General features: G+C 44.2%; 106 protein-coding genes, 1 tRNA gene and 1 pseudogene (1 of these 108 running past the window's edge). 58 read left to right on the top strand and 50 right to left on the bottom strand.

What is annotated here, in order from left to right; translation table 11 throughout:
- A protein-coding gene (gene lipA / locus ACYQ4O_RS04145) for a lipoyl synthase (RefSeq protein WP_460174831.1) crosses the window boundary here: on the top strand, positions 1–627 show its 3' portion. The gene continues 336 nt to the left of window position 1, outside the view; only the last 627 of its 963 coding nucleotides appear in the window; its start codon lies beyond the left edge, outside the window; the stop codon is at positions 625–627.
- Here lipA and ACYQ4O_RS04140 read toward each other — a convergent pair.
- From ACYQ4O_RS04140 to dnaA, 11 genes are all read right to left on the bottom strand, one after another.
- Positions 601–1128, bottom strand: coding sequence for a hypothetical protein (locus ACYQ4O_RS04140; protein WP_460174830.1), 528 nt, complete (start codon positions 1126–1128; stop codon positions 601–603). The two genes, lipA and ACYQ4O_RS04140, sit on opposite strands and share 27 nt — an antisense overlap.
- Complete coding sequence (locus tag ACYQ4O_RS04135; protein ID WP_460174829.1) at positions 1125–2066, bottom strand: ABC transporter substrate-binding protein; 942 nt, start codon at positions 2064–2066, stop codon at positions 1125–1127. Before ACYQ4O_RS04135 ends, ACYQ4O_RS04140 begins: the two co-directional genes overlap by 4 nt.
- Positions 2067–2078: 12 nt before the next feature.
- Positions 2079–2831 carry an ABC transporter ATP-binding protein gene (locus ACYQ4O_RS04130; protein ID WP_460174828.1) on the bottom strand — a complete coding sequence of 251 codons (753 nt, stop codon included), beginning with the start codon at positions 2829–2831 and terminating at the stop codon, positions 2079–2081.
- Positions 2816–3565: an ABC transporter permease gene (locus ACYQ4O_RS04125; RefSeq protein ID WP_308513591.1), complete on the bottom strand. Its 750-nt coding sequence runs from the start codon at positions 3563–3565 to the stop codon at positions 2816–2818. The genes ACYQ4O_RS04130 and ACYQ4O_RS04125 overlap by 16 nt, the downstream gene beginning before the upstream one ends.
- A gap of 57 nt (positions 3566–3622) precedes the next feature.
- Positions 3623–4291: a BON domain-containing protein gene (locus tag ACYQ4O_RS04120; protein ID WP_308513590.1), complete on the bottom strand. Its 669-nt coding sequence runs from the start codon at positions 4289–4291 to the stop codon at positions 3623–3625.
- A 1155-nt stretch (positions 4292–5446) separates the two neighbouring features.
- Positions 5447–6295 (bottom strand): NAD(P)H-dependent oxidoreductase, encoded by an 849-nt coding sequence (locus ACYQ4O_RS04115; protein WP_460174827.1) that lies wholly within the window; start codon positions 6293–6295, stop codon positions 5447–5449.
- 575 nt (positions 6296–6870) lie between these two features.
- Positions 6871–7275, bottom strand: coding sequence for a hypothetical protein (locus ACYQ4O_RS04110; protein ID WP_460174826.1), 405 nt, complete (start codon positions 7273–7275; stop codon positions 6871–6873).
- 156 nt (positions 7276–7431) lie between these two features.
- Entirely contained in the window at positions 7432–8373 is a 942-nt protein-coding gene (locus tag ACYQ4O_RS04105; protein WP_460174825.1) for an ABC transporter substrate-binding protein, read from the bottom strand.
- Between the two features lie 486 nt (positions 8374–8859).
- On the bottom strand, positions 8860–11475 hold the full coding sequence (locus tag ACYQ4O_RS04100; RefSeq protein ID WP_460174824.1) for a DNA gyrase subunit B: 2616 nt from the start codon (positions 11473–11475) through the stop codon (positions 8860–8862).
- A 38-nt stretch (positions 11476–11513) separates the two neighbouring features.
- Positions 11514–12632 (bottom strand): DNA polymerase III subunit beta, encoded by a 1119-nt coding sequence (dnaN, locus tag ACYQ4O_RS04095; protein ID WP_308513585.1) that lies wholly within the window; start codon positions 12630–12632, stop codon positions 11514–11516.
- A gap of 25 nt (positions 12633–12657) precedes the next feature.
- Positions 12658–14037 carry a chromosomal replication initiator protein DnaA gene (dnaA, locus tag ACYQ4O_RS04090; RefSeq protein ID WP_460174823.1) on the bottom strand — a complete coding sequence of 460 codons (1380 nt, stop codon included), beginning with the start codon at positions 14035–14037 and terminating at the stop codon, positions 12658–12660.
- A 480-nt stretch (positions 14038–14517) separates the two neighbouring features.
- Here dnaA and rpmH point away from each other — a divergent pair, with 480 nt between their 5' ends.
- From rpmH to ACYQ4O_RS04065, 5 genes are all read left to right on the top strand, one after another.
- Positions 14518–14658 (top strand): 50S ribosomal protein L34, encoded by a 141-nt coding sequence (rpmH, locus tag ACYQ4O_RS04085; protein ID WP_066594663.1) that lies wholly within the window; start codon positions 14518–14520, stop codon positions 14656–14658.
- A gap of 11 nt (positions 14659–14669) precedes the next feature.
- A complete protein-coding gene (locus ACYQ4O_RS04080) occupies positions 14670–15110 on the top strand; it encodes a ribonuclease P protein component (RefSeq protein ID WP_308513583.1) in 441 nt (146 codons plus the stop codon).
- A complete protein-coding gene (gene yidD, locus ACYQ4O_RS04075) occupies positions 15110–15421 on the top strand; it encodes a membrane protein insertion efficiency factor YidD (protein ID WP_066594667.1) in 312 nt (103 codons plus the stop codon). Before ACYQ4O_RS04080 ends, yidD begins: the two co-directional genes overlap by 1 nt.
- Positions 15411–17114 (top strand): membrane protein insertase YidC, encoded by a 1704-nt coding sequence (yidC, locus tag ACYQ4O_RS04070; protein ID WP_066594669.1) that lies wholly within the window; start codon positions 15411–15413, stop codon positions 17112–17114. The genes yidD and yidC overlap by 11 nt, the downstream gene beginning before the upstream one ends.
- Positions 17115–17323: 209 nt before the next feature.
- A complete protein-coding gene (locus ACYQ4O_RS04065) occupies positions 17324–18508 on the top strand; it encodes a multidrug effflux MFS transporter (RefSeq protein ID WP_460174822.1) in 1185 nt (394 codons plus the stop codon).
- Between the two features lie 110 nt (positions 18509–18618).
- Here the strand turns inward: ACYQ4O_RS04065 and ACYQ4O_RS04060 are convergent, their stop codons facing one another.
- The 4 genes from ACYQ4O_RS04060 to ACYQ4O_RS04045 all read right to left on the bottom strand — a co-directional run bounded on the left by ACYQ4O_RS04060 (position 18619) and on the right by ACYQ4O_RS04045 (position 24151).
- On the bottom strand, positions 18619–20298 hold the full coding sequence (locus ACYQ4O_RS04060; RefSeq protein WP_308513580.1) for an aromatic amino acid ammonia-lyase: 1680 nt from the start codon (positions 20296–20298) through the stop codon (positions 18619–18621).
- A 283-nt stretch (positions 20299–20581) separates the two neighbouring features.
- Entirely contained in the window at positions 20582–22234 is a 1653-nt protein-coding gene (locus ACYQ4O_RS04055; protein WP_460174821.1) for an HAL/PAL/TAL family ammonia-lyase, read from the bottom strand.
- Positions 22235–22275: 41 nt separating this feature from the next.
- Positions 22276–22626, bottom strand: coding sequence for a cytochrome c3 family protein (locus ACYQ4O_RS04050; protein ID WP_308513578.1), 351 nt, complete (start codon positions 22624–22626; stop codon positions 22276–22278).
- A 4-nt stretch (positions 22627–22630) separates the two neighbouring features.
- A complete protein-coding gene (locus ACYQ4O_RS04045; protein ID WP_460174820.1) occupies positions 22631–24151 on the bottom strand; it encodes a flavocytochrome c in 1521 nt (506 codons plus the stop codon).
- A 131-nt stretch (positions 24152–24282) separates the two neighbouring features.
- On the opposite strand from ACYQ4O_RS04045, the gene ACYQ4O_RS04040 reads away from it, so the two are divergent.
- The gene (locus ACYQ4O_RS04040) at positions 24283–24858 is read left to right on the top strand and encodes a TetR/AcrR family transcriptional regulator (protein WP_066594680.1); all 576 of its coding nucleotides are present in this window, start codon (positions 24283–24285) and stop codon (positions 24856–24858) included.
- 296 nt (positions 24859–25154) lie between these two features.
- Here ACYQ4O_RS04040 and ACYQ4O_RS04035 read toward each other — a convergent pair whose 3' ends face one another.
- Positions 25155–25454 carry a hypothetical protein gene (locus ACYQ4O_RS04035; protein WP_308513576.1) on the bottom strand — a complete coding sequence of 100 codons (300 nt, stop codon included), beginning with the start codon at positions 25452–25454 and terminating at the stop codon, positions 25155–25157.
- A 17-nt stretch (positions 25455–25471) separates the two neighbouring features.
- Between ACYQ4O_RS04035 and mnmE the strand changes: the two genes are divergently transcribed.
- Genes mnmE through rsmG form a run of 3 tightly spaced genes read left to right on the top strand, consistent with a single transcriptional unit; the run spans position 25472 to position 29455 of the window.
- Positions 25472–26851, top strand: a complete 1380-nt coding sequence (gene mnmE / locus ACYQ4O_RS04030; RefSeq protein WP_308513575.1) for a tRNA uridine-5-carboxymethylaminomethyl(34) synthesis GTPase MnmE — start codon at positions 25472–25474, stop codon at positions 26849–26851.
- A gap of 41 nt (positions 26852–26892) precedes the next feature.
- Positions 26893–28818, top strand: coding sequence for a tRNA uridine-5-carboxymethylaminomethyl(34) synthesis enzyme MnmG (mnmG, locus tag ACYQ4O_RS04025; RefSeq protein ID WP_308513574.1), 1926 nt, complete (start codon positions 26893–26895; stop codon positions 28816–28818).
- The gene (gene rsmG / locus ACYQ4O_RS04020; protein WP_308513573.1) at positions 28802–29455 is read left to right on the top strand and encodes a 16S rRNA (guanine(527)-N(7))-methyltransferase RsmG; all 654 of its coding nucleotides are present in this window, start codon (positions 28802–28804) and stop codon (positions 29453–29455) included. The genes mnmG and rsmG overlap by 17 nt, the downstream gene beginning before the upstream one ends.
- A 213-nt stretch (positions 29456–29668) precedes the next feature.
- On the opposite strand, the gene ACYQ4O_RS04015 is transcribed toward rsmG, so the two are convergent.
- Positions 29669–30862 (bottom strand): MFS transporter, encoded by a 1194-nt coding sequence (locus ACYQ4O_RS04015; RefSeq protein ID WP_308513572.1) that lies wholly within the window; start codon positions 30860–30862, stop codon positions 29669–29671.
- Positions 30863–30875: 13 nt separating this feature from the next.
- On the bottom strand, positions 30876–32381 hold the full coding sequence (locus ACYQ4O_RS04010; RefSeq protein WP_460174819.1) for a sigma 54-interacting transcriptional regulator: 1506 nt from the start codon (positions 32379–32381) through the stop codon (positions 30876–30878).
- A gap of 186 nt (positions 32382–32567) precedes the next feature.
- Between ACYQ4O_RS04010 and ACYQ4O_RS04005 the strand changes: the two genes are divergently transcribed.
- From ACYQ4O_RS04005 to ACYQ4O_RS03995, 3 genes are read left to right on the top strand one after another with little or no spacing between them, the layout of a single operon-like run.
- The gene (locus ACYQ4O_RS04005; protein ID WP_308513570.1) at positions 32568–34094 is read left to right on the top strand and encodes a flavocytochrome c; all 1527 of its coding nucleotides are present in this window, start codon (positions 32568–32570) and stop codon (positions 34092–34094) included.
- A 14-nt stretch (positions 34095–34108) separates the two neighbouring features.
- Positions 34109–34465 carry a cytochrome c3 family protein gene (locus ACYQ4O_RS04000; RefSeq protein WP_308513569.1) on the top strand — a complete coding sequence of 119 codons (357 nt, stop codon included), beginning with the start codon at positions 34109–34111 and terminating at the stop codon, positions 34463–34465.
- Positions 34466–34506: 41 nt separating this feature from the next.
- Positions 34507–36150, top strand: a complete 1644-nt coding sequence (locus ACYQ4O_RS03995) for an HAL/PAL/TAL family ammonia-lyase (protein ID WP_308513568.1) — start codon at positions 34507–34509, stop codon at positions 36148–36150.
- Positions 36151–36417: 267 nt separating this feature from the next.
- Here ACYQ4O_RS03995 and ACYQ4O_RS03990 read toward each other — a convergent pair whose 3' ends face one another.
- On the bottom strand, positions 36418–36783 hold the full coding sequence (locus ACYQ4O_RS03990) for a hypothetical protein (RefSeq protein WP_308513567.1): 366 nt from the start codon (positions 36781–36783) through the stop codon (positions 36418–36420).
- Positions 36784–36984: 201 nt separating this feature from the next.
- Here ACYQ4O_RS03990 and ACYQ4O_RS03985 point away from each other — a divergent pair, with 201 nt between their 5' ends.
- Positions 36985–37959 carry an AEC family transporter gene (locus tag ACYQ4O_RS03985; protein WP_308513566.1) on the top strand — a complete coding sequence of 325 codons (975 nt, stop codon included), beginning with the start codon at positions 36985–36987 and terminating at the stop codon, positions 37957–37959.
- 57 nt (positions 37960–38016) lie between these two features.
- Here the strand turns inward: ACYQ4O_RS03985 and ACYQ4O_RS03980 are convergent, their stop codons facing one another.
- The 8 genes from ACYQ4O_RS03980 to ACYQ4O_RS03945 all read right to left on the bottom strand — a co-directional run bounded on the left by ACYQ4O_RS03980 (position 38017) and on the right by ACYQ4O_RS03945 (position 45970).
- Positions 38017–38385 carry a RidA family protein gene (locus ACYQ4O_RS03980; RefSeq protein ID WP_308513565.1) on the bottom strand — a complete coding sequence of 123 codons (369 nt, stop codon included), beginning with the start codon at positions 38383–38385 and terminating at the stop codon, positions 38017–38019.
- Between the two features lie 5 nt (positions 38386–38390).
- Positions 38391–39479 (bottom strand): ABC transporter ATP-binding protein, encoded by a 1089-nt coding sequence (locus tag ACYQ4O_RS03975; RefSeq protein ID WP_308513564.1) that lies wholly within the window; start codon positions 39477–39479, stop codon positions 38391–38393.
- Positions 39480–41147: an ABC transporter permease gene (locus tag ACYQ4O_RS03970; RefSeq protein ID WP_308513563.1), complete on the bottom strand. Its 1668-nt coding sequence runs from the start codon at positions 41145–41147 to the stop codon at positions 39480–39482.
- A 72-nt stretch (positions 41148–41219) separates the two neighbouring features.
- Positions 41220–42209: an ABC transporter substrate-binding protein gene (locus ACYQ4O_RS03965; protein ID WP_277036267.1), complete on the bottom strand. Its 990-nt coding sequence runs from the start codon at positions 42207–42209 to the stop codon at positions 41220–41222.
- 275 nt (positions 42210–42484) lie between these two features.
- Positions 42485–43090: an ABC-type transport auxiliary lipoprotein family protein gene (locus ACYQ4O_RS03960; protein WP_308513562.1), complete on the bottom strand. Its 606-nt coding sequence runs from the start codon at positions 43088–43090 to the stop codon at positions 42485–42487.
- A gap of 4 nt (positions 43091–43094) precedes the next feature.
- Positions 43095–44096, bottom strand: coding sequence for an MlaD family protein (locus ACYQ4O_RS03955; protein ID WP_308513561.1), 1002 nt, complete (start codon positions 44094–44096; stop codon positions 43095–43097).
- A gap of 3 nt (positions 44097–44099) precedes the next feature.
- Positions 44100–44870, bottom strand: a complete 771-nt coding sequence (locus ACYQ4O_RS03950; protein ID WP_460174818.1) for an ABC transporter ATP-binding protein — start codon at positions 44868–44870, stop codon at positions 44100–44102.
- 2 nt (positions 44871–44872) lie between these two features.
- On the bottom strand, positions 44873–45970 hold the full coding sequence (locus tag ACYQ4O_RS03945; protein ID WP_308513559.1) for an MlaE family ABC transporter permease: 1098 nt from the start codon (positions 45968–45970) through the stop codon (positions 44873–44875).
- Between the two features lie 176 nt (positions 45971–46146).
- Between ACYQ4O_RS03945 and ACYQ4O_RS03940 the strand changes: the two genes are divergently transcribed.
- The 13 genes from ACYQ4O_RS03940 to hemE all read left to right on the top strand — a co-directional run bounded on the left by ACYQ4O_RS03940 (position 46147) and on the right by hemE (position 56803).
- A complete protein-coding gene (locus ACYQ4O_RS03940; RefSeq protein WP_308513558.1) occupies positions 46147–46947 on the top strand; it encodes a ParA family protein in 801 nt (266 codons plus the stop codon).
- Position 46948: 1 nt separating this feature from the next.
- Positions 46949–47836: a ParB/RepB/Spo0J family partition protein gene (locus ACYQ4O_RS03935; RefSeq protein WP_308513557.1), complete on the top strand. Its 888-nt coding sequence runs from the start codon at positions 46949–46951 to the stop codon at positions 47834–47836.
- Positions 47837–48159: 323 nt separating this feature from the next.
- Positions 48160–48504 (top strand): ATP synthase subunit I, encoded by a 345-nt coding sequence (locus ACYQ4O_RS03930; protein WP_308513556.1) that lies wholly within the window; start codon positions 48160–48162, stop codon positions 48502–48504.
- A gap of 17 nt (positions 48505–48521) precedes the next feature.
- Positions 48522–49340, top strand: a complete 819-nt coding sequence (gene atpB, locus ACYQ4O_RS03925) for a F0F1 ATP synthase subunit A (protein ID WP_308513555.1) — start codon at positions 48522–48524, stop codon at positions 49338–49340.
- A gap of 53 nt (positions 49341–49393) precedes the next feature.
- A complete protein-coding gene (gene atpE, locus ACYQ4O_RS03920) occupies positions 49394–49636 on the top strand; it encodes a F0F1 ATP synthase subunit C (RefSeq protein ID WP_008810358.1) in 243 nt (80 codons plus the stop codon).
- A 74-nt stretch (positions 49637–49710) separates the two neighbouring features.
- Positions 49711–50181, top strand: a complete 471-nt coding sequence (locus ACYQ4O_RS03915; protein WP_066594719.1) for a F0F1 ATP synthase subunit B — start codon at positions 49711–49713, stop codon at positions 50179–50181.
- Positions 50182–50183: 2 nt separating this feature from the next.
- Positions 50184–50732 carry a F0F1 ATP synthase subunit delta gene (locus tag ACYQ4O_RS03910; protein WP_066594720.1) on the top strand — a complete coding sequence of 183 codons (549 nt, stop codon included), beginning with the start codon at positions 50184–50186 and terminating at the stop codon, positions 50730–50732.
- Positions 50733–50749: 17 nt separating this feature from the next.
- Positions 50750–52291 (top strand): F0F1 ATP synthase subunit alpha, encoded by a 1542-nt coding sequence (atpA, locus tag ACYQ4O_RS03905; protein WP_066594721.1) that lies wholly within the window; start codon positions 50750–50752, stop codon positions 52289–52291.
- Positions 52292–52317: 26 nt separating this feature from the next.
- Positions 52318–53190 (top strand): F0F1 ATP synthase subunit gamma, encoded by an 873-nt coding sequence (gene atpG, locus ACYQ4O_RS03900; RefSeq protein ID WP_066594723.1) that lies wholly within the window; start codon positions 52318–52320, stop codon positions 53188–53190.
- A gap of 26 nt (positions 53191–53216) precedes the next feature.
- Positions 53217–54620 carry a F0F1 ATP synthase subunit beta gene (atpD, locus tag ACYQ4O_RS03895; protein WP_066594724.1) on the top strand — a complete coding sequence of 468 codons (1404 nt, stop codon included), beginning with the start codon at positions 53217–53219 and terminating at the stop codon, positions 54618–54620.
- A gap of 40 nt (positions 54621–54660) precedes the next feature.
- Complete coding sequence (locus ACYQ4O_RS03890; RefSeq protein WP_066594726.1) at positions 54661–55077, top strand: F0F1 ATP synthase subunit epsilon; 417 nt, start codon at positions 54661–54663, stop codon at positions 55075–55077.
- A gap of 188 nt (positions 55078–55265) precedes the next feature.
- On the top strand, positions 55266–55634 hold the full coding sequence (locus ACYQ4O_RS03885) for a universal stress protein (RefSeq protein WP_066594728.1): 369 nt from the start codon (positions 55266–55268) through the stop codon (positions 55632–55634).
- Positions 55635–55735: 101 nt separating this feature from the next.
- Complete coding sequence (gene hemE, locus ACYQ4O_RS03880) at positions 55736–56803, top strand: uroporphyrinogen decarboxylase (RefSeq protein WP_460174817.1); 1068 nt, start codon at positions 55736–55738, stop codon at positions 56801–56803.
- Positions 56804–56937: 134 nt separating this feature from the next.
- On the opposite strand, the gene ACYQ4O_RS03875 is transcribed toward hemE, so the two are convergent.
- Positions 56938–58242, bottom strand: coding sequence for an anaerobic C4-dicarboxylate transporter (locus tag ACYQ4O_RS03875; protein ID WP_460174816.1), 1305 nt, complete (start codon positions 58240–58242; stop codon positions 56938–56940).
- Positions 58243–58525: 283 nt separating this feature from the next.
- Between ACYQ4O_RS03875 and priA the strand changes: the two genes are divergently transcribed.
- The 6 genes from priA to ACYQ4O_RS03845 all read left to right on the top strand — a co-directional run bounded on the left by priA (position 58526) and on the right by ACYQ4O_RS03845 (position 65270).
- Positions 58526–60535: a replication restart helicase PriA gene (gene priA / locus ACYQ4O_RS03870; RefSeq protein ID WP_460174815.1), complete on the top strand. Its 2010-nt coding sequence runs from the start codon at positions 58526–58528 to the stop codon at positions 60533–60535.
- Positions 60536–60542: 7 nt separating this feature from the next.
- Entirely contained in the window at positions 60543–61802 is a 1260-nt protein-coding gene (locus ACYQ4O_RS03865) for a peptidase U32 family protein (RefSeq protein ID WP_460174814.1), read from the top strand.
- Positions 61803–62055: 253 nt separating this feature from the next.
- Positions 62056–62132 (top strand) — tRNA-Arg (locus tag ACYQ4O_RS03860).
- 378 nt (positions 62133–62510) lie between these two features.
- Complete coding sequence (locus ACYQ4O_RS03855) at positions 62511–63143, top strand: LysE family transporter (protein WP_460174813.1); 633 nt, start codon at positions 62511–62513, stop codon at positions 63141–63143.
- A gap of 629 nt (positions 63144–63772) precedes the next feature.
- On the top strand, positions 63773–64432 hold the full coding sequence (locus ACYQ4O_RS03850) for an FAD-dependent oxidoreductase (protein ID WP_460174812.1): 660 nt from the start codon (positions 63773–63775) through the stop codon (positions 64430–64432).
- Positions 64377–65270 carry an FAD-dependent oxidoreductase gene (locus tag ACYQ4O_RS03845; protein WP_460174851.1) on the top strand — a complete coding sequence of 298 codons (894 nt, stop codon included), beginning with the start codon at positions 64377–64379 and terminating at the stop codon, positions 65268–65270. Before ACYQ4O_RS03850 ends, ACYQ4O_RS03845 begins: the two co-directional genes overlap by 56 nt.
- Before the next feature lie 86 nt (positions 65271–65356).
- Here the strand turns inward: ACYQ4O_RS03845 and ACYQ4O_RS03840 are convergent, their stop codons facing one another.
- Both ACYQ4O_RS03840 and dcuC (ACYQ4O_RS03835) read right to left on the bottom strand, forming a co-directional pair.
- Complete coding sequence (locus ACYQ4O_RS03840) at positions 65357–66628, bottom strand: amidohydrolase (RefSeq protein ID WP_460174811.1); 1272 nt, start codon at positions 66626–66628, stop codon at positions 65357–65359.
- 12 nt (positions 66629–66640) lie between these two features.
- The gene (dcuC, locus tag ACYQ4O_RS03835) at positions 66641–67906 is read right to left on the bottom strand and encodes a C4-dicarboxylate transporter DcuC (protein WP_460174810.1); all 1266 of its coding nucleotides are present in this window, start codon (positions 67904–67906) and stop codon (positions 66641–66643) included.
- A gap of 101 nt (positions 67907–68007) precedes the next feature.
- On the opposite strand from dcuC (ACYQ4O_RS03835), the gene ACYQ4O_RS03830 reads away from it, so the two are divergent.
- From ACYQ4O_RS03830 to ACYQ4O_RS03790, 9 genes are all read left to right on the top strand, one after another.
- Complete coding sequence (locus ACYQ4O_RS03830) at positions 68008–68925, top strand: LysR family transcriptional regulator (RefSeq protein ID WP_308513139.1); 918 nt, start codon at positions 68008–68010, stop codon at positions 68923–68925.
- Positions 68918–69853, top strand: coding sequence for a LysR family transcriptional regulator (locus tag ACYQ4O_RS03825; protein WP_460174809.1), 936 nt, complete (start codon positions 68918–68920; stop codon positions 69851–69853). Before ACYQ4O_RS03830 ends, ACYQ4O_RS03825 begins: the two co-directional genes overlap by 8 nt.
- A 101-nt stretch (positions 69854–69954) precedes the next feature.
- Positions 69955–70362: a gamma-butyrobetaine hydroxylase family protein gene (locus ACYQ4O_RS03820; RefSeq protein WP_308513141.1), complete on the top strand. Its 408-nt coding sequence runs from the start codon at positions 69955–69957 to the stop codon at positions 70360–70362.
- Positions 70363–70365: 3 nt separating this feature from the next.
- A complete protein-coding gene (gene ubiE / locus ACYQ4O_RS03815; RefSeq protein ID WP_308513142.1) occupies positions 70366–71145 on the top strand; it encodes a bifunctional demethylmenaquinone methyltransferase/2-methoxy-6-polyprenyl-1,4-benzoquinol methylase UbiE in 780 nt (259 codons plus the stop codon).
- Positions 71146–71158: 13 nt separating this feature from the next.
- Complete coding sequence (locus tag ACYQ4O_RS03810; protein WP_308513143.1) at positions 71159–72103, top strand: Tim44 domain-containing protein; 945 nt, start codon at positions 71159–71161, stop codon at positions 72101–72103.
- 211 nt (positions 72104–72314) lie between these two features.
- Positions 72315–73781, top strand: a complete 1467-nt coding sequence (locus tag ACYQ4O_RS03805; protein ID WP_308513144.1) for a high affinity choline transporter 1 — start codon at positions 72315–72317, stop codon at positions 73779–73781.
- 12 nt (positions 73782–73793) lie between these two features.
- Complete coding sequence (gene glmU, locus ACYQ4O_RS03800) at positions 73794–75149, top strand: bifunctional UDP-N-acetylglucosamine diphosphorylase/glucosamine-1-phosphate N-acetyltransferase GlmU (protein ID WP_460174808.1); 1356 nt, start codon at positions 73794–73796, stop codon at positions 75147–75149.
- 21 nt (positions 75150–75170) lie between these two features.
- Positions 75171–76997 carry a glutamine--fructose-6-phosphate transaminase (isomerizing) gene (gene glmS / locus ACYQ4O_RS03795; protein WP_460174807.1) on the top strand — a complete coding sequence of 609 codons (1827 nt, stop codon included), beginning with the start codon at positions 75171–75173 and terminating at the stop codon, positions 76995–76997.
- Between the two features lie 123 nt (positions 76998–77120).
- Positions 77121–78707 (top strand): AAA family ATPase, encoded by a 1587-nt coding sequence (locus ACYQ4O_RS03790; protein WP_460174806.1) that lies wholly within the window; start codon positions 77121–77123, stop codon positions 78705–78707.
- 233 nt (positions 78708–78940) lie between these two features.
- On the opposite strand, the gene ACYQ4O_RS03785 is transcribed toward ACYQ4O_RS03790, so the two are convergent.
- Positions 78941–79588 carry a MarC family NAAT transporter gene (locus ACYQ4O_RS03785; RefSeq protein WP_066594764.1) on the bottom strand — a complete coding sequence of 216 codons (648 nt, stop codon included), beginning with the start codon at positions 79586–79588 and terminating at the stop codon, positions 78941–78943.
- Between the two features lie 72 nt (positions 79589–79660).
- Positions 79661–80287: a TetR/AcrR family transcriptional regulator gene (locus tag ACYQ4O_RS03780; protein WP_460174805.1), complete on the bottom strand. Its 627-nt coding sequence runs from the start codon at positions 80285–80287 to the stop codon at positions 79661–79663.
- Between the two features lie 103 nt (positions 80288–80390).
- Here ACYQ4O_RS03780 and ACYQ4O_RS03775 point away from each other — a divergent pair, with 103 nt between their 5' ends.
- The 6 genes from ACYQ4O_RS03775 to ACYQ4O_RS03750 all read left to right on the top strand — a co-directional run bounded on the left by ACYQ4O_RS03775 (position 80391) and on the right by ACYQ4O_RS03750 (position 87189).
- Positions 80391–81365 (top strand): Bug family tripartite tricarboxylate transporter substrate binding protein, encoded by a 975-nt coding sequence (locus ACYQ4O_RS03775; RefSeq protein WP_460174804.1) that lies wholly within the window; start codon positions 80391–80393, stop codon positions 81363–81365.
- Between the two features lie 292 nt (positions 81366–81657).
- Positions 81658–82434 carry a Crp/Fnr family transcriptional regulator gene (locus tag ACYQ4O_RS03770; protein WP_460174803.1) on the top strand — a complete coding sequence of 259 codons (777 nt, stop codon included), beginning with the start codon at positions 81658–81660 and terminating at the stop codon, positions 82432–82434.
- Positions 82435–82558: 124 nt separating this feature from the next.
- Positions 82559–82894, top strand: a complete 336-nt coding sequence (locus ACYQ4O_RS03765; RefSeq protein WP_460174802.1) for a cytochrome c3 family protein — start codon at positions 82559–82561, stop codon at positions 82892–82894.
- Positions 82895–82945: 51 nt separating this feature from the next.
- Positions 82946–84646 carry an FAD-dependent oxidoreductase gene (locus ACYQ4O_RS03760; RefSeq protein ID WP_460174801.1) on the top strand — a complete coding sequence of 567 codons (1701 nt, stop codon included), beginning with the start codon at positions 82946–82948 and terminating at the stop codon, positions 84644–84646.
- A gap of 325 nt (positions 84647–84971) precedes the next feature.
- Positions 84972–85826: a 1,4-dihydroxy-2-naphthoyl-CoA synthase gene (gene menB, locus ACYQ4O_RS03755; protein ID WP_066594776.1), complete on the top strand. Its 855-nt coding sequence runs from the start codon at positions 84972–84974 to the stop codon at positions 85824–85826.
- Positions 85827–85836: 10 nt separating this feature from the next.
- Positions 85837–87189 (top strand): class I adenylate-forming enzyme family protein, encoded by a 1353-nt coding sequence (locus tag ACYQ4O_RS03750; RefSeq protein WP_460174800.1) that lies wholly within the window; start codon positions 85837–85839, stop codon positions 87187–87189.
- Between the two features lie 38 nt (positions 87190–87227).
- On the opposite strand, the gene ACYQ4O_RS03745 is transcribed toward ACYQ4O_RS03750, so the two are convergent.
- Together ACYQ4O_RS03745 and ACYQ4O_RS03740 are read right to left on the bottom strand one after the other, a co-directional pair.
- On the bottom strand, positions 87228–88691 hold the full coding sequence (locus ACYQ4O_RS03745; protein ID WP_308513154.1) for a DegQ family serine endoprotease: 1464 nt from the start codon (positions 88689–88691) through the stop codon (positions 87228–87230).
- 171 nt (positions 88692–88862) lie between these two features.
- Positions 88863–89774 (bottom strand): LysR substrate-binding domain-containing protein, encoded by a 912-nt coding sequence (locus tag ACYQ4O_RS03740; RefSeq protein WP_308513155.1) that lies wholly within the window; start codon positions 89772–89774, stop codon positions 88863–88865.
- Positions 89775–89877: 103 nt separating this feature from the next.
- Between ACYQ4O_RS03740 and ACYQ4O_RS03735 the strand changes: the two genes are divergently transcribed.
- The 4 genes from ACYQ4O_RS03735 (at position 89878) to ACYQ4O_RS03720 (ending at position 93041) form a co-directional block, all read left to right on the top strand.
- Positions 89878–91029: a trans-sulfuration enzyme family protein gene (locus ACYQ4O_RS03735; RefSeq protein WP_277040112.1), complete on the top strand. Its 1152-nt coding sequence runs from the start codon at positions 89878–89880 to the stop codon at positions 91027–91029.
- A 38-nt stretch (positions 91030–91067) separates the two neighbouring features.
- The gene (locus tag ACYQ4O_RS03730; RefSeq protein WP_460174799.1) at positions 91068–92390 is read left to right on the top strand and encodes an anaerobic C4-dicarboxylate transporter family protein; all 1323 of its coding nucleotides are present in this window, start codon (positions 91068–91070) and stop codon (positions 92388–92390) included.
- A gap of 347 nt (positions 92391–92737) precedes the next feature.
- Positions 92738–92851 carry an entericidin A/B family lipoprotein gene (locus ACYQ4O_RS03725; protein WP_201415742.1) on the top strand — a complete coding sequence of 38 codons (114 nt, stop codon included), beginning with the start codon at positions 92738–92740 and terminating at the stop codon, positions 92849–92851.
- 43 nt (positions 92852–92894) lie between these two features.
- The gene (locus ACYQ4O_RS03720) at positions 92895–93041 is read left to right on the top strand and encodes an entericidin A/B family lipoprotein (protein ID WP_308513157.1); all 147 of its coding nucleotides are present in this window, start codon (positions 92895–92897) and stop codon (positions 93039–93041) included.
- Between the two features lie 2 nt (positions 93042–93043).
- On the opposite strand, the gene ACYQ4O_RS03715 is transcribed toward ACYQ4O_RS03720, so the two are convergent.
- Together ACYQ4O_RS03715 and ACYQ4O_RS03710 are read right to left on the bottom strand one after the other, a co-directional pair.
- Positions 93044–94414, bottom strand: a complete 1371-nt coding sequence (locus ACYQ4O_RS03715) for an ATP-binding protein (RefSeq protein WP_308513158.1) — start codon at positions 94412–94414, stop codon at positions 93044–93046.
- On the bottom strand, positions 94415–95071 hold the full coding sequence (locus tag ACYQ4O_RS03710; protein WP_066594786.1) for a response regulator: 657 nt from the start codon (positions 95069–95071) through the stop codon (positions 94415–94417).
- A gap of 347 nt (positions 95072–95418) precedes the next feature.
- Here ACYQ4O_RS03710 and ACYQ4O_RS03705 point away from each other — a divergent pair, with 347 nt between their 5' ends.
- Positions 95419–95877, top strand: a complete 459-nt coding sequence (locus tag ACYQ4O_RS03705) for a DUF4870 family protein (protein ID WP_374041554.1) — start codon at positions 95419–95421, stop codon at positions 95875–95877.
- A gap of 138 nt (positions 95878–96015) precedes the next feature.
- On the opposite strand, the gene ACYQ4O_RS03700 is transcribed toward ACYQ4O_RS03705, so the two are convergent.
- From ACYQ4O_RS03700 to ACYQ4O_RS03670, 7 genes and pseudogenes are all read right to left on the bottom strand, one after another.
- Positions 96016–96282, bottom strand: a complete 267-nt coding sequence (locus tag ACYQ4O_RS03700) for a cyd operon YbgE family protein (RefSeq protein WP_308513159.1) — start codon at positions 96280–96282, stop codon at positions 96016–96018.
- A 178-nt stretch (positions 96283–96460) separates the two neighbouring features.
- Positions 96461–97600 carry a cytochrome d ubiquinol oxidase subunit II gene (cydB, locus tag ACYQ4O_RS03695; protein WP_460174798.1) on the bottom strand — a complete coding sequence of 380 codons (1140 nt, stop codon included), beginning with the start codon at positions 97598–97600 and terminating at the stop codon, positions 96461–96463.
- Between the two features lie 13 nt (positions 97601–97613).
- Positions 97614–99182, bottom strand: a complete 1569-nt coding sequence (locus tag ACYQ4O_RS03690; RefSeq protein WP_308513161.1) for a cytochrome ubiquinol oxidase subunit I — start codon at positions 99180–99182, stop codon at positions 97614–97616.
- On the bottom strand, positions 99164–99385 hold the full coding sequence (gene cydP / locus ACYQ4O_RS03685; protein ID WP_277036321.1) for a cytochrome oxidase putative small subunit CydP: 222 nt from the start codon (positions 99383–99385) through the stop codon (positions 99164–99166). The genes ACYQ4O_RS03690 and cydP overlap by 19 nt, the downstream gene beginning before the upstream one ends.
- A 96-nt stretch (positions 99386–99481) precedes the next feature.
- The gene (locus ACYQ4O_RS03680; protein ID WP_157108112.1) at positions 99482–99628 is read right to left on the bottom strand and encodes a hypothetical protein; all 147 of its coding nucleotides are present in this window, start codon (positions 99626–99628) and stop codon (positions 99482–99484) included.
- 169 nt (positions 99629–99797) lie between these two features.
- A complete protein-coding gene (locus ACYQ4O_RS03675) occupies positions 99798–100523 on the bottom strand; it encodes a DUF1801 domain-containing protein (protein WP_308513162.1) in 726 nt (241 codons plus the stop codon).
- 373 nt (positions 100524–100896) lie between these two features.
- Positions 100897–101349 (bottom strand): annotated as a pseudogene (locus tag ACYQ4O_RS03670) (FAD-binding protein); the annotation flags it as partial.
- A 64-nt stretch (positions 101350–101413) separates the two neighbouring features.
- Between ACYQ4O_RS03670 and ACYQ4O_RS03665 the strand changes: the two are divergent.
- Entirely contained in the window at positions 101414–101746 is a 333-nt protein-coding gene (locus ACYQ4O_RS03665; protein ID WP_460174797.1) for a cytochrome c3 family protein, read from the top strand.
- 135 nt (positions 101747–101881) lie between these two features.
- Here ACYQ4O_RS03665 and ACYQ4O_RS03660 read toward each other — a convergent pair whose 3' ends face one another.
- Positions 101882–102793, bottom strand: coding sequence for a LysR family transcriptional regulator (locus tag ACYQ4O_RS03660; protein ID WP_460174796.1), 912 nt, complete (start codon positions 102791–102793; stop codon positions 101882–101884).
- Between the two features lie 99 nt (positions 102794–102892).
- Here ACYQ4O_RS03660 and ACYQ4O_RS03655 point away from each other — a divergent pair, with 99 nt between their 5' ends.
- A complete protein-coding gene (locus ACYQ4O_RS03655) occupies positions 102893–103936 on the top strand; it encodes an alpha/beta hydrolase (RefSeq protein ID WP_460174795.1) in 1044 nt (347 codons plus the stop codon).
- A 175-nt stretch (positions 103937–104111) separates the two neighbouring features.
- Here the strand turns inward: ACYQ4O_RS03655 and ACYQ4O_RS03650 are convergent, their stop codons facing one another.
- Both ACYQ4O_RS03650 and ACYQ4O_RS03645 read right to left on the bottom strand, forming a co-directional pair.
- Positions 104112–105419 carry a CapA family protein gene (locus tag ACYQ4O_RS03650; protein ID WP_460174794.1) on the bottom strand — a complete coding sequence of 436 codons (1308 nt, stop codon included), beginning with the start codon at positions 105417–105419 and terminating at the stop codon, positions 104112–104114.
- Positions 105420–105538: 119 nt separating this feature from the next.
- Positions 105539–106690, bottom strand: a complete 1152-nt coding sequence (locus ACYQ4O_RS03645) for a porin (protein ID WP_460174793.1) — start codon at positions 106688–106690, stop codon at positions 105539–105541.
- Between the two features lie 558 nt (positions 106691–107248).
- On the opposite strand from ACYQ4O_RS03645, the gene ACYQ4O_RS03640 reads away from it, so the two are divergent.
- Together ACYQ4O_RS03640 and dcuC (ACYQ4O_RS03635) are read left to right on the top strand one after the other, a co-directional pair.
- Positions 107249–108526 carry an amidohydrolase gene (locus ACYQ4O_RS03640; protein WP_308513173.1) on the top strand — a complete coding sequence of 426 codons (1278 nt, stop codon included), beginning with the start codon at positions 107249–107251 and terminating at the stop codon, positions 108524–108526.
- 68 nt (positions 108527–108594) lie between these two features.
- Entirely contained in the window at positions 108595–109878 is a 1284-nt protein-coding gene (gene dcuC / locus ACYQ4O_RS03635) for a C4-dicarboxylate transporter DcuC (RefSeq protein ID WP_460174792.1), read from the top strand.
- A 110-nt stretch (positions 109879–109988) separates the two neighbouring features.
- Here the strand turns inward: dcuC (ACYQ4O_RS03635) and ACYQ4O_RS03630 are convergent, their stop codons facing one another.
- The gene (locus tag ACYQ4O_RS03630; protein ID WP_460174791.1) at positions 109989–110708 is read right to left on the bottom strand and encodes a GntR family transcriptional regulator; all 720 of its coding nucleotides are present in this window, start codon (positions 110706–110708) and stop codon (positions 109989–109991) included.
- Between the two features lie 290 nt (positions 110709–110998).
- Between ACYQ4O_RS03630 and ACYQ4O_RS03625 the strand changes: the two genes are divergently transcribed.
- On the top strand, positions 110999–112252 hold the full coding sequence (locus tag ACYQ4O_RS03625; RefSeq protein ID WP_460174790.1) for an L-lactate MFS transporter: 1254 nt from the start codon (positions 110999–111001) through the stop codon (positions 112250–112252).
- Between the two features lie 238 nt (positions 112253–112490).
- On the opposite strand, the gene ACYQ4O_RS03620 is transcribed toward ACYQ4O_RS03625, so the two are convergent.
- The 3 genes from ACYQ4O_RS03620 to ACYQ4O_RS03610 all read right to left on the bottom strand — a co-directional run.
- Complete coding sequence (locus tag ACYQ4O_RS03620) at positions 112491–113030, bottom strand: DUF3455 domain-containing protein (protein ID WP_460174789.1); 540 nt, start codon at positions 113028–113030, stop codon at positions 112491–112493.
- 41 nt (positions 113031–113071) lie between these two features.
- Positions 113072–113998 (bottom strand): L-lactate dehydrogenase, encoded by a 927-nt coding sequence (locus ACYQ4O_RS03615; RefSeq protein ID WP_460174788.1) that lies wholly within the window; start codon positions 113996–113998, stop codon positions 113072–113074.
- Positions 113999–114186: 188 nt separating this feature from the next.
- A partial coding sequence (locus ACYQ4O_RS03610) for an MFS transporter (RefSeq protein WP_460174787.1) occupies positions 114187–115343 on the bottom strand: 1157 nt, incomplete at its 5' end.

Below are 115343 nucleotides of genomic sequence, written 5' to 3'. Positions count from 1 at the left end.
GTCGAAAGCATCAAACGTTTAGGCATTAAATTCGCCGTTCTTACCAGCGTCGACAGGGATGATCTTAAAGACGGCGGTGCTTCTCACTTTGTGCATTGCGTAAAAAAAATTCAGACTGAAACTGATGCAAAGGTAGAAATCCTGATTCCTGATTTCCGAGGAAGATTAGAGCGGGCTCTTGAAGTATTAAAAGAAATAAAGCCCGATGTGCTCAACCACAATATTGAAACGGTTCCCCGTCTATATCGTGAGGTTAAGCCGGGCGGCAGCTACGAGCATTCTTTAAGTCTATTGAAGAAGTGGTCGGAGATTTATCCGGATTGTCCGACAAAGAGCGGCTTGATGGTGGGTCTCGGAGAAACCGATGAAGAAATCATACAAGTTCTTAAAGACTTAAGAGCCAACAATGTTCAGATGGTCACGATCGGCCAGTACTTAGCACCGAGCAAGTATCACTATCCTGTTCAAAGGTATGTCCATCCGGACACATTTAAAAAATATGCACAGACTGCTAAAGAACTTGGCTTTAGCAGCTGTGCAAGCGGTGTATTAATCAGATCAAGTTACGGAGCTGCCGAGCAGGCTTCCGAATTCAATCAATTACTTAATGACGGTCAGAACATCTGATAAATTCTCAACGGACCAAACTTTTTCCGCAAGATTCTTTTTCAGATCTTCCCAATGCCTGAGTCCCTCCGGCGTCAGATTTTCTTTTTTGAAACTTCTGCCGGTCTGAATAAAGTCGTCATCAATCACTCCCGGTTTGAGTGCGACCTTAACAGTTTTGTCTCTTAAAGAAATTTCGAAGTACATATGGCCGTAAACGCCTTCAGGAGCGCATGAAGGGGCCTCCTTTAGTACTTCATACCTTCCGGCGGTAACGGCCCTAGAAATCATTTCTACGGCGTCTCTGAGCCCCGGACCCGGAAAAGCAGTTTTGAAGCTGATATCTTCTCTTCTCGGAATTTCTCCGTCTTCAGAAAGATAGTTAAGAGCCCAGTACATCAGGCGGTAGCCTAAGGACAAACCGCCGATGCTGTCTTTTCCGTGGTAAAGAACGCAAGCATGGAACGGGATGTCTAATTCAACACCCTTTTCAACAACCTTGACGATTTCTTTATTCATCATTTCTGCATTGCCATTGGTAAGACGAGATCTTTAACGTTGACGGTTTTCTCCATCATGCCGTTTTCCTTAAGGAACTTCTGGTCAGCTTCCAAGCCTTTGATATCTTCGTCAGTCAAAGTATCGTAGTAGTTGCTCCAGTTCTTTAAAGTTTCTGCGTCTTTAAGAGAGATACCGTGTTCTTTAGCACCGATTTCTAAGGCTTCTTTCGGATTGGCCTTAATCCAAGCGAGAGCGTCTCTGTTGACTTTAACAATTCTCTTCAAGATTTCAGGATTTTCATCGGCAAACTTCTTAGAAGCTGTCATGACGAGGTTCGGTTCTGTGTAGCCGTCGGCTGTAGCAATAGTTTTTGCCCCGTTTGCATTTGCCTTGATAACGCCGCCGGCAGCCAAGAGAGCTGCGTCAACTTTACCGGCCATCATGGCTGTCATGCCCTTTGGAATATCCATGGAGATGAAGTTGACATCTTTTGGATCGATGCCGTTCTTTGTCAAAGCGGCAACTAATGTCTGATGAAGAACTGTGCCTTTCGGACCGACAACGGTCTTACCCTTCAAGTCTCTAACCGTCATCTGTGGGCCCGGCTTGCCGACGATAGCAAAAACTTTTGTCGGGTGAGCTACGCCTGTTGCGACGACGACCGGATTACCTGCAGAATTAGCCATTAATAATGAAGCGGTGTTCATTGTGGCGCTGACGTCCAGGGAACCGGCTGCCATGGCTTGTGTCTGTTTAGCGCCGGAAGTGATGTCGTGCCATTTGATTTTGATGCCGTCTTTCTTGAACTCGTTCTCAAGCATATTATTATGCTTCATCACCATGTTCTGCAGATTGAACGGGGCCTTCACATAAGCAATATTGATTTCTGAAGGAGCAGCAAATACGCTGGCAGCAGCCATGGAAAGTACGAGAGCAGAGAGTACTGATTTCAGTTTCATTACTAATAATCCTTATTTAAAAACAGAGTGTAAGAGATAATTTTGATAGTTCAAAAGACGAGAATCTCCAATTTGCCGAGGGGTTTCTACGTCGATTTTTAAATCCTTTTCGGCTTTCCCATGATTCAGATAGATAACTCGATGACTAAGAAAAACAGCCTCATTTATGTCATGAGTAATCATCAGCATCGTCATCGATAGTTCTTTTTGCAGTCTGGAGAAATCAGACTGTAACTTAGTTCTGGTCATAAAATCCAGAGCACTAAAAGGTTCATCTAATAGGAGAATATCCGGTTTAGATATAACCCCACGGGCCAAACCAACACGTTGAGCCATCCCCCCGGAAAGCTCACTTGGATACAAGTCCTGAATATCACCGAGACAAACTAACTCGAGAGCTTCTTTAACAAGTTTTTTTCTAATTGTTTCTTCTTCATGACGAATGGGAAGCTCAAGATTCTGTCCTACCGTTTTCCAAGGAAGAAGCCGAGCTTCTTGAAACACGTATGAAATTCTCGGTTCTTTAATTTCTTGTCCGTCTTTGTCATAAAAAATGACCTTTCCTTCGTCGGCCTTTTCAATTCCGCTGATGAGCTTTAAAAGCGTTGTCTTACCGCAGCCGCTTTTACCGATAACGGTTGTAAGTTCATTGGCAGAGATATCCAAAGAGAAATTATCAATTGGAGTGATAATGCCTTTAGCAGAGTTAAAACTTTTCTTTAAGTTTTCTATTTTGATTCCGGAAGCCATTATTTCTTCATCCAAGGAGAAAATTTATGAGTAATCCACACAAATAACTGATCTCCCAAAATGCCGAGAATGGCAATACTGAAAATGCCCACAAACACTTTATCGGTTTGAGACATTTCGCTCGCGTCTCCAATCAGATATCCGAGTCCTGACGATGCTGCAATCAACTCGGCACCGACCAACGCTCTCCAGGAATAACCGAATCCCAAACGAAGTCCGGTAAGAACGCTGGGAAGGGATCCGGGAAGCTCTACATGGAAAAATTTTTCTTTTTTATTAAGACGTAAAACGGTAGCCAGCTCAGTGAAATTCTTATCTATCTGTCTAAAGCCTGATAAGGCATTGAAGTAGATAGGAAAGAAACTAGCCAAAATTACGATAGCGACTTTTGAAGCCTCTCCGATGCCGAGCCAAAGAATAAGCAAAGGAACCAATGAGAGAGGCGGGATGAATCGCAGGGCTTCCATTACCAACTTCAATCTGCTCTCGGTTTTAGTCGAGTAATAGCAAATATAAGCAGTTGGAAGCGCAATTAAAGCTGCGATGCAGAAACCGCCCAAAGATCTCATGGAACTGGCCAAAATATGGGTTCCTAAGGTCCCATCTTTGATGAGTTGCCCAAAACTTTCTAAGACCTGCTCCGGAGGAGGAAGCAAGAAGGAGTTAAAAATGCCTAAATGTGCAACGAAAGCCCAGACGATCAAAATCACCGCCGGAACAATCAGCAAATTAAAAGCATTTTTACTCACTTGGAATCCTCAAAAATTTTTGTTATTTTAAATGAGAATTATTATCAATTCACTATTTTAATTTATAGGAATTGTTTCTGCTCCGGTCTGGACTTCCGTTTTTTCAGTGACTGCGGAGGGGTTCTCTTTGATTAACTTTCTTCTCTCCAATTCTTCCGGCGTAATGATTTCCATGAGAGTCACCACTTTGACAACTCCGGGGACTTTAGCGGCCACTGCAGTGATGATATCTGCCTCGCGCTGAGTTACCGTTCCCATCAAATAAGCGATTCCTCGGTCGACGGTTACTTTCAGAGAAGTTAACGTAACATCCTTATTATCTAGAAGAGCTGCTCTGACTTTACTTGCTGTTAACGAGTCGTTCATTCTTGTAGTAAAAGGAACGTTATTCATTACTGCCAGTTCGTTATAGACGTTAGTTACACCGTTAATAGACTTAACGATTTCACCGGCCTTTTCTTTGTCATCTTCAGAACCGACTTCGCCGGTCAGCAATACTCTCCCTTCGTAGGCCGTAACCGTAATATGACTGGAGGAGAAATTTGCTTGAGCCAACTGGACGCTAGCCTTTGTTTCAATTACTCCGTCATTAGTTACGTCACCAACGCTGCGTCTATCGACTGCAACGGCTGTTCCACCTACGGCAGCTGAACCGATAAGTACCGGGGCACAGCCGCTAAGGACCAAAGAAGAGGTTAAACATGTCAATACTAAAAGTTTTTTCATCAATAACCTTTTTTACTTTGTGTAGAAAACATTTTATTCACTTAACACTTGGTAACTTTACTCGATTATTTCCTTTTTGGATTGTCTGATTTCAATTATTGGAAGTGGTGAAGAACCGATTTAGGCGAAAAAAACTCTCAACTTATGTCAGTAATTTGTTGACAATATTTGAGTAACTTATAAATTTTGTGGATAAGTGCACTTTTTAAAAGTTATCCACAATTCGTCTACATTGATTTCTTATAAATATCCACAATGCAAATTAATATTAACTTATTGTTATTAAATAATTTTTATAAGTTATCAACGAAAAATTCAAACACTTCTATATCTATTTAATAGATAATATATACATAGGAGATAAAGAAGCTGCCTTCCGAAATGTGTAAAAGAAAAGACAACTATCTTTGAGCAAATCTCGATCAAGACCTAATCAATAATTCTTTTCTTCCTTGCTGCTTCTTGAGAATTAAGCTCACTGAAGATTTTGAGCTAAATTTTTTAACTGTTATTTAGCTCAAAACCCACAAATATTGTTAATTCTTTGATTTAATAAAAGATTTTCTTTATAGAAATCCATCAAAATACAACCTGTCTTCCTGGTTAAGATTTTGTATTGCACCGGTAGCAAAGAGGCGGAAAGAAATAGCTTATAGCCGGCAATAATAACTGGAAGAGAAACTTGCCGAAAATCTGATTCCTATATAGTCTGTTTGAAGCCAGAATAATCCACAAAAATCTGTGGATAACGGTTGGTTTTCTTGTGGATATTAAGATTACAAAACTTTTGCCTGAGTTATTCACACACTCTCTACCAAGTTATTAGTTTGATTTCAACACTCACAACATTTATAACTCTTTGAAAATAATCAAACAAATTAAGTTATCCACAAAAAAGAATATGTCTACTATTACATCTCCATAAAAATTATACAAATGACAAGATATAAGTAGTTCAAGCTAAATAAGTGAATAACAACGGAGTTGCTATTTGGGTAAGAAGATCGCTAGAAGCGGGACCCCGCTCCGGTGAGGACGCAGACATAAGTCTGCGGTAGTTCACAAGCGATCCGTCAAATGAAGCTTGATTCGCAGATTCTCTTGATACTTCATCTTTGTCAGATCGCGTTATCTATCCTTAATTTAGAGAAGAGTTTATTTGTTGTTGAAAAAATCTCTATTGAGGCGAGCCTCTAATACTTTTGCCAAAATCTCTAATTGCTTTTTGTACTCGGGATCGGTGTTCTTCGGACTTTGGTCGTTGACGAAGCGTCCCATATTAGTTGCGCCCCAAAAACCTGCGGTGTCATCATCAACAACTTTATAAGCATTCAAGTACTTATCCCATACTTTATCTAATTTTCCGATACCATCTCCCACTGTACCTTGGCCGCCTCCAAGCCAACCAGCATTCATAATGGTATAGATGCCTTTTCCTTTGAGCATTCCTTCTAAGCCTTTGGGAGTGTCCTTATAAGCGAACTGCTTAGAAAAAACTCTCTCCATATAACCTTTGGTTATTGCGTTTGGGCTATCGTGCCAATTCGGATAACAGAAGATAATGTAGTCAGCTTGAGAAACAAATTTTTGCTCAGGAACAATGTCTTGTGGCGTAGGACCAAAGCCATCTTTGGCGTGGTAAAAGGTTTCCGGAGAGAGAACCGGATTGAATTTAAGCTTGTATAAGTCTCTTACTTCAACCTCATATCCTTTTTGTTTAAAAAAATTGATGGCCGAATTAACCAAAAAACCTTCTAAAGAGCTCTCGAAACGCGGATCTCCAACAACAAATAAAACTTTCTTGGCTTTACTGTCAGTAAAGCCTGTAGAAACAGCTGTAACACGAAGAGATTCGGGAACAATCGTAGCGGATGTTATTGCGTCGATGCTTTTATTTTCTGTTGTCGGCTTCGGAATAGACGCTGAAGAAACGGCATCAGCAGCATGAACTGAAAATGAAATAGCAGAGAGGATGGAAAGAAGAAGAGTCGTTGACTTAACCATAGATAGCTCCATTTAGCATTGCCTCAGGAATCGGATCATTTACGCGACGCCTAGAGGCGAAGATTAAAAGATCACGACGACGGCGAAACGTTAAAGGAGGCACAGAGTGCTACCTAGCCATGACTGTAGCTTTGTAAAAGCGTTTTTCATTTTAGCTCGACAGAGAGAAGGCTTAAAGCCGGGAAATTCCCGGATACTACTTGGTAGTCAACTCACAACTTTGTGGTTGTGAAAAATTTCATCAAAAAAATTGACTGCTAATAATCCACAAAAAGATGTGAATTGTTGTTTGATTCTTTGTGAATATCTTTTGGCTTCAGAGAAAAAGAAAATTATCCACAAAACACATACCAAGTTATCAGGGATTTTTTAACAGAGTAAACAATTCTAATAGTTTGAAAATATTGAATTATTTAGAATTATCCACAGAAAATAGTTTCCCTTCTACTATTACTTTATTGAGATCTTAATTTTTAATAAGATCTAAGTAGTTCAAACATTTTCCGTGGATAAACAAAAAGCTACCTTAGAGAGAATCCTAGCGGATAAATCAACAAAGGCAGCTTAGTCGTTTTTTAAATACTGACGATTTCAGTCTTAACGATTTCTTTCATCTCAGAATTCAATACGGCATCATAAAGTTTGCCTTTAAAGCCAATCCATACCTCAGTTTCTTCTTCATTAGCAGTGCCGGTATAGAACTTTCTACCAGCCTTTAAGAATTCAGGTGTGATTACTCCTTCCTTGGCCGTAATTTTCATTACTTTGGAGCCATATCCAATCTCAAAATACAGTTTTCCAAAGATGCATTCCGGAGCATCAACAAATTCGTCCGGAAGAACCAAGAAACGTTTTCTTGTAACGCACCTTCCGATCATTTCTGCAGAATCAGTAATACCAGGACCGGCAAAAGCAGTTTTGAACGTAATGAGATTTCTCCGAGCTACTTCTCCTTCAGGAACCAATTCATCTAAAGCCATTTTCAGCATACGGAAGCACAATGCTAGACCGCCGCATCTTTTTAGGCCATGGTATTTTTCTCAATCTTCCAACGTAAACGTGGTGATTGTTTTTCCATTTTCGGTAACTTTGATTTCTTCAGTTTGCATTTCAGTTCTCAATAAAAAAGTAAAACGTTATTCAAAGGCAACGGGAAGAATGAGGTTGGCTGTATCGACATCTTTTCTCATCATGTTGTTTTCTTTCAAAAACTTTTTATTGACCTCGAGATCTTTAATATCTTGAGGCGTCATCGCAGAGAAGTAGTGACTTCTAGAGATTAGCGTCTTTGAATTTTCTACAGAAATGCCGTGCTCTTTAGCTCCCATTTCTGCAGTTTTTTCAGGATTCTTATTCATCCAGTCAAGAGCCTGTTTATAGACTTTGTTTACGCGGGCTACGATATCCGGATGTTCTTTCGCAAATTTTTCTGTTGTTGTCATGACTAATGTCGGCTGCACTAAACCTTCAGCAGAGACGATGGTTGGTGCACCCGCTTTGTTGGCTTTAATTAGTGCACTACTTGCGACCAAAGCAGCATCGGCTTGACCTGCCAGAATTGTACTGAGTGCTTTGGGAATGCCCATACTTACGAACTCAACGTCTTTTTCTGTAAGACCTTCTTTTTCTAAAGCAGCGACTAAAAGCTGATGAAGGAATGTTCCTTTAGGGCCAACAACTTTCTTTCCTTTTAAGTCTTTGAGGGAGAGGTTGGTACCAGGCTTAGAGACAAGCGCGAAATTCGAGGTTGGCCTTGCTAAACCTGTCACTACTCGAATCGGCAGTCCTTCCGCATTAATCATCAACAAAGCGGCTGTATTCATGTTTCCGGCAATATCAAGAGCGCCGGCACCCATCGCACGAGCAGCTTCCGGACTAGTTCCCATGTTATGCCAATTGACTTTGATGCCGTCTTTTTCGAATTCTTTCTCTAACAGCTTGTGGTCCTTCAAGACTAAAAGCTGAAGAACAAACGGTGGTTTAACATAACTGATGTTTAGTTCAGAGATAGGTGCCGAGGCAAAAGAAATTGAAGAAAAGAAGAGAGCCGCTGAGGCCGTAAGAACCTTGAACTTCACGAAATTCTCCCTGGAAAATCAACGAGTTTCTGACTCAAAAATGAGAAAAAGAAAAATAAAAGATAATGAGAATTATAATCATTTATTAACACTTTCTTAACATACAAAATAAGAAAATGCTTTTTGAGCCAAAGGTTTTGTTATTTTTTTTATTGTAATTGTTTGATTTATATATTTAATTTGAAATTAAAATTCCAATTTTCTTTCAAGAAAATCACCCTATTTTATGAGTCCTATAATTTTGTTACCGAAGAAAAATTCCTTTGTTGCAGAAGTACTATGAGACACAATAGTCAAAGGATAATGTAACACTATAGTTTTATTGTTTAAGTATCTGGCCAAGAAGCCTTCGGTTTAGTTACTTCCTATTTTTTACTAGTTAGACGGTTTTAGACGGCCATAGTGAAGGAGAGGATTTGTTGGGAGGCAAGTAATCAAAGAAAAAGCCCGACGGCTTGCATCGGGCTTATAAAGGAAATATACAGACTAGGTATCAATATTTCCGGCAAGAAGAGCATTGTCTTCAATAAACTTTCTTCTCGGTTCCACTTCATCGCCCATCAGCTTGGTAAATGTCTGATCGGCAAGAATTGCATCGGAGATTTCTACTTTAAGAAGTTTTCTGTGGCCCGGCATTAAAGTCGTTTCTGCCAGCTCTTCTTTGTTCATTTCACCGAGGCCTTTGAATCGGGACATACCTTTCAAATTAGAACGCCCTTCTTCTAAGACTTTAGTCAAGGCTTGGCTGAAGTTCTGGACTGGTTGAATATTGTCTTTATTGCCTTTTTTGCTGACAACGCAGGCACCTTGCTTCAGCAAAGTGCCGAAGACCTTACCGGCTTCTTCGAGCTTTCTGAAGTCGTCTGTGGAAACAAAGGACGGAAGAATCTTGGTTTCAATTATCTTATTGAAGCTCTTTCTCTGAATAAGAATGTAAGGTGTTCCTTCAGAGTCTTTCTGAACGGAAATCGAGACAGCCGGATCAAAAACTCTCTGTCTTAAAGCTTGCACGGATTCATTGACTTTTTCATCATCGGAAAACTCAACGGAGGCACCGGCAGCGATGGCTTCCAAAGCAGTCGGATCAATAAATCTGGAGAAGTGACTGATGACGGTCTGGGCTTCGCTGTACTCCAAGAAGAGTTTCTTCAGCTCTTCTCCTTCGATAGGCTGATTAGCTGCTCGGGCCTCTTCAGAAACATAGAGAACGGAGTTCTTGATACCAAGATTGACCAAGAATGTATTCAGCTGAACATCGTCTTGCAGATAGATCTTGATATCCCTGCCTTTGTCTTTCTTGGTAACAACGCCGTTATCACCGTCCTCACCGCTCTCATCCTCGTCAGCTCCCTTAGGAATTTCAACGCCGCTGAGTTTGCTTGGAGGCAATGTGACTTTGTAAAGAGGAGGCTGTGCAATGAAAATATGACCCTGCTCAATCAGTTGCGGAACTTGTCTGTAGAACAACGTTAAAAGAAGCGTTCTAATGTGTGCACCGTCAACGTCCGCATCGGTCATGATAATGACGCGGTTGTAGCGAAGATTGTTGATGTTGAAATCTTCACCGATACCGGTTCCTAAAGCAGTAATCAGCGTTGTAATCTGCTCGCTGCTGAGAAGCTTCTCTAAACGGGCTTTCTCAACGTTTAAGACTTTGCCTCGAAGCGGAAGAATCGCTTGGAATCTTCTGTCTCGTCCTTGTTTGGCGGAGCCGCCGGCGGAGTCTCCCTCCACCAGGAACACTTCACAGAGCGCACGATCACGTTCGGAGCAGTCTGCTAACTTGCCCGGAAGACCTGCAGTATTTAGGAGGCCTTTACGGCGTGTGTTTTCTCTGGCTTTTCTTGCAGCATCGCGGGCGCGTCCGGCGTCAATAATCTTCTGACAGATAATCTTGGCGTCTTTCGGATTTTCTTGAAGGAAGCTTTCTAAACCGGCTCTGACAATTTGTTCAACTGCCGGCCTAGCCTCTGAAGAAACAAGCTTGTCTTTTGTCTGAGAGCTGAACTTCGGCTCAGGCATCTTGACGGACAATACACAAGTCAGACCTTCACGAGTGTCTTCACCGGAGAGCTCGATCTTGTCCTTCTCTTTCTTATTCGGATTCATCTCGTTGATGTAGTTCTTCAAAACGCTTGTCATCGCGCTTCTCAAACCATTAACGTGAGTTCCGCCGTCTTTCTGAGGAATGTTGTTGGTGTAAGCCAAGAAATTCTCAGAATAGCTGTCTGTCCACTGCATGGAGACTTCTACATTAATGATCTCGCCGGGATTAATTTCGATGGACTTGTTGATGTAGAAGATGTTGTCATGAATCTTGGTCTTGCCTTGGTTGATAAATTCAACAAAGCCTTGAACACCTCCGGCGTATTGGAAAATTTCATCTTTTCCTGTTCTCATATCAGCAAGATGAATCTTTACGCCGTTATTTAAGAAAGAAAGCTCTCTCAGACGGGTAGAAAGTGTTTCATAAGAGAATTCAACTTTTCCGAATATCTCTGCGTCGGGTAAGAAGCAGACTTCCGTTCCTCTTCTTTCGGTTTCTCCGGAAGTGTGCATCGGAGAAACTTCAACTTCTCCGTTAGCAGTTTGAACTTTTTCAATCAAGCGGTCTTGAAGAACGCCTCTCTTAAAGTCTAAATAACGTTCTTTCCCTTCTCTGCGGACAATTAGGCGAAGCCAGGTGGACAGTGCGTTTACGCAGGAGACGCCGACACCGTGAAGACCGCCGGAGACTTTGTAGCTGTTTTGATTGAACTTACCGCCGGCATGTAGCTCGGTTAAAGCAATTTCCGCAGCACTTCTCTTCGGTTCATGCTTGTCGTCGAGTTTTACATCCGTAGGAATGCCGCGCCCGTTGTCTACGACAGAAATAGAATTGTCAGAATTAATTGTCACGTTGACGGAATCAGCAAAACCTGCCAAGGCCTCGTCAATGGAGTTGTCCACAACCTCGAAGACTAAGTGGTGCAGACCGGTACCATCCGAAGTATCTCCAATGTACATACCCGGTCTTTTTCTGACCGCTTCTAAGCCCTCTAAAACCTGAATGGAATCACTTCCATAGGCCTCAGCTGAGTTTGTTTGTTCTACGTCGCTCATTACTACTTTACCTACTTACTGAATTTATTTTTGCTGCATTAGATCCTGACGGGCATGACGACAAACTTGAAGTTTTCGCTGTCAGGAACGCGAACCAACCCTGAGCTGAGAGGTCCGCTTAAAGAGAATCTGATCTTTTCTGTCTTGACTACTGCCAACATATCAAGGAGATAGGAAATATTGAAGATAATTTCCATTGGCTCGCCTTTGTAGTCGATTTCAATTTCGTCGATGGCTTCTTCCATATCGGCATTAGTGGTAGCAAGGACCAGACGATTTTCGGAGAGAGTCCAGCGGACATTTCTAACCTTGTCCATAGAAAGAATTGCCACTCTCTGCAATGTCTTAATCAACTGTTCTCTGTCAACCATGAATTCTTTATCGTTCTTAGTCGGGATAACACGTTCGTAATCCGGATATTTACCTTCAATTAGTTTGGAAAGAATATCAATATTGGCAAAATGAACTTTAATCTGTTTTTCGGAAATGCTGATTTTGAGCATTTCTTCTGTATCAGGAATCAAACGGAGAAGCTCTCTTGCTGTTTTCTTCGGAAGAATAGCTTCGCATTTTCCAGCAAACGGCTCATCCAATTCGTTTTGGAACAAAGAGAGTCTGTGACCGTCTGTACCAACTGTTCGTACGATATTGTTTTCAGCAGAAACATAGACGCCGTTTAAGAAATAGCGGACATTGTTGACTGCGGCGGCAAACTGAACCATAGCCAGCATGTTTTTAAACTTCATGCATGGCATAGAGAAGGAATACTGGAATTCCATCTGCTCTTTCATAATCGGATACTGATCAGCATCGATAGTCTGCAGATCAAATTTGGTTCTTCCGGATTTGATAATGACGTGATTATCAGAGTAGAAGATGGAGACTTCTGCGTCATCGGCGATAGTAGAGAGAATGCCGCAGAGTTTGGCTGCAGAAACGGTAGTGGCAAAATCCTCGTCGCCCACACCGATGGCTGCATCCGACGTTACTTCAATCTGTTCATCCGAACCGGTGAAGGTGACCTTCTGTCCTGTTTTGCGAATCAAAATATTTGCCAGGATTGGAATGGTATTTTTCTTCTCTACTGCTCCGCTGACTGCCATAATCGGTTTGGCGACTTCAGCTTTAAAACCCTTGATAATCAAATTGTCTGCCATTTCTAATTTCCTTTAATAGTATTTTTTACGCCCAGTTCTTCAAGGACTGCTCAATGAGATGGAGAGTATGGTTCAGCTCCGGATCAGCAGCTCTTTCTTTAGATATTTTCCTCACGGCATTCAATACCGTAGTGTGGTCTCTGCCTCCGAAGGAACTACCGATATCCATAAGAGATTTTTGAGTCAATTCCTTGGCTAAGTACATAGCAATCATTCTGGGTTTGACAATGCTCGCCTTTCTGGAGGATGAATACATATCAGCAATCTTGATGTTGAAATGCTGAGCCGTTTCTTTTTGAATGTTTTCCAGAGAGATCGGACCGGTAGATGTCATACCGCGAAGAGCACGTGTAGCAAGTTCAACAGTGATTGGAGCGTTGTAAACCTTTGCATTCATGATGACGGTATTAAGCGCGCCTTCGAGTTCTCGAATGTTGGTATTCATTCGTCTGGCAATGTAATAAGCTACATCTTCAGGAAGTTCCAGTCCTTGCTGTTTTGCCTTTTCAAACAAGATGGCCGCTCTCAGTTCAAACTCAGCCGGTTCAATACCGACGGATAAGCCTTTTGTCAGTCTTGAAATCAGTCGGTCGTCAAAGTCGGAAAGCTGACGTGCGTAAGTATCGCAAGTCATGATGATCTGCTTATTGTTTGGCAGAAGAGTTTCGAAAATACCGAATAAGTGATTCTGGGTACCGCCTTTCTTGGCCAACAGCTGCACATCGTCCATCAGCAGAACGTCTAAAGTTCTGTAGGTTTCATCGAACTTCTTAATCTTGGCATCGGAAAAAGTGCCTCCGCTGGAGAGATCAACGACCTCTCTAACGAAAACATCAGCAGAAACACAGCGGATCTTTGCCTTAGGATTGTTTTCTAAAATCCTGCGTCCGATTGCATGCATCAGATGGGTTTTGCCTAAGCCGACCCCGCCGTAAATGAAAAATGGATTGAATTGAGTACCCGGCTGGGAGCTCACAATCTCAGCACTGCTTCTGGCAACTTCGTTAGCTTTACCTGTAACGAATGTATCAAAGGTTAGTCCGCGGTGAAGTCCGCACTGTTCTGCCAGCTGGTCGATCGAAATTTCAGGTTTAACTTCCTCACCCGGTGGATCGAACAAAGGAAGTTCGATTTCTGTCGGAATGATCGGATTGACAGTCTGCGCAACCAAAAATTTTATGGTTATAGGTTGTCCCGCAACTTGAGAAGCAAGAGACTGGAGACGGTCTGCCCAGTTTTTTCTCAAATACTGAAGATGAGGCTGAGAGGGTACAGTCAGAGTGAGCTTACCTTCCGCTTCTTCAGGGGACTGGTGATAATCAATCTTCTTAAACCAGGTCGCATAAATGTCAGACGAGACATTTCCCCGAAGCTCTGTTAAAACTTTTTCCCAAATATTCTTCATTTACAAAGGGTTATAAAAGAAAATAAATAATCCGGATCAGAATAAAGACAATCCCGGACAATCCGACATTTTACCTTTATTTGAACGCTTCTTCTTGTACTTAAAGAGGTAGACCTCGCGGATTGTCAGGAAAATTTATTGCTGTAGCGCAACAGGAATCTGCCTTGAGACAAGCCGAGAAAAAATCGTAAGAAATTTTGAGTGCAGAAGACTCGTATTTACAGGCCTACCCATATGTTTTTACCCAGCGCTCTAAGCTCATTTATGAAGCGCAATTGCTAGAGGAGAAATTTAGATATTTTGATTTTAAATTCAATAGTATTTTGTTGTAACAATTTCTTTTAAGGAGAAATTTGACACCGACTACCCAATTGGAGCTTATAATACTGAACTTTTATTTTACGACACCTGTCTCTTATGCACAGGTAATTGATTTTTGAGTTTAACGCAACTAAGCAAACTCATTTAAAGGATTTTGAGATGGCAACAAAACGTACATACCAACCTTCTAAAGTTAAACGTGCTCGTACACACGGCTTCTTGGTTCGCAGCAGAACACGTCACGGCCGCAAGGTTTTAGCTGCACGCCGTCGTAAAGGACGTCACGTTTTAGCTCTCTAATTTTGCTGGAGATGACGAAGCTGAAAGATTCGTCGCTAGGGCCTGAGAAAAGGATAAAAAGTTCCTCAGAATTTTTAAGAATTCTACAGGCTAGATTTCCTGAAGCCACAAAGTGCTACTCTGAGTGGTTTGAGGCGAAAGCCCTATTTAAATCCGAGCATGCTCGGGTTAGGTACGGCTTTACTGTAGGAAAAAAATTTGCTGTTCGCTCAGTAGATAGGAATCTTGTTAAGAGACTGTTGAGAGAGTCGGCCAGAAGTAATTCAGCTGCTTTTGAGGCGTTGGCTGAAGAGAAAAAGGTCGGCTTGGACATCAACTTGAGATTGAAGAAAAAATACGTTTTTCCGGCTCAATCTTTGAAGTCTCTTAAACAAGAAATTCGTGCTGATGCAGATCTTTTAATGAAGAACCTGTACGACAAAGTGACTCAGTGTTGCAAAGGCGGGTCGTAATGCTTAAGACCATCCTTATTGCCGCAGTGAAGTCCTACAGGTTCCTTTTCTCACCCTGGGTTGGGCATAACTGTAAGTTTCTGCCTACCTGTTCTCAATACTCACTGACAGCTCTGGAAAAATATGGAGCAATCAAAGGTACTTATCTGACGGTCTGCCGTTTGCTTCGGTGTAGTCCTTTTACTAAGGGCGGCATTGATGAAGTGCCCGAAAAATTTAAATGGAATTGCTGGTGTAACGATTGCACATCCGGCAAAAATAATCCCTCGTTCTTGCAATCAACTATAGAGCAATCCAATCATGGGAAGTGACATTCAAAGAGCCCTCTTATGGATTTTATTCGGCTTGTCTGCGTTCATGCTTTATGACCGTTGGCAGGTCTATAACGGACATCCATCATTAATTGGAGCGGACACTGAACAGACTGCTCCAGCTAATACTGCCTCTAATGCTTCTGTAACTCCGCCGACTGCAACCGGTTCCGGCGTGGTCCCTCAGGAAGCAGCTCCAGCTGTTAAGAAAGCAGATCTGATTACCGTCGAGACAGATTTAGTGAAGTTGTCTATCGATCCTAACGGGGCCGTTATTGCTGGTTCTCAACTCTTAAAAGAAAAGCAGCAGGTACCTTGGACTGATGTCGGCTTGGTCGGAATGATTCTTGGCAATAAGCCTGAACCGGCCAAAGATGTCGAGCTCTTTACTGATAAGGGCAAAAAGATTTATGTTGCCCAGACAGGGTTGATTGGCGGTGCCTTCCCTACTCACAAGACAGAGTTCAAATTAGTTCCCGGTCCTTTGAAGTTGGAAGATGGTAAGAACACTCTTGAAGTTAAATTCGAAGGTGAAGCAGGCGGAGTAAAAGTTGTTAAGACCTATACTTTCGAGCGCAACCACTATGGCATCAAGGTTTCTCATCAAGTATTCAATAATACCGGTCATGAAATCAAACCTTCCGTTTATTACCAGTTGACTAGAGACGGTGATAAACCTGAAGGTGAAAGCACTATGGTCAATGCTTACACCGGTACAGCTGTTTACACGGAAAAAGAAAAATTCCAGAAAGTTTCCTTTGGTGACATAGCTGACGGCGACAGAGATTACCAAGTTAACGCTGACAACGGTTGGATTGGAATTATTCAGCACTACTTCGTTTCCGCTTGGGTTCCGACTCAAGGTGTAAACAGAGAGAACTACACGCGTAAGTTGGCTGATAACCTCTACTCTATCGGTTCTATTGCTGAAATGAATGCAATTGCTCCGGGAGCAAATGCAACTGCCGAAGCAGTTCTTTATTCCGGTCCGCAGGATCAGGAACGTTTGGAACAAATCGCTCCGGGACTTTCCTTGGTTGTCGACTATGGATGGCTTACATTCCTAGCCAAGCCGATCTACTGGCTCCTTTCCTTCCTCCACTCTATCGTTGGAAACTGGGGCTGGGCTATCGTACTCTTGACATGTATCGTTAAAGCAATTCTTTACCCGCTTTCTTTGGCAGGCTACCGTTCTATGGCCAAGATGAAAGATCTTGCTCCAAGAATGAAAGCTTTGAAAGAAAAATATGGAGACGACAAACAACGCCTTAACATGGCCATGATGGAAATGTATAAGACCGAGAAGATCAATCCGGTCGGCGGATGTCTTCCTATTCTTCTTCAATTGCCGGTTTTCTTGGCCTTGTACTGGGTACTTTTGGCTTCCGTTGAGTTAAGAGACGCTCCTTGGATTCTTTGGGTAACAGACTTAGCTGCTCCGGATCCATGGTTCATTCTTCCTGTTCTGATGATCATTTCTATGGTTATTCAGTTCAAACTTAACCCGACTCCTCCGGATCCAATGCAAGCAAAAATGATGGCCTTCATGCCGTTCATCTTCGGTGCAATGTTCATCTTCTTTGCTTCCGGTTTGGTTCTTTACTGGCTTGTCAACAACATTCTCTCTATTGTTCAGCAATATGCGGTAAACAAGCAGATTGAAAGAGACAGGCTAAAAAGGCAATCAAACTAGCCATTAAATAAAAACCTATTCCCGCTCCAAGAGCGGGAATATTTTGGTTCTGATGATTTACCCCTCTTTTACGAGGGGTTTGCTTTTTTTATTTGCTCACAAAACTCATTGAAAATCAAGTATTTTTTCTTTCGCATATTGAGTTCGCGCACTCGTATCTTTCTTGGTTCAACCTTTAGAATGTCGTCAGTTTAAAAATTAAATTACTGATGAATACCGCCTATCTTGTTTTTGTTTTAGGAATGCTTTCGGCCTTTGGGCCATTTGTCATCGATATGTATTTACCGGCACTGCCGGAGATGACACAAGTATTTGATTGTTCCACAGCTTCTGTTCAGCTTGGCCTTACCTTTTGTATGGTCGGTTTAGCCGTTGGCCAGCTCTTTTTAGGACCTATGAGCGATAAGTACGGCCGCAAGCCTGTGCTCTACCTTTCTCTGTTGCTATACATTGCCGCTACGCTACTTTGCTGTCTTTCTGAAGGTATTGAATTCTTTACTTTTGCTAGATTCCTCCAGGGTCTTGGAGGTTCGGGTGCTATCGTCTACTCCCGCTCGTGTCCGACCGATCTTTACTCCGGTAGACAATTAGCCAAAATGATCGCGATTGTTGGCGCGGTTAACGGTATCGCACCGGTCGCAGCACCTGTCATTGGCGGTTTTTGCGCAAAATTCATAGGATGGAGAGGAATTTTTTATGTCTTGCTCGGAATCTGCATTGTCATTACCGCAATGGTGATCCCTGTTAAAGAAACGCTGCCAAAATCAAAAAGAATTCAAGGTTCACTCCTCACTTCTTTTAAAGGTTTTCTCTCGGTGTATGAGGCCCCCGGCTTCGGGATTTATAGCACCGTATTCGGTCTCTCAATGGCAGCTCTTTTTGCTTATATTTCCTCTACTCCTTTTATCCTTCAGGACTTTTTCGGTGTATCTCAACTGACTTTTTCGCTTATCTTCGCGCTCAACGCCGTAGGAATTGCCATTGGAGCGATGCTTGCACTAAAAGTCTCTACTACACAAAAGGCAAGTTTTATCGGAAGCCTTATCGGTTTTCTTTGTGCTGCCGCCGGCCTCTGTATCTGCTACTTCTACCAAGATATATACATCTATGAGGCTTCTGTCTTTTTAATGCTCTTTTTCTGCGGTTTTATTTTTACGGGAGCGACAGCCACTGCGATGAATGCCGGACGTAAATACGCAGGAGCTGCTTCTGCCGTGATCGGTGCTGTGGGATTTATTTTCGGAGGACTTGTTTCTCCGATTGTGAGCTGGGGAACTATCCTTTTCACGAGCTTCATTATCTGCACTATTGCTTTGGGATTAAGCACATTGCTTCTGCTTGTAGGCGGTGAAAAAAAACACGGTGTGCCTGTTTCAACAGCTAAAACGCAATAAAAGCCGAGTTCATGTGCTTTGTTTGAACACGGCCTTTTGAGCATCTTATAAAAACGAAAGCCGAGATCCTAAGAGGATCTCAGCCTTCGTTTCCCAAGGAGAAAAACTAATTATTCAACCTTAACTGCAACAGTTTCCGGATCAAGATTCTTTAAGAATTCGACAGAGTTATTGACGTCATCTGTAAAGATTCTGTCTTCGCTGACAAAAGGTACAACCTTGCGGTATTGAGTCAAGAGTTTTTGTGTACCTTCACCTAACTTATAACCTTGCTCTTTCTGACGCATTTCAGCACCTTGCAAGTGATGCATCAATTCAAAAGCAAAGATTTCGTAGCCGACGTTTGTCATCTGGCGAAGTCTATCGGCAGTTTGAGCAACGTTATTGAACGTATCGTCGATATAAATGGAAGTCGGAAGTCCGTAGATAGTGACGTTGTTTGTTAAGCCCATGGCTTCGGCATAAAGACCGGAGACAGCCTGAGCAACGTTAGCAAAACAATCTCCGCCTACGTTTTCTTTAGCAACCAAGTACTTCTTCATCTTGGTTCTCTTATCATCAACGATTTGAACCATACGCCATGCGGAGTTATGCAAAACGTGAGCCATGGCTTTGGTCAAAGCTTCAACTTCAAGAGCCATTTGAGTGTAGTCGAAGTTAGCAACGGAGTTGATGTAGCGGCCTTTGTCATCGATGGCAAGAAGTTTTACAGCAGGAAGCTGGCTGTACCAAAGATCGTTTCTGCCGTTAATAGCAATAGCTGGGTTGGTGGAGCTGTGGTTCAAAGATGTGTTGACAATGTCTTTGAGGTTATCCAAGGCGCGTTCGGCAGCAGCTAGTGTCCATTGTGCACTTCTGAAAGAGAGCGGATCCTGAAGCTCGCGCTTGTCGTTTACGTCCCAAAGGTAGGAGCCTTTGAGCTGGGCAAGAATACTTTCCGAGACTTCATGGGCTTTCGGCCAACCTTTGGTTTCAATTGAGTGCCAAAGGAATGGAGAGACGTTTCCGTTCAAAGCATCTAAGCCGGCAGCTACGATTGCTGGGGACATCTTCAAAAGATGTTCTGCTCTCTTTAAAGAGTCAATCACAATGGCTTCGGAGACGTTGCCGTTGGACAAAATGGCAATACCGTCAAGACCGAACGGTTCGTATTTTTTCATGCCGATAATCTTATGAACTTCTTTTGAAGGCATGCGCTGACCATTGTAAATTACGTCCCACTCTTCCTGAAGAGCCAACCCGATGTGTGTAGGCCAGTTCAAGTCATTGACACCTTGAGAGCCGCGGCTGGGAATAAGCGGATAGACATCATTGTTGATGTAATTCATGTATGCATTCGCGGCCTCTTTTGTCATACCGGTGATGCCGGAAGCCATCTGGTTCAAGCGAATGATCATGCTCATTTTTACCAGACGGTTATCAAGCCATGGTTTGAGACCGGCAGCTTGAATTCTCATCTGACGTTCATTGAATTTAATAGAAGCAGAACGGTTCGGTTCTTTTTCTACGTCGCCGGTAACGACTTTCTGGTGTTTTAAGTCCCCGAAGTTAACAGAAACGCCATAAACGGAAATGCCGTTCTTTGTTGCATCCAGAATGGCCTGGTAGGACTTGTTGATGCGATCCCAGCCTTCCGGCGAAATTGTGACTTTCTCTCCGGGTTTTGACATTTCCCATAGAGTGTCAACGGTAAGGTCATTACCGGTTAGGACGTGCGTTGCGGCCCAGGTAGGAAAAGCAACAAGAACGCCTAAAGCTAAAAAGGACATTTTTAAGGTGCGCAGCTTCATTAGTTTCTCCATTGAAGATGAATATTGAGGTGGTTCGTAAAAGTTAGAGCTGATCAGTGAGGCGGAGAGCTCCAGGGAAGGCTCGAACCTTAGCCTTCAAATTTAATAAATATACCGTCCAGACGGTTTAGCAATAAAGTTAAAAAAAACTAAATTCCCACAATTTCAAATTTAGAGCTTAAAAGGCGTTCTGTTGTTTTCTTGATTCGGGAGGAACTGGCCTATCTATTTGATAGGGAGTTTTTTGAACTTGTTCTCTGTCCTCCCGATTCTATTTATTAATCTAGTTGGCGCCGAAGGATTTCAGGAATTGGACGCCGTTGTTTACATCGGGTGTAAAGACTCGGTCTTTATCGACAAAAGGAACGGCTTTACGATAGGACTGAAGGAATGCTCCGGTGCCCTCTCCCATCTTCTTGCCTTCTTCTTTTCTCATGTCCATGGCTTGAGCGTTGTGAAGCATCTCGTAAGAGTAGATATCGTAGCCTACGTCGACGGCTTTGGAGAGACGATCAGCAGTGAGATTGACGTTAGAGAATGTCTCTTCAATTCCGATTGATGTTGGTACACCGTATCCCAGGACACTATTAGTTAAACCCATGGCTTCCGCATAGAGGCCGGACATTGATTGAGCGATATTGGCAAAGCCGTCGCCGCCTTTATTCTGATTAGCAACCAAATAGGTTGGCAGTCCAGTTCTATGGTTGTCGACTAACTGAGTAGTTCTCCAAGCTGAAGTATGCATAACCTGAACCAATGCTTTAGTTAACGATTCAAGCTGGAGAGCAAGCTGAGTGTTGTCAAAATTAGCGCAGGAATTTACAAACACGTTGGGTTTCCCGGCTCTCATTTCATCAAGAACTTCAGCCTTGCTGTACCAAAGATCATTTTTTGCTTCGGTGTTGACGATTGGGTTATCGGTTGTATGATTGATTGCCGAATTCAGAAGATCCTTAGCCTGACGCAGTTCTTCCTGAGCAGCTGCGAGAATGTAGCCGGCGGATCTAAAGCTCAAAGGATCCTGAAGATAACGCTTGCTGTCTTTCTGCCAGAGATAAGATCCTTTAAGGTTAGCTAGAACGGCTTCGGCTGCTTCATGTCCTTGAGGCCAGCCTTTGGTTTCGACGGTATGCCAAAGGTACGGAGAAACGTTGCCGTTTAAAGCTTCCAAGCTTGTAGCAATCATGACCGGGCTAAGTTTGACCAGATAGTGTTCAGCTTTTTTAACGGATGCAACAGATTGGGCTTCTGCCACATTACTGTTGGAGAGAATGGAAATACCGTCCATACCGAAAGGATGGTAATCGGCTAACTTAAGTTCTTTGCGAACCTGTGCAGCCGGAACTCTCTTGCCCTTGTAGTTAACGTCCCATTCGCCCATCAGAGCTAAGCCGATATGGGTTGCCATGCTCAGGTCATTAGCGCCTTCCGATCCTCTTGAAGGAATAAGAGGATTGACGTCATTGTTAATGTATTCCATGTAAGCTTTTGCGGCCGCTTCGCTCATGCCGGTAAAACCTGCTGCCATTTGATTGACACGGATAACCATTGCCATTTTAGAGACGCGGTCATCGAAAAATGGTTCCATTCCAGCAGCCTGGATTCTCATCTGACGTTCATTAAACTTAATAGACGCAGAGCGATTTGGTTCGTCCTCGACAGTGGCTCCGGCTACTTTTTTCTCTTTAAGAGCGCCATAGTTGACTGTTAAACCGTAGATGTCTCTTCCGTCTGTTGCGGCATCAATCGGAGCTTTATAGGAGGCTTTAATACGTTTCCAGCCGTCTTCAGAAACCGATACAGTCTCTCCCGGTTTAGAAATTTCCCAAAGTTCATCGACGGTCAATGTTTTTCCGTCAAGAACATGCATAGCTGCAAATGCAGGAGCTGTAAGCATAAAACCGAATGCTAATGGAAGAATATGCTTGAAATTCATGATGTTCTCCTTGGTTCAATCTAGTTGTGTATTCAAGTTGTTTAGCGGAAATTTTGCCATTCGACCTTGTGACAATTGCTGCAAAGGTCTTTACTCTGTTTATGCTCTGAGTGGCATACAGAGCACTCTACGGTATCCCCATAGTGTGCAGACTGATGAGGCTTTTTACCCTGGGGATTGTCCTTTGTTTGGATGTTTTCCATCGGACCGTGGCACGCAATGCATTGTGTGCTCGCCGGCTTTGTGAACGATTCTTGGCTGCCGTGACATGTAGCGCATTGCATCTGTGCAGCCATTTTGTGCTTCATGGGCATTCCGGCTAAGTTCTCGGCAAATGCAGCGTTCATTCCCATACAAGCGAAAACAGTAAGTGCAAAAAGAATTTTTCTCATTTTTTTACTCCTTTGCTCCGACGAGCGCGGCAGCATTTTTTCCGGCTTCAAGGCCAAAGACTAAACAATCTACTGAAGAGCAGCCTCCGAGGCGATCCATCCCATGAACGCCGCCTGTAACTTCGCCTGCAGCATACAAACCGGGAATCGGTTTTAATGTTTCAACGGAAATGACCTCGGCTTTCGGCGTAATTGCAATACCGCCCATGCAGTAATGAAGTTTCGGTGTGAGTCTCATTGAGTAGAACGGAGCTTCAAGCTTCTGTTTCACATCCAGAGGCTTTTCAAACGGATCTTTTCTCTTGCCGGCAACAATTTCGTTGTACTCTGCAATTTGCTGTTTTAATGCAGCCAGAGGGATTCCGTAGTCTTTTGCCAAGTCTTCAACAGTGGCGTGTCTAAAGACGCAGCCGTCACGGTAAGCAGCCTTAAATCCTTCGGCATGCTCAGTGGTCTTCTCAGAGCAGAATGCGATCGGATAATTGATTTTGTCTTTTTCGCTTTCACCTAAAACCTTGAGTTCGGCTTCAGCTCTGGTTCTGCGGTCGGCAAGCTCGTTCATGTAACGGCGGCCGGTTTTCGGATTAATAGAAATGCCTTCGGCAAATGCATAATCGGCAAAGAAGCTTCCCGGACCGGCACCCTTTTCATCAGGAGAAGCCCATGGGCCGAGCTGATACATGTCAAGCATTGTTGGAAGTGCTCCGGCTTTTAATAAACCTCGCAGCATCTCAGCGGTAGCACCCGGCTGAGAAGTACATTCCAAAAGTGCATAGGCGGGCATTGTTGTCTTAATAAAGTCATTGTCCAGGCCCCATCCCCCTGTACATACGACAACAGCACTGCGTGTGCCGATACGGGCAGTTTTGGCGGACGTTCCGTCGTTCCAGTTGTAGCCGACATTGCACTGTACGCCTTTAACCTTACCATCTGAAAGTACAAGTTCGGTTACCTGAGTTCGATTTTGGAATTTAACGCCGTGTGCTTTGAGCCATTTATGAATTGGAATTACGATGCCGCCGCCGGAAGCAGCTTCCGGGACCAAGGCGCGAGGAGCGCTGTGACCGCCTAAACGAATAACTTTATCTTTAAGCTGAACCCCGCATTCATCGAGCATGGCACAAACACCGGGAGCGTCAGATGCAAACTTACGAGCTAATTCCGGATGGTTAAAGCCTCTTCCTGCTTTATACATATCTGCCATCATCATTTCGACAGAGTCCTTAATTCCTTTTGATTTTTGTTTAGGACTCAACGGCAGAGACATAAGGCCTCCGCAAAGGCAGGAATTACCGCCGAAAGCTTCCATCTTTTCAAGAATTAAGATGTCTTTTAATCCGGCTTTTACTGCTGAGTAAGCGGTGGCCAATCCGGCAAATCCGCTGCCGACAATAACGATGTCATGGATCTCATCAAAACCATTTACTTCAGCTGCGTTAGAGGGACCGGAGAAAGCAGCGGCTAAACCGCCTGCAACGAACCCTTGAAGCAAACTGCGCCTTTTCACTAAATTTGAGTTATTCATGTTTTCTCCTTACTATACCGTCTGGACGGTTAATATATTAGGACGCAAAAAGATTGTTTGAAATTGGTAATTACACTTAGGTTAAAATTCAAATACTTAGTTGAGAAGCATTATTAGAATGGGTTTTAAGAATGAATCAAAAAAATGAGAAAACCGCTAAGAGGAGTGCGGCTGAAACAAAAAAAATAATTCTTGCTGCAGCCAGAAAAATTGCCGTTAAAGACGGCGTAGCACAGCTTACTATTGAGGCCGTAGCCAAACAGGCCGGAGTCAGCAAAGGCGGTGTGCTCTATCACTATCCGAGCAAGAAAAAACTGATTATGGCCTTAATGGATCAATATGTGGCCCACTTAAATCAGGAATTAGAAACGGCTCTTGAGAAAAACCAAGACAAGCCATATGCTCTTGTCCATGCTTTCATAGATTGGTTTAAGAGAAGAGATGGTATTGCGCCTGAAAATCGAGACTGGGGCGCCGCGATTTTTACAGTTCAGTCTTTTGATATGTCTTTGATGGAGCCGCTGCATCAGTGGTATCGAAATCTTTTCCAAAAAATCCGTGAATCTGTGGAAGATAACGCTAAAACCACATTGGGAGTGATCGCTCTAGAGGGCTTTTTTATGCTCTCTCTATACAACTTAGACTATTCCACTCCGGAAGAAAGAGAAAAAGTGCTAGGACTAATTAAAGAATTATTGCGTCAGTAAAGCGCATTTGTTAGATGCCGTTTTTGAAGTCAGTATAGGAGCTGAAAAACCAGACGTTTACTTGAGAAGGACGTTTCAAAAAATACCTTGAAAGAGTGGAACGCTTATTTGAGAAATTTGCGGCACATTAATTTGATAAATGACAGCGTGTGTAGGCTCTTCTTAGTTTCTGCCTGGAAACGTAGAGAGCCTTTAAATAAGGATCATTTCTCAGAAGTCAGGCTCAGAATTGACAAATGTTAATTTCGGAAGCTGAGAATTAAGACAGAGAACTCTACAGAGCATCGAGAAAGGAATTATCTTTGTTTACGTTTAGAGAAATAGACCAATAAAAGAAGAGGCCAAAGCCAAGTACTGATAACCCATAAAAAGAAGAATCTTGACGTGGTCTTTTCGGGTGCCTTTTTGCTGACGTAACCAATCGCAAACGCACCTGCAACCACCCATGCGAGGATTAAAATATAAACTGTTGATCTTGCTTGATAAGTATCACCGAATATAGAACCAAAAAAGGCTGCGACAGGAATGGCCAACAAAACAGCGGTTGCGCCACCTATTAAGTTAGAGCCTATTTGGTTATTTTGTTTTAGAGACATAGCTAGCCCGAAAATTTATGAATGATAATTTTAACGACCCTATCGTAGCTTTGGCTACCGGGACAGGTAATTCAGGAATAGGAATCATCCGCCTTTCCGGTAAAGACGAGATAATCCAAGAAATAGCAAAATTAGTTTTGCCTAAGTTCAAGCCTGAAAATAGAAAGGCTCAGTTGCTCTCTTTTGTTGATCAAAATCAAGAACAAGTCGACAAAGTCATCACTCTCTATTTCAAGGCGCCAAATTCATACACAGGGGAAACAGTCCTTGAAGTCCAGTCTCATGGTGGACAAGTTCTTCTTACGTGGATTCTTGAGATTCTTTTAGAAGTTGGCAAGAAGTATTCGTTGAGATTGGCAGAGCCAGGAGAATTTACTGAGAGAGCGTTTTTGAACGGGAAAATGGATTTAGTCCAAGCCGAAGCTGTTGCTGATTTGATTGATGCCAGCTCGAGAAATGCTGTGCGTGCGGCCTCCCTCTCCTTAAAAGGCGAATTTTCTAAATATGTTCATGAAGTCTCGGAATTGCTTATTCGTCTTCGTATTGAAGTTGAAGCAATTCTCGATTTTCCTGAAGAGGAAATCGATTTTATTACTGAGTACAACTGCAAAGAAAGACTTGAAGAAATTATCCGAGATATCAAACAAACCTTAGAAATTGCACAGCAAGGAGAAACTCTTCGAGATGGTTTTAAAGTTGCTCTAGTTGGTCAGACAAATGCCGGCAAATCCAGTATTTTGAACCGACTGGCCGGAGATGAAATTGCCATTGTGTCCGATGTTGCCGGAACAACTAGAGATAAAATTCAAACTTTGATACATCTGAATGGCATTCCTTTCCATATCACCGACACCGCTGGTATTAGAGAAACCTCCGACAAAGTAGAAAAAATCGGTATAGAAAGAGCTAAAAATGAGATTTCTAAGTCCGACATAGTTGTCAGAGTCCTTGATGGAGGCGATCCGGAAAAATCAAAGAATGATGAAAAGATTCTAAGTTTGGTTAAACAATTAACTCACGAAGACATTCCAATACTCACAGTCTTGAATAAGTCTGACCTTCTTTCTGAGGATAGTGTTTCACGTGAAACAGAAATTAAAACGTCTGCTCTGACAGGAGAAGGAATTAATGATCTAAGAAATGCGTTGTTAAAGGCTGCGGGTTGGAAACCTAAAGAATCTGTCTTTATTGCTCGGAAACGTCACCTAGACAGTTTGAATTCTGCCTTAGCTCATCTTGAACTGGCGCAAGAGCTAATTTCTTATAACGACATGAAATTGGAACTGTTTGCGGAGGAGTTGAGATTAGCGAACGATGATTTGGGAAGTATCGTCGGAAAGACAACAAGTGATGATCTTTTAGGGCTTATCTTTAAAGGTTTTTGTATTGGTAAATAAACTTGTTTCACGTGAAACAACATACTAGGAAAGAATAAAAAATGGAGTTTTATCCGAAAAGCTACGATGTAGTTGTTGTAGGCGGAGGAAATGCAGGTATTGAAGCTGCTGCTGCAAGTGCAAGAATGGGGGCAAAAACTCTTCTTATCACGCATAATTTCGATACTTTAGGTCAACAGTCCTGCAATCCGTCTATCGGTGGAATTGGTAAAAGTCATTTGGTAAGAGAATTGGATGCTTTAGATGGAGTTATGGCTAAAGTCACTGATCTCTCAGGTATTCAGTTCAGGCTGTTGAATGCTTCAAAAGGTGCAGCAGTACGGGCAACTCGTGCCCAGATAGATAGAACGCTATATAAGAATCATATGAGAAAGATTGTGGAAAATATTCCAAATCTTTCACTTATGGAAGCCGCTGTAGACAATGTAATTGTTGAAAATGGAAAAGCTATCGGCGTTATTCTTGATTCACAGATTGCAATCCGCTGCAGAGCCGTCGTTCTGTCAGCCGGAACTTTCTTGAACGGAAAGATATTTGTTGGTTTGTCAGCATATGCTGGCGGCAGAGTCGGGGATCCTTCTGCAATTGCTTTAGGAAATGATTTAATGAGTTTGGGTCTTCCTAAGGGCAGACTTAAAACCGGAACCCCGGCACGTTTGGATGGAAGAACAATCGATTTTTCTAAGTGCACTATTCAATATGGAGATTCTGAACCGACACCGGTATTTTCGTTTTTAGGTTCGGCAGATCAACATCCTGAACAGATTCCCTGTTGGATTACAAATACCAACACAACTACTCATGACATTATTCGAAACGGTTTAGATCGTTCACCGCTCTACACCGGAATCATTGAAGGTATCGGACCCAGATACTGCCCTTCTATTGAAGATAAAATCCATCGTTTTGCCTCCAAAGATTCTCATCATGTATTTTTGGAGCCGGAAGGTTTAAATACTCATGTTTATTATCCGAACGGTATTTCAACCAGTCTTCCTTTTGATGTTCAAATCAAATTTATTCACTCTATTCCGGGACTGGAAAATGTAGAAATTTTGAGACCGGGATACGCTATTGAATATGACTACTATGATCCTCGTTCTCTGAAATCTACTTTAGAAAGTAAAGATATTGAAGGATTATTTATGGCCGGTCAGGTAAACGGCACAACCGGATATGAAGAGGCTGCCGCTCAGGGTATTTTTGCCGGCATCAATGCAGTTCTTTATACACGTGACCAAGAGCCGTTCCATCTAAGACGTGATCAAGCTTATCTAGGAGTGATGGTCGATGATTTGATTACAAAAGGTGTTAATGAGCCTTATAGAATGTTCACTTCTCGAGCTGAATATCGCCTCAGTCTAAGGGAAGATAACGCTGACCAAAGGCTTACGGAAATCGGTTATAAGCTTGGTGTGGTTGGACAAGAAAGATGGGAAGCTTTCTCTAGAAAGATGGATATTCTTCAGAAGGAAGAAGAGAAATTAAAGTCTACTTGGGTCAATCCCGGTGTTATAGAGCCGAATATTGAGAAGGAAATTCTCGGTAAGGAGTTGGTAAAAGAAAGCTTGTTGTATTCCTTATTGAAGCGGCCGGAAATGAATTATTCAAAGCTGACTCAACTTGTCGATAAGGAAGGAAATCCGCTTTTGAAAGATCCGATTCAAGACAAGGAACTTTCTTCTCTTTTGGAAACTCAAGTTAAATATTCCGGATATATTGATCGCCAGCAAGCCGAGGTTCAGAACAATCTGAATAAGATGGAAATCGTTATTCCAAATGATTTCAACTACGACGATGTTAAGGGTTTGTCTTTTGAGATTTGTCAGAAACTTAAAAATGTCAGACCGGAAACTATCGGACAAGCGTTAGCAATTTCCGGGGTGACCCCGGCGGCTATCTCTATTTTGTTGGTCTACTTAAAACGCTACGAGCTGCAGAAAGGTAAAAATGTCAAAGGATCTTAGATCGCTGCTTGAATCAGGATTGTCAGATTTAGGTTTGACGTTTGATGAAGTACAGGTAAAAAAGTTGCTTCAATATTCAGATTTGATTTTGAAGTGGAACAAAACTTATAACTTGACGGCAATCAAGACAAGTGAGGAGGTGATCGTCAAACACCTTCTAGATTCTCTGTCCGTTTGCAAAATTCTTCAAAAATTAGCTGAAAAAGGCAATAAAAAGGTCTTGGATGTCGGATGCGGTGCAGGGCTGCCAAGCCTGCCCTGCTCTATGTTCTCGCCGGATCTGAGCTTTACTTTGGTGGATTCTGTTGGCAAAAAGATTATGTTTGTGACCCAAGTATGCACACTTTTAGGTTTAAAACACGTCTTTCCGAAGCACGAACGTATAGAAGATGAACCCCGGAGTAATAAGTTTTCAGTTATCACATCGCGTGCTTTCACTTCCTTAGAAAATTTTGTTGAGCTCACCAGAGATCTTTTGGAAGAAGATGGAAAATGGTTGGCCTTGAAAGCAAAATTGGAAAAGAGTGAAATTGCTGCAATTCCTGAAGACGTAGAAATTGAAGAAGTCGTAGATTTGAAAGTTCCTTTCCTAAACGAGACACGATGCATTGTAATTCTCAAAAAGAAAAGGCCTTGATTAAATCAGATTTGAGTTAAACAGTATTTATAGAGGAAAGGTTTATGCCGATCCTCTTTCTTTTTGTCCGTCCAGAGAGAGGGTCGTCTCTCTATAGACCAAATCGCGAATCCTTCCTATAGGAGCTGATGGCATTAAAAACAGCCTCCGAGTTCTGACAGCTTATCTTTTTACTGGATTGAAGTATCAAAAATATTCGATGGCTCCTAAAAACTACTTCTGTTTTGAAGAATCATCGGTCGGAGCAAAGAGGTAGGTCGAAATAAATCCTGTCGCGAGGATGAAAACAGCCGAGATAATAATGGACGATATTGAGAAATTAGAAAGAAAATAAGGAAAGAAAAAAGCACTGAGCCCGGAAATAAAACGCGTTACACAAGTAAGAATGCCAATGGCCTGCTCTCTTATTTTTACATCGAATATTTCGTTCGGATACACATAATCTAGAGTTGTCTGGAGCCCGTATGAAGCTGCATAACCAATAAATGCAAAGACGATAATCCATAAAGACACAGAGTCGGCCCAAAGGAGCGGTATAAGACAAAGCGCCATGAGAGCGAAGGTTATTAAGGCTAAAAATTTTCTGGTGAACTTATCGATAATCAAGTAAGAGCAAGAACTTCCGATGAAGAAAAAAATATAAGTAACGCCCAATTGGAAAAAACTTCCGCTTCCTGAAAAACCTAAAGCTTCCATGATAGAAGGACCGAAAAGAAGTATGACGGTCACAGGAATGCATTGACAAGTCCAGAACACACAAAGAAAGCCTAGGTTCAACAAAGATTCTTTAGACCAATGTTCACTTATTGGAGAGGAAAAGTCGTCTCTAGAGCCTTTTTCAGAGGTTTTAGACGTATTGCTGAAATAAGGAAGCCTTGTTAAAAGGACAACCAACGGAATTAAGGCCGGTGCAGCTAAAAGAATTTCCGGCGAAACCGAGAACAAACTAGCAAGCCAGAAAACTAAAATGGCAAAAATTGCGCCCCAATACCAGCTAGACATTAATAGTGTAAGTCCTTTAGCTTTAAAGGTTGTATGGCATTGGCTGGAGAAAAAGACTTGAGAGATTGGGTAGTCGCTGCCGATAAAGAATCCGAACAAGAAGCGAGCAGCCAGCAGATAGAGAAAGCTATCAAAGAAAATTTGAGAAAGAAGCAGAATAAAGACGCCCAAAGGGCTCAAAAAATAAATGTTTTCGGTTTTGAGTTTTTTGCTGCCGGCACTAACCAGAAAAGATCCTGCCATTACTCCGAAAAGGTAACTGGTTCCATAGGCACCTGCGGTCCAAGCGCTTAAATTAAATTGAGGTGCTAAAGAAAGAAGCAGAAATCCGCCGGAAACGGTAAAAAAAGCATCCAAGAAAGGAGTTCCGCTGGCGCCTAAACAAAGAAGATACTGATTCCGCATCGAGACCTCGTCATCAGTAATGGATATTGAGTTTTTTTAGTTTGCTTCTTAATGTATTCGGATGCATTTTTGCAATTTCAGCGGCTCCCCCTGGCCCCGAAATTTTGCCTTTTACGTGATGAAGCAAAGATAAAAAATACTGTCGGACAGTATCTTCATAAGAAGTTGAGGCGCACCCATTATTTCCTTCCTTTGCACGAATTGCAGAAGAATTGAATAAAACTTGCTTAAGTTCAATTTGTGAACTCTGACTGGATAACACTGCTCGTTCTAATGAGTTTTCTAATTCACGGACATTCCCGGGCCAAGCGTAATTGCGAAGGAATTCAATAGAATGCGAAGAAAGTACAGGCTTGATTTTTAATCCGTATTTATCTTTAAGTTTTCCTAAAAACAGCTCTGAAAGAAGCACGGCATCCTCTCCTCTTTCACGAAGCGGTGGTATTGAGATTGGATAAACGTTTAAACGAAACCAAAGATCTTCTCTGAAAGTTCCGTCTTTTACCATCTGCTGAAGATTGCGGTGAGTCGCGGCAACAACACGCACATTAACTTGAATTTCTTTAGTGCCCCCTACTCGGATGATTGTTTTTTGCTGTAAGGTTCTAAGTAAGCGTACTTGCGCACTAGGCGTTAGTTCACCTATTTCATCAAGGAATAAAGTACCGCTATCTGCTTGCTCAAAGAATCCTTTTCTTGTTTGCTTTGCATCAGTGAACGCGCCTTTTTCATAGCCGAATAGTTCTGAGTCAAGAAGATTGTCGGAGATGGCGCCGCAATTAATTTTGACTAGAGGTCCATTGGAGCGGGACGACATAGAGTGAATTAAATCTGCGATTACTTCTTTGCCCGTTCCCGTCTCTCCAAGTACTAAAACGGTGGCCTCTGTGGGTGCAATCTTTTCTATTTGTTCGGCAATGCTCGAAAGTGAAGGAGAATGCTTTAAGAAATTAACGATAGGCTTTCTTTTTTCTATTTCCAGACTCTCTAGCAGCTTGGATTTCTCCTTTCCTAACTGGCTATTTTCTTTAAGAAGAAAGGTGTTCAGCGCATTGCATGTGACTAAAGCCAAAGGATCATGAAGACGTTGGAGAAGTTCGGCTTGTTTTTCGCAGAAGTGATGACCGAATTGGCTGTAGAAGCAAACCACACCTAAATGTTTTTCGTCTTTAAAAAGGTCTAGCATCAAGAAAGACTTAACCTCCGGGATGGCCTGAGATAAGACGTATTGAGTGAAAGGATCATCCGTAATTTCTTGGATACACAGAACTGCGCCTCTTTCTTTTTTTAACTTTTGGAAGAAATAGCTTGGGACTTTGATTGGAGCCGGAAGCGGTTGAATGCCGGCCCTACTAATATGTCCTAGAAAAGAGACGGCTTGCTTGGATCTATCGAAAAAATTAATGAAAACGCCGTCAGCATCAAGTTTCTGATTCAGAACAGTAAAAAGCCGAAAAAGAGATTTTTCCAGACTGAGGCTGGAACAGAGGACTTCAACCAAATGAGATATGTCTTCCATGGTTCTCACTAAATATCGTAATTCACGAAATATCGTAAAAAAATTATACGAAATTTCGTGAATTATTCTGATTAGGATTTCTATCTATCCTGGGAAATATAAATAAAACAATCGGTTAACAGCAATAGATACAATTGGCATAGAGCTTGCAATAAATAATTCAAACCCAATAATCAAGGAGCAAAAATGCAAGCTTTGGAGTCTTCACGAAGAAATTTTATCAAGGCCGGTTTGGCTGCTATCGGTGCTTTAAGTGCCGGAGGAGTCACCGCTCAAGGAAAAGTTAACCATAAATTTGACAAGATTGTTGACGTAATCGTTGTCGGTAGTGGATTTGCAGGATTAGCTGCCGCTCTCGAAGCAGCAGAAAAAGGAGCATCTGTTCTTCTTCTAGAGAAGATGCCGGTTTTTGGGGGTAACTCAGCAATTAACGGCGGTGCTTTCGCCGTGGCCGGTTCTCCTCTTCAAGAGAAAGAAGGCATCAAAGATTCTCCTGAACTAATGCTTCAGGACATGATTAAGTCAGGACGTGGTTTAAGTCATGTGGATTTATTAAAGAACATTGTTTACGGAACACGGCCTGCTTTTGATTTCACGGTTAAATACGGCGTGAAATACAAACCGTTTGTTCAACATTTTGGCGGGCACAGTGTCCCGAGAATTATGCAGACTGTTGAAAGTACAGGCGGCGGTATCACACGTCCGTTAGTCGAAGCAGCCCGTAAACAAGGTGTGGATCTTCACACTAGTGCAGCAATGGAAGACTTTATTCGAGATGAAAACGGTCGGGTAATTGGTTTAGTTGTGAGAGAAAAATTTAATTTTCCGCAAAAAGATTCAGGTCTGGTTCTGAACTATGGTGCAAGAAAAGGGATAGTGATTGCGTCCGGCGGTTTTTCTCAAAATGTTCAGTTTAGAAAGGCTATCGACCCGTCATTAGATGAAAAACTCGAGTCAACTAACCATCCCGGGGCAACCGGAGAATGTCTGATGGCTATGCTTGCATTGGGAGCCATGCCTATCCAGCTAGATCAGATTCAGCTTGGCCCATGGTCTAGTCCCGATGAAAGAGGTTTCGGTCTTGTTTCTCAGTTCAATACTATTGCAGGTTTTCCAAAAGGCATTATGGTTGATCGCCGGACCGGACGTCGGTTTGTTGATGAACTGGCCGATCGCAAGGCTAGATCCGATGCAATCTTGAGTCAAATTGATGAAAACGGAAAGCCTGTGTATCCGATTTGTTTTGTAGATAGTGAAGGCGTCAAATTAGCTCAAACTTTAAAGAACGGATTGAAGTACGGCGTAATTAAGAAATTTGATTCGTTGGAAGAGCTGGCTAAAGCGTATGACATCCCTGCGGATAACTTGATTAAGCAGGTAAATGAATTTAATGAGTATGTTCGAAATGACAAAGATGAGCAGTTCAATCGTCCGTTAGCGCTAGCTGTTGAGATTGCCAAGGCACCTTTCTACGCCGCTCGAGTATGGCCGAAGGTTCATTACTGCATGGGAGGTGTAGCAATCAACAATAAGGCGCAGGTCCTTAGCGTCAGAGATCTTAAACCGATTCCCGGACTTTATGCAGCCGGGGAAGTCACAGGAGGGACACACGGAGCTTCTCGTTTAGGTGGCTGTGCTATTGCTGACGGCCTGGTCACGGGCAGAACCGCAGGTGCACAAGTTGCTGCCGAACCTTCACAGAATCTCAGCTAATCCAAGGAATAGATATGAAAACGATTAAAGCCTTACTCATTGTTTGTTTAACAGTATTAACAGTCTCAGTTTCTGCGCAGCAAATGAAGACGCATCATCAAATAATTAAAGATTGCTCTGTCTGCCATACAAAAGAAAATGCCGTAAAAGGGAACGAATTTGTTAAACCGAACAATGCTTCTTGTCAGTCCTGTCATGGAAGTTATGAGGACCTGGGTAAGTTGGTCCAAAACAAAATTAAGGGAGAACCTAATCCTCATACTAGCGCTCACTATGGTTCTGGAATTGAATGCACGGCTTGCCATAAAGAACATAAGCCCAGCGTTGTTTACTGCAACAACTGTCATGAGTTTAAGTACCAAATGAAATGACCTATAGACAGAAAACCTTGAATAAAATGAAGGACAAGATAATGAAACACTCAATACTTTCAATTATGGTTATGTTGGCGGCAACGGCACAAGCAGGCGTAGTTACTTTGGATGGTCATCATCTGACTCAAGAGCAAGCCTGGTCCATCGCTGAAGGAAAAGATACGGTTGAAATATCTCCCGAAGCTTATGAACGGCTAGAGAGATCTCATCAACTTGTGGAATTAGCTGCTAAAGGTGGCACTCCTGTTTACGGATTAACCGTTGGAGTAGGCCTTAATAAAGACAAGCCTCTTTTTTCGGCCAATGGAGAATTATCTCAAGAGGTTCGAGAAGCCTCCAAGGCATTCAATAGGAATGCTTTGAGAAGCCATTCTGCCGGAATTGGTCCAATGGCTGAAGATGTGATTGCTCGACTGCAGCTGGTTATCCGCCTCAATACATTGTTGGCCGGTCAGACTGGGGCGCAGCCTAAAGTTGCTGAACTGTATCGCGACTTTCTAAATAAAGGGATCACGCCGCAAATTCCAGCTCGAGGATCGGTCGGAGAAGCTGATATTACGCTGTCCTCTCATGTAGGAGCAGTGATGATGGGAGAATGGAAAGCTAAAGTGGATGGAAAAGTTGTTAGCGGGGCTGAAGCTTTGAAACTTAAAGGAGTTTCTCCGCTTGATCCTCAAGGAAAAGATGCGCTGGCAATTCTCTCAACCAATGCAATGGCTGTTGCTCAGGTAATGAAAGCAAGGAAGGATGCAAAGGCCTTAGCTGATTTTTCTCCTGCGTTGTTTGCACTAAGCTTGGAAGGATTAAATGGAAATATTGCGCCTGTATTACCGCAGGCAGTTTCTGTCCATCCTTTTAACGGATTAGAAAAAGAAGCCTCTAGGATAAGAGATGCATTAGACGGCTCATATTTATGGAAGAAGAATGAGGAGCGTGCACTGCAGGATCCGCTTTCTTTCCGAACCTCAGTTTATGTTTTGCGTGAAGTTAATCAAGCACTTAACCATTTAGATGAAGAGCTGCAGGTGCAGTTGAACTCTTCCGATGATAATCCCGGAACAATTTTGAATGCGGATAAGAAATACAGTGAGCAAGACCAAGTAGCCATGTATTTTGTCGAAGGAAAGGATGTAAAAGGGGCAATCGTTCCTACGGCTAATTTTGAACCCTTGCCAGTAGCAATCGCCGCACAAAGACTTGGGATCGCTCTTACGCATCTTAGCCACAACAGTGTCCGGAGAACTATTCATTTGTCGGATGATCATTTTACTGGGCTCACCCGCTTTTTGTCGGATCCGAAAAACAAAGGACACGCATTCGGCGCTATTCAGAAGCCGTTTGTAGCTCTGCATAGTGAGAATCAAACTTTGGCAAATCCTGTTTCTTTCTTGGGAACTCCGGTCGCCGGAGATATTGAAGATACCTTCACAAATCTTCCTTTGGTTGCTGAAAGGTTAGCAAAAATTGCGGATAACACTGCCTATATCTATAGCCTGGAATTGCTCCATGCAGCCCAAGCAGTAGATTTGAGAACTAAGCTGAAAGGACAGTTTGCAATGGGCAAAGATTCACAAGAGTTATATAAGCGGTATCGACAGGCAGTTAAGTATGTCGGTGAAGATCGGATTTTTACTGATGATATAGAGAACGGTAAAAATCTGATTATGAATAACTCAAAATAGAAAGTTATAACAATGAGAGGAGATGTCGAATTAGAGACTCTCCTCTTTCGCATTTGACCGAAGAGTGACTTGTGCTGCCGGTACCGACTGAAAACATATCTGAGGAATTAGAAGATATTTTTTTGAACTATTGTTTAACAATATAGTTTGCAAAGAGACCTGATAACCGGTTAGAAGACACGTAGCGTTTTCTGCATTCTCAGAGGATGAACATCGTCTCCTACCTGCCTAATTGAGTATAAAAGTGAGAAAAACTAAAGGCCTTTTTCATACGTGAAGAGGATAATGTTCTTTGATTCTGCCGTTGTAGAACACCACTGAAGAAAGAATAGTTAAAACTCCGCAGGCAATAAGAATTGAGACGCCTAAAGCAAAGGGCATGCCGGATGTAATTCTGCGGAGGTAAAGGTTGTAGGCCGATATAAACCATTCAATACCGAAGCCGATAAGACTTAATTGCCAAAGCCAGCAAACCGGACGGAAAGGAATAATCAGCAGGATAAGTAAGATAACCGGAACAGCTAGCCAAAAATAACTGCCCCAAAAATATAAATGGGCCGCAAATAGAATTGCTCCCAAAATCGGAAAAATCAGTCGCCACATATCAGTATTTGTTTGTGAGGCCAGAATCACTACCTCTTCCCTTCTTGGTTCTGTCCGGTTTTATTAAAAAGAATTCCCCAAAGTTTAAAGAGGATCTTTGAGGTTTGCAGGAACAAACTCCTTCTTTTGAGAAATGTTACTCACTCCAAAGTTATGGAATTTCCTGATCTGTTTATCCACAGCTAATTTTTCTAAGTTTTAGACTAACGTAAACATTGGATAAAAAGAAAAATGGAACTCGAACTCCTCTCCCAGTTTCTCTTTCAGTTTGAAAGAAGTTCGCCGTTGTTTCTGCTGATCTTCTTAGGATTTGCTTTAGCTAAATGGTTTGGTTTTAGTAAAGCGGCTGGAAATATCTTGGCTCGGTTTGCTTTCAATATCGCGTTGCCGGCAATGTTGTTTCGCCTTCTTTCAGACCTCTTCACTAAAGAGAACCACGCCGATTTAAGGCTGCTTTTGGCATATTTCGGAGCTTGCATTATCTTATTTTTTATTGGGCGCTTTGTCGCCAAGAGAGTCCTTTCAATGCCTCCGGTAGATTCCGCTATTTTCGGTACCGGATGTGTATTTTCTAATAATGGACTGCTTGGACTTCCATTGGCTATTGCCATGCTGGGAGAAATTGTAACGCCTTCAATTTCCGCAGTTCTGTCGATGAATGCCATGATTTTGTGGACTCTGGTTTCTATTGCTGTGGAGTTTGCTCAACAGACCGGTCATTTAACCGTGAAGAGCTTCCTTAAGACGTTGCTGACCGTTTTCAAGAATCCTCTCATTATCTCCATCTTCTCGGGTGTTTTGTGGAGCTGTACAGGTCTGAAGATTCCATATGTGATCGATGAGCCTTTGCGTCTTATCGGTAATTCAGCAACGGCCATCAGCTTAATTGTTGTGGGAATGGGTTTAGCTGAATATGGCCTTGGAAGCGGTATTCGTAAAAGTATTGTTTTAAGCGGAATAAAGCTCTTTGTGCATCCGGCTTTAATTTTCTGTTTGGCTTGGTTAATAGGCCTTGGACCGGTGGAAACGACTGCCGTAGTGTTCCTTGGCTGCTTACCGATTGGTGTCAATGTCTATTTGATGTGCAAGCAATTCCATGCTGCAGCTGACATTATTGCCAATGCCATGATAATTACGACTGTGATGTGCTCCTTCACTATTCCGTTAGCCGTAACCGTGCTAAGACATTTCTTTCCTATGACCTAACGAAAAAGGCCTCTGAATCGAGAATTCAGAAGCCTTCTAAAGGAAAGAACAAAAAGTTTACTCGGGCATTTCAGCCATGAGTTCAACCTCAAGTTTGTAACCGAAATGAAGTTCCTTTACAGGAACGACAACGCGCGCAGGACGATGGTTTCCAAACGCTTTAGCATAGAGCTCATTAATACGGGGCCAATCGTTGATATCCGCAACGTAGACGCGGCAATTAACAACGTCTTGAAGAGATACGCCGGTGAACCCTAAAACCTCTCTAATGACCTTGAAAACAGCTTCAAATTGATCGTCTAATGAGTCCTGCGGCTTTACCAAGTTCGGCAGAATTCCGGACATATAGAGCTGTCCTTTGGAAATTACGGCATGAGAGTAGTGACCGTTCGGAGGTGGCAAATTGGGAACAATAATTTCACGCATGAGGTTTATTTCCTAATAATGACTCCGGCTTGCGGAACAAAAGATGCTTCCCGTTCGAGACCTACGTCTAAAATCTTCATGCCCGGTAAGAAAGGAATGCCCATGGAATAAGTCTTGTCGGTAATGCCTTGAACTTGAACGTGATAGTCAATCTTGTCTCCTTCAAAGAGAGTATTCACGATCTTTACCGGAATAGCATTCTCAGAGCCGGAGGCAAAAGAAAGATTTTCCGGACGAACAACCAATAAAGCTTCTTTGCCGACTTCCGGAGGATTTTGCTTTCCTAGACGGGCTTGAATATTTCTGCCGTTAACGTTGAAAATGCCGTAGTCTCCGTTCTTGCTGACGAGAGTGCCGGGGATGAGGTTGGCCTGACCAATGAAATCCGCAACAAAAGGAGAAGCCGGATCGTCATAGAGGTCAAACGGAGAACCTAACTGTTCAATGTGACCGCGCTGCATAACCATGATGCGGTCGGACATGGTCAGAGCTTCTTTCTGATCGTGGGTAACGTAGAGGCAAGTCAGAGAAAGATCTTTCTGGATGCGTCTGATCTCAGTTCTCATGTGCAGTCTTAACTTAGCGTCCAAGTTAGAAAGCGGTTCATCCATGAGAATGATTTTTGGTCTGAGAACCAATACACGAGCTAAAGCAACGCGCTGCTGTTCGCCCCCTGAAAGCTGGTTAGGATAGTTCCCTTCTGCGTTTTCAAGGCCGACCATTGCTAAGGCTTCATGGACTTTTTTCTTGATGGAGTCAGTGGTCTCGCGTCTGATCTTCAGGCCGTAGGCAACGTTGTCAAAAATCTTCATATGCGGAAAGAGCGCATAGTTCTGGAATACGAATCCCATGTCTCTTTCATTTGCCGGAACTTTAGTGATGTTCTCACCGTCCAATAAAATTTCACCGCTGGAGGGCGTCTCAAAGCCGGCGATCATTCTAAGAGTCGTCGTTTTTCCGCATCCCGACGGCCCGAGGAATGTTAAGAATTCACCGGTCTGAACTTCCAAATCAACCGAAGAGACCGCCGTAAAATCTTTTCCGTCTTTAATGTAATGGCGGGAGATATTTTGTAAACAAAGGGCAACTGACATTTAGCGGAGACCTCCGGTTGAATTACCTACAGGGCAGACAGTCTTCGCAATTAAAGACATAACGCCTGAAGCAATGAAAACAATAATAATGAGAACGATAGAGAATGCACAGGCCTGAGCAAATTGCAGCTCAGTCATACATTCAAGAATGCGGGTCGTGATAAGAGACCAGTGAACCGAGACCAAGAAGATGGTCGCGCTGATGGCGGTCATGGAGTGGATGAACAAATACTTCATACCTGCCATTACTGCCGGCAATACCAAAGGAACGGTAATTCTCCAGAACGTATAGGCTGAAGAGGCGCCTAAGCTGGTGGAAGCTTCTTCAATGGATGGATCAATCTGAGTAAGAGAAGCAATCACGTTGCGGATACCGGCTGATGAATAACGGAACACATAGGCTGCGATAAGAATATAGACGGTACCTGTTAACACGATTGGTTTGTCGTTAAAAGCAATAATGTAAGCAATACCGACGACCGTACCCGGAAGCGTGTAGTTCAGCAGGGAAATCGTTTCTAATGTCTTATGGCCTTTAACTTTAAGCCACTTAGTGACATAGCCGATTAATACGGCAAGCAGTCCGCCGATCGGAGTGCCGACGCAGGCAATAATCAAAGTATCTTTAATCGCCTTGCTGCCGAAGGTAAAGACGTAATGGTAGTTCTCGAATGTCAGAGAGTTATCCACACCCCAAACCTTGATGAGCGAACCGATGAGAATAATGGAATAAAGATACAGAACAAAAGCCGAAATAAAGGTCACGGTGCCGAGAACGACGCCAGTAATAAGCGCACCCGGGCCTTTGATGGAGCTTCTTCCGCCTGCTTTACCGGTAACGGTAACGAAGCTTCTGCGGCTGACCCAGAAATTCTGCAGACCGTAAACAATCAAAGCGGGAATAATGAGCAGGAAGGACAATGCAGCACCGCCCTTGAAGTCATACATACCGGTAATCTGCAAGTAAGCTTGTGTCGGCAGAACCGGGAATGAGTGACCGCCTAAAACCTGCGGTGTGGCGAAGTCTGCCAGTGAGCAGGAGAATACGAGCAGGAAGGCGTTGGCTAAACCGGGAGCTGCTAATGGGAATGTAACTGTTCTAAAGACATTAAATGGAGAAGAGCCTAATGAATATGCTGCATCTTCCAAGTTCGGATCAATTCTTAAAAGAATTGTCGTCAGTGTCATGAAGGCAATCGGGAAATAAGTCAGAGTTTCTGAAATATAGGTGCCCCAAAAGCCGTAGAAATTAAAGTTGTCCAGGCCGAAGAATTGAAGCAAGATGCCGTTTGGGCCTAAGGAGAGAGTTAAAGCGATGGAACTGGTGAAGGGAGGTGAAATAAGCGGAAGAAGTGTTACCGCTGAAATCGCGAATTTTAACCAGCCCGGCATGGAAAGCCGAGTCACCGCAAAAGCAAAAATAAAACCGATGATGGTTCCGGTCAGACCGACTGCTGTCGCTAAAACAATACTGTTGACGATGGCCCTTCTGTCGTACCAGTTGTCCAAGAAGGGTTTTAAGTTGTCAAAGGTAAAGTGTCCGTCAACCCAGAAAGTAACCCCTAATAAGCGGACTAATGGGTAGACGACAAAGACACCCATGGCCATCCATAAGGCAAAAACAGTAAATTTGGTTACCAGATCATTTTTTTCAGAGCTTTTGACCATGGGTTTGCTGCCTATGTTTAAGGGCCCCCGAAGGGGCCTTAGTTTTAAGAATTAAGTAAATCAATATGTTGATTACTTAATGACTTCGTTGATCCAGCGGTTTGTATATTCTTTTCTCTTTTCGCCTTTCCAAGTTGTGTCAACGTCTTTGAGGTTGATCTTGGAGAGGTCAAGAAGCGGATTGGAAGTCTTAACGTCGTTGCGTGTAGGAACGTAGTTGATCTTGTTGGCAACGATGAAGTCTGCGAATTTCTTGCTGGCAGCCCAGTCAACGAACTTCTTAGCGGCGTCCAGGTTCTTAGCACCCTTGACGATACCTGTTGCTTCGATACCGTAGGAGACACCGTCTTCCGGATAGGTGATAACAACCGGATAACCCTGTTGCTTAATATCTAAAGCGTCAACAATGTAGAAGATACCGGAAGCGCATTGACCGGTAGCGATTGGCATGGCACCGCCCGCACCGCTCTTGGTGTACATCTGGATGTTGCCGTTAAGTTTCTTCTGATATTCAAAGGCAGGATCTTCGCCTTTAACCTTAACTAAAGAGTAGATGCGTTCTGTAGCGGTTCCGGAAGTTCTGGCATCGGCCATCTGAAGGTTGTTTTTGTACTTCGGATCAAGGAGGTCATCCCACTTTGTAGGAGCCTGCATCTTGTTCTTTTCCAAGAACTTAGTATTAGTTAAGAAGCACAGAGGAATAATACCGATACCGGTCCAGCGATTGTCTTTGTCTCTAAGATTTGCAGGGATAGCATCGGAATCTTTTGGTCTGTAAGATTCGAAAATCTGATCTTTAGCGCCTGCAGCATATGTATCGGCAGGACCGCCAAGCATAACGTCAACCTGAGGGTTGCCCTTTTCAGCTGTCAATCTTGCCAAGGCTTCCCCTGAGGAGAAACGCAGGAAGTTAACTTTGATTCCGGTATCTTTAGTGAATTCAGCAAATACCTTGGATGCGTACTTCTCAGGCATGATGGAATAAGCGTTGAGAGTTTCTGCTGCGCTGACAGAACCAGCAAGGAAGCAAACAGACAACGCTGCTACACTAAATAATTTCATATTGAAGCCTCTTTAAGAGTTGAAAAAAAGCAGAATGTCACAAACTGTTATTCTATAGTCACTTCCATGCCTACAAAAGAGGGAGAACCTTGTCGGCTCAGTATTTTTGAGAATTTTTTTTGCTTTTTACGAACTTGGAGAATTCTTTTGTTGCCTCCAAACAAAACTCTTTATGTTTTGGTTTCGTCTAGTGGCTGAATAAAAATTTATTTCTATAACTCATATAAAAAAGGCCGTTCAACCGAAAATTGAGCGGCCAAGATGATTATTAGGCATTACTTGATGAATTTATGGTTCAAGTCTTGGGTGAGCTTCTCGAATAAGTTGTTAAAGCCAACTGAGTAGCTTTTGATCAACGCGGGGATGCTTTCCTGCTCGATCGGGGTGACTATCCGATAGTGTTTGTTGAATACCAGTTTGTCATTTGAAGCTCTCGTTACTGATACATCCATCGAAATAACTGTATCTCCCGGCTGCTGAACTGAAGCATTGGCAAAAAGTTCAGAGATATAGATAGTCATCTGATAGTCCGGAGATGCAAGACTGTTTGGAGCTAAAACCATACTCCAGGGACCTGTCTTATCGAGCCATTGCCTTAGGTCATCACCGATAATATCGTTGGGAGAAGCCACTAAGCGATTGATATTAGTTGCATAAAAGCGGTTGTCTTTGCCCTTGATGTACAGCTTAGGACTGTTGTAAGGCGTTGCAATATCCGGCAGGTTGACTCTGACGGATGCAGGAAGCTTCTTAGAAGAAATAACAGTCGCAGGAGGAGTCAAAATTGAAAAATCGTAATAATTCAAAGGAGGTCTGTCCGGAAGAATCGAACATCCGGCAAGAAAAGCAAAACTGGCAGCTAAAGTTAATTTCTTAATCATTTTCTTATTTCTCCCCTGTTCTTAACACTTTTTCTGTAGAGCTCTTCGGAGGGACAAAGAGAGCACTTGGGTCATTGACCAACTCACGGCTCAGACTTTGAAGATTTTGAGTAATTCGGTTGATATTGGCAATAATCTGCTGAACTTCGTACTGATTATTGCCGACCAAGCCGTTAAGCCGTTGAGAAAGTTGCGTAAGGCTATCGACGAGTTTGCGTGTATTGGTCTTCTGAGCCATAGTTCCGAAATTCTTGGCGGCAGCGTCTAATTGACCAATAAGTTCGTTCAGACTTTGAATGTCGATTTCTGAAATCTTGGTATCAGTGTTCGTCAGTAAAGTATTTAAGTTGGTTCCGATGTCTTGAACGGTAGAAGCATTGATGCTTTCTGCAATTCTGTTCAAATTGACTATAAGAGAATTAATTGCCGGTAACGTGTTGGAAACATACTTCTCGATATCCATCTCATCTAAGCCTGCAAGGAAATTTTTAACGTTTTCAATAACTTCATTGCTTAAGCTCGGAGCCGATGGGATGTATGGATATTCAGGGTGCCAGGTAAAAGAAATGCTGTCAGCAGGATACTTTTCAGGATCTAAAAATTCCAAGGAAATATACAGAGAGCCTGTGATACCGGCTAACTGAGTTTGGGCTCGCAGCCCCTCTTTTATATAGGTGTTTAGTTCTTGATGGACACTGTCGGACGGCAAATTAAGCTGCATTCTGACTACGGCCACTGAGTTCAGATTAGAGATTACATCTTGTGCTGACTTCGGGTACGCTTCCGTGGATAGAAGAATCTCTTTCACCTCGCCTACTTGGATGCCGCGAAATTTAACCGGAGAGCCGACTTCTAATCCGCTGATAGAGTATTTAAAGTAAGTTTCAGTGATGGTCTTGGGTTTAGTAAGAGAAGGACCTACAAGAACGACTACAGCGGCAATAATCAAAAGGACAGCGGCGATAACAAACAACCCTAATCTAAATAATTTTGTATTGTTATTCATAGATTATTCCTCACCGTCCGGTTGTGCGTTAAAGAACTGGCGAACTCTCGGATTGGGAGAGTGCTCCCTCAATTCTTCAGGAGAACCGTCGGCAATGATGGATTTGCTGACAGGATCCAGCATGAGGCAGCGGTCGGCAATCCGGAAAATACTTTTCAGCTCGTGGCTGACTATTACAAATGTACAGTTCAAATTTTTTCTTAACCTAAGAATTGTTTCATCAAGGTTGGCAGCAGTAATAGGGTCCAGACCTGCGCTCGGCTCGTCCAGAAGCAGAATTGTGGCTCCTAGCGCAAGCGCTCTGGCAATACCAGCCCTTTTGATCATGCCCCCTGAAAGTTCCCCAGGCATCAGGTTGGCGGCATGAGGCATTTCCAGAGCGGCTAAAAGCATCTGAGAAGTCAGGTTCTTGGCCGCCATTGGAAGCTTTGTAAATTGGTCCAGCGGAAAACGGACGTTTTCTAAAACCGTTAGCGAACCAAACAAAGCTCCGCTCTGATACATGATCCCCAGACCTCTTTGGATTTCAGCTATCTTTTCTTGATCAGAGTGAATGATGCTTTCCCCTCTGATTAGGATGTCGCCAGCCATCGGTGGGTTAAGACCGATAATTGTTTTCATCAAAGTGGATTTACCGCAGCCGGAGCCTCCCATGATAAAAACGATTTCATTTTGCAGAATATCGAAGCTGACGTTCTCCAACAGAATCTTCCCCGGCCACCCCATGGTCAGGTTTTCGACCCGAATAACTGATTTTTTATTGTTTTCTATCATCATCAGAAACCTAGTCTGTTTGCCAACAAAGCCGCAACGCCGTCAATGACGACAATCCATACAATGCTGCGAACCACAGCTTTGGTGGTCGAGATACCGACTGCAGCTGCGCCTGCTCCCGTATTCATCCCGCATTCGCATCCGATTAAGGCAATTACATAGCCGAAAATAACAGCTTTACCCAAACCAAAGAAGATGTCCCCGAGAGTCATCGAGCCTACCAACTGTACGTAGAACTGCATCGGCGTAATGTCGTATAGACCCATGACCAACGCTCCCCCGAGAATCCCGGTAAGTGAAGCAAAAACTGATAATAGGGGTACTACCACGGAGGATGCTAATAAGCGGGGGACCACTAAAAAGTGCATTGGGTCTAACCCAAATGTGGTTAAGGCATTGAGTTCTTCATTAACCTTTTGGGTTCCTAACTGAGCAGCGAAGGCGGAGCCTGAGCGGCCGGCAAATAAAATGGCAGTCATTAGAGGGCCGAGCTCGCGGGTAACGGCAATGCCGATTCCGTTGACCACAAAAATAACGGCACCGAAAATCTGAGCGACCAAAGCAGTTTCAAAGGCAATAATCACACCCATTAAAAAGCCGATTAGGCACACAATCCCGACAGCGTTGCTTCCGGTGTCGTCGCTGACGCTGAGAATTTCTTTTAGCCGGAAGCGCTGAGGATGGATAAATAGAGAGCAGATGGCGCAAAGACTCTCTCCCAAGAAAGTTAAGCTAGCTTTGGTTCCTTGAAGGAAAGTATTTAGCCAGGCACCGCAGGCAACGATAAAGCCTTCTCTTTGCTTAGGAGCTGGAGGTTGAGCCGTAAGATTTTTAGTCATCGTGACATACACTTGCTGTATGTCTTGAGGAGTGTTAATCAGCTTGACGTTGGGGCCGGCGTGGTTAATTTGAAATAATAGAGCGATGCCGGACTCGTCACAAATCTTGACATTTTGAGCGTTGAATACAACAGGTTTAGAAGAAGGGGAAATAACTTTGCTCCAATATTGGTTAGAGCAAGCCGCTGTCAGTTCGGCAGGCAGCATAATCTCTGCTGACGCTTGCGTGCTGCCGTTTGAATTAGCGAGTGTCTGATCCATTTTCTTACCGTTCTCGAACAAGTATTGAGTTCTCAAAATATTCGAATCGTAATACTTGCCTCCTGCGAGTTTTCTAAATTAACTTAAAATAGCCGTGCATAAACAGTACACTAAATAATTTCAGATTGCGGGACGTCGTCCCCAACTAGGTCATAAACAAGGTCAGGAAGAGGTAAATGGCAAAGATTTATAGCGTCGCTAACCAAAAAGGCGGCGTCGGAAAAACAACTACAACCGTCAACCTAGCCGGCGCACTTGGCAAGCTAGGTTACAAAGTCTTGCTTGTTGATTTGGACCCGCAAGGAAATGCAACAACCGGGAGTGGCTTAGAAAAAAATACCTTAAATCTTTCTGTTTATGACGTTCTGAATGAAGATGCCTCTATCTCGGATGCAATTCAATATTCGGAAGCTGCGGGGTACTCTGTTTTAGGTGCAAATAGAAGATTAGCCGGTGCGGAAGAAGAGTTGCTTCAGTGTTCTGACAAAGAACTCAAGCTTCGGAAAGGATTAGAGCAAATTCAAGATCAGTACGATGTGATTTTGATTGATTGCCCTCCTACCCTTTCTATTTTGACGATCAATGCCTTCTGCGCTTCCAACGGTTTGATTATTCCGATGACTTGCGAATATTTCTCTTTAGAGGGGGTCTCTGACCTGGTCATCAGTGTGAAAGCCGTGAGAGAACAGGTTAATAGTGACTTAGTAATTACCGGTCTTCTTAGAGTGAAGTTTGATCCTAGAGTCACGCTCCAGAAAGAAGTAAGTGAAGAGCTTATTAACTTTTTTGGAAAACGAGTCTACGGTACCGTTATTCCAACAAATGTCAGACTTGCCGAAGCTCCAGGTTACGGTTTGCCCGGAGTTCTGTACGAACCGAGTTCTAGAGGCGCACAGGCTTATACTAGTTTTGCGGAAGAATTCGCAAAGAAAGAGAATTTGAAAAAGAGAAAAGCTTTAAAGAAGAAGGAAGCTTGAGATGACACCTAGGAAAACAAAAGGGCTTGGTAAGGGCCTCCCTAGTATGTTTGGGGTGAAATCCGTTGCAGATGTTTTAGAACCCAAAACTCCTAACGGAGATGTTCAGAAACTTCCTTTAGCAAAACTTCATCCTGGTAAATATCAGGCAAGAAAGATTTTGTCTGAAGAAAGCATTCAAGAATTGGCTCATTCCATTCAGGAAAAAGGAATTATTAATCCGATTGTTGTTCGTAAGGTAGAAGAGAACTCTTACGAGATTCTTGCCGGAGAAAGAAGATTTAGAGCTGCTACTCTGATCGGTCTAAAAGAAGTGCCGGTCTCTATATTGGAGGTAGGTGATGAGGATGCCTTAATTATCGGTCTTATCGAAAACCTTCAAAGAGAAGATCTCAATGTAATCGATGCAGCTTGGGGTGTCCAGAGACTGATCCAAGAATTCAATTTCAGCCATGAACAAGCTGCTCAAGCAGTCGGCCGTTCCCGATCAGCCGTTTCCAACTTAATTCGTCTTCTTAGTCTGCCGGAAGAAATTCAAACTTACCTAAAAAACGGGGAGCTGGATATGGGACATGCGCGTGCCCTGCTTCCTCTAGAAAAAGTAGAACAAATTGAGCTGGCTGAAGAAATCATTAAAAAAGGTTTATCGGTAAGGCAGGTCGAAGCCTTAGTAGAGAAAATCAAGAAGCAGAAGGAAGAGCCCGAAACACCAGCCGAAGAAGGGGAAATCATACTTCCGGACTTCACAAAATTCGAAAAACAGCTAGGAAAGCTCTACGGAACTCCGGTTAAATTGTCAGCAAATGCAAAAGGAAAAGGCAAAATTGTCTTGAATTTCGCCAATAAAGAAGAGCTTATGGCTTTATTGAAAAAGTTAAATAAGAAATAATCTGAGCTAGTAGGGCTGACGAAATCTGAAAGAGACAGCCAATTTGTCCCTCTCTTAAGATTCTAAAAATCTTCTAAAGTCCAAGGGATATATAAAGTTTGGAACGACCCCTCTGGGGTAAATAATGACGGCTATGAAAAAGAGATTTTAGGGACAGATTTATTTAGTCCACAAAATTTTAAGTATTTTTCACTAGGTCATTTTCCAAGAGGTCATTAAAACGGATGATATGCCGCTTTTCTAGGTTGCCTAACTGAATTGGGTTCATTACAATGCGCACAAATGAAAAATAGCGTAACTGAATTAATTGAAATTTCTGCCAAATGTTTGCTTTAAGGCGTGTTGTATTTTGGCAGTTTTTTGTATGCCTTTCTTGTTCGTTACTTTTCTGGATCTTCTCGGGAAGAAATAGTGGGTTATCTGCTTTATGCGGAGGGGCGGTTTGTGCGTTCCCTTCGTTACTTGTGATCCTGATGATGTGGGTCACGAGAAATGCGAAAGCCTCTCCTTTCGGGATTTTCTTGTATGAGTTTTTTAAAGTCACGATGATTATCTTCGGATTTTTGATTGTGGCGATGTTTTATAAGAATTTGGACTGGCTCTCGTTCATTATCAGCAGCGGAGCGGTTCTTTTAAGTCATGTTTTTGCTTTAGCTAGCAGAAAGTAATTGAAGGATTGATAACCATGGCAGGCTCGGCTACCGAATATATCCAGCACCATTTAACCCATCTATCCACTGTCAAGCAGCAAAGTATTGTTGACTTCTCCGTCTTCAACTTTGACACCGCAGTATTTTCTATTTTGATGATGGCGTTAGCACTCGGTTTACTCTATATGGCTGCCCGTAAGGCAACTCCAGGAGTCCCGGGCAAATTCCAATGCGCAGTAGAAATGCTTGTTGACATGGTTTCTGAACAAGCCAAGTCCATTGTCCATGGAGACAGAACCTTTATTGCTCCTTTAGCCTTGACAGTTTTTGTCTGGGTAGCATTTATGAATGCGATTGACTTGATTCCGGTTGACTTGTTCCCGTCTATCGCCAGTGCATTCGGTATCCATTATCTCCGTCCGCTTCCAACCGCTGACCTTAACGGCTCTTTAGGCATTGCCTGCGGTGTATTGATTTTGATGATCTATTATGGAATCAAGGTCAAGGGACTCAAGGGCTTTAACAAAGAGCTCTTCACAGCTCCATTCGGAAATCATCCGCTTTTGTGGCCATTTAACTTCCTTCTGAATTTGATCGAATACTTAGCCAAAACAGTCTCTCTCGGCATGCGACTTTTTGGAAACATGTATGCCGGTGAGTTAGTTTTCTTCCTTATCGCTTTGCTTGGCGGTTTGTGGGCAGGTTTTGACGGGTTAAGTATTTTCGGTGTGGTTGGACACTTCATTGCCGGTTTGTGCTGGCTGCTCTTCCACATTTTGATTGTTTTGCTTCAAGCCTTCATTATGATGATGTTGACCTTGGTCTACATTGGTCAGGCCCATGAAGGACATTAATTTTCTTTTCTTTCTTTTGATTTGTTTACGTCATATTTAACAAGGAGTTCGTTATGACAAACGTCGCTTATGTTGCCTTAGCTTGTGGCCTTATCATTGGCTTCGGTGCTTTTGGTGCTTGTATCGGTATCGCTATCATGGGTAGCAAGTACCTCGAAGCTTCTGCTCGCCAGCCAGAGCTTATCAACACATTGCAGACCAAGATGTTCCTTCTCGCTGGTCTTATCGACGCCGCCTTCTTGATCGGTGTTGGTATCGCCATGATGTTCGCTTTCGCAAATCCTTTTGTCGGCTAACCAGCTTTACTTTGCGCTTAGGTTTTCCAGACAAACTGCAGTTCTGTAAAAGAATTGCTTAAAGGGATCGAAAAATGAACATTAATGCAACACTGTTCGTACAGATGGCTGTGTTTTTCGTTGGTGCTTGGATCACCATGAAATACATTTGGCCACCGCTCAATCGAGCAATCGAAGAGCGGCAGAAAAAGATTGCCGATGGTCTTGCAGCAGCCGATCGCGGTGAGCATGCTCTCGAAGAAGCCAAGAAACAAGGCGCTTCTATCGAAGCTACAGCCCGCCAACAATCTCAAGTGATCGTTGCTCAAGGCGAAAAACGCGGTCAGGCAATCATTGACGAAGCTAAAGCTCAGGCACAGGTTGAAGCCGACAAGATCATTGCTGCTGCCAGAGCCCAAGCTGCTCAAGAAATTCAACAAGCCCGCGAGCAATTGAAGGACCAAGTTGCGCATTTAGCAGTTACCGGTGCTTCTCAGATTTTAGGTAAAGAAGTCGATGCTAAGGCTCATCAGCAATTGCTAGACCAACTTAAGGCGAAACTGTAATCATGGCTGAAATCTCAACTATTGCACGTCCCTATGCAGAAGCTCTTAATGCAGCTGTTATGGACAGTAAGGAAGAGGGTCTGGCTGATAAAGTCTTGCTTGCTCTAGAAACTCTCGATCAGATAGTTGTTGATCCAGCATTGCAAGATTTAATCAATGACCCTCAGGTGGGTTCTGAACAAATCTACAGTTTATTGCGCGGCATGCTGCCTAAAGAGATTCCCTCTGAAGCTATCCGGCTTTTGAAACTCTTGATAGAGAATGGCAGACTTGAGGCGTTACCGTCTATTACCGAGCAATTCAAAAACCTTCTTCATCAAGACAGATCTGAAGCAGAAGTATTGATCGAAACTCCTTTCCCATTAAGTCAGGAAGAGGTCGATTCTTTAGTTAAAGCCTTGGGCAACAAGTTCCCTGGTTTGAAATTGCTTCCAAAGATCGAGATTGACAAGTCTCTTATTGGTGGAGTGAAAATCTCTGTCGGAGATAAGGTACTTGACGGAACAGTTAAGGCTCGTCTTGCAGAAATGCATGCAGCCCTCACAAGTTAATAACGGAGTTTTAAGCTATGCAACTCAATCCGAGTGAAATTAGCGAGCTGCTAAAGCAGCGAATCGAAGGGATGGGTCTTAATACCAACCTTCGTACGGAAGGCACAGTTGTTTCTGTGACTGACGGTATTTGCCGTGTTCACGGTCTTTCTGACGTGATGCAAGGCGAAATGCTTGAATTCCCAAATAACACTTACGGTCTTGCTCTTAACTTAGAAAGAGATTCAGTCGGTGCTGTTATTCTGGGTAGCTATGAACATATTTCTGAAGGCGACATCGTTAAGACAACAGGTCGCATTCTTCAGGTTCCGGTCGGCCCGGCTTTGATTGGCCGCGTTGTCAACGCTCTTGGTCAGCCAATCGACGGCAAAGGCCCAATCGTTACCGACGAGTACGACGTTGTAGAAAAAGTTGCCCCTGGCGTTATCGACAGACAGTCCGTTAGCCAGCCGGTTCAGACAGGTTTGAAGTCAGTTGACTCCATGGTTCCAATCGGACGCGGCCAACGTGAGTTGATCATTGGTGACCGTCAGACTGGTAAGACAGCCGTTGCTATCGATACCATCATCAACCAGAAAGGTAAAGACCTTATCTGTATTTATGTTGCTATCGGTCAGAAGGCTTCTACTATCGCCAACGTAGTACGTAAATTGGAAGAATACGGCGCAATGGATTACACCATCGTCGTTGCCGCTTCTGCATCCGAATCTGCTGCTATGCAGTACATTGCTCCGTACTCCGGCGCAACAATGGGTGAATACTTCAGAGACCGCGGTCAGGATTCCTTGATTGTTTATGATGACTTGACCAAGCAGGCTTGGGCATATCGTCAAATCTCTCTGCTTTTGCGCAGACCACCAGGACGTGAAGCTTATCCTGGCGACGTTTTCTACTTGCACAGCCGTCTTCTCGAAAGAGCAGCTCGTGTCAACCCGGAATACGTCGAAAGAAAGACTAAGGGTGCAGTAAAAGGCAAGACAGGTTCTATGACTGCTCTTCCGATTATTGAAACCCAGGCCGGTGACGTTACAGCTTTCGTTCCGACCAACGTAATTTCCATTACTGACGGCCAGATCTTCTTGGAAACCGACTTGTTCAACGCAGGTATCCGTCCGGCTATTAACCCTGGTATCTCTGTGTCCCGTGTAGGTGGTGCAGCTCAGACCAAGATTATTAAGAAACTCGGCGGCGGTGTTCGTTTGGCTTTGGCTCAGTATCGTGAATTGGCAGCTTTCGCTCAGTTCGCTTCTGACCTTGACGAAGCAACACGTAAACAGCTCGAACGCGGTAAGGTTGTTACAGAATTGATGAAACAGCCTCAGTACCAGCCTCTCCAAGTTTGGGAAGAAGCTTTGGTTCTTTTCGCGATCAACATGGGCGCTTACGACGATGTTGAAGTTAAGGATGCATTGAAAGTTGAAAAAGCCATGCAGGATTACATGAAAGTAAATCATGCTGACTTGATCGACCGCATCGAAAAAGAAAAGGCTTTGAGCAAAGAAGACGAACAACTTCTCACAGCTGCTGTTAATGAGTTCAAGAAATCCGGAGCTTATTAAGGCGAGATTTACGTTAGAGGAACCTAATGCCTAGCACAAAAGAAATTCGAGCAAAGATCCGATCGGTTCAAAACACCAGAAAGATCACTAAAGCTATGGAAATGGTTGCCGCTTCTAAGATGAAGAAGGCACAGGATCGTATGAGGGCTGCTCGTCCCTACGGCGATACGATCCGCAACATGATTGGTCACTTGGCTGAGGCTTCGACTGAAATTACTCATCCTTTCCTCCGTAAAACGACCAAGATTGACTCCATAGGTCTCATTTGCGTAACTACTGACAAAGGCTTAGCCGGTGCTTTGAACACTAACATTCAAAGATTGCTTGCTCATAGACTTCATGAGTGGGCAACTGAAGGTAAGAAAGTCGAAGCTACTGCAATCGGTAATAAAGGTTTAGGTTTCCTCCAACGAGTTGGCGTGCCGGTTGTTTCGCAAGTAACTCAGTTAGGAGATCGTCCTCACCTTGACCGCCTCTTAGGCGCTATCAAGGTTCAGATTGAAGCTTTCCAGAAAGGCGAAGTGGATGTTGTTTATTTAGCTTACTCTCGCTTCATTAACGCTATGAAGCAAGAACCGGTTATCGAACAACTCCTTCCGCTTCCAAAGAAAGTCATTGAAGCTGATGAAAAAACAGTTTCCTGGGACTACATCTACGAACCGAGTCCAGAGCAAGTATTGAAGGTCTTACTCAAGCGCTACGTAGAAGCATTGATTTACCAGGCAGTAGCTGAAAATATGGCCAGCGAACAAAGCGCCCGTATGGTAGCTATGAAGGCCGCTTCTGATAACGCTAAGAAGCTTATCGATGACCTGCAGCTTGTTTACAACAAGACTCGCCAGGCAGGTATTACCAAAGAGATTACTGAGATCGTCGGCGGTGCTGCCGCTGTGTCTTAATTAAGAAATTCGAACGAGGATTAGTCATGAGTGACGGAAAAATCGTACAGGTTATTGGCGCTGTGGTTGACATCGAATTCCCACGCGACAAGATGCCTAATGTTTACGACGCCCTTGTCCTTGAAAAGGATGAGAAAAATACGCTTGCTGAAGAAGGTTTAACTTTCGAAGTTCAGCAGCAATTAGGCGATGGTTTAGTTAGAACTATTGCTATGGGCTCTTCTGAAGGTCTCCAAAGAGGTATGGCTGTTAAGGCTTTAGGCCATGGAATTGAAGTTCCAGTTGGACCTAAGACTCTTGGCCGTATTATGGACGTTCTGGGTCGCCCAATCGACGAAGCCGGTCCTATTGGCGAAGAAAAGAGAATGCCAATTCACCGTGCTGCTCCTAAATTTGACGAGTTGAGCCCATCTGTTGACCTTTTGGAAACAGGTATTAAGGTTATTGACTTGGTATGCCCGTTCGCTAAAGGCGGTAAGATTGGTCTGTTCGGCGGTGCTGGTGTAGGCAAGACAGTTAACATGATGGAACTCATCAACAACATCGCTAAAGCTTACGGTGGTTATTCCGTATTCGCCGGTGTTGGTGAAAGAACCCGTGAAGGTAATGACTTCTATCACGAAATGGAAGACTCCAAGGTTCTTGATAAAGTTGCCATGGTGTTCGGTCAGATGAACGAACCTCCAGGAAACCGTTTGAGAGTTGCCTTGACAGGTCTGACAATGGCTGAAGCATTCCGTGACGAAGGCCGCGACATTCTTCTGTTCATTGATAACATTTACCGTTACACCCTGGCAGGTACTGAAGTATCCGCTTTGTTAGGCCGTATGCCTTCTGCTGTGGGCTATCAGCCGACACTTGCTGAAGAAATGGGTAAACTCCAGGAACGTATTGCTTCCACTAAGGTTGGTTCTATTACTTCCATTCAGGCCGTTTACGTTCCTGCTGACGACTTGACTGACCCGTCTCCGGCTACAACATTCGGCCACTTGGACGCTACAGTTGTGTTGTCTCGTGATATCGCTGCTTTGGGTATTTATCCGGCTGTTGACCCGCTTGACTCTACATCCCGTCAGATCGACCCGAACATCATTGGTGAAGAACACTACAGCGTTACTCGCCGTGTTCAGGCTACATTGCAGCGCTACAAGGAATTGAGAGACATTATCGCCATTCTTGGTATGGACGAACTTTCTCCGGAAGACAAACTCTCCGTTACAAGAGCTCGTAAGATTCAGCGTTTCTTGTCTCAGCCTTTCCACGTTGCTGAAGTGTTTACCGGTACTCCTGGTAAGTATGTTCCTCTCAAAGAAACTATTCGTGGTTTCAAGATGATTGTTGACGGCGAATGCGATCAACTTCCGGAACAGGCTTTCTACATGGTCGGTACTATTGACGAAGCCTTCGAAAAGGCCAAGACACTTAAGTAATCTTTGGCGGGTAAAACCCGCCAGCACCATGGAGATTTAAATGAGCAAAAAACTTAAAGTCGACGTAGTCAACGCTGAGGAGTCTCTCTTCAGCGGTGAAGCTGAGTTCGTTGCTCTTCCTGGTATCGAAGGTGAGTTAGGCATATTGCCTGGTCATACTCCTCTCATCACATTGATTCGTCCCGGACTCGTCAGAATCCGCAAAGAAGGTCAAGAAGGTGAGGATGAGTTCTTTGTAGCCGGCGGCGTATTAGAAGTTCAACCCAATAATGTGATTGTTCTTGCTGACGTCGCTATCCGCAGCAAAGACTTGGATGAGGCCAAAGCTAAAGAAGCTATGGATCGAGCCAAGGAAGCCGCTAAGAATGCTTCAAGCCAGATTGAAGTTGCTAAGCTCGAAGCTGAAATTAGTATGCTTGCAGAACAACTGCGTATCCTTCAGAAGCTCAAGAGATAATTTTCTCAAGCATCAAAAAAACCCTGCCGTAAAAAGCGGGGTTTATTTTTACCTGTTCAGTCGTATAGGCAAGACACTGCTGTATAAAATTCTTGTATCACGAGTAACTTTCGGTTACTTTCTTCAGCGGGATTTCTTATAATTACGATACTTCATTATATTTATTAGAAACCTTATAGGAGTTCAAAGTGATCCTAGTCTCTACTGACGGCACAGAATTATCTGACAAAGCAGTTCATACCGCAGCTAAATTGGCTAAGCAGCTGAATACTTCCGTCCTGGGAATTATTGTTGTCAAATCCAAGGGTGCAGAGTCTGCAATCAAAGCTCTCGATGATGTCAAAGATGTTTGCGAAAGAGCGGGGACACCTTGCGAAGTAGCTGAGATTATCGGTACTTCTGTTCCGGACTCTATTTTGAAAACAGCTCAAGAAAGAGATGTTCGTTTTATTGTAATGGCCAGCCGCGGTTTAGGAACTCTTGGCTCTCTCTTTATCGGCAGTTCAACTCAGCAGGTTTTGGCTAAAGCTGATCGTCCTGTTTTAGTTGTTCGTTAATCAGCAATAAATCCAGATATACAAGGACTCCTAAGGAGTCCTTCAGTTTTTTGAGCTAACCTCATATTCTTCCTATTATTTCCGGTTGGAGCCTGTTTCGAATGAGACCAGCAAACGATACTTTTTTAAGAGCATTATTAAAAGAAAAGACTGAATACACTCCTATTTGGCTGATGAGACAGGCTGGCCGCTATCTTCCAGAATATCGCGCAACAAGAGCAGAGGCCGGCAGCTTTATGGATCTGGCAATGAATCCACATTATGCTTGTGAGGTTACATTGCAGCCGGTGGAAAGATATCCGTTAGACGCTGCTATTTTGTTTTCTGACATTCTCACAATTCCGGATGCTATGGGCTTAGGTTTAAGTTTTCAAGCCGGGGAGGGCCCAAAGTTTGAAAAGGCGGTCAGAGACGAAGAAACCGTCAATTCCTTATTTGTTCCGGATCCAAGCGGAAAGCTCAAATATGTTACGGATGCAGTCGTTGAAATCAAGAAAGCATTAAATAACCGCATCCCTCTTATCGGCTTCTCAGGCAGCCCGTTTACTTTGGCGTGTTACATGGTTGAAGGAGGAAGCTCTTCTTCTTTCCAGAACGTTAAGAAAATGATGTATCAGAGGCCAGATCTTTTCCATAAAATTTTGGGAACCAACGCTGAGGCAGTTGCAGCTTACTTAAACGCTCAAATAGAGGCCGGTGTCAATGCCGTGATGGTATTTGATACTTGGGGTGGGTCCCTCGCCCACAGGCAATATAAAGAGTTCTCTTTAGCTTATATGAAGAAAGTCGTCGATGGTTTGATCAAAGAGCGAGACGGAGAAAGAATTCCTTCTATTGTATTCACTAAGGGCTCTGCACCTTGGGTAACCGACATTGCTTCCATCGGAGCTAATGCTATGGGCCTTGATTGGACTGTCAGCTTAGGTAAAGTCAGAAAACTAGTTCAGGATAAAGTTGCCCTCCAAGGAAATCTTGATCCTTCCGTCCTCTTCGCAGACGAAAAAGTTATCAGAGAACAGGCTCGTGCCGTGATTGATGATTTCGGCATGGTTGGCAACGGTGGCCACGTATTCAACTTAGGACACGGCATTGATAAGACAACTCCGCCGGAAAATGTTCAGTATCTTGTGGATGAAGTTCACAACTACAGTAAGAAATATCATCTCTAAAAAATAACTCCTTGAAGAAAAACCGTTGCAAGAGGCAGTGGAAGCTGCCTTTTCAACGGTTTTTCCCTATTGCCGGAACAAAAACTGCTGTTGCGCCTAAAGGCATAACAGCAGTTTTTGAAGCTTACAAGAAATTAAAGAACGATCTTTGCGAATAAGAATCCGACAGGAACAGCGGCCACGAGACCTAAAATTCCGGGAATAAAGAACGGATGGTTAATCACAAACGAACCATTCCACTTCCTATCCATATAAGAACCGGTATCATCACAAGCGATGGCAAAAGCTGTGGTTGGATACACCGTTGTAATGAACAGGGCAGAGCAGGCAACGAAGCTGGCGAGAATGGTTGCGGCATCGACACCCAAACTGGCTGCTACAGGAACCAGGAGGGCTGATGTTGCGCCCTGGCTGAATAACAACGCAGAAACACAGAAGAATGCTACGGCCAGCAAAGCTGGATACTGTTCCAAGAGATGGGTGGCAGAGGTCTTAATTTCCGGAATGTGAGCACCGATAATGGTCGAGGACATCCAGACGATACCGAGAACCACAATCAAGCTTTCCATACCGCCGCCGAATACCGGTGTATCTTTGATGCCGCTTAGCGGGAATCTGCAGACCCAGTAAGTGACAAGACCGCTCATCAGCATTGCGATGATGATAATGTCACGGCTGCCGAGACTATGGCCGATTTGTGTTTTGAAAAGAAGCATGCCGACGATAAATAAAACGGCAAGTAAGAAGATGCCGACGGACAGCTTTGCTTTGGCTGTGGTTGGTTGTTCTTCTTTCTGTTTGGACTTCAGAACCACTAAGCCTTCTTTCAGACGCTTCTGGAAGATCGGATCCTTTTCAAGATCAACGCCTTGGTAGCTGGAGATGATGACGGCTACGATGGAGCCGGCAATAGCCGCCGGAACGATTACGGCAAGAGCTTGACCGAAAGAAACACCCATTTTTTCAACCACAACGTACATAGCTGCTGTAGCTGCAGAAATAGGAGAAGCAGTAATGGCAATTTGGCTGGCGATAACAGCGCTGGTCAACGGTTGAGAAGGACGGACACCGTTTTCCTTTGCTACCTCTTGAATAACGTTTAAAACGCTCATGGCGGTAAAGCCGGTACCTCCAAGAACTGTCAAGAGAAAGGTAATAGCCGGAGCGAGGAAGTTGATGTATTTAGGATTCCCGCGCAGAAGCCGTGCGGAAATTTTAACCATGTAATCCATTCCGCCTGCAAGCTGCATACAGCTGATGGCAAAAATCACGGTAAGAATAATAAGAATGACATCAACCGGAATTTCGCCCGGTTTTAAACCCAGGCCGAAAACCGCTATTGCCATTCCTAAGCCGCCGGCCATGCCGACACCTACTCCTCCGAGTTTTGCAGCATAAATAATGCAGCCGAATAATATAGCGATTTCAAGATATATCATGGTTTCCTCCAATAAGAGGCCTAATAATCACTTATTTTTTCAAAAATTAACAGATAAACTCTACCTAATGTAGGTATTAATACTTACAAAAATTAGATAATTCTTTCAAATTTCTAAATAGTAATTGGTCCCGTTAATAATTTTTAGTTATGAGAAGAGGTGTTTTTTCTGAAACCCAAAAAAGGATTCGGAGGACATACAAGGTAACTATTGCAAGCCTTATGAGGCTCTCCTTTTTTCCTATAATTCTTGAAATGTCAGGTATTTAGTTCTAACGGAAGCAATGGATCAGAAGATAATCAAAGTAATCGTCGATACTCCTTTATGGGAGCCTCTCGATTATTTGAATGTGCCTGCTGAGAATCTAAAAGTCGGCGAGAGATGTCTTGTTCCCGTTGGGAGACGAACTTGTGTAGGTATTGTCGTTGGCTTTTCCCAAACAAGCAGTTTTCCGCAGGAACGGCTGAAAAACATTATCGGAAGGATTGACCGTCTATCTCCTCTTAGCGCTAACTGGCTTCGGTTTACTAAATTTGCCTCGAAATATTACCTTTCTCCGTGGGGAGAAACTGCGGTTCCTTCTTTGCCGAAATTCTTTCGAAGACCTCCCGGTCAGCGGCACGATTCTTCCTTGAACAGACTTAGAAAAACTAACTTTGTACTTAGCGGGCCGGATCAAGAACTCCCGGTTCTGAATGAAGAGCAAAAGCATGTTCTGGATAATTTTGTTCAAAACAAGTTCGGGGTAAGCTTGCTTTACGGTATTACCGGAAGCGGTAAGACGGAAGTCTATCTTCGGCTTATCCAAAAGGTTTTTGATAAAGATCCGGAAGCACAGATTCTGCTGATGGTGCCGGAAATCAATTTAACGCCACAGCTTGTAGAGAGAGTAGCCAAAAGATTTCCAAACCATGCTGTCGGCAGCTGGAACTCTAAAATGTCTGAAGGAGAAAAGGCGGCTACTTGGCTTGCAGCTCATGAAGGCCGACTGAATATTTTGGTTGGTACTCGTCTTTCCGTTTTTGCCAGTCTGCCTAAGCTTTCCATGATTCTCATTGATGAGGAGCATGACAGCTCTTATAAGGCGCTCGAAGGGGTTCGTTACTCTTCCCGAGATTTGGCCATTAAAAGGGCACAGATCGAGAACATTCCGATTCTCTTAGGTTCTGCTACCCCATCTTTTGAATCGTTCCAAAGAGCTCTTAACGGCGATTATCAGCTCTTCAAAATGACTAAGAGAGCCGTTCAGGATGCTCATCTTCCGGAATTGGAACTTATCGATATCTCTAAGGACAGAGTAAAAGGTGCGGCTCTGTGTGCTCAGGTAAGAGATGAAATTACTAAAACTCTTGAAAAGAAAGAGCAGGTTTTGATTTTCCTTAACCGCAGAGGTTATGCACCGGTGGTGACATGCAACAGCTGCGGCTGGGTTTCAACTTGTCCTCATTGTTCAACATTTGCGGTTTATCACAAGACAACCGGAAACTTGACCTGTCACTACTGCGGATGGACTACGCCTCTTCCGAGGCACTGTCCTAAATGTGGTTCCGTTGAAATTGTGCCGCTAGGCCGCGGAACGCAGAGAGTCGAAGAAGAGATTAAAGAGCTTTGGCCTGACGCAAACGTGATGCGCTTAGACCAAGACAGCACAAGACGCAAAGGGAGCGCTCAGGAAGTATTGGAAAGCGTCCACCAAGGAAAAGTCGATATACTTCTCGGAACTCAGATTGTGGCCAAAGGACACGATTTTAAGAAAGTTTCTTTGGTTGTCATTCTTAATTCCGATCCGGTGTTATTGTCGCCGGACTTTAGGGCAAGAGAAAGACTTTTTTCCGTACTGATGCAAGTTTCCGGCAGAGCGGGAAGGGGCGAGATACCTGGAAAGGTTTTATTGCAGACGCAGTACACGCAAGATCCTCTTTTCCACCATTTAAGCCGGCAGAACTACAGTGACTTTGCAACGGAGGAACTCAATTCAAGGGAGAAGACGAGATTACCTCCGTTTACCGCACAGGCTTTGGTTATTGCGGAAGGAAAAAAGATTAACGAGGTACTCAAGTACCTTGATGAGGTAAAACAAGCGGCGCTTTCTCTCCAATATCCGGGAATTCACATTTATTCCCCGATTCCGCAGTCGATTATGAGGATTCAGGATATTGAAAGAGGACAACTCCTGCTCGAAGCTGACAGTAAGAAAGTCATGCAAGAGTTTTTAGCTGTGTTTGCTCCTATATTGTTTGAAAAAATGAATAGGTTCAACGTTTATATCGACGTTGATCCGCTTAACTGTTGAGAAAAAATTGAAGCGAGAAGATTTTGAAATTATGGCTCCCGTAGGCTCATGGGAGTCTTTAACTGCCGCTATTCAGGGCGGTGCTGATTCTGTTTATTTCGGGGCCGGCGCATTAAATATGCGTTCTGCTTCTTCCAATCAGTTCTCTCCGGATGATCTGAAAGAAATCGCCAGAGTCTGCAAAGAAGCTGGTGTGAAGTCATATTTGACGGTTAATACCATCATGTACGATGATGATTTGAAGCTGATGCGTCAATATATCGATACGGCAAAAGAAGCAGATATTTCAGCCATTATTGCCTCCGACGTTGCGGTTATGAATTACTGCAATCAGATTGGAATTCCCGTCCACCTTTCAACTCAGCTGAACATTTCTAATTTGGAAGCTTTGAAGTTTTATGCGCAGTTCGCAGAGGTAGTAGTTTTAGCAAGAGAGCTGAACGTAAAACAAGTTAGACATATTTATGAGGGCATTCAATCTGAAAATATCTGCGGTCCGAATGGAGAGAAAGTCAGAATCGAGATGTTCTGCCATGGCGCTCTCTGCATGGCTGTCAGCGGCAAGTGCTATTTGAGTTTGAATACGGTCGGCAGAAGCGCCAACAGAGGCGGATGCATGCAGACCTGCCGCAGAGCCTATATCGTCAAAGATAAAGAAAGAGATGTTGAGCTTGAAATCGATAACCAATATATCATGTCCCCGAAGGATTTGAAGACGATCGGATTCTTGGATCAGATGGTTAAGGCAGGTGTGCGAGTTTTCAAGATCGAAGGGCGTGCCCGCGGTCCCGAATACGTCAGAACAGTTGTTGAATGCTACAACGAAGCTTTAGAAAGCATTCTGCAAGGTAAATGGAATGAGGAATTGAGCAAATCTTGGGATGACAGACTCAAGACGGTTTATAACCGCGGATTCTGGAACGGCTATTATCTTGGTCAGACTCTAGGGGAGTGGAGCAACCGTTACGGTTCTCAAGCCACTGAACGCAAGGTTTACGTTGGCAAAGGCATCAAACATTTTGCTAAACCCGGTATTGCAGAGTTTTTAGTACAGGCTGAAAACATCAAGAAAGGCGAAAAAATGCTGGTTACGGGTCCAACCACCGGTGCTGTTTATTTCAATTTGGATGAACCTTGGGTTGATCAGAAACAAGTGGATGAAGTCATCAAAGGTCAGCACTTTACATGCAAGGTTCCTGAGAAAATCAGAGAGAATGACAAACTCTACGTTGTCCGCAGCGTTGAGCTGGATAATATTTTGAAGTAAGACTTAAGCTTTTTAGAATTACAAAAACGGCTGTTCCTAGTTTTTGTTCCTTGATGGAAGAGAACAGCTGTTTTTAACATCTAATAACTTAGCACTTATACAGAAAGTGAATACTTGCTAGCATTTTAGAGATTTAGATCCAAAAATCTGTACTTTTTTTATATTCCAAGTTGGTTCTCTTGCTTAAAAGGTGAAAGATTTATGGATAGACGTTTGCGAAAGCCTCTTCTGGCAATTAGAATGACACTTTCTCGCACCTGTAGCTCACTTGGATAGAGTACTGCCCTCCGAAGGCAGGGGTAGTGGGTTCGATTCCCGCCAGGTGCGCCATTTCTTTTCTTCTTTTGTAATTGTGGAGGTGTTTTTAGGCGCTTCCTCGGTTCTATCCCAGTAAGCCTGAGATTCTGCAATCTTTACGCCAAGTTCCTATTCCGTACATATTCTTGTCTAATGGAACATATCTCGAAAACCATAAAACCGCGGAACTGACAGGCTGGTTATCGGATAACCTTGCTAGCTGAAAGAAATTTGAGTCACCGTTTAATTTAGTCGACTGCGCCTTAGAAAAAATGCCTGGTATCTCGCCACGGGTTTTCTATAAAAATAAAAAGGGATTGTCTATAAGTTTTGCATGCTTATTTTTATAATTCTTGGGCTAAGTACTTTTAGACGTTTCGATTTTTTAAATAAGAAGGTTTTGACGAAGTCATGTTGTCAACGTTGCTCACTATCGCAGGGGTACATATTATCGCTCTTGCTTCTCCTGGTCCCGATACTTTCATTGTCATGCAAACTGCTGCAAGTAAGTCTAGAAAAGAAGCCATAATGTGTGTGCTGGGAATTACTGCTGGGGTTGCGGTTTGGGCTGCTGTGTCCTTGTTGGGACTGCAGTGGCTTTTTGATCAGTTTGCGTGGCTTCACAAGACCATTATGCTAATGGGCGGCATTTACTTGGGCTGGATGGGCTTTAAGATTTTGAAGAGTTCATTAAAGGCCTCAACGTCAGCAACTGCAAATTCCCCACTTGGTACTCAAGAGGCTAAGTCAAAGTCATTTTTGACTGGACTATTCACTAACCTTGCGAACGCCAAGGCTCTTGTCTACTTCAGTTCAGTTTTCGCTTTATTTATCAAGCCTGATATGGACTGGACTCAGAGTCTCCCAATTTTTCTTTTGGTAATCACGGAGACTTTCTTATGGTTTTCTTTTGTAGGCCTGTTAATAGGCCTGCCTAAACCTAAGCGAATTTATCAGAGTGCCGGAAAATGGATTGACGGTGCATGTGGCGCAATATTCGGAGTATTCGGTGGCGGTTTAATTTACAGCGCTTTAAAAGAGTAATTTCTTTGTAAAATCTTTCGAATTCAGAGGCAGCTGAAAAAGGTTTAGCTGCCTCTATGTATTTCAAATGTGGAGTTGGGAGCGTCAGCTACAACACCATAAGCTAAAGTCTTCTTCTTAACGATTCTGCATGACCTATTAACCATGAAATTATGGATCTAATCACCTTCTTTACGGACTTTCAGCTGCATAGCCGAATTGGTAGGAATGACGTTTCTCTATTTCCCGGCTTTATTAGGCGGACACTAATGCAACCAAGTCTTTTGCCTTAACGAGCATTCCTCAAACTTCGCTTACGGTGGTACATACTTGGCCCAGACTTTTCCGGGTTAGGCATACCAAAAAACTTCGCCCGCATGACAAATTAATGCAAGATGGGCTCCTAAGAGATAATTGACGTCATCAAGCAGTCTTTTGCAGATTGTGAAGAGCTACCACTTTCGCGTTCTTCTTCAGGTTGGAAAATCAGCTTAATTTTATGTCGGTTGGTTTGTCCTGTTTTTGAACCGATAAGCAACTTAATGGCCTAAATCTTTAGTAGTACGCGCGTAGTTTTTCTGGGATAGTGGGATGCATGGGAGTTGCCAGTTCTGGCCTCCTCTGCCTACCTCAAATTCCTTGGAGGAAATATGCAAATAACCAAACGTAATTTTTTGAAAGGTTCCGTAGCTACTACTTTAAGCCTTGGTTCTTCATTGTCTTTAATACCAGCGAAGGCCGCTCCTACTAACGCACCGGTTAAATGGGACGAGAGTTTTGATATGGTCATTATCGGTGCAGGGGGTGGCGGCCTAATGGCAGCTCATTACGCTCAAGAGCAAGGTCTGAAAGCAGTTGTTCTTGAGAAATTACAATTTGTGGGTGGATCCAGCGCTCTTTGCGGAGGGTCAATTTCCGTTGCTAATACTATTCCTCAACAAGAAAAAGGGATTAAAGACAGTGATGAGCTTTTCGTGGCTGAAATGTTGAAAGTCGGTAAGAATAAGAATGATCCTGCACTTGTAGAGGCGCATGTAAAGAGCATTCGCAAAGTTTATGACTTTATTTATGAGACATTAGGAGCAAAGCCTGATGTAATTCGTGCAGTTTCAGGTATGAGCGTGCCGCGTGCTCACTTGTACTATCCGCCATCAAAGCTTATTAGCCAAATTTACAATTATGTAAAGGACCAGCAAAAAAGTTCCCTTTTACTTCAAATGCCCGGCCAAACGTCTAGTTTGGCAAAATGGTCGTATTGCCGGCGTGTTAGCAGAAAGGGACGGGAAGCCTTTTTATGTTCAAGCAACTAAGGGTGTCTTGATTGCTACAGGTGGCTTCCAATACAACAAGGCCTTGATGGAAAAATACAATCCGTTGATGGCTAAAGTTACTCCGGCCGGAGGAGCAGGAAGTACAGGCGATGGGTTGTTAATGGCCCAGGCTTACGGCGCTGATGTACTGGATACTAATTACATCAAAGCTACCTTTGGCTATCAAATGACATCTCATCCAAATTCGCTGCACGCATATTATTCCGGTGCGATAGTAGTCAACCATGCAGGTAAGCGTTTTGTAGACGAGTCAATTTCTTATAAGTTGATCAGTGATGCAGCATTGGGACAACCCGATAAGTTTACTTTCCAGCTCTTCGACGAGAAAGTCCGCAGTGAAATGGGAGGAATGACTAAGCGATTCGCAGAAATTCTTGACGTTCCTGAATTGAAAGCAGGTAAAGACACTCCTTACTGTTTCGCTGGTCAGACTCTTGAAGAAGTTGCAACGAAAGCAGGAGTCGATCCGGAAGGGCTACAAGCTACTGTGGCTCAATACAATGCCGATGTGGAGAAAGGCAAGGACTCTCAATTTGGTCGAACTTCTTTGACATCCGGATTCGGACAGATGAAGAAGATTGAAACACCTCCTTTCTTCCTTTATCCTTCAGTTCCACGGTGCATCGCAACTTACTGCGGTATCAAGATTGATCCGAGAGCAAGAGTTATCGACGTTTTCGGTGAACCAATTCCTGGCCTGTACGCTTGTGGTGAGGCCACCGGCGGAGTTCATGGAGCGGCTTACATGACCGGAACAGCATTTGGCAAAGCATTTTCTTTCGGAAGATTAGCGGCTCTGGATATTGCCAAAAATTAAGAACTGCAAGTTTTCGACAAATTGAGGTTTGTTAGAAAATTAAGGCTGCTCGAATTTGGAAGAGCAGCCTTTTTAAAGAGAAAGGTTTAATTTCGGCCGTTTAGTTTTAAGAGGCAGCCTTTGAAGATATCGAATGCGGTTTCCATACCTTTTTCATCGAAATCAAATTCTCTCTGGTGATGCGCTGCAGTTCTGTCAGCACCGACTACAAAGAACTCCGTTTTTCCCCCTCTAGCGCGCACTCGAGAGGCAAGAAGTGTGAAGTCCTCTGAGCATCCAATCTTCTTCCGTTCAACGACTTTATGACAAGATGGTACTGTTTTGGCAACTTCGGCCACGAGCGAAGCTAACTCCTCATCATTTCTGAGTTCTCCGCCTTCGCCTACTTTTTCAATTTCATATTGAACATCGTAAGCAAGTGCGGTACCTTTGACGATTCTGCATGCTTGATCAACCATGAAATTATTGATTTCATCGCTCTCCCCACGGACCTCCATCTGAATAGTCGCATGGACCGGGATGACGTTTCTGCATTCGCCAGCCTTCATCAGTCCGACGTTAATGCAGCCCAGTCCTTTGCCATGGCGTGCCATTCCTAAAAGTTCACTTACAGTGGTGCATGCGCAGGCAAGAGCATTCCGGCCGAGGTGAGGACTCATTGTTGGATGGGCCGGGGCTCCCTTGAGATGTATGTCGAGCTTGGTTGTCGAGAGCAGACCGATGGGATAAACGCAAACTTCACCTGTCGGACACATCATTGCAAGATGCGCTCCCAATAGATACTGGACGTCATCAAGCAGTCCGCTGGCTGATTGTGCGGCGCCCCCTCTCACACCTTCTTCTGCAGGTTGGAAAATAAGCTTAATTCTGCCGGTTAGCTTGTCTTGGTTTTCTATTATCCAGTGGGCAAGATTTAAGCCAATAGATGTATGACCGTCGTGACCGCATGAGTGCATTTCCCCCGGATGGCAAGAACGGAATTTTTCCTTATTCGGCAAATGTTCTTCCTTGTCGGTCTCTTCAACACCTACACAGTCAATATCAAATCGTAAGGCTGTGACGGGGCCCGGTCTGCCCGTGTCAAATTCTGCTATGCAGCCTGTGTAGCCTTGCATTCTTTCTAAGGTTTCTTCACTTACTCCCGAGTCGCGGGCTCTTTGAATGCTCTTTTCTACGAAAACCAGATCTCTGCCCATCACCTGATCTAAGCCAACTTGTTGGATTCCTGTATGAAGAGTCCAACCCAAAGGATCAAGAGTTTCGATAATTTTTGCTGTTGTTTTGAATTCTCCCCAACCCATTTCCGGAATTTTGTGGAGTTCGCGACGAATTCGAACTAAATTTTCTTGATAGTTCATTGAAGTTCTCCTCTAAACCATAGTTAATGCTACGAAGATGACAGCTATGAGCATTGGAAGCCAAAGCCGTTTCGTTAAATCAATAGGATTAATTGATGCTAACCCACAAATAACGATTGCGACGCCGGAGATAGGGCTCATCGTTCTGCCTAAGGCTCCTGAAAGTGCCGCCATCATTCCAAGCGTGGGGATTTCCATTCCGAATTCTTGTGCGTGCGGTGTTACTGCTTCATTGAAAGCAAACGCAGCTGCGTCTCCGGAGCCTGTAATGACTCCCATTACAAATGGACCGATTGAGCCGCCCCAGCGAGCAATTTCATTGGATTGTTTAAGTACATTGATGAAAGCATCAATAAGACCGCATGTCTTTAGACCTGCTGCAAAAACGCCTGCGGAAATGATGATGCCAAGAACCTGACCATAACCTTTTCCCATTCCTGCGAAGAAATTCTTTGAAAAGGTTTGAGGATTGACTCTAGAAACAATCAGAGTGTAGATGGAGCCGATAACCATGGCTTGGGCAACACCGGTTTTCAGTGATGGGACCCATAAGTTGCCGATCACCAGAATAGCAACCGGAATTAAAGGAGCTAAGGCTTTAAAGAGACTTATTTCATGAATCGAAGTTCCTTCTTCAACCAACTTTTGTTCTTGGGAGCTGTTAGTTCCATAATCTTTCATAATCCAGCACATGACGGTGACGCCGATGACTGCAATTGCGCCGCACACCAGCGTGTAATTCATGTGGACGCCTATGGTCTGCATGACGCTTAAGCCTGAGATCTTCGCAACATAAGCATTGTGAGAGAGGCCCGGTGAGAGCATCGAGCCGAAGGTTCCCGCTAAGATTGCTGCACCCGCGGCCTGAGGAGAAACTTTTGCTCTCAAGAGAAGCGGGATTAGAGTAGGACCAACCGCAGCCGCACACCCTGCAGCAGAAGGAATTGCAATGCAGATGAAGTACGTAAGGGCAGTCGTGGCCGGGACCAGAAGGAAGCCAAATTTTGAAAGAGGTGCAGATAAAAGTTTAACTAAATGGACATCACACTCAGTCATCTGAATGACCATGGCGAAGCCCATCGAGGAGCAGATAGCAAGAATAAGGCCATTATTGGTCATCGACTTTGCAAATGCATCTAGCGCACCCATAGGCTGTAAAGAGATACAGGCCAAGAATAAACCCGCTGTTATTAATACGAGCTTAGTCTCATACCGTTTAATTAACGCCCAAACAGTCACGAGGACGACAGCTATTCCAATCCAAGCAGTGATTGACATAGATTTCTCCTTAAGATTTTATAAATTGAATTTTTAGCTTCTGCGTGGATTTCGGTAAGGCCAAAATATGCTACATTGTTTTTGCTATTACGGAACAGAGTATGAAACGCGTTGATTTCATTGAAATTCTTTATTCATTTTTGTGTTTGGAAAAACATAGAAACTTTCAGTCAGCTGCTGAAGAGCTGAATGTTTCGAAATCGACCTTGTCTCGTAGGATGACGATGTTGGAAAAAGAGCTGGGTGAAGTGCTTTTTATCCGAGACTCTACTCCAATCGGCTTGACTGAACATGGAACAAAGTTTCTAAGGGACGCTCTTCGCATTAAACAGAAATACGAATTACTCAACGAACAGATAGAGAGCTCGTCAGCAAGTCCAAAAGGAACCGTCTATATCTCAGCACCTAGCGCAATTGGGAACGGCCTTTTAATTGGATGGATAAAACAGTTTCAGGACATCTATCCGGAAATTATTATTGATTTAACACTGACGCTTGGCCCCGTAAGAATTCTTGCGCCGGAATGCGATATTCGAATCAACCACGGCTTGTTTCCTTGCGAACGAGTTCTTGCAAGGCCGTTAGGATGCATGCTTCGAACTATGGTAGCTTCCGAAAAATATCTTTCTGAAAAAGGACTGCCAAAAACTCCTTTCGATCTGGAACAACATAATTTGTTAGGCGGAAATGACTTGATCGCAGATTCAAAGCTTGTTCTGCGATCAAAAAACGAGGTAATAACCGTTCCGTATTTTCCAAGGCTCAGATTGAAAGATCATGTGGCAGCTCGCACGGCCGCAATTTGCGGATTAGGAATTTCTGTACATGCATTTCAATACGATACCTGGGAATATATTAGGAGAGGACAACTGTGTGAAGTGCTTCCGGAATGGAAACCAGAGGCAAGTCCGGTTTCTCTCCTGCTTCCCCAAAATAAAACCTTATCCTCGGCTTCCCGGACTCTTGCGGATTTTATAGAGGAGAGATGGAAGTCGCATCCTCATTTGACACATGACTAAGAAAAGAACAGCGATTATCCAGTGGCGTTGCTTTGTAGAGGCCGTAAGCTGCGGAAGTATGCTAAAGGCCTCAGAAATTCTTCAGATGGAGGTTTCGGAAGTTAGTCAGCAGATCAAGGCATTAGAAGTGACCTTAGGAGAGACTCTGCTCGAGAGAAATCAACGAGGAGTCCGCCCGACATGGGCCGGCCAAAAGAGATTAAACGAAGCTAAAGAACTCATTCGTTTGATCGAAGAAGTCTTTCGAAAAAAGACGGCTAAAAGGACAAGTTTGCGAGTTGCAGTGCCGGTTTCCATTGGAAGATTGTTTTTGGATTGGATTGGACAGTTCGAAAAGGAGTTGGGTGAGAGCGCCTCTATTGAAGTTATCCAGTTTGTAGAAAACTCACCTTATGATTTGTGGAGTTTCGATTTGTTCATCTGCAAAGATACGCTGCCCAATGAAAGAATCATTGCGCGGGCATTGGGGGGAGTAGAAAGAGTCATCTGTGCCTCTCCGAGCCTCTTTAAGAACGGACGGCTTCCGAAATTTCCTGAAGAGCTTCTCGAATTTCCTTTGGCCATGAGACAAGGTAAAGAAGAACTGTTGAGTACGAATACTGAAAAAATGCGAATTAAAACAAGTCCTCAATTTTTGGTTAACTCTTCTTCGGCTTTAATTGACACGGCTGTTTTAGGCCATGCCATAGCGGTCGGTGTTCCTCTGTGGGCAATCAAAGAGGAATTAGCTTCCGGAAAACTGCTCAGAATTCTGCCGGAGTGGAATTTGGAGCCAACGGTAGTTTGGGCCGTGTGGAAACCGCAAGAAGGCAAAAATCCAATGACGAAGAAGTTGTATTCGTATTTTCAGGAACGCTGGAGAACGGAACCGGGATTAATTAACGATGGTACAGAAAGCCTCCAATCTGCTCACACAGGTTTTCATTGAGTTACCTATCTAGACAAAGTTACTTTGAATGTGCGTGATATGGGCAATTTTGTTACGCGAATTAATATTAAAATTCGCAAATCAACTATTAAGGAAGCGCTGTGAAGTTACCTACAAATATTGAGTTTCACAATAAATCGAAGATTATGAATATCTCCTACCCTGACGGAGATTACGAACTGACATATGAATTCCTGCGTGTTTTTTCTCCTTCCGCAGATGTTCAGGGACATACTCCGGATCAAGCAAAACTTCAGGTCGGGAAGCGAGACGTGACTATTGTCGACGTTGCTCCGGTTGGAGAATACGCTCTGAAATTAACTTTCTCCGACGGCCACGATTCCGGTATCTACAGCTGGGAATGGTTGGAAGATCTCGGTAAAAACAAAGAAGCTCTCTGGGCAGCTTACCTCGAAGATCTGAAGGAAGCAGGTGCCAGCCGTGACCCTAACGATCCGGCTAACGAACCATTCAAGGAAAAACCAAAATCTAAGTGCTCAGGCCATTAATCGATGAATAAAGAAGTTAACAGCCAAATGCCGGATAAAAAAACAAACGAACACTTGACTGATTTTGGCTATCAGACTATCCCTGAAGAAGAAAAAGAGAGTCACGTAAAAGAAGTTTTCGATGAAGTGGCTCCTAAGTACGACATCATGAATGACGTACTTTCCTTCGGCATGCATAGACTGTGGAAAAAATATACGGTTGACAAGGCTGCCGTTAAGCCCGGCATGAATGTCCTCGACATCGCCGGAGGAACCGGAGATCTCTCAATTGCTATGGCCGATAAAATCGGGGACGGCAAGCTCTGGCTTACCGATATTAATCTCAGTATGTTGAGAATCGGCAAGAAACGCATGAAGCAGCATCATTTCGATGCTTACTACACGACTTGCGATGCAGAGGCTCTTCCGTTTCCGGACGATTATTTTGACGTTATTACCGTCGCTTTCGGCTTGCGCAATATGACCCACAAAGACAGAGCATTAAAAGAAATGCTCAGAGTGTGTAAACCCGGTGGAAAAGTGATGGTTCTAGAGTTCTCTAAACCGGACAAGTGGCTTGCCCCGTTTTACGACTTTTATTCTTTTAAATTAATGCCTTGGATTGCGGCTAAGATCACCGGGAAGGCTGAAAATTATCGTTACCTGGTTGAGTCGATTCGCATGCACCCGGATCAGCACACTCTTGCTACAATCATGCAAGATGTCGGGATGAAAAATGTCTCCTGGACAAATTTAACTTTTGGAATTACAGCTCTCCATATTGGATATAAAGAAAAATCTTAATAAAGGAAATGGAATGAAAAAATTTCTTGCTGCTCTTCTGATTGGCCTCTCTCTGGTCACATTTACGCTGGATGCGTCAGCAGCTCGTCTTGGCGGCGGTGCAAGCTTCGGCCGTTCTATGTCCGTACCTAAAGCCTCTCCGTCTTTCCCAAAGGCAGCTCCTTCCACAGCAAAACGTCCCTCAGCTGCCCCTGCAGCCGGTGCAGCCGCCGCGGCTAAATCAGGCGGTCTCGGACGCAGCCTCTTAATCGGTGCTGCTACAGCTCTCGGCTTTATGGCCCTCGCAAATATGCTTGGCCTCGGTGAAGGCTTTGCCCAGATTCTCATGTTCTTGGCTTTGGCTGCGCTTGCTCTCTTTGCCTTCAGGTTCTTTGCAGCGAAGAAAGCCGCTTCCTCTGCAGGCAATTCGTCGCAGAATTCAACAAATATTTTCCAGCGCCCCTCTCAGCCTGAACCTTATTCAGCTCCAGAGCCAATGCAGAAAGAAGCTTCTAATCCTTTCTCCGGAATGGCTTCAAGACCGGGTTCTGCTATGGACGAGTTCTCTGATTCTCCTTCCACAGGCGCTCAGAGCTCTGACTCTTCTTTTGAAGTTCCTGCAGAATTCGACAAAGAAGCTTTCCTTCAGATGTCTACTTCTTACTTCAAGATGCTCCAAGGTGCTTGGGACAGCGGTGATATGGACAATTTGTCTAATTACTGTACGGACGATATGTTCATCGAATTGACACACAGACGCCGTGAAATTAAGGGCGCCAACGTCACAATGATCCTGTCCTTGACACCGTCCCTGGCCGGTTTCGAAACAACTCCGACAGAGTACGTTGCATCCGTCCTCTTTGAAGGCAAACTCAATGAAAACGGAGAACCGACAGACGTCAAAGAAATTTGGAACCTTGTCAAACCTCGCGAAGGTAAATCCGGTTGGTTGTTAGCCGGCATTGAACAAGCCGAATAAGCTTCAAAAAATAAGTTTTTTTGCAGCCCACATTCAAATTTGGATGTGGGTTTCGTTTTTTTAGCAACAGACTTTCTCGCTTTCCTGAACGTTGGGTAATTATTGGTCTGAATCCGGCGTTTTTAAATTAAAATTAATCAATTAAACCCAAGTTTTTTTCTCCTGTCGATTAAAGCCGGCAGTTTCCGTTTTTTAAGGAAAAACAAAACTAATGAAATTAGCGATTTTTGTTGGTTTGTACTTGTTGTGTACTGTCGGCATCGGTTTGTATGCTGCGACTCGTGTTAAGAGCACAAGTGACTATGCGTTAGCAGGACGCTCCCTTCCCTTGATTATGGTGGTCACCGCTACATTTGCCACCTGGTTTGGAAGCGAATCTGTATTGGGAACTCCCGGTCAGTTTATTAAAAATGGACTGGAGGGAGTCGTTGAAGAGCCTGTCGGATCCAGTATGGCCTTGATTCTGGTCGGCGTCTTCTTTGCGAGAAAGCTCTATAAGATGAGCCTGCTGACGGTGGGCGACTTTTATAGACGCCGGTATGGTGTCTCTGTAGAACTTGTCTGTTCCATCTTTGTCGTGCTCTCCTACCTTGGCTGGGTTGCGGCGCAAGTGGCAGCTTTGGGTCTGGTTATGCACATCCTGACCGAAGGCTATATCAGCGTGAGTGTGGCAATGATTATTGGAACAATCGTGGTGCTCATCTACACGGTTTTCGGCGGTATGTGGTCTGTGGCCCTTACCGATTTCTTCCAGATGATCATTATCGTAATTGGCTTAACTCTGGTGGCGGTTTTCGCTTCCAGCATGGCCGGCGGAGTCGAGAACGTCACAAATTATGCCGTGGATCACGATTTGTTCAGGTTCTTTCCGGAAAATTCCGTAAAGGGCTGGCTCTTCTGGATTTCGGCTGCCATCACAATGATGATTGGCTCTATTCCGCAACAGGACGTGTTCCAGCGAGTTATGTCTGCGAAGACTGAAAGGATTGCGTGTATCGGTCCAATCATCGGCGGATCTTTCTATCTGGTTTTTGCTGCAATTCCAATGTTTATTGTTGTTGCAGCTTCCGTTGCGGTTCCTGATATGGCTGCCGGACTGATGAATACCGATCCTCAAGAGATTCTGCCGACCTTCATTAAAGAACACATGCCGCTGTGGCTGAGGATTCTATTCTTCGGTGCCGTTCTTTCTGCCGTTATGTCCACAGCCTCAGCAACTATGCTCGCTCCGACCACAACTTTCGTGGAAAACGTTTTAAGAAACATTATTCCGTTGAGCGACAAGAGAGAGTTAAAGGCCATGAGAATCTCTTTGATTATCTTCGCCTTGGGTGTTTTGGCATACTCTCTCTCTATGGAAGGAACACCGATTTATGAATTGGCTGCGATGGCTTATCAGTTCCCGGTTATCGGGGCTTTCTGGCCGCTGACTTTAGGTTTGTATTGGAAGCGTTCCACAACCTTCGGCTGCTGGTTCTCTATCTTTGTCGGCACTGTGGTTTGGTCTTACTTAACCTTCACCACGATGGGAGAAGAAATCCCTGCTTTGCTCGGCGGTTTTGTCGCTGCCGGTTTAGCACAGGTTGTTGGTTCCCTTATCCCGATGAAGATGAATAGAGACTGTGTGAAGAACTGGGAAGAGAACAAAGATAAATATCTGTATGACGCTGCTGCGTAAGAAGGAAAATCAATGAATGTAGTTATCTTAGCCGCCGGCAAAGGCAAGAGAATGAATTCTTTTTTGCCTAAGGTTTTGCAAAGACTAGGCAATAAGCCGATGCTGGAATGGGTTTTAGATTCTGCCGAGACTCTTTTACAAGGACAGTCTCCTGTTGTTGTGATTGGTCACGGTGCCGAACAGGTAAAAGAATACTTTGCCGCTCGTCCCGTTAAGTTTGCACTTCAGGCCGAGCAGAAAGGAACCGCTCACGCCGTTGCACAAGCGATTCCAAGCCTGGAAAACAATGAATCCGTATTGGTTCTTTACGGAGACGTTCCGCTCATTTCTCCGGCAACTTTGGAAGAATTTTCTAAACAGGCCGGAGACGAAGTGGGATTACTGACGGTTGAGCTAGATAATCCGACAGGTTACGGCAGAATTCTTAGAGATGAGGCAGGTGAGGTCGTCGGTATCGTTGAAGAAAAAGATGCTTCTGATGAGCAGCGAAAGATCAAAGAAGTCAACACCGGCATCATGATTATCCCGGGAGATAAGATTAAGGGGTGGCTGTCTCAAGTCGGATGTGCCAATAAGCAAAACGAATACTACCTGACGGACTTAATCGGCTTTGCAGCTAAAGAAGGCGTCAAGATTCATACTCTCAAGACGAAAGATCATTGGGAGGTTGAGGGAGTTAATGACAAGACTCAGCTCCAACGTCTCGAAAGAGCTTTGCAGAGGAAACAGGCCGCGAAGTTAATGGCTCAGGGTGTTGGTTTGGCTGATGCTGAACGGATTGATATCAGAGGTTCTTTGACATGCGGAAAAGACGTTTTTATCGATGTCGGCTGTGTGTTTGAAGGTGATGTTGTGCTCGAAGACAATGTCCGGATTGGACCCTACTGTGTCATTCGCTCTACAAAAATCTGTGAGGGTACTGTCGTAGATGCGTTTTCACACTTTGATAAAGCCGTGGTCGGAGAATCTGCGAAGATCGGTCCGTTCGCACGTCTTAGACCAGGTGCAGAGCTATCCGAAGAGGTACATGTAGGCAACTTCGTGGAGATTAAGAAGAGCGTCATCGGTAAAGGAAGCAAGGTTAATCATCTTTCCTATATCGGCGACTGCGATATGGGTTCTAACGTTAATATCGGTGCAGGCACCATTACATGCAATTATGATGGCGTTAATAAATTCCGCACTGTCATTGAAGATGACTGTTTCATCGGCAGCGACACTCAATTAGTAGCACCGGTAACGGTTCATAAACACTCTACTGTAGGCGCCGGAGCCACAGTGACCAGAGATGTGCCGGAAGATTGTTTATTTGTCCGCAGGGCGAAGCCTGTGACAATTCCAGGTTGGCCGAGACCAACCAAAAAATAAAGATTTGGAGAGTTAAAGAATATGTGCGGTATTGTCGCAGCAAGCAGTAATAGAGATGTCGTTCCAATCCTCACGGAGGGATTGAGACGTTTAGAGTATCGCGGCTATGACTCCTGCGGTATTGCTATTGTTGACGAGGGTAAGCTTAAAAGAACTCGTACAGTAAAAAGAGTTAATGCGCTAATCGAACAAACTAAGATTGAAAATCTTAGCGGTCTTACCGGTATTGCTCATACTCGATGGGCAACTCATGGCGCGCCGGAAATCTGCAATACCCATCCTCATTTTTCTCACAATATGATGGCTGTAGTTCATAACGGCATCATCGAGAACTATGAAGAAATCAGAGAAGAACTGATCGAAAAAGGCTATGAATTCTTAAGTCAGACCGATACTGAAGTTATCGTTCACTTAGTGCATAGCCTCTACGAGGGAGACTTGCTTAAAGCCGTTGAAAAGGCAGTACAGCGTCTTAGAGGTGCTTATGCCATCGCCCTGACTTGCATTAACGAGCCCAACCGCGTGGTTGCTACGAAGAAAGCCGCTCCGTTAGTGGCCGCTCTGGGAGAAGGCGAAAACTTTGTTGCCTCTGACCCAATCGCATTGGCAGGCGTGACAGACAAGTTTATTTATCTTGAAGACGGTGATGTAGTTGACGTTACTCGGGAAAAAGTCGCCATTTGGCATAAAGAGGGAGAGGAATACAAAACCATCGAACGTCCGGTTTCCATCATCCATGAGTTTTCTTCTGAAATTTCTCTCGGCAACTACAACCACTACATGCAGAAAGAAATTTTTGAACAGCCGAGAGCCATTGCCGATACTTTAGAGGGTGTACAAGGTATTACCGGAGCTATTTTCGGCTTTGAAGCTCCGGAGATGTTCAAGAGACTCAAGAGAGTTTTGATTATTGCCTGCGGCACCAGCTATTACGCCGGCCTGATCGGAAAGTATTGGATTGAATCTATCGCAAAGGTTCCGGTTGACGTTGAAATCGCCAGCGAATACCGCTACAGAGAATCCGTTCCCGATCCCGACACACTCGTGCTGACTATTTCTCAGTCCGGAGAGACGGCAGATACGCTTGCTGCTTTGAGACATGCTCAAGATCTCGGCATGGATATGACCATGACCATCTGCAATGTAGCCACGAGTGCAATGGTCAAGGAAACGAAGGCTCACTACATTACCAGAGCCGGCGTTGAAATCGGCGTCGCTTCCACAAAGGCTTTCACTACCCAGCTGGCAGCTCTTTATTTGCTCGCTCTTGCCATTTGCAAGGAAAAAGGCAGGCTTACTCCGGAAAGAGAAGAACAAGCCATTAGAGAGCTGCGTCATTTGCCGAAGAGTATGGATGTTGTTCTTAAACAAGAACCGGAAATTAAGAAATGGGCTGAGCTTTTTGCCGACAAGAACAATGCATTGTTCCTCGGCCGTGGTGCTCATTACCCAATCGCCTTGGAAGGTGCTCTCAAGCTCAAAGAAATCAGCTACATCCACGCTGAAGGATATCCTGCAGGTGAATTAAAGCACGGACCTTTAGCTTTAGTAGACGGTAATATGCCCGTCGTTACCGTGGCACCGAACGACGAATTGATTGAGAAGCTTAAGAGCAACATGCAGGAAGTCAGAGCCAGAAAGGGCGTGCTTTTTGTGTTCTCTGATGCTGACTCCAATATCGAGCCATCCGACGGAATCCATGTGATAAAGTTGCCGGAGAACTACGGTGACTTATCTCCGATTCTTCATGTCCTTCCTTTGCAGCTTCTTGCTTACCACACTGCCTTAGTAAGAGGAACCGACGTCGATAAGCCAAGGAACCTTGCTAAGAGCGTTACTGTGGAATAGCTCTGGGATCCGTATAGGGACGCTTCGGCGGCTCTGTACGGAGTAATAAAAGTTGGTGTTTCAACTATCATTAGACGAGGTAGGATATTGGTTAATTAGGAAATATATAAAGAGGGATTGCAAATGTCATCTGAAGCGAGAAACTTACCACTAGGCAATTCGTCTTTTGAGAGGCTGCGTCAGTCAAAGCAGATCTACGTAGACAAAACTCAAATGATTTTTGAGTTGGCCACTACTAGTGGAAAATATTTTTTGGCAAGACCTAGACGTTTCGGTAAGTCTTTACTTGTTTCTACATTCGAATCCCTCTTTAAGCATGGGGTAAGGGATTTTGAAGGATTAGAGATTCAGCAACTGTGGAATGAGGACGTTAGTTCCTATAAGGTTGTAAGGCTGGATTTTTCACGGTTGAAGGTTTCTGTTCCAAATTCAGACTTTTGTTCTGATTTCGATAATTTTTTGGAAGCAGAGTTCGGGAAAATTGGCTTCTGTAGAAAGAATAAGAATCTCCAGTTTCTCAATGAGTTGTCTAATTTTCTTTCGGAGCTGCCTGTTTCCTCTTTAGTTCTACTAATCGACGAATACGACGCTCCTTTGACTTCCTGTTTGGAAGATAAAGAATTGTTCGAATCAGTTAGAACAAAGATCAGTGGCTTTTATTCTATTCTTAAGTCCAATGATAGTTCTACGAGGTTTCTATTCATAACTGGAGTAACGAAATTCACTAAAACTACTATTTTCTCCGAGTTAAACAACCTGTATGACATCTCTTTGGATCCCACTTACGGAACACTTTTGGGCTATACCCATAAAGAAGTGGAGAAATATTTTCCTGATTTTATTCTCAAAGCTTGTACATCTTTAGAAATGGAAAAAGGAGAGTTGTTGGATGAACTTACCAAAAATTACGATGGATTCTGCTTTGATGAACAAGCCTCGTCCCACGTCTTTGCTCCATGGTCAATTTTAAAATTTTTCTTAAATCCTGAACGTGGATTCAAGGATTATTGGTTTGAAAGCGGAGGCCAACCTTCGGCACTTGTACGATATTTTAAGTCGCATTCTTTGCGCAGTCCTGAGGAATATGGGAATGATAAAAGCCTCCTTCTGTCCACTCTTTCTGGCTCCTCAGATTTTGACTCCATCTCGGACTTGGCTCTTTTGACTCAAGCTGGATATCTGACTATCAAAGCCGTCAAGTATAACGATATAGTGCACCTTGGATATCCCAACTCGGAAGTGCGGACGGCTATGGCTAAGCTATACATGGAAATGCTTTTGAAAGGACGTTTGGCTGGTCAGGTTGGAGCCGGAGGAATCGCTCAAGTATTAGCAGAAGATTCTCCGGAGGCTCTGTTTCATATTCTTAATAGGCTGTTTGCATCTATTGACTATCAGAATTATCCAGTCAAAGATGAAGCTAGTTTAAGAGGTTTTGTTCAGGTCTATTTTGCTGGTGCTGGGCTTAAACCATGGGTTGAGCATCACAGCGCAATGGGTAGAAGCGACTTAGAGGTGAACGTAAATAATAGACACTGGATACTTGAATTTAAAGTGGTTTCTGAAAGGAGTGATGAGGAAAGCAAACTAAAGGAAGCCATTGAGCAATTAGAAAAATACGGTAACGATAGTTCTTCAAAAGACATATTAAAGGTTGCTTTAATTTTCTCTAAAGATAAAAAGTCGTTTATCAAGTGGAAGGCTGTTTGAAGACATTTAAATAAACATTCAGTCAGATAAAGGGCTCTTCCATTGTGGTGTGTCACTCGAAGAGTATGGGAGAACGCAGATTCTTGATGACAACAAGAATGGTGGAAGGGTTCCTCTCACTTTCTTATGTCCTTCTCCGTGCGATTTGCTCAAAGAAAGAAAAGGCGGATAAGCAAAAACGAGGAGCCAAGATTTTGTCTTGAATCCTCGTTTAAAAAGTTGTTTAGGTTTTTCTAAGAACCAGCCATGAACGTTCTGACGCCGGAACCCATAAATTGAACGCCAATACAAATCAGCAAGAAACCCATTAACTTAGTGAGTACCTGGGTGCCTGAGGGTCCAAGTTTGCTTGAAATATACTCTGAACACCGAAGAACAATCCAAGTAATAAAAGCACAGGCCAGAATAGAGACGCCGGTCATAAAGAAAGCTCCGGCCATATCAATCCAGTTAGGCAATTCCGCAATCTCGGAAGCGATACCGATGACAACGGCGATAGTACCCGGTCCGCTTATTCCCGGCATAGCTAAAGGGAAGAAGGAGTAGTCCGTTTTGTCTCTTCTAACTACCGGAGCACCTTGTTGGTCTCGGCTTCCAAACAGCATCTGATAGCCAATCAGGCCTACTACAAAACCGCCGGAGATACGCAGCGCGCCGTAGGAGATGCCAAAAAATACCAGGAGAAGGTTGCCGGCCGCAAGACTGACGAGCATGATTGCTGCCGCGTAATAACATGCCCAGTTTGCTTGCTTCTTGCGCTCAGCAATGGACATGCCTTGGGTCAAACTGATATAGAGAGGGATCTTAGATAGAGGATTTGTAATAACAATCAGTGAGACAAATCCTCCAAACAAATATTGAAGGTATAGAGATTCAACCATGGCTATGGTGTCGCGGGTAGAAACTGATTCTAACTAAGGACCTGAAGTTACGATTCACTGACTATAAAGCAATTAATCCGGTTTTGCACTAATTCTTTTTCTGATATGAGTCTTGATAATTTCAGCACTTTCGGCAACGTCCCGAGCAATCATGGCATCATCGGGCTCAAAGCCCGGAAGGCAGAGAGCTTTTAAATATATGTTGTTCTTCAGCATTTCAATATAAATTCGAGCAATGCCTTTAAGTTCTTCAAAATCAAGAGCAATATGGTTCTCCAGTACCTTGGCAAAACAGCTGTAACTGAGAAGGGCCCCTTGCTCGTAATACCATTTGCCGATATCCGGAAATCTAGCGCTCTCCGAATAAATCAGTCTGGCTGCGCCTATCGCTCTTCTCGAGAGAATTCCCTTAAGAAATATATTTCCAAAAACAACAAGTTCTTCTTCCCAGGTTCTCTTCTCATCGTACTGGTCAGCGTATTCCGAGTAGAGCTCTTCAACCATAGATTCAAGAGCAGCTAAAAAGAGTCCTTGCTTGGAGCCGTAAGTTTTATAGATCGTTGTTCTGGAACCACCTGATATTTTCAGAATTTTATCGAGAGATGTTCCCTCATATCCATTGGCAATGAAGACATCAATCGCTGATTCCAAGATGGCTTTTTGGCGTTGTTTCCCTTTTTTTGTCGGTAATGCTGGCATGAGTTTGTTAAAAATTGATCTCAAAGAATGAACAGTACTTCAAAAATTATAAAATATTCTGTACTGTACGATACAGTATTAAAAATTGTTGAGGAAAAAATCAATGAAAAGAAGAGCTCTGTTAGGAACAATAACGGCGGGACTTGTTGCTCCTATGCTTTGTGGGAAAGCATTTGCACAGTCGTCAAACGGTATTAAGTTGGTGATCCCATTTCCTGCCGGAGGTGGCGGAGATGTTTTAGGCAGAAGCCCGTTAGACGTATTGTCCAGAAATCTCGGAAAGGATATTTGGGTCCTCAACAGACCGGGTGCCGGTGGAAATATTGGTACTTCTTACCTTATTGATGAGCCCCAGAAAGACGCCAGCTTCGGTTATGTCACCAATGGCATTATGTGCGTCAACCGTTATCTTTATAACAATATGAAGTTTGATCCGCTTACCGATCTGGAACCGGTAGGCCAGATTTCTAAGGTTGGCCTTGTGATGGTGCTTAATACCAAAGCTATTCCCGGCGTCGAGGATTACGAATCCTTGGTTAAATACAGCAAATCTCATCCGGGAGATGTGTTCTTTGCCTCATCCGGTGTGGGCACTACCAGCCATCTGGCGGGGCAGTTCTTTGCTATGCAGACTGGTTTGAACCTGACTCATGTGCCTCACGCCGGCGGTGCAGCTGCTATGGTAGAAGTGTTAGCCGGAAGAATTCCATTCATGATCGATGTGGCTGCTAATGCGTTGCCTCATGTTAAGAAGGGCTCTTTAAAGGCAATCGCCGTCACAACCGGAGAAAGATTAGAGAGCTTGCCAAATATTCCGACTATGAAAGAAATCGGCCTTAAAGATTACGAACTTTGTGCCTGGGATGGCTATGTAGTTCCAAAGGGTGCTCCAAAAGAACTCAAGGATGAGCTTTCTAAGGCTCTGGTAAAGTGCAGAAGCGACCAAAAAGTCATTGAAAGAATCAAGATGCTTGGTGCACAACCGGTTCTGTCTGATGGTGCTGAATTTGCCGAATTCATTAAGAGCGAAGCTCCGAAATGGAAAACCTTGGCCGAGTCGATTTCCCAGGCTAAGTAATTTTCCGATTTAAATTTTGGAAATGATGAGTTGATCTTCATTTCTTGATTGCCATAAAAAGGTTTCTCACGATATGTTCGAGAAACCTTTTCTCGTATTTACAACTCCTTCATCAGGTTGGTCTCTCTATTCCGGAAGAATAGGATTTTGAACTTCGACCATGTTAATGGATAGGCCTTATATTCACCTTCCTCCAGTCAAGCTATTATTTGTCTAAATAACACCCCGTACTTTAAACGTACTTTATTCACAGAAACTTTGTCTGCCTATCAAGCTCAGGGAGGAGCCTTCGGTGTCTCAAGCATTTAATGTTTTTCCATGGATACATCCGCGTGCTCCTGAAGAGTTGATTACGTTTTTTAATAAACGCGGACGGTGGCTGAGGCTAAGAGCTGGGCAATCCATTTTTAACGGCGGTGATTACGGTGAAGTAGCGTTAATTTTGTCTGGTTTAGGAGCCTACTCATATTCGGATATCTCAGGCGAACCGAGAATTTTTGGTCTGAACTTTTCCGGATGTTTAATGGGAAATATTGACGGAATGACAAGACAAGTGGTCAACGTCATTGATTCCGCAGTTAGAGATACTGAGGTTCGGTATGTGAGCAGTTCAGCGTTTTGTGAGTATCTGGAAGCTCATCCGAAAATTGCAACTAAGCATACTTTGACCATTGTTCATGATCATGAATCAGACCTAGAAGGAGCTTTTGCAAATTACACGCTATCTTTGCCTGAGCGACTTCAAGTTCTTTGCCGGAGCTTATATGAGGCCGGAGCACAAAGAAAAGAGTTTAATCACGACGCCATCACGGAAGACGACAGGATTTATGCGCCGCTCCCTTATCGATTTACCACAGTTGAGTTTTCTCGGATTGTTGCGGCTCGGCGCCCCTCGGTTTCTTCCATTCTTAATGAATGGAAGAGGAACGGGATTATCTTGGTTCGAGAAGGTCGAATGTACGTAGAAAAAGTTTTTTTAAATTCAATTTATTCGTGGCATGAGAATGGGTCGAATCCGGGCGTACATATCCGAAAATCAAGAAAGAAAGTTAATTCGTCATCTTCCTGACGGATTAGAAATACCGTTTTTGAGGTGCGGATTAAAGTGTCAGCTACCTGACAGTTGAGGTAAGTAACACAGCGGATAATTTAATTAAATAAAAATGATTCACCACCCAACCTAAGGGGCGACAATGAAAAGAATCCTTCTCATCCTCTCGTTGATATTCGCATTTAATCCTGCATTTGCTGCAGTGGCAGATCAGCATAGTGCAAAAGGAATGGAATGCGCTTCGTGTCACGGTCCTGAGAAACCTTCCTCAGCAAACATCAGTGAAGAAATCTGCATTAAATGTCATGGCGAAACACCGAATGGAAAGCCATTCAAATTTGAGGGCCATGAAGTTAAAAACATTCATGCCGGCCACTTCGATGCCTATGAATGCATGAAGTGCCACAAAGGACATCAGCCAAGCGTACTCGCCTGCAGCGAATGTCATAAAGGAGGAGCCGACATCAAGGTTCCATAAACGTTCCGAATTTCTACTAAGCATTGAAATACATTATTCAAGGAGAAAAAAATGAGCGAAAAATTAAATATTTCCCGTCGTGCATTTATGAAGACATCAGCAGCGATGGCAACCGCAGCAGTTTCTTCAACAATTGCTCATGCCGGCGATATTCCTGCCAAATGGCAAGAACCCAAATGCACCGGTTGGAGCTGGGAAAAACCTGCACCGGAAATTGCTTCTGCCCAAATCAAAAAGATAATGAACGTTGACGTCGCTGTTATCGGTGCTGGCTTGGCAGGTTTTGCCGCCGCATTGAGCGCAGCACAGGAAGGCGCTAAGACCGCTGTTATTGAGAAGACACGCAGCTGGTCTGCACGCGGCGGCCATATCACAGGCTTCGGTACACGTTTGCAGAATGAATTGGGCGTTAAGATTGATGCACCTGAAATCGTACGACGTTTGATTTCTTGGGGTCAGGGCCGCATGGACGAACGTCTTCTCTGGATGTTTGCACGCAAGTGCGGAGCCTGCGTTGACTGGGCCGAAGAATTGGCTAACAAGAACGGCGCTAAGATGACTCTTTGGGAAGGTTATTACAAAGGACCGACTTACACAGAATTCCCTGTTACTCATTTCTTTTACAACAAAGACGTCAGCCTTGACTATACCTATGGCAACTCTACCGGTATCGGCAACGTCGTAATCATGCCTATCTTCGAAAAAGAACTTAAGGCCTTGGGCGTTGATATCCTTTATCGCACACCTGCAGTTAAACTGATTCGCGGTGCAGACGGCCGAGTCACCGGCCTTATTTGCGGCAAGCCGGGCAACTATACACAGATCAATGCTTCTAAGGGTGTTATTCTGGCAACAGGCTGCTATGCCTCCAATGAAGAGATGCGCAAACGTTGGTCTCCGTATTCTCTCCGCGTAGACGCACAGATTTACTTCCCGACTAAATCCAATACCGGTGACGGCCATATCATGGCAATGCAGGTCGGCGGCGCAATGCAAAGAAATGACGACCATGCAGCAACAGTCCACTTGGAAGCAGGCGCGGCCAGCTACGGTTTCTTGCACGTTAACCAAAACGGCGAACGCTTCAAGAACGAAGACGTTAATACACAGTCCAAGTCCTGCTCTAAGGAACTGCAGCCTCACGGCGTTGCCTGGACTGTCTACGATGCTGATTGGCTTGACCAAGTGAAGTCTCAGGTTGACGGCAATATGGCCGGCGGCTTGTTCTATGGTCAAATGTGGCAGCCTTGGGGCGCCGGTTGGAACAAAGACGTTGAAAAAGCAACTCAAGACCAGCACATCAAAGACGGCAAGGTTGTCGTGGCCAATTCTCTCGACGAACTAGCTCAGAAGATGGGAATTCCGGCTGAAGGTTTGAAGAAGACAGTTGCCCGTTACAACGAATTGTGCGAAAAAGGCGTTGACGAAGACTTCGGAAAGCGCAAAGTCTTGATGACCCCAATCCTCAAGGCACCGTTCTATGCCGGCAAACTTTCCAGCTCTTTATTGGCAATGAGCGGCGGTCTCCATACTGATCTGTCACTGTTGGTCTTGGATGCTAACGACAAACCAATTGAAGGCTTGTATGTTTGCGGTGCAGCAGCCGGCGATTACTTTGGTTCCGGCGACTATCCGACAATCTGCCCGGGCATGAATCACGGTCGTTGCCTTACATTCGGCCGCTTAGCTGGCATTATGGCTGCCGGAGGCGATATTGATAAGTCGGTCAAATCTATGCAGTTTGAAGTTTAATTAATCTTGGTTAGTGTCTCACAGGTGAGGCTCTTAAGAGATTTATCTAAAAGGCTAAGGGCGTTTGTTCTTGGCCTTTTTGCAATTGAGAACAAAGAGTTAGGGGATACAATTGTTTGGAGTTGTGATCTTTTTTTACTCTGACTCCGAGTAAATTGAATCACACAATCCGATAATTGAGGAGCTTAGTTGGAAGTCATTGTTGATGCAGAGAAAAAAATGTTGACACTTAGAGGTCGAGTTTTCGGGAAGTGATATATCCAATCGATGGAATTGCATGCAAATAACGATTAATATCTTGGTTCTATCAAAAAGGATTGAACAGATGCAGCCTCAATTAGACACTTCTTCACTGCCGAAAATTCCTGAATGGAAAAAGGTAAAAGACTTCGAAGATATCATTTACGAAAAAAGTGATGAAGGCATTGCCAAGATCACGATTAATCGTCCCCAAGTCAGAAACGCTTTCCGTCCTCTGACCGTCAGAGAAATGGAACAAGCTTTGGCCGATGCCAGAGATGATGAAAATGTCGGCGTGATCATTTTGACCGGTCAAGGCAAAGATGCGTTCTGTTCCGGCGGAGACCAGAAGGTTAGAAGTACCGGAGGCTACGTTGGTTCCGACGGTGTACCTCGCTTGAACGTTTTAGATTTCCAAAGACAAATCAGAACTTGTCCGAAACCCGTTATTGCGATGGTTGCAGGATGGTGCGTAGGCGGCGGTCATGTTCTGCACATGATTTGCGACCTGACTATCGCGGCGGACAACGCCAGATTCGGTCAGACAGGTCCTAAGGTCGGCTCTTTTGACGGCGGTTGGGGTGCTTCCTATATGGCCAGAATCGTTGGGCAGAAGAAGGCTCGTGAAATTTGGTTCTTGGCTCGCTTCTACGATGCTAAAGAAGCTTTGGACATGGGATTGGTCAACAAGGTTGTTCCGTACGAAGATCTTGAAGCTGAAACCGTTCAGTGGTGCAGAGAAATTCTTGCCAATTCTCCGCTTGCCATCCGCTGCTTGAAGTCTGCTTTGAATGCTGACTGCGATGGACAGGCCGGTTTGCAGGAGTTGGCCGGCAATGCGACACTGCTTTTCTACATGACTGAAGAAGGAAAAGAAGGTAAAGAAGCTTTCTTGGAAAAACGCCGTCCTAACTTCAAGAAGTTCCCTCGTCTCCCGTAAACTCTGTTTCATGACACTCGACCTTTTATCTGTCAGGAGAGCAGCAGAGGAGTTTCCACAGCGTTTGGCTATTAGAAGGAGCCTCGCTGACGGGGGAGACTTGTCTTTTTCTCAACTGGCAGAATTGGTTGAACAACGAATTGCTGAGATTGAAGAAGAAGAAGGGCGTACTAAGATTTATCCCTTAGTCGTCCATCCTAATACGGATTCGTTGGTGTCCGTATATGCTCTGTTAGAGCTGCACATTCCGATTCTTGTGCTTCATCCGTCCCTTACCGAGACTGAAAAGCAAAGGTTCTTGGCTCAAGTCGATACTTTCACGGATCCGCTTCCGGAAGACACTGCAATTATTGTTTTTACTTCCGGAACAACCGGTAAGCCCAAAGCGACTATTCTGACGAGAAAAGCTCTCATTAGCAGTGCTCAATCAAGTGCCAAGAATATTCCTTTGGAAGAAGGAGACGTTTGGCAGCTGAGTATTCCCCCGGCTCGAATCGGAGGTTTTTCTATTGTTAGCCGCAGTTTGATTGCCCGCACAGCAATCTCTTTTGCGCCTAAATTCTCTGCTAAGGCCTATACGGAGAGCTGGGATAGGGACGGAGTCACTTTGTCGTCTATCGTTCCTACGATGCTGATAAAGGTCTTGGAGGATTGTCCTGATTGGCGTCCGAGTAAAAACTTTAAAACCTTCTTGGTTGGGGGAGCTGCTACTTCTGACAAAGCACGAAAACTGGCTTTTGAACGCCATCTTCCTCTCGTGATGACTTACGGCATGACTGAGACCGCGAGTAACGTTGTCAGTACGCCTTTTGAGATGAGATACTCCATCACCAAAGGCAACGGCAAAATCAATCCCGGGGCCGAGATAAAAATCGTTGACGGCCGCCTATTGATAAGAGGACCGATGCTCCTTGAGGGTTATTGGGGAAGAGAAACTAAGGACGAAAACGGATGGTTTGATTCCGGAGATTTAGGTCACATCGACGAAGAAGGTTACGTCTATGTCAAAGGACGAGCGAAAGACGTTATCCTTTCCGGCGGAGACAATGTGTATCCGCAGGAAGTTGAAGAGGCACTGGAGAACATTCCGGGTATTAAGCAGGCTTTGGTTCTCGGTAAACCGGACGAAACTTGGGGAGCTATCGTTACAGCACTTCTTGTTCCTGAGGATAAGGGCAGGAAGCCCGAAGCAACGGACATTATTTCAGGTTTGTCCAACGTACTTGCAACCTATAAGTCCCCTAGACTTATTTCCTGGGTTCCTCAGCTCCCTGTCAATGCTTCAGGCAAACTAAACCGCAGGCCCAAGGTTCTTGAAGGACTGACTTTTGAAGTTCTTCACTACACCGCCAAAAATAAATAAGGCCTGCATTCCACAGGCCTCATCGCTAACGTATCAGCTTATTTTTTCTCGGTTTCAAGAGGAACCGGAACGAAGATTCTTTGACCTTTTCTGTCAATCAGAAGAGGAATGGAAGTACCGGCTTTTTCCAATACTTTCTTTAAATCGTCAGCGGTCTTAAGTTTCTTGCCGCCTGCGCTGAGAATGATATCTCCGGTTTGAATACCGGCTTCTGCAGCAGGGCCTTCAACGGTGTCAACAACAATACCGGAAGAATGCTTTTTCTTTTCCAGATCATTGAGCGGGCGTGTAGACAGTCCTAAACGATCAACGGAAGAGTTAGACGGTGCTGTGTTCTTGAAGTTAAGTTTGCCGTCTACAGGCATTTCATCGACAGTCATTGTTAATTCAGTCGGTTTCCCTTCTCGGAGGACGATAACCTTCACCTTTGAACCCGGCTTGGTTGCGGCGACAGCTTGAGAAAGCTTGGCCATTTCGTCAATCTTCTGGCCGTTGAATTCAATGATGACATCTCCTTCTTTCATACCGGCTTTTTCTGCAGGGCCTTTCTCTTCAATCTGAACGACTAAAGCACCTTTTTCGTCTTTCAATCCGAAGCTTTTAGCCAATTCAGGAGTCATCGCTTGCATCATTACGCCGATTCTGCCCCTGGAGACCTTCCCGTCTTTGATTAGCTGGTCTTTGATTTGGATTGCTAAGTCAATAGGAATCGCAAAAGACAAGCCCATGAAGCCGCCCGAGGTGGAGAAAATCTGAGAGTTGATGCCGATAACCTCACCTTTCATATTGAAGAGCGGACCGCCGGAGTTTCCGGGGTTAACAGCCACGTCAGTCTGAATAAACGGTACGAATTGATCATCCGGCAGATTACGGCTTTTAGCTGAAACGATACCGGCTGTGACGGTGTTGTCTAAACCGAATGGCGCTCCAATAGCGGCAACCCATTCACCGACTTTAACCTTATCAGAGTTTCCGATTTTGACGGTAGGGAGGTCTTTTGCATCAATCTTGATGACTGCTACGTCCGTCTTTTGATCGCTGCCGATGACTTTGGCCTTGAGTTTTCTTTTATCTGTGAGATGAACGGTGAGCTCATCTGCACCGTCAACAACGTGATGGTTGGTCAGAATATAGCCGTCAGGAGAAATAATGAAGCCTGAACCCTGGCCGTGTCTTTCGGGAGTGCCAAAGCTTGGGAAATCATCGCCGAACGGGAAGGGGAAGCCGAATTTTCTTAGTTCTTCGAACGGATCTTGACCTCTCGGACGTTTGTTTTTGGTAACTTTCTTGGCTTTTTTGAGTGTTTCGATGCTGACAACTGCCTTGCCGTTATCTTCCACTAACTTAGAGAAATCAGGTAAAGCTGCAATCAGTTGAGTCGGGGTGACTTCCTGAGCGTTTGCAGCAGGAAGAAGAGTATTTAGAGCCGCTGCTGAGGAAAAAACGAAGGAGAATGCAACAGCAGAAGCAACGAGTGATCTTTTAAGAGAAGTAGAAGTCATAATGATTTTGCTCTTCTAATTTGTAAAAAGTTCTGTCGTTTCATCATTAATAAAATTCCTTAAATTTAGCTTAAAAGAAACCGGCTCTCTGTAAATAATTACATCACTGTTTAATCACATTACTGCTCTAAATGATAAAAAAAGAAAATGCTGAAAAAATTGCTTCATGAACTAAAGAAAGGCGGCTTTTTTTACTTCATTAATTTCTTCGGTAAGTTCTATCCTTAAGCATTTGAGTAATCGTTGGCAAGCCTCGGAGAGAGGGTGCCCAGGGCGGAACACCAAAATACCAGAAAAATTAATTTTTATCTCAAGAGGTTTGACGACAATCCCAGAATTTAAAAAGTGATGAGCTGCTATCGGACTGACAAGTCCCATCCCAAGTCCTTGTTGGGCCATTACGCAGATAGTTAAAGAATATGGAGTTTCTGCAACAACTTTTAGAGAGTTAAATCTTTCACCTAAAACCTCTGAGAGCTGTTTTTGAGAGCTATCTTCCGGACTCAAGGAAAGAAAGGGATATTCTAAAAGTTGTTCAATCGTAACTTCTTTTTCTTTTGCGAGAGGATGATTTTGATGCATAACTAAAACCCCTTCTTCTTTAAATAAATGAGAATGTTCTAGTTTTTCATAAGGCATCTCGTCTGCCATTAGTCCGAAATCAGCAAGTCCGGCCGAGACCTGTTCATAGACCTCCTTTGAACTTAACACCTTTAAAGAGAGAAAGATGTTTTCTTTATCCATATTAAAACGCTTGAATACTTTTGGAAGAAAGACATTCCCAAGAGCAGGAAAACTCGCAACAGTAATCGAGCCTTCATTAAGTTGCTTAAGAGAATGAAGTTTATGAGTGAGGGTATCGATGCCAATAAAGTATTTATAAACGTCGACTAAAAAAGCTTTGGCTTCTCTTGTGGGAACTAATCTACCGCGAACACGATGAAAAAGCAGGACGTCAGCTCTTTCCTCGAGTTTCCGGATGGCCTGACTGACTGCAGGTTGAGATATTCGCAATTTCTCTGCCGCCTGTTTAGTACTTCCTGTTTGCATCACCAGTCTGAAAATTTCAATTTCTCTATGCATATTCAATCTTATAAGTTTTACTTATAGCCTAAATAATTTTAGCTGTTGATCATGCCCCCTTTGTTATTTATCTTAATTTATGTTGAATCTCACGGAGGAACACATGAAGCAGTACCACGACACCAAGGGCAATCCCTTTGCCAGCCTTTCTCCAGCGGTTTGGAGAGCTTCCACAGTTGTTTTTGATAACTTTGAGGACTTTGTGGCAAGGAAATCTAGGCAACCAGACGGTTATAGTTACGGACTGACCGGAACGCCAACAAACAGAGAACTGGAGAGAGCAATTGCAGAATTAGAAGGAGCTAAGCATTGTGTTGGCTTCCCTTCGGGGCAAGCAGCTTTAATGGCTACAGTGATGGCCTTTGTTCGCGGAGGAGATCATCTCCTAATATCTGAGTCATGTTATGGAGCGTTAAAAACCTTTGGAAAAAAATGGCTCAGCCAAATGGGAGTAGACGTTGAATTTTTCCCTCCGGCCATTGGAGGCGAGATCCAAAAGTTTTTGAAAACCAATACAAAAATGATCTGCATGGAGTCTCCCGGTACTGTAACGATGGAGATGCAAGATGTCGATGCAATAACATCCATTGCTAAAAGAAATGACATCCTGACAATGATTGATAATACATGGGCGAGTCCTCTGTTCTTTAAACCTTTGGAACATGGGGTAGATTTTTCAATAGAGTCCGGCACCAAAATGTTTGGGGGTCATTCGGATTTATTGTACGGATCGGTAAGCCTTAATAATTTTGATCAATATTCAGTTTTACGTGAAACTCAAAGTATTTTGGGATTAAATTGTTCTCCAGAAGACTGTTTTTTAGTACTTCGCGGAATGGAGACTTTCGAGTTAAGACTGCGCAAACAAAGCGCATCTACACTCAAAATCGCATATTGGATAAGTCAACAGCCTCAAGTAAAAAAACTTTTTTATCCACCCTATGAAGGAGATCCGGGCTACCCGCTCTGGAAAAAACAATTTACTGGATCAGGTCCTCTATTTTCTTTTTCTTTCGCCGAGGATAACGAAAAAGCTATAGCCGCATTTTTCAACAACCTAAAAATGTTCTCTATCGGAGCGAGCTGGGGAGGCACACGCTCTCTTATTGGTTTTTATCCGGCATCTCTCCAGAAGGCCAGAGAGTTTTCACCTACACAAGATGCTCTTGTAAGAGTTGCTATCGGCGTTGAAGACCCTCAGTTGTTAATTAATGATTTAAAAAATGCCCTTCTGGCCTGGGAGTCTGCACTCTAAAACCATTGAGTGACATTTTTACTTGAAGGTGGAAAATTATGCTAACTGTACTATTACTGCAGCTCGTTGTTGTCGTGGCCTGTATTTTGATTGGATCAAGGTATGGAGGGATTGCTTCCGGCCTTTTTGGAGGGTTGGGACTTGCGATTCTTGTTTTCTTATTTGGTCTTAAGCCGGGATCGCCTCCAATCAATATTGTATTAATTATTTGCGCCATCATTTCTCTTTCCAGTGCGCTCCATGCTGCTGGAGGTTTGGACTATTTGGTTGGGATTGCTGCAAAAATATTGAGAAACAACCCCAAACGCATAACGTATATGGCACCGTTGGTAACTTGTTTTTTCTCTTTGCTTTGTGGTTCGTCTTACGTAGCTCTGGCTGTATTTCCCATAATCGTGGAAATTGCCTATAAAGAAGGAATTAGGCCAGAGCGCCCGATATCCATGGGACTATTGGGAGCAACGCAGGCTTTGACGGGAAGCCCAATGAGCGCAGCAACCGCTGTTTTGGTTAGTGTGCTAGCCGTGTATGGAGTTACTCTAGGGCAGGTGATGCTTGTTTGTATACCCTCGGTTGTCTGCGCCTTAATGCTAGCCGCTTTTGTTGTATCTCATCATGGGGTGGAATTAGATAAGGACCCTGAATTTATTCGTAGGCGTGATAGCGGAGAGTTAGCTTCTCCCGCAGAAGTCAAATTTGAGGCAATTAAGCCGAAAGCAAAGATAGCAGTAGGTGTATTTATTGCTGCTATTGTAGTTACAGTACTTCTCGGATCCTTCCCCTCTTTGTTGCCAACTTGGGAAGTAGGAGGAAAAGTAACCCGTCTTTCTATCCCGTTTACCATCAGTTTGGTGATGTTTTCTTTTGCGGCCCTGATGATTCCTCTCTGTGAAATTAAACCAGGAAAGATCATACAATCCTCAATCTTTAGTTCAGGGATGATGGCGGTTATAAGTCTGTTTGGCGTAGCTTGGATGTGCGATACTTTCTTTAGCAACAACAAGGGTACTTTTATAACTTTTTACCAAACCTATTTTTCGGACTCTGTCTGGCTCTATGCAGTTGGGTTTTTTATCATCTCCTTCCTAATCGCTAGTCAAGGAGCAGCAACAACGATTGCGATGCCGCTAGGAGTCACTTTAGGTATCCAAGCACCATATTTGCTTGCCTTATTTCCGATAGCGAATGGCAGTTGGTTCTTACCGATCAGCGGAAATATGTTTGCTGCTATCGCAATGGATAGAACCGGGACGACAGGAATCGGGAAGTATTTGCTAAATCATAGTTTCATCCTTCCGGGAGCTATTACTTGCTTTGGCTCAGTGTTTTTTGCATTCATTCTTATTAACTTATTCTTTTAGTTATAAAAGTTAAAACAGAGATTGGTAAATTAAAGTTTGCTCAGCTTGTCTTTCTCCTAGGCAGTTGCTTTTTTTTCCAACTGCTTAGGAGTTTGGGTGCGATAGCTAAAACAGCGTAGAGCTACCGTCCAAAGAACTCACCGATTCATGCAAATAAGGTCGCAGATAAAAGTCGTTTTGAAAAGTGCCTCTTTAAGATCTCCTTCAAGTTCTGCCCAAAGCATCTATATCCCCGTATTGGATGAAAAAAGTTTCTTAGCAGGCAACTAAAAATTAATATCAGAGATATAGACATTTTTAAAGAGAGGCTTAAATTGAAAAAAGTTGCTTGTCTGCTGGCTGCAGCAATGCTTTGCCTAGGTTTGACCGCTTGCAATACCGTTAAGGGTGTAGGGCAGGATGTTTCCGCAGTTGGCGGCGATATCGATTCAGCTGCTACAGCAGTTCAAAATAAGATGTAATGCGTTTTAGTCCGAACAATTAACTTATCCGAAAGGAATTATTATGAAAAAGTTTGGAATTACAGCAATTCTCGTTGCATTCGTTCTTGCTATCGCAGGGTGCAATACTGTGAAGGGCATTGGTAAAGACGTCTCCGCTGCCGGAGAAGGAATCAATAAAGGCGCAACCGCAGTATCCAATAAATTCTAGAACTAGTTATCAGAGTATTCGTCGTCAGCTTCGTCCTGATTTTCTGATCTCTGTTTTTGGGTCGCGGGAAATGAAATCTTAAAGGTGATACCTTTCCCGTCGAGACCGTCTTCTAGCGACGGTTTGCCGCCGTGCAGTTCTGCAACTCGTCTGACAATTGCCAGACCGATGCCGGTTCCCGGGATTGTTTTTGTTCCCTCGGCACGATAGAACCTTTCAAAAATTCTTGCTCTTTCGGCCTCCGGGATGCCGGGACCGTCGTCTGAGACTTCAACAATACCGTTACCATTCTCGATACCGGTCGCGATTCTGATGTGGCCCCCTTCCGGTGTATATCGAATGGCGTTATCGCACAGATTCGTGATCATGAGCTGTAAAGCGTCTTTATTGCCGAAAACAATCGCTTTGCTTTTTTCGAGAGTTGAAATCTCAATGCCTTTCTGTTCAGCGACTACGCTGATTTCATCTTGAATGCTTGTTGCCAATGCATGAAGGTCTAGTGGCGCCATAGGCTTTTCGGAATTGTCCGGATCCAAACGCGCCATCGTCAGCAACTGGGTTACAAGACGGGTTGCTCTTTTAATGCCTTCTTTTAAGCGTCCGAATGCTTTTGCCTTTGCTTCTTCGGTCTTAGCTCTTTCTGCTAGTTGAATTTGAAGATTTAGTGCCGTAAGGGGCGTCCTCAACTCATGGGCAGCATCGGATGCGAAACGGCTTTGCAGTTTGAAGCTGTCGGATAGACGAGCAAGCAAGTCGTTCAAAGAATTTACCAAAGGGGCTAACTCTACGGGCATCCCCTTCATAGAAAGAGGTTGCAGGGAGGTAGGAGAGCGCCTGGCGATAGCCCGGGAGGCTCCCTCAAGGCTCGAGAATCCGTGACGGATGAAAATCCATAGAATCAAAGCGATCACCGGAACGGCTACTATCAGGGGAATAAGGATAGGTTTGGCGGTTTTAATGGCGACTTCGCTTCTTAGAACAGCTGGCTGAGCCACTTCCACAATCTGCCCTGTTAGGTTTTGAGAGGTATAGAGCCGCCATGGTCTGCCGTCTATGAGGATATCTGAAAAACCAGTCCTCTCAGCTATCGGTAGCTTCTCCATATTGCGGGAGATAAAGGTCATTCCACTGATGGGATCATGAATTTGTACCACCAGACTATCATCGGCAGGCAGAAGAGCTCCTTTTTTTAGAAAAGGGATCTCTCCGCTGTGGATGGAGTTGAGTGAAAGCGCAACCTGCTTTAAGGAATTGTCCAGGAGCCTGTCGACCTGCTGTTGAACGGCAAAATAGGTCGCAATACCTTCACAGAAGGTACTGAATAAAAGAACGACAATAACGGACGCCAGAAGCCGTTTTCGGATGGAGAACAATTAGGTCTCCAGAATATAGCCGACGCCTCTGACAGTTTTAATGCTGTCTTCCGAGAGTTTTTTCCGCAAGTGGTGAATATGAACCTCAATAGCATTAGAGCCAATCAAGGAATCATAGTTGTAAAGTTTTTCTTCCAACTGAGCGCGAGAGAGAACAATGCCCTTTCTTTCGGCCAGAGCAAAGAGCAGAGCATATTCTTTGCTCGACAGGATGATAGATTGTCCGTCAAATAAAACTTCACGGGTGGTAGGATTAATTGTTAAACGACCTCTTTCGATGATTGGATCTGCACGTCCTGCCGAGCGTCTCAGAAGAGCTCTGACACGAGCATTTAATTCGTCTAAATCGTAAGGCTTGATGAGGTAATCATCGGCTCCGGCATCGAGACCTTCAATTTTGTCATTAACGGTATCTCGGGCGGTTGTAATGAGAACCGGTGTATGGTTTTTCTTGCGTCTCATATCTTTTAAGACATTAAGTCCGTCCTTGCCCGGGAGACCAAGATCAAGAATTACGATTCCGAATGAAGTGGTATCCAGAGCGATGGTTGCAGAGCCCCCGTCCTTCACCCAGTCAACGGCATAGCCTTCCGATTTGAGCCCGTCGACGACAGCCTCACCGATCATTTCATCGTCTTCAACCAATAGAACGCGCATAGTTTTCTCCAAACATCATTTCGTGATTATCTCATGATGGTGAGACGATGGCGATCTTAATTACTAATTAGTGAAATTGTCGTCTGTTTGAAAAATAAGACAATTTGATCTTCTCTTGGGCGCCTTTTGATTTGTGGAAGGCTGCAACATTTCAGGAAAAAGGCCTCGTCGCTCTTTATCCCTATTGTGGATCTCGGAGAATGTCTTCACCTGGTTTTAATTGATAACAAGCTTTTGCGTACTTTTCTTAAAAAGTGCCTAAAATCTCGTTCCTAAAAATACCTGTTATAAGAAAGCTCGAGAAATTTTTGGTGTTTAATAAAACCTTGGATTCAATGGAGTAAGCCATGTCCGATTATCAAATGATGAACCAACAGCAGCCGAACTTTCAGCAGCAGCCTAATTTTCCGGTTAATCAGGTTCCTCGCAATTTAGTTACCGTTACGCAGATAGTATATTTTCTGCACGGCCTTTCCATTGTGCTCGGAGTTTTTTCCGGAGCTTCTATTGCTACTGCATTCGTATTCGGTTGGCCGTCCATTATTGCCGTCATCATTAACTACGTCAAAAGAGGCGATGTGCAAGGAACGTACCTCGCCAGCCACTTCACTTGGCAGATTAGAACGTTCTGGTATGCGTTCTGGTGGATTATCTTTGTTTGGGTCGTCGGCTTCTTCTTAGCCTTCATCCTCGTTGGATTAGCCGTGTGGTTCATCGGTTTTATTGTTCTGGGTATTTGGGTGTGCTACCGCATTATTCGCGGCTGGTTGAGATTGTCTGATGGCCTGCCGATGCCAATCTACTAGTAAGCGGTTACTTACTTTGACGTATCAAGGATTGAAAAAATGGCCGGTTGGCAGTAAGTACCAATCGGCCATCGTGTATTGAGCTTACGAATGCTAGCGATTTAGGATTTTTCAGCAGGCTATTTGCTCAGAGAGTGCTTAGAAAAATTTCATCGGACTTTGAGCCAAGATAACTCCCCCACAGACAATTACCAGAGGCCAGGCGACCAGGGGAGAAAAAATCACTCTTAGAATGCGGTTGTTTGGAACGAAGCCAACGCCGTAGACGAAGCAGAAGCTCATGCCTAACATCAAGCCCACCAACCAGCCATGAGGAACCGAGTGCATGTCCGTCGAAATGATTCTTGGGAACACGATAATGGTGCCGGCAATGGCTAGTGCAAGTAAAAAAGAAAGTATTCTCATTCTTATCTGAAAAAGAAAATAATGCCCGGCTTGCACCGGGCCTGTTCCAAATTATTTGTCGTTATCGATCTTTGTTGTGAAGTTTGCTGAGCCCCAGATCATGAGTACTAAGCAAGCCAACCATAAAAAGTAGATCATTATTTACTCCTTCGAGAGCCCCGAGGGGCTCATTCCTTAATTAGTACAAGTTCTTAGAGTTATCTTGGATAACCTTCGGTGTAAGCTTGCCGCTCAATACTTTGTATGCCCAGCCGGTGTAAAGAAGAACAATCGGCAGGAAAATCAAAGTAACGCAGAACATGACGAACAATGTTGTGTGAGAGCTTGTGCAGTCCCAGGCTGTCAAAGAAGAAGCCAGGTTTGTTGAGGACGGCATCAAGAACGGGAACATTGCTGCGAGCGGAGTAAATACTGTACCGATCATTGCTAAAGAAGAGCAGATGATGGCCCAGCCGGCTTTCTTGCCGCTGATAAACAGGGAAGACAGCACGCCGCCTGCAACAGCAAGAACAGGAAGGATCCAGAGCACAGGATACTTAGCAAAGTTGGCAAACCAGGCACCCTCCTGAATCTCAACGGTCTTGTTGAGCGGATTCGGGAGCATTGCAGGATCAATGGCGGATGTGATGACATAACCCTTGATTCCGAAGTAGACCCAAATGCCTGCCAAGATGAACAGGATTGCATAGAGGAAACCGGCAATCTGAGAGCACTTGGCAGCTTTACTTTGCAAATCTCCCACAGATCTCAAAACAAGGTAGTTTGCACCCTGAGAAATGAAGATGCAGATAGAGACAATGCCGCAGAGAAGGGCAAACGGATTAAGGAGTGCCCAGAAGGAACCAGTGTAGAAGCTACGCAGGTTATCGTCGAAGTGGAATGGGACGCCCTGAAGAAGGTTGCCGAAAGCTACACCGCAAACGATTGGAGGTACAACGCTGCCAACGAACAACAACCAGTCCCAAGTGCTTCTCCAAGTGGTGTTTTCCACTTTGCTTCTGTAGTCAAAACCAACCGGTCTGAAGAACAGAGCGAAGAGGACCAACAACATTGCCCAGTAGAAACCGGAGAAGGATGTTGCGTAAATCAGCGGCCATGCAGCAAAAATAGCACCGCCGCCGGTAATGAACCAAACCTGGTTGCCGTCCCAGTGAGGGGCAACCGCATTGATCATGATGCGTTTTTCATCGTCGTTTTTTCCGAGGAACGGCAATAAGGTACCGATACCCATATCCTGACCGTCCATAATGGCGAAGCCGGCAAGGAGAACCCCGATAAACAACCACCATATAACTTTTAGTACTTCATAATCTAACATTGATGTACCCTCCTTACTTGGCAGCCTTGGCAGCTTGTTCGTGGTGATAGGCGCCTGTTCCCAAAGAGCTAGGACCTAATTTAGCGAAACGAATCATCAACCAAGCTTCAACAATGAGCAAGCCGGTGTAAAGAATAACCAGGCTGGCTAATGAACCCCAGACTGAACCTACAGACAAGGAAGAAACAGACAAGTGGGTCGGGAGAATTTCCCAAATTGTCCATGGCTGTCTGCCGTATTCAGCAACGAACCAACCTGCTTCGCAAGCAAGCCAGGGTAATGGAACGGAGATGACGGCCAATTTAAGAAGCCAATGCTTCTTATCGATAACTCTCTTGTATGCGTACCAAAGAGAGAGACCGAAGATGAAAATCAAAGCAACGCCGACGCCAGCCATCAAACGGAATGCATAGAACATTGCGTCGATAGAGTATGGGATGGAATCGTTAGCAGCTTTTTGGATATCTGCTTCAGTAACCTTAGCAGGGTCGTTCTGATATTTCTTAGTCAACAGTCCGAAGCCAAGATCTTTCTTGTGCTGTTCAAAGAGAGCTTTGACTTCAGCGTTATTCGGATCTTTTCTGAGCTGCTCAAGAGCGCCGACAGCTACTACGCCGCTAGCAATCTTGACCTTGTTTTCAGCAATAATTTCTTTAAGGCCCGGAACTGTCTTATCGAAGCTGCGGGTTGCAAGAATACCGGCGAGATAAGGAACTTTGATTTCGAAAGTATTCTCTTGCTTTTCCGGATCAGCAAAAGCGACTAAAGCCATTGCAGCCGGAGCAGGTTCAGTTTCCCACATACCTTCCATAGCTGCTAACTTAGCCGGCTGGTCTTGAGCTGCTAAATAGCCGGATTCGTCGCCTTGCCAAGCGGCAAGCAATGAAGCACAGAAGCCAAAGCAGGCAGCAACACGGAAGCTGCGTTTTGCGAAGTCAATGTCACGGCCTTTGAGCAAGTACCATGCGGAGATTGCCAAAACGAAAGCAGCACCGGTGGCGTAGCCGGCAGTAATGGTATGGAAGAACTTTGTCTGAGCCCATGGGCTGAGAATGACTGCAAAGAAGTCATTCATTTCCATACGCATTGTCTGATAAGAGAAGCTGGCACCGGCAGGGTATTGCATCCAACCGTTAGCAACAAGAATCCACAGAGCGGAAAGGTTGGAGCCTAATGCCATGAGGATAGTACATAAGAAGTGAGTGCCTTTCTTGACTTTATCCCATCCAAAGAAGAATAGGCCGATGAAAGTGGACTCTAAGAAGAAAGCCATTAAGCCTTCAATAGCAAGAGGAGCACCGAAAATGTCCCCTACATAGTGAGAATAGTATGACCAGTTAGTACCGAATTGGAACTCCATGGTAATACCGGTTGTGACACCCAAGGCAAAGTTAATACCAAATAACTTGCCCCAGAATTTCACCATGTCTTTGTAGACTTGTTTCCCGGTCTTTAGGTAGCAGGCTTCCATTGCTACCAAAATCATCGAGAGACCCAAAGTTAGTGGGACAAAAAGGTAGTGATACATCGCGGTCGCCGCAAATTGCAGGCGCGACAGATCAACTAGTTCTGTTGAGAGCATATTCCCTCTCCTTTTTCGTTATTAATTAAAGAAGTGTTAATAGAAGTATTTCTGGAAAGAATACCTGCGCTTACGGCTTCAGGAGTCTGCTCGGTTTTGGTATCAGGTCCGAAGAAGACAAAACATATTGCAGCAATGATTGCGAGCTTGCAGCCGATGACTGCAGAAAGCTCCCATATAAGCTTTTTATCGTTCTTTTTCATAAAGCGGTAAAAACAGGTTCCAATGTAACAATGAATTTCAATTCGTTATATTACCTATTGCAATAAGTGTAATAGGAAAAAATGTTCTGAATGGGATCATGGACTTGTGATATTTGGATTCGGTGCCGGAACATCATCGCCCTCCTCCCAAGGAAGGGGCAATAATGCCATAAAAGCAAAGAAAATCAAGGCCACAGCGACAACGAGCCACTTCCAGAGTTTTTTCTTTTCTCGAGAGTCCATAGTGAAATACAAACGAATTAAAAAAAGTGGAAAAAGAGACGTGAATAGTACAACGGACACCTATCCCATTGTCCCATGAGGAAAAGAATATACACAATAAAAAACTCTCGATTTCCGTTCGAACTTATCTTGGGAAATCGAGAGTTATATGCTTAAAAATTAAAACTTGTTATTCTTCAGCGGTTTTCGCTTTTGTTCTTCTGGTTCTCTTTGGTTTTGCCGTTGTGTCTTCGGCCGCAGCAGCCGTTTTCCTAGGGGCCCGTCTGCGGATAGGACTTTTTGCCGGAGCAGCAACCTTTTTTAGAGCCGGATTTTTCGGCTGAGAGCTGGCGGTCATAGCCGGATCCTTGAAAGTCGGAGCTCTCAAAATTTCAACAGGCTTTTCCGGCTCTTCAACCTCGACTTTAACTTCCTGTTGAACTTCCTCTTCATCCTTACCCATTGGAATGCGGACAATGGGAGGAGGTGCCTTAGCTTCTTCCTCCGTGATTTTCCAGAGTTCAAGAAGTTCTTTTTGTGTCGGTGCCGGAGTTGTTTTTACGCGTTCTCTTCTGGCAGCAACGGAATCACGAACGATTTTTTCGAGGCTGTCGAGAGGGATACGGTTAAGGTCGTCAAAACAAATAGCACTGCGGTCAGCCAAAACGCCCTTAACGCTGTCTTTATAGTTTTCAACAACAGAAGGTTCAGCAATGAAAAGAGTCATTGTTTTTTCTGTTGATTCAAGGGCGAAAAGAGGACCATGAAGTTCATAAAAAGCGAGCCCATATCTCATGCTTTCGCGGACGCCTCTAGCTGAACGTCTAATCATACTGCAGACGCGAGCCATGGCAACACGCCGATCGGCAGGTAATTCTCTAAGATAACCTCCTACAGTCGTGGCTTTGAGCTCCATTAAATTCCTCCATGAACGACATATCTTTAGACAAACTATTATTATAACTCATTTATCTAAAACGGTTTTTTACCGTTTGGGCGGTGAGCGCCGATTGTTCGGTCTTCTCAAAGGATTTGCGCCGTAAAAGTCAGGCATAGATGATGTTTTTGCAACTCATAGAACAGAAACCGAAATTTTTAAAACGATTGGCGCCCGTTGGGATGCAAATTAGTGAAGAGTTCGGGCTGCGAAATCTCGGAAAATTTACTTTCAAAGGCGTGAGTGGTTCAATATATCTGATTGATCTATTTTGGATGAGTTTTTAAAGAAAAAACGCCCAAGATTTCTCTTGGGCGCCAAATTAACTCAAATCAAATCTAAACTGTCGCTTCTATTGTGCAGTTGCTGCCACCTTACCAGCCTGTCTTCCGAAGGTGAAGATATCAGCAATGGCATTTCCGCCAAGACGGTTAGCTCCGTGAATACCGCCTGTGACTTCGCCGGCTGCATAAAGTCCAGGAATTGGTTTTCCGGCCGCATCAAGAACCTGAGTCTGGGTGTTGATTTTCAGACCGCCCATGGTGTGGTGAACGGTTGGAACTTTCTTAACGGCATACCAAGGACCTTCGGTCATAGGCTTATCTTCTTTGTTATTAGCAACAAAGCCATATTTGTCTTTTTCAACTTTACCGGTTGCAACTTTGTTGTATTCATCAACGGAAGCCTTAAGCTTGGTGGGATCCATACCTGTCTTCTTGGCCAATTCGTCAAGCGTTGCGCCTTCTACAACAGCGCCCAGAGAAGCCATGTTGGCGATGGTAGAGCCATCGCGGTCGACCCAGTCGCGGCCCCTAAATAATCCATTAAATTGGGCGCCTGAGGCGCCCAAGCCTGAAAAAAGAGTAATTATGAGAAAAGTTTTGACTTTGTTCGCTCTTCTTCTTTGCTCGGCAACGATGGTACAAGCAGCTGACTTTGGTGCGGATAAACATGTTCAAAAAGGTGTGCAATGCGTGATTTGCCATGGCACAGATATGAATAAGCCAAAAGAGCCGACCGATAAAGTTTGTCTGCAGTGCCATCCTAGAGAGCCGCTGATAGAAAAAACAAAACATCTAAATAAATCTGTGAATCCTCACAATCCGCCTCATAACGGCGAGTGCATTTTGTGCCACCGCATGCATGAAGCGCCGGTCAACAACTGTGCAGAGTGCCACAAATATCAATTCCAGCCGAAATAGCGGACAGCTGTCCGTCGAGGAAGAGCTTCTAATTTTTGGAGGTTCTTTCTCGATTTTTTAACAGACCAAAACGTAATGAGGAAAGATTGGATGGCCGTGGAAGGAGTCTAAGAGTACACGTGATAAACGACGTAGTCATCCGAGTAAAAACGGCTTATCCTGTGTTTCTTTGGCCTGTTCTTGAAATGTTTTTACTAAGCAGTCTAAGAAAAGTTTAAGAGGCTTGTTAAAAATAAGTTCTTTAGACCATATTAGAAACATAGGACTTTCAAGAGGCGGTTTCAAGGGCACTGCTGTTAAGTTTTTCTCTTCCGGACCGACCACGATATCACCGAAAGTTAACATGTAATAATCGGTGGTCGGGATGATAAATTTTGGTGTTGTCGCAAGATTGAAGGTAGCGGCAATGTTCAACTGATCGATGCCATATCCCAGCCAACCGGGAAGCATGTTGACGGTAAGAAGGGTCCTGCTCAGAATTAACGGCAGACCTTTGATCATTTCCGGAGTAATAAACTTTTCCTTGGCCAAAGGTGCGTCGTTTCTCATCACCAAGGCCCATTTTTCTAGTCTTGGGAGGCGGTAGTAGTCGTAGGAATGAAGTCGTTTGGAATCAAAAATGATTCCTAGATCAGAGGTTCTATCATCGATTTTTGTACAAACTTCTTCTTCGTTGCCGCTGTAGATGTGCAGGAGTGCTTGGGGATATTGTTTTCTGAGTTGTTTCAAGGCCGTTCCGAGTGGGCCGATGGCGGTTGTCTCACCGGCAGCGATGCTAATTTGAGGAATAGTTTCGGATGCGAGCTCTGCTTTTGCTTTATCGGTCAACTCAACGATAACTTTAGCCCGCTTAAGCAATGAAATGCCTGCCGGGGATAATGAGACGCCTTTTCCGTGCCGAATAAATAGCTGTACATTCAACTCTTCTTCAAGCTGCTTAATGGTTCGGGAGACATTCGGCTGAGTAGTAAATAATTTTTCGGATGCTCTCAGAAAGCTCTTTTCATCTGCAACTTTTACAAAATACTTCAAAGTCCGAATGTCCATTGATATGCCTTTTTCTTATATCTCTTTCAAATAAATAAGTATTGGATATAAATTTTACTCGTTCTTAAAATTTCAAAAAAATTATTTTTGAGGTTTGAGATGTTTAGACGAGATCTGATAGTTGCTTCTTTAGCCACTGCGGCTCTTGGTTCATTAGTATACGCAGAGGATAAGAAAGTGACATTGTTGAATACGGCAGATAAATGGGATAAGACTTTTCCTCCAAGTGACAAAGTCGAATGTGTTAAGGTCAGTTTTAAAAATCGTTATGGTGTTCCGTTAGTTGGAGATCTGTATATTCCAAAGAGCAACAAAACTCAGTTGCCGGCGGTTGCTGTGTCCGGACCATTTGGAGCTGTGAAGGAACAGGCTTCAGGAAGGTATGCTCAGAGACTGGCTGAAAACGGATTTATTACCTTGGCCTTCGATCCGTCATTTACAGGTGAAAGCGGAGGCGAAATAAGAGCGGTGGCCTCACCTGATATCAACACCGAGGATTTCAGTGCCGCAGTTGATTATTTGTCTACAAGAAAAGATGTGGATCCTAATAAAATCGGTATCCTTGGGATATGTGGTTTCGGCGGTTTCGCTCTAAACGCGGCAGCCAATGATCCGCGCATTAAAGCCACAGTCACTTCAACTATGTATGACATGACGAGAGTGCTGTCGAAAGGCTATTTTGATTCAATGACTGTTGAGGACAGGTACAAGCTCCGAGAGAAGTTAAATGAGCAAAGAACCAAGGATTCCTTAACGGGTATGCCTGAAAGAGCCGGCGGCCTTCCGGATAAGCTTAACGGGTCTGAGCCGTTGTTTGTTAAAGAATACTGGGAGTATTACAAGCAACCTCGCGGTTACCATCCAAGATCTCTGAATTCAAACGAGGGATGGACAAAAACTTCCCAGCTGTCTTTCATGAATATGCCGATACTGGCCTACAGCGACGAAATCCGTAGCCCGGTAATGATGATGCATGGAGAAAAAGCTCATTCTTTATATTTCAGTCAAGACGCGTTTAAAAAGCTGACTGGTGACAATAAAGAGTTAGTGATCATTTCCGGAGCTAATCATGTTGACTTGTACGATAACGACAAGTTTATTCCGTGGCAGAAGATCGTGGATTTCTACAAAAAGAATCTTTGAGAAAGCATTGGGAGGAGGCACTATCCCCCTAGTGTTTGAGAGTAAAGATATTGGCAGAAAAAACCTAAATTAGCGACCTTTCTCCTGCAGACTTTTTCTTTCAAACGAGAACTAAAAAAATCCTCCTAGAGTCTGGCCTAGGAGGATGCAAACAACAGGAAGATAAACAATTGAATCAAGCTTCGGCTGCCATATCAATGTAGCCTTTACCGTTTTTGATCTGAATATCAGTTCCAAACTCTCTTGAGAGTTCCTTTAAATGATGAAGAGCTTCGTCCGAGTCAGTAAGGGTGGGGGAGCCTTTCCGTGAACGAGGATCATGCTGATGAAGATCGATGGGATGGAGTGTGACGGAAGTAATTTTTCCGCCCTCCATTTCCCAGACAGGAAGGATTGCAGACCAAATTGTTTTTTGTGCTGCAAAGCCGCGGGTACCGTTGCCGGATCTCTTATCCATTAAGTCGCCGACTTGTGAGTCAGACGGCATGCCCATGTTTGTATAAGCCTCCACCGGTTGTCTTTCGATGGTTTCTGTTTGAAAAATAAAGTTGCCGAGACTGTAGAAAATCAAGCCGTCTCCATATTTTTCAACGCCTCTGAGTTCATGGGGGCCATGTCCAATTACAACGGAAGCACCGGCATCAATACACTTTCTGGCAAAAGTTCTTAAGAATTCTGCCGGTTTGTCCATCTCTAGGCCGAGGAATTCATGGGCATGAATACTTACTAGAACAATGTCAGCCTGTCTTTTCGCTTCTTTGATCTCCCGAATAGTTCTTTCGACATCTGCCGGATGAGGAACTGTTTCATTTCTTTCTTCTCCGTCAGTCAGTTTGAAAGTTAGTTTCCCGAACGGAAAAATATCGTTTGGAAGGGGAGGAAGGTAACCGGCTTGTGTTTTGAGTGTTCTCAAATTGTTGGCTTCGGAGACCTCCGCAAGCTCTTTGGCCATTTCAAAGTGTTTTTCATTGACGTGGTGGATGGTTTTGAATCTGAGAGGATTCAGACCTGGTCGTCCCATCATATCAATGCTCGGCCCACCGGCGGCAGCTGCCGGATCAAAAGAAGACGTAATGCCGATCAATGCGACTCTTGCTTCTTTGGTATCGAGATAAACGGCTCTTGCAGCCTCTCTAAGATTTTCGCCGGAGCCGGCAAAGATAAGCTCTCTTTCCTTCAAATGGCGAATTGTTGCCATGACGCCTTCTTGACCGAAATCTCCCGAGTGGTTGTTGGCCGTATTGAATAAATTGAAGCCGTATTTGCAGACATCATCAATCAGTTTTGGAGCTGCCATGGCCCATGTACCGCCGCTCGCAGCAGCCGGATATCCTTCCTGATCATGGAAAGTCATCTCTAAATTCGTGAAGCGGACATCTGCCGTTTCGATTAGCTCTTTGATTTCTTTGAATCCCCGATAACCGTTTTCAGGAATGCTTCTAGTAATGAAGCAATCTCCGCTGGCTACGAATTTGGTACTCATCTTAATATTTTCCTCACTTGTGATGGGCAAAAAGAAAGCGGACAAAACTGCGTGTCCGCTTTTCCGCTGTCTCTCATGCCATAGACAGCCTAAACGCTAGAAATTAACAAAAAAACGGATTAGAACCAGTGGGCCATTCCGACCATGCCGGTATACAGGTTCTTGCCTCCGCTGTATTTAATCAGCTGACCGTAGTTTCTGCCGTATGCGGCTGTGGCATATACGCTGGTACGTTTGGTTAAAGAGTATTCTAAGGCAGTAGCAAATCTTAATCTTTCGCCGTTTTCCTTAACACCTTGAGCTGTCTCCAAGCTTGCGTCTGTGTAGCCTGCAGCCCCGACCCATGTGAGGTTTCCCGAAAGTTTTTGACGGAAGCCCAGGTTAAGACCCCATCCATCAACGCCATTCTGATTACCTGCCGTTGTGCTGTCGCCTTTGACAGCTTCGTTCTTAGGCATCCAGTAATAGAAAGTGCGCCAATTCTTCATGTATTGCGCAGCGAAATAAAGTGTTGTGCTGTCAGTAGCGTTCAAACGGAAACCGGCGAAGTATTCTTCGGAATTCTTTCTATTCCCGAGTTTGGCTGCATCAGCTTTGGACATTGTTTTGCTGAAGCTGGAAGCAGGAAGTTTGCCCCAACGGAACTGAGAACCGCCGAAGTCAATCAAGAGAGGACCAACCTCATAGTTGACGGCGAGGGAAATGGCGCGGTTGTTTTGCGGAACAATGCGGTCATCAGAATCAGTTCCTAAGGAGTAGCTGACGCCGATACGAAGGCCGTTCATCTTGTTGGAGAGCCAAGCGATGGCGTTATTGACGCGTCCGTCGCCGGCGATAGAACCTTCGATCTCATAGGCAGGGCCATAGGCTGTTCTGAAAGGATCGATATTCGGGAGACCTATTCCGTATGGAGAGCTGATGGACTGAACGGTTCCCATTCTGCCGAAACCGATTTCACCGATTTTGTTGTTGTAGATAGCAAGAATACTGCGGCGTGCAAAAGCAACTCCTGCAGTAGATTCAGCACCGGTATCTGCACTGAAGCCAGCTTCTAAATAGGCTTTGACTGCCCAATCGGCATTGAGCTGCTCTTTGATCATTAGGCCCCAACGGGAGGTTTGGTTTTCCATGCTGACGACAGCAGACTTTCCGGGGGCCTTCATGTACTGCATAGCCAAGTCTACTTTTCCGTAGAGCTTGACATCGGTGTCGGCATAAGCGACAGAAGAGAGCATACAAGCGAGCAGGGCAGTTAATTTGAGTTTTGTCATTTCTTATCCTTGGTGAGAAAAGAGGTGAAATTGGGAATTTCTTTTTTTTATTAAAAAACTTTTGCCGCCAAGAGATCTGCCTAGTCTTATGTCTTATATATGACCAATGTTTCCCCTAATTGGACTCAAAAAATAAAGAGAGTAGATAAATGGATATTTTTCTTAGCAAGCTAATTTCTTCCCGAGATAAAAAATCTAACGAATGAGAAATTCTGCTGAAGTTCAAAATAGCGTTGAAGAAATATTCAAGGAGGGCGCTATCCGGGAACTCCCTATCACTCGTGGTTTTTCCCGAATATCTCATGGAAAAACAAATATCAAATATCGAGAAACACACAAGACCGTCCTTAAGAAAATTGTTCGAAGTTGTCCGGTTTTGGCCTTCTTGTTGAGCTCGGGTTTGTACTTTTAAAGAATTAATTGTTACCTGAAATTAGAAGAGGATAAGGACTTAAAAGATTAGTTATATGTCATATATATGAGTTAAGAAATTTTGAGACTCTATTCGGTTTTTAATGGCGGTATTCGCTTTAGTCAAAAAAATCCAAGGAACGACAAATGAATATTTTGGAAGAAGCCATTCAAACCAGAAGAAAGATTCACTCCCGTCCTGAAGAAGGATGGACCGAGTTCGAAACTTCTTATCTTGTTTCCGAACGATTGAAGAGTCTTGGCTGGCAAGTTTATATCGGCCTCGATGCCTTGGTACCGGAAGAAGTACTGGGCAGAAATCCGGAATTAGTAGAAAAAGCTATTGAGAGGGCAGCAAAGCAGGGAGTTCCTGCAGCTTTCTTAGAAAGTACTCAAGGTTATACCGGTGTCGTCGGAACATTTGATACCGGCAGGCAAGGTCCTCGTACAGCATTCCGTTTCGATATGGACTGCGTTCAGGTACAAGAAACCAGTGACGCTAATCACGTCCCTGTCAAAGAAGGTTTTGCAAGTCAAATTCCCGGCATGATGCACGCTTGCGGCCACGATGGTCACACTGCCGTAGGATTGGCCTTGGCAAGATGGATTGTTGAGAACAAAGAAGATCTTTGCGGTTCTTTCGTATTCATTTTCCAACCGGCTGAGGAAGGCACCCGAGGTGCAGGTCCTATGGCTGCTAAAGGCTGGGTCGATGATGTTAATTACTTCTTTGCCGGCCACTGCGGTATGTACTGCCAGCAGGGCCAGCTCGGGATCGGAGCTAAAGGATTCTTCGCCACATCTAAATTAGATGTCAGCTTTACCGGCATTCCTTCTCACGCAGGAGCTTATCCTGAAAGAGGCCGCAGTGCGTTGACCGCAGCTTGTTCTGCCGTCATGATGATGCAGGGTATTAGCCGCAACAGCGAGGGAGACACTCGCGTCAGTATCGGCAAACTAAATGCCGGGGAAGGCCGCAATGTCACTCCGGTTCATGCTGCAATTCAGCTGGAAACCCGCGGAGAAACCGAAGAAGTCAATAACTTCTTGGTTAAGAACGTAACGAACATCGTTAGGGGCGCAGCCGAAGCATACGAAGTCAAGTATGAAATTAAGCTTGTCGGCCATGCCACTACTCTGACAACAACTCCTAAAGGAGTTGAACTTCTGAAGAGAGCAGCAGAAACCGTGGAAGGTTATAAAACCGTTGATGTTTATAACTCCATCGGCGGCAGCGAAGACGTTTCCTTGTTATTCAAACGTGCTGTCGAACATGGTGCCGACGGTGCATTCTTCATGTGGGGCGTAAATAACAAAGGACATCATCGCGCAGACTTCGATCTCCAGGACGTCAACACCATGCCTCCGGCAATCCAACTCTGTCAGAACTTGGTCAGACAGACGAACGGAATTACTAATAACTAATCTAATTTGGAAAAACTTCTTCTTTAGCCATAACTCTTATTACCTAACTTAAACCTTCGGAGAAATATATGAGCTGGACAATTTGGATGGCAACCGCCGTTGTTATAGCTACGATTTACGCCTTGATTAAACGTTATGAAACTCGGTTAGTACTTTTAACCGCCGGTTTCTTAATGGCACTGTTGTCCATGAAGCCAATGATGGCTTTCCAACAGTTTGATAAGTCCATGACCGCCGCCGCTTTGATTATCGCAATCTGCTCGGCAATCGGTTTCGCAAGCGTTATTTCCATCACCAAGTGCGACCTTCATTTGGTTTCCTTGTTGACAAAACCTTTGAAACAATTCGGTATTTTCTTGCTTCCGGCATGCTGCGCCGTTACCGGTCTTGTTTCCATCGCTATTCCTTCCACAGCAGGCTGCTGCGCTGCTGTCGGCCCAACGCTGATCCCGTTAATGATCAGAGCTGGCTTTAAACCGGCTGTCGCTGCGGCTGCAGTTGTCGGCAGTGTTACTCCTGCTCTTGTAAACCCAGGCATTTCTCATAACGTTTTTGTTGCTAAATTAGCATCCATGGAAGTTATGCAGTTCCTTGGCATCTTCTCAAAGTACACTCTCGGGTTGTCCGCTTTCGGTATTGTTTTGCTCACAGTTGTATGTTTCTTCTACAAGGATTACAAGAAGAACGTTGGCGAAGCTGATCTGTCCAGACAAGAAAACTCAACTAATGCTAACCTTCCTGAACTTCCGGAACATCCGAACGTTATTTACGCTCTTGCTCCGCTGGTTCCGGTCGTTCTTTTGATCATCTTCTCCCTCTGGGTTCCATCCATTAAGATGTCTGTGGCAACCGCCATGTTGATTGGTGCCGTATACGCCATGGTTGTTACTCGCACAAGTCCGGAAAAAGTCACAAAAGAATTCTTCAACGGCATGGGCAAAGGTTATGCAAACATTCTCGGCATCATCATTGCTGCCGGCGTGTTCGCCGCTGGTTTAAGAGCTGCCGGTGTTGTTGACGCTTTCGTTGCTTTCCTTACACAAACTCAGGGTGCGGCAAAGATCGGCGGCGCAGTTGGTCCGTACCTTCTCGGCATCCTTACAGGATCCGGCGACGCTGCTGCATTTGCCTTCAACGAAGCTGTTACACCTCACGCTGCTAAATTCGGTATGACAATTGAAAACTTGGGTTACCTCGCAGCGATTGGCGGTGGTTTAGGCCGTCTGTCCTCTCCTCTTTGCGGCGGCTTGATTCTTGTTGCCGGTATCGCAGGTGTCTCCCCAATGGAAGTTGTTAAGAGAACTGGTCCGGTCATGTTCGGAATGTTAGTAGCTGCTCTTCTTATCCTCTAACCTCAATTAACATCGGAATTCCTTCCTCCTAAGGCTGTTGAATCTCATTTTGACAGTTGGTTACAAGGTGATTTACCGTTAAGAGCAATACGGTAAATCACCCATTTTTTTTAAATTCGAAGCAAATAGTTGACGGCGGTGCAGTGTTCATAGCGCAGTTCTACCGTCTTTTTATTTAATAATCTTCCCTGGCGGGTGACCACGAACATCGGGCTGCCGAGAGGAAGAAGGGTCAGCTTATTCATGGCTTCATCGACGATCAGAAATTCCAGAAGGTCGGTTACATCAGCGATATAGATGCCGAGTTTTTCTTCATAAAGTTTGTAGAGGTTACCTTTTACCGCCTCTAAATCTTCAATTTTTAAGTCGCGGAAAGTATCTAAATCTAAAAAGGATTCGTCAACTCCGGTATGTACTCCATTGTCGCTCATGGCTCTTAAGATATGGATTACAGGGTCTCCGGGGACGATTTTCATTTTTGCGGCTACCTCTTCCGGTGCCGGGATGATTTCAAATTTTATCGGTTTGCTCTCAAAGACAGGCAAACGGCCGTCTTTGCGAATAAACTTCTGAAATCTGTTCCAGACTCCGGTGCCTTTGTAGCTTCGCACAAAAGTTCCGACTCCTTGGCGTTTTACCAATATTCCCGCATCTTCCAGGTCAGCCACGGCATGACGAACCGATCCGATGGATACACCAAAGTCTTCAGCCATTTTTGATTCTGAGGGCAGCGGCTGGTCGAACTTCCATTCTCGCGAAGAAAGTTTTTGAAGAATGGCCTCTTTGATCTGCGCATAGACAGGCATGCGAATAATATTAGAACGCTTCATTTTTTATTCCTCGGGGGATTGTAAGGATCTAGTTCTATGTCATTTATATGACTTAGAGAAGTTTACACGCTGAAAGGAGTTTTAATGATGGCTAACGAAGACCTTCCCATTGATGTGAAATCTGCTTCTTGAACTGTTCTTTACTGAGACAAACCTAGACGGAACGTGTATTCTTCGCAGACTTTCCGTTTGGAAAATCAATTTCTAAGAATTTCAAAAAACGAGCCGGCAGCCTTTTATCAGGGAAATTAATTATCTAACCATTAACTAAGCAAAGGAGTAAATACTAGATGGACGTTTTGATAAAAAGATGGTACTTGCTGGCGATTGCCTGCGTTATTAATCTTTGCGCCGGTTCTATTTATGCATGGAGTGTATTTGCAGGCCCTAAGGCTGAACAACTGTCACAGATTTTAGGTCAGACCATTACCGCCGGCGATCTCTCTTTGGCTTTCTCTTTAGGAAATGGTCTGGCTCCGATCCCAATGCTTTTAGGCGGCTATCTAAATGACAAAGCCGGCCCGAAGATTCAGATTGTTTTAGGCGGTTTGCTAGTAGCTATCGGTCTTTGCTGGGCCGGAGCTTCCGAGTCTCTCTTTACTCTTTTCTTTTCCTACGGGTTCATCTTCTGTCTTGGTGTCGGCTTAACCTACAGCGCTACTGTTAACACTTCCGTTAAGTTTTTCCCTGATCATCCGGGTCTGGCAGGCGGTTTAACTACGGCTGCTTACGGATTCTGCTCCGTCGGAGTTCCTCCTGTAGCCCACGTTTTGATTCAGCAGTTTGGCATCACGGTGGCTTTCCAGATTCTCGGCGTTGTTTTCGGCACCGTAATTGTTATTGGCGGACTTCTAAGCCAGAAGTGCCCGCAGGGATTTATGACAACAGGCCGCAAAGATTCTCCCCGCAGTGTTAAAGCGGCCGTCAACTACAACTGGTCGGAAATGGTCAGAACCACTAACTTCTGGCTCATGATTGCACTTCTGTTGTGCGGCGCGATTACCGGCATGATGATCTTCTCTCAGGCTGTCGGCATTGCAGTTAATCAGGTCGGAATGAGCGTTACTGCGGCAACCGGTGCAGTGGCTTTCCTTGCTTTGATTAACACTTTCGGAAGATTGGCTGCCGGTGTGATCTCCGATAAACTCGGGCAGCCGTTGAGCCTTTTGGGTGCTTGTATTCTTACTATCTGTGGTTTAGCGATGCTGATTACTTGCAAACAAGGCTCCGACATCATGTTCTACGCTGCTTTGACTATTATCGGGTTTCCATTCGGTGCTTTCTTAGGTATCTTTCCCGGATATACCGCTGCAGCTTTCGGAACAAGATTCAATGGAACCAATTACGGCATTATGTTCTGCGGGTTTGCCTTGTCGGGGGCTGTTGGTCCATGGCTCATGAATGCTCTTTCTAATAACGGAGACTTCTACTATTCCTACTTGGCTGGTATTTGCATTGCCTCTCTCGGTGTACTCTTGGCGGGAGTTTTGAAGGTACGCTCCTCCCGAGAGAATCCCTGTGAACTTCAGAATGCTAGTTGTTAAACAGACGGTGTTTCTTTGCTAACCAACAAAAGAGGCTGGTTTTCCAGCCTCAAATTGTTTTTACCGGCAGAAGTTTCTGGATGGATTGTTATTTGCTTCATTGTAGAAATCTTTTCCTAGCCGCTTCAGATTAATAATAAAAATTGCCTGATATTTTTAGTCAGGCAATTTATATTAGAGAACAAAAGTCGTTTGGCTCAATTGTTTTGGTTTTCAAGAGGCACTTTCATTCAATCTTTCACTTCCAAAATACGAATTCGGCCGTAAACGGGACCTTTAGAAGTTTTCCCGCTTCTGTCTGGGAACAGTTAGATTGAGGAATTCCTCCCTTTGTGTCCAACCTTTGAATATACCTGACGCCTTCGAGCGCTCCAGGCTTGTCATTCGGGACAGCTGAAAGAAGGGCTAAAACCAGATCTTTTTTAGGATCAGACGGATTAGCCCAAGCGGATACTCGTGTTGAGATAATCGAAGAGCCGTCCTTGTAAGAAATAGCAGACATCGGACCAGACAAAGTACCGACTTTTTCTGAGCCTTCATACAAAGTGGCATCCGGACGCTCGAAACGGTAATAAGGGCCCTTTGAGTCCACTGTGCATCTGAAAACCTGGACGCCCTTTGCCTGCAGGGTAAGAACAGGTTTTCCTGTTGGCGGTGTGAGCTTTGAAGGCACACCTCCAGCCCCCGGTATTAGGCTGCTGAGATTGTCTCCAATCGTAGAACAGCCGGCTAGACAAATTGGTAGTGTAAAAAGAAGTGCTTTCAGGTAGGTTTTCATAAGGCCGTCCGGAGTTGTTAAAAGCAGTAATGCTGGTAATTTTAACGCTGTCGACCTTTTCCTTCTTCCGTTTTGGTCCTAATCATCTTGGCTGAGGCAGTGAGCTTTTCTTTTTCTTCTGCGGTAAGCGGCAAAGGCATGGCCATTTCCGCGCCGGCTTTAGTGATGATTGCAGGATAACCGACATAGCATTTGAATTCATCTACGTATACCGAAGCAGGGCAGGCTAGGCGAGAATCCGAAAATACTGCCTGAACAAGCTTAACGGCACATGTTGCAATCGCATAACAAGTGTACTTCTTGCCGTTAAACACGAGCCAGCCGCCTCCGCGGGCAGCGTTATCGAGCTCACCAAGGTCTAGTCCGACTTCTCCAGCGAGCTCTTCAATTGGTTTGCCTTGAACGCAGACTGTCGACCAAGCGGTAAATTGAGATTCGCCGTGCTCTCCGAGAACGTAGCCGGAGATGTTATGAGGATTCTGATTAAGAGCCATTCCAACGGCTCTCTGCATTCTTGCAGTATCCAAGAAGGTGCCTGTGCCGAACACCTGCCGATGGTTTAAACCTGTATAGTACCGAAGCAATCCTGTAATGACATCGCAGGGGTTGGAAATATTAATCAGTACACCTTTAAAGCCAACTTCATGCAATTTAATTCCGACTTCCTTAGCTTGCTTGCAGTTGAATTCATACTCCAAGAATCTATCACCGCCTTGCGCAAGAGCTTTAATGTCACCGAATGAAGTAACGATGACATCTGCATCTGCGAGGTCGCTGTAATTCTGTTTCAGTATCTTCGTGCTGGTATCGAGCCTTGGCAAAGAGTCCATATAGTCATAGAACTCAGCAGTGCATTTGGCATCGTTGTTGTCGATAAGGACTAACTCATCTGCGATACCCTTGGTCACTAGTGTGTAGGCGACAGTTGACCCAACGTGTCCAAGGCCGATAACACCGATTTTTCTCATTTTTTTCTCCTGACAAATTGTTTTGTCAGTCTAATCATCAAAAAAGGAGAGAAAAGTTTTTAGGGTATTGAATAACTCAAAAATAGTCTTAATTCCTCAAACTGGTTTCAGTGAGCCTAGCGTACAAAAGTGGATTGAGGCTTTTGATTTCACCGTCTCGGTTATGAAGCGTAGATAGGTAGCCTGCACTAAACTTTTTGACTATTTCCTAATGAGCGGAACTGAACAAGGGCGATAAAGAACGCCATTAACAAAAGTCCGGCACAAATGAAATAAACAAGACCTGACAGCATCGATTGCGGATCCTGATGGACGGTATGTACAAGGAGAGGGGTTCCGATCAGTGGAGCGATAACGCCGATAAGACTGTTCAGTGAAGAAATAGCTCCGAGGCTGATACCTTGATCGTTGGCACTGATATTTTCTGAGACCATGCCGTTTAGTGTCGGAGGGACGGCAACAGACATGAAATTTAAGAAGATAATGACGTAGAGCCAAGAACCTTGAGTAACCAGGCCAAAACCTAAATAAGCTAATGCGCCGGTTAGCAGCCCGCAAAGGACTACTTTCTTTTCACCGATTCTGCGGATGAACACTCTCATCAGGAATCCTTGCATTACAACGCTGACGGCACCTATACAAACTAGGGAAATGCCGATGTCAAAGGGCGTCCATCCGTAACGGTAGTCTGTATAGAGAGTCCAAGTAGAGTGAAGCATGGACTGGGCAAAGGAAGAAACGGCGATAACGGCAATGAGCAAACCGATTTTCTTCAGCCTGGACAAATTAACAAGAGTGCTAAGTGGATTGCATCTCCTCAGAGAGAAGGGAGTACGAAGACTAAGACTTAGGGATTCAGGAAGAACAAATAATCCGTATAAGAAGTTAAGTCCTGACAGGGCGGCGGCCAGGAAAAACGGATACCGCAAATCGTGTTCTCCGAGGATCCCGCCGATAAGAGGCCCCAAGATAAAACCGATGCCGAAACACGCTCCGAGCATGCCGAAGGCAGCCGCTCTTTTTTCTTTAGCCGTTATGTCGGCGATATAAGCCTGAGCAACCGCTACGTTGGCCGAGAACATTCCTCCTACAAAGCGCGAGGCCAAAATTACCGGCAAAGACATACTCAGGGCCGGAACTAAAAACATGATGCTTAGACCGAAAATCCCTAGAAGCATCAGAGGGCGCCGACCGTATCTATCAGATAAAGCACCGAGAGTGGGAGCAAAGCAAAATTGCATCAGGCCGTAGCTGACGAGCATTGCACCAAGCCACCAGGCCTGTGAGGCAGAGTTGCCGGCGAGCTTACCCACAAGTTGGGGAAGGACGGGAATAATCAACCCTA

The sequence above is a fragment of the Turicimonas sp. TL08 genome, assembly GCF_054660695.1.
Note: the sequence above shows the minus strand (reverse complement) of the source record. Positions and strands in the feature narration are given on the sequence as shown.

Excerpts from the sequence above, each read along its gene's own strand:
- ACYQ4O_RS03960 (WP_308513562.1), bottom strand. The coding sequence starts at position 43,090 with ATGATTAAGAAATTAACTTTAGCTGCCAGTTTTGCTTTTCTTGCCGGA.
- ACYQ4O_RS03875 (WP_460174816.1), bottom strand. The coding sequence starts at position 58,242 with ATGATATATCTTGAAATCGCTATATTATTCGGCTGCATTATTTATGCT.
- atpE (WP_008810358.1), top strand. The coding sequence starts at position 49,394 with ATGACAAACGTCGCTTATGTTGCCTTAGCTTGTGGCCTTATCATTGGC.
- ACYQ4O_RS03785 (WP_066594764.1), bottom strand. The coding sequence starts at position 79,588 with ATGGTTGAATCTCTATACCTTCAATATTTGTTTGGAGGATTTGTCTCA.
- atpB (WP_308513555.1), top strand. The coding sequence starts at position 48,522 with ATGGCAGGCTCGGCTACCGAATATATCCAGCACCATTTAACCCATCTA.
- dnaN (WP_308513585.1), bottom strand. The coding sequence starts at position 12,632 with ATGGCAGACAATTTGATTATCAAGGGTTTTAAAGCTGAAGTCGCCAAA.
- ACYQ4O_RS03955 (WP_308513561.1), bottom strand. The coding sequence starts at position 44,096 with ATGAATAACAATACAAAATTATTTAGATTAGGGTTGTTTGTTATCGCC.
- ACYQ4O_RS04050 (WP_308513578.1), bottom strand. The coding sequence starts at position 22,626 with ATGAGAAAAATTCTTTTTGCACTTACTGTTTTCGCTTGTATGGGAATG.
- priA (WP_460174815.1), top strand. The coding sequence starts at position 58,526 with ATGGATCAGAAGATAATCAAAGTAATCGTCGATACTCCTTTATGGGAG.
- ACYQ4O_RS04080 (WP_308513583.1), top strand. The coding sequence starts at position 14,670 with ATGACGAAGCTGAAAGATTCGTCGCTAGGGCCTGAGAAAAGGATAAAA.
- ACYQ4O_RS04005 (WP_308513570.1), top strand. The coding sequence starts at position 32,568 with ATGCAAGCTTTGGAGTCTTCACGAAGAAATTTTATCAAGGCCGGTTTG.
- ACYQ4O_RS03975 (WP_308513564.1), bottom strand. The coding sequence starts at position 39,479 with ATGTCAGTTGCCCTTTGTTTACAAAATATCTCCCGCCATTACATTAAA.
- ACYQ4O_RS03980 (WP_308513565.1), bottom strand. The coding sequence starts at position 38,385 with ATGCGTGAAATTATTGTTCCCAATTTGCCACCTCCGAACGGTCACTAC.
- ACYQ4O_RS03995 (WP_308513568.1), top strand. The coding sequence starts at position 34,507 with ATGAAACACTCAATACTTTCAATTATGGTTATGTTGGCGGCAACGGCA.
- ACYQ4O_RS03950 (WP_460174818.1), bottom strand. The coding sequence starts at position 44,870 with ATGATAGAAAACAATAAAAAATCAGTTATTCGGGTCGAAAACCTGACC.
- ACYQ4O_RS03655 (WP_460174795.1), top strand. The coding sequence starts at position 102,893 with ATGTTTAGACGAGATCTGATAGTTGCTTCTTTAGCCACTGCGGCTCTT.
- ACYQ4O_RS03665 (WP_460174797.1), top strand. The coding sequence starts at position 101,414 with ATGAGAAAAGTTTTGACTTTGTTCGCTCTTCTTCTTTGCTCGGCAACG.
- ACYQ4O_RS03830 (WP_308513139.1), top strand. The coding sequence starts at position 68,008 with ATGAAACGCGTTGATTTCATTGAAATTCTTTATTCATTTTTGTGTTTG.
- ACYQ4O_RS03850 (WP_460174812.1), top strand. The coding sequence starts at position 63,773 with ATGCAAATAACCAAACGTAATTTTTTGAAAGGTTCCGTAGCTACTACT.
- cydB (WP_460174798.1), bottom strand. The coding sequence starts at position 97,600 with ATGTTAGATTATGAAGTACTAAAAGTTATATGGTGGTTGTTTATCGGG.
- ACYQ4O_RS04110 (WP_460174826.1), bottom strand. The coding sequence starts at position 7,275 with ATGGCTTTAGATGAATTGGTTCCTGAAGGAGAAGTAGCTCGGAGAAAT.
- atpD (WP_066594724.1), top strand. The coding sequence starts at position 53,217 with ATGAGTGACGGAAAAATCGTACAGGTTATTGGCGCTGTGGTTGACATC.
- ACYQ4O_RS03915 (WP_066594719.1), top strand. The coding sequence starts at position 49,711 with ATGAACATTAATGCAACACTGTTCGTACAGATGGCTGTGTTTTTCGTT.
- ACYQ4O_RS03840 (WP_460174811.1), bottom strand. The coding sequence starts at position 66,628 with ATGAACTATCAAGAAAATTTAGTTCGAATTCGTCGCGAACTCCACAAA.
- ACYQ4O_RS04035 (WP_308513576.1), bottom strand. The coding sequence starts at position 25,454 with ATGTCTCTAAAACAAAATAACCAAATAGGCTCTAACTTAATAGGTGGC.
- ACYQ4O_RS03640 (WP_308513173.1), top strand. The coding sequence starts at position 107,249 with ATGAATATTTTGGAAGAAGCCATTCAAACCAGAAGAAAGATTCACTCC.
- ACYQ4O_RS03675 (WP_308513162.1), bottom strand. The coding sequence starts at position 100,523 with ATGGAGCTCAAAGCCACGACTGTAGGAGGTTATCTTAGAGAATTACCT.
- yidD (WP_066594667.1), top strand. The coding sequence starts at position 15,110 with ATGCTTAAGACCATCCTTATTGCCGCAGTGAAGTCCTACAGGTTCCTT.
- ACYQ4O_RS04115 (WP_460174827.1), bottom strand. The coding sequence starts at position 6,295 with ATGGTTAAGTCAACGACTCTTCTTCTTTCCATCCTCTCTGCTATTTCA.
- dcuC (WP_460174810.1), bottom strand. The coding sequence starts at position 67,906 with ATGTCAATCACTGCTTGGATTGGAATAGCTGTCGTCCTCGTGACTGTT.
- dnaA (WP_460174823.1), bottom strand. The coding sequence starts at position 14,037 with ATGAAGAATATTTGGGAAAAAGTTTTAACAGAGCTTCGGGGAAATGTC.
- ACYQ4O_RS03890 (WP_066594726.1), top strand. The coding sequence starts at position 54,661 with ATGAGCAAAAAACTTAAAGTCGACGTAGTCAACGCTGAGGAGTCTCTC.
- ACYQ4O_RS04060 (WP_308513580.1), bottom strand. The coding sequence starts at position 20,298 with ATGAAGCTGCGCACCTTAAAAATGTCCTTTTTAGCTTTAGGCGTTCTT.
- ACYQ4O_RS04055 (WP_460174821.1), bottom strand. The coding sequence starts at position 22,234 with ATGAATTTCAAGCATATTCTTCCATTAGCATTCGGTTTTATGCTTACA.
- atpA (WP_066594721.1), top strand. The coding sequence starts at position 50,750 with ATGCAACTCAATCCGAGTGAAATTAGCGAGCTGCTAAAGCAGCGAATC.
- rsmG (WP_308513573.1), top strand. The coding sequence starts at position 28,802 with ATGTCAAAGGATCTTAGATCGCTGCTTGAATCAGGATTGTCAGATTTA.
- ACYQ4O_RS03940 (WP_308513558.1), top strand. The coding sequence starts at position 46,147 with ATGGCAAAGATTTATAGCGTCGCTAACCAAAAAGGCGGCGTCGGAAAA.
- menB (WP_066594776.1), top strand. The coding sequence starts at position 84,972 with ATGCAGCCTCAATTAGACACTTCTTCACTGCCGAAAATTCCTGAATGG.
- ACYQ4O_RS03690 (WP_308513161.1), bottom strand. The coding sequence starts at position 99,182 with ATGCTCTCAACAGAACTAGTTGATCTGTCGCGCCTGCAATTTGCGGCG.
- ACYQ4O_RS03735 (WP_277040112.1), top strand. The coding sequence starts at position 89,878 with ATGAAGCAGTACCACGACACCAAGGGCAATCCCTTTGCCAGCCTTTCT.
- ACYQ4O_RS04120 (WP_308513590.1), bottom strand. The coding sequence starts at position 4,291 with ATGAAAAAACTTTTAGTATTGACATGTTTAACCTCTTCTTTGGTCCTT.
- ACYQ4O_RS03615 (WP_460174788.1), bottom strand. The coding sequence starts at position 113,998 with ATGAGAAAAATCGGTGTTATCGGCCTTGGACACGTTGGGTCAACTGTC.
- ACYQ4O_RS03985 (WP_308513566.1), top strand. The coding sequence starts at position 36,985 with ATGGAACTCGAACTCCTCTCCCAGTTTCTCTTTCAGTTTGAAAGAAGT.
- ACYQ4O_RS03935 (WP_308513557.1), top strand. The coding sequence starts at position 46,949 with ATGACACCTAGGAAAACAAAAGGGCTTGGTAAGGGCCTCCCTAGTATG.
- ACYQ4O_RS03790 (WP_460174806.1), top strand. The coding sequence starts at position 77,121 with ATGTCATCTGAAGCGAGAAACTTACCACTAGGCAATTCGTCTTTTGAG.
- ACYQ4O_RS03965 (WP_277036267.1), bottom strand. The coding sequence starts at position 42,209 with ATGAAATTATTTAGTGTAGCAGCGTTGTCTGTTTGCTTCCTTGCTGGT.
- ACYQ4O_RS03650 (WP_460174794.1), bottom strand. The coding sequence starts at position 105,419 with ATGAGTACCAAATTCGTAGCCAGCGGAGATTGCTTCATTACTAGAAGC.
- ACYQ4O_RS03805 (WP_308513144.1), top strand. The coding sequence starts at position 72,315 with ATGAAATTAGCGATTTTTGTTGGTTTGTACTTGTTGTGTACTGTCGGC.
- ACYQ4O_RS04140 (WP_460174830.1), bottom strand. The coding sequence starts at position 1,128 with ATGATGAATAAAGAAATCGTCAAGGTTGTTGAAAAGGGTGTTGAATTA.
- ACYQ4O_RS03625 (WP_460174790.1), top strand. The coding sequence starts at position 110,999 with ATGGACGTTTTGATAAAAAGATGGTACTTGCTGGCGATTGCCTGCGTT.
- ACYQ4O_RS03775 (WP_460174804.1), top strand. The coding sequence starts at position 80,391 with ATGAAAAGAAGAGCTCTGTTAGGAACAATAACGGCGGGACTTGTTGCT.
- ACYQ4O_RS04000 (WP_308513569.1), top strand. The coding sequence starts at position 34,109 with ATGAAAACGATTAAAGCCTTACTCATTGTTTGTTTAACAGTATTAACA.
- mnmE (WP_308513575.1), top strand. The coding sequence starts at position 25,472 with ATGAATGATAATTTTAACGACCCTATCGTAGCTTTGGCTACCGGGACA.
- ACYQ4O_RS04065 (WP_460174822.1), top strand. The coding sequence starts at position 17,324 with ATGAATACCGCCTATCTTGTTTTTGTTTTAGGAATGCTTTCGGCCTTT.
- ACYQ4O_RS03740 (WP_308513155.1), bottom strand. The coding sequence starts at position 89,774 with ATGCATAGAGAAATTGAAATTTTCAGACTGGTGATGCAAACAGGAAGT.
- atpG (WP_066594723.1), top strand. The coding sequence starts at position 52,318 with ATGCCTAGCACAAAAGAAATTCGAGCAAAGATCCGATCGGTTCAAAAC.
- mnmG (WP_308513574.1), top strand. The coding sequence starts at position 26,893 with ATGGAGTTTTATCCGAAAAGCTACGATGTAGTTGTTGTAGGCGGAGGA.
- ACYQ4O_RS04040 (WP_066594680.1), top strand. The coding sequence starts at position 24,283 with ATGAATCAAAAAAATGAGAAAACCGCTAAGAGGAGTGCGGCTGAAACA.
- ACYQ4O_RS03745 (WP_308513154.1), bottom strand. The coding sequence starts at position 88,691 with ATGACTTCTACTTCTCTTAAAAGATCACTCGTTGCTTCTGCTGTTGCA.
- ACYQ4O_RS03710 (WP_066594786.1), bottom strand. The coding sequence starts at position 95,071 with ATGCGCGTTCTATTGGTTGAAGACGATGAAATGATCGGTGAGGCTGTC.
- ACYQ4O_RS03970 (WP_308513563.1), bottom strand. The coding sequence starts at position 41,147 with ATGGTCAAAAGCTCTGAAAAAAATGATCTGGTAACCAAATTTACTGTT.
- ACYQ4O_RS03855 (WP_460174813.1), top strand. The coding sequence starts at position 62,511 with ATGTTGTCAACGTTGCTCACTATCGCAGGGGTACATATTATCGCTCTT.
- ACYQ4O_RS03910 (WP_066594720.1), top strand. The coding sequence starts at position 50,184 with ATGGCTGAAATCTCAACTATTGCACGTCCCTATGCAGAAGCTCTTAAT.
- ubiE (WP_308513142.1), top strand. The coding sequence starts at position 70,366 with ATGAATAAAGAAGTTAACAGCCAAATGCCGGATAAAAAAACAAACGAA.
- ACYQ4O_RS03780 (WP_460174805.1), bottom strand. The coding sequence starts at position 80,287 with ATGCCAGCATTACCGACAAAAAAAGGGAAACAACGCCAAAAAGCCATC.
- ACYQ4O_RS04015 (WP_308513572.1), bottom strand. The coding sequence starts at position 30,862 with ATGCGGAATCAGTATCTTCTTTGTTTAGGCGCCAGCGGAACTCCTTTC.
- glmU (WP_460174808.1), top strand. The coding sequence starts at position 73,794 with ATGAATGTAGTTATCTTAGCCGCCGGCAAAGGCAAGAGAATGAATTCT.
- ACYQ4O_RS03750 (WP_460174800.1), top strand. The coding sequence starts at position 85,837 with ATGACACTCGACCTTTTATCTGTCAGGAGAGCAGCAGAGGAGTTTCCA.
- dcuC (WP_460174792.1), top strand. The coding sequence starts at position 108,595 with ATGAGCTGGACAATTTGGATGGCAACCGCCGTTGTTATAGCTACGATT.
- ACYQ4O_RS03945 (WP_308513559.1), bottom strand. The coding sequence starts at position 45,970 with ATGGATCAGACACTCGCTAATTCAAACGGCAGCACGCAAGCGTCAGCA.
- ACYQ4O_RS03730 (WP_460174799.1), top strand. The coding sequence starts at position 91,068 with ATGCTAACTGTACTATTACTGCAGCTCGTTGTTGTCGTGGCCTGTATT.
- ACYQ4O_RS03810 (WP_308513143.1), top strand. The coding sequence starts at position 71,159 with ATGAAAAAATTTCTTGCTGCTCTTCTGATTGGCCTCTCTCTGGTCACA.
- rpmH (WP_066594663.1), top strand. The coding sequence starts at position 14,518 with ATGGCAACAAAACGTACATACCAACCTTCTAAAGTTAAACGTGCTCGT.
- ACYQ4O_RS03630 (WP_460174791.1), bottom strand. The coding sequence starts at position 110,708 with ATGAAGCGTTCTAATATTATTCGCATGCCTGTCTATGCGCAGATCAAA.
- ACYQ4O_RS04045 (WP_460174820.1), bottom strand. The coding sequence starts at position 24,151 with ATGAATAACTCAAATTTAGTGAAAAGGCGCAGTTTGCTTCAAGGGTTC.
- ACYQ4O_RS03660 (WP_460174796.1), bottom strand. The coding sequence starts at position 102,793 with ATGGACATTCGGACTTTGAAGTATTTTGTAAAAGTTGCAGATGAAAAG.
- ACYQ4O_RS03930 (WP_308513556.1), top strand. The coding sequence starts at position 48,160 with ATGTTTGCTTTAAGGCGTGTTGTATTTTGGCAGTTTTTTGTATGCCTT.
- ACYQ4O_RS03825 (WP_460174809.1), top strand. The coding sequence starts at position 68,918 with ATGACTAAGAAAAGAACAGCGATTATCCAGTGGCGTTGCTTTGTAGAG.
- hemE (WP_460174817.1), top strand. The coding sequence starts at position 55,736 with ATGAGACCAGCAAACGATACTTTTTTAAGAGCATTATTAAAAGAAAAG.
- ACYQ4O_RS03760 (WP_460174801.1), top strand. The coding sequence starts at position 82,946 with ATGAGCGAAAAATTAAATATTTCCCGTCGTGCATTTATGAAGACATCA.
- ACYQ4O_RS03620 (WP_460174789.1), bottom strand. The coding sequence starts at position 113,030 with ATGAAAACCTACCTGAAAGCACTTCTTTTTACACTACCAATTTGTCTA.
- ACYQ4O_RS03645 (WP_460174793.1), bottom strand. The coding sequence starts at position 106,690 with ATGACAAAACTCAAATTAACTGCCCTGCTCGCTTGTATGCTCTCTTCT.
- ACYQ4O_RS03725 (WP_201415742.1), top strand. The coding sequence starts at position 92,738 with ATGCTTTGCCTAGGTTTGACCGCTTGCAATACCGTTAAGGGTGTAGGG.
- glmS (WP_460174807.1), top strand. The coding sequence starts at position 75,171 with ATGTGCGGTATTGTCGCAGCAAGCAGTAATAGAGATGTCGTTCCAATC.
- ACYQ4O_RS03765 (WP_460174802.1), top strand. The coding sequence starts at position 82,559 with ATGAAAAGAATCCTTCTCATCCTCTCGTTGATATTCGCATTTAATCCT.
- ACYQ4O_RS03700 (WP_308513159.1), bottom strand. The coding sequence starts at position 96,282 with ATGAGAATACTTTCTTTTTTACTTGCACTAGCCATTGCCGGCACCATT.
- ACYQ4O_RS03680 (WP_157108112.1), bottom strand. The coding sequence starts at position 99,628 with ATGGACTCTCGAGAAAAGAAAAAACTCTGGAAGTGGCTCGTTGTCGCT.
- ACYQ4O_RS03705 (WP_374041554.1), top strand. The coding sequence starts at position 95,419 with ATGTCCGATTATCAAATGATGAACCAACAGCAGCCGAACTTTCAGCAG.
- yidC (WP_066594669.1), top strand. The coding sequence starts at position 15,411 with ATGGGAAGTGACATTCAAAGAGCCCTCTTATGGATTTTATTCGGCTTG.
- cydP (WP_277036321.1), bottom strand. The coding sequence starts at position 99,385 with ATGAAAAAGAACGATAAAAAGCTTATATGGGAGCTTTCTGCAGTCATC.
- ACYQ4O_RS04135 (WP_460174829.1), bottom strand. The coding sequence starts at position 2,066 with ATGAAACTGAAATCAGTACTCTCTGCTCTCGTACTTTCCATGGCTGCT.
- ACYQ4O_RS04100 (WP_460174824.1), bottom strand. The coding sequence starts at position 11,475 with ATGAGCGACGTAGAACAAACAAACTCAGCTGAGGCCTATGGAAGTGAT.
- ACYQ4O_RS03720 (WP_308513157.1), top strand. The coding sequence starts at position 92,895 with ATGAAAAAGTTTGGAATTACAGCAATTCTCGTTGCATTCGTTCTTGCT.
- ACYQ4O_RS04010 (WP_460174819.1), bottom strand. The coding sequence starts at position 32,381 with ATGGAAGACATATCTCATTTGGTTGAAGTCCTCTGTTCCAGCCTCAGT.